Origin of the sequence: Paenibacillus mesotrionivorans (assembly GCF_046098205.1) — a bacterium.
Lineage (GTDB): Bacteria > Bacillota > Bacilli > Paenibacillales > NBRC-103111 > Paenibacillus_AR > Paenibacillus_AR mesotrionivorans.
The window spans coordinates 1-102,017 of the sequence record NZ_JBJURJ010000024.1; the positions used below are offsets into that span (position 1 = coordinate 1).

Consider the following 102,017-nt stretch of genomic DNA (forward strand, 5'->3'; position numbering starts at 1 on the left):
CAGGTGACAACGTTCAAATTAACCCATATTTAGGAATATTGGATAATTCCATGTTAGGTTTGACGCATCGCTAGTGCGCTATTTGCCTTCATTATGCCCCCTTCCGATTCTAACGGCGGCAGGAGCCGCTATTTTCCCTAAATCGGCCCCATCGGGCTGCTTTTGGCTTCAATAAGAGCGCTCACTTCCGTTAGAATTTGAAAAGGCCGTATAACCGCCGAATAGGGGCGCTCACGTCCGTTACAAATCCAGGTGCCTCGCGCTACACACCTCAGCGCCTGAAACTATGGGATAACGAGGTTTAGAGGTTTATATATAAGATAAACCATAGACTGCACCTAATCCAAGGCTAACCACGTCTCCGCAACCCTATGGCCAAAACCAGGGAGCTCGCCCAACCCCCCTTAATTTGGCTGCGCCAATTTCGAAGCTTGAATAACCCATTCGGCCTATGGCCTGGACCGGGTTATTCAAAAGGCGCTACGATTTTTTGGCGATAAGCAGGAAAAAGCAGGAGGAATGTAGAAATTTCCGAAGATACAAGTGCTGCTTGCCGATACAAAAGCCTGCGTCCCGCATGAGATACGGAGCAGATATGCGTTGACCGCAGGTTAAAAAGGGGTTGTTGCCGGGTGCCGTCAGAGGAACAGTTGGGAAGAGAGAATAAACCGAAAAGCATGATTCCGCCGGTGCTGGTGGGTTTGGCGGCCTGCGGAAGCTTGTTTGAGGTGATCCGCAGCCTGCAGCCGCCCCCCATGATCGTGTTCCTTTCATGCTGTGCGCTGCTGGTTCCCTGGCTGCTGTATACCCATTTCAGCCATTCCGCCAACCTCGCCAAGGAGCGGGGGTTCGCCGCCGTGTACCGGGAGCTGATCGATCAGGTCAATGATGCCATTCTGGTCATCAGCGCCAAAAGTCCCCACCGGATTCTGGAATGCAATCAGGCGGCTTCTGTTTGGCTGGGCTACAGCTATGATGAACTGCTCAACGTAGATGCAGAGAAGATAGCCGACGTGTCCCAGGTGGTGGAGCTGATGAAACGGAAGGTCACCCCCGGCAGTGCCCAGGCCGAATACCGGGAGATCCATTACCGTACCAAGGACGGGCGGCTGGTTCCGGCCGAGGTGAATATCCGGATGATCCGCCTGCAGGGGCAGCGGGCGCTGCTGGCCATCGGCCGGGATCTGACGGAGCGCAAGCGCATGGAGAACCGCATCCGCCATATGGCGTATTACGACGATCTGACCGGCTTGCCCAACCGCAGGCTGTTCCGGGAAAAGCTGGAGGAGGTTATGGTGGCCGCCCGCGCCCATAACGGAGGCGCCGCTGTGCTGTATCTGGATATTGACCGGTTCAAGCTGGTCAATGACAGCTTCGGTCATGATTACGGGGACATGCTGCTGATGCAGGTGGCGGAGCGTTTTGTACGCTGCATCGGCGATGAGGATTTTGTGGCCCGGACGGAAGGCGATGAGTTCGCCATGTTCTATGCCGGCATCACCGCCAAGGAGCAGCTGGAGCAGCTGGCGGAGGGGATTTACCACTCATTGGAGCAGCCCTTCCAGATCGGGCAGTTTCAGATTCATATCACGGCCTCCATCGGCATCGCCCACTATCTGGGGGAGCAGGGGGAGACGGCGGATCTGATGATGAAGTATGCCGATATTGCCTTGTCCCGGGCCAAGGAAACCGGGAAGAACACCCATCAGATATTTAACTCCGACATGAACAAAATCTCCCTGACCAAGCTGACGCTGGAAAGCGAGCTGCGGCATGCCATCCGCAACAACGAATTTATGCTGGTTTACCAGCCCCAGATTCATCTGGAGACCGGCTCCGTGGTGGGAATGGAAGCGCTTATCCGCTGGAATCATCCCCTGCGGGGGCTGGTGTCGCCGGGGGATTTTATCCCCATCGCTGAGGAAACGGGCCTGATTGTGCCCATCGGGGAATGGGTGCTTATGGAGGCATGCCGGCAGAACAAACAATGGCAGGATGTAGGACTCCCGGCTGTGCCCGTCTCCGTGAATTTGTCCATGCGCCAATTCCTCCAGCATGACCTCAAGGGCAAGATCCACGCTGTCCTGGAGGATACCCAGCTTCCGGCACGGTTTCTGGAGCTGGAGATTACGGAAAGCATGACCATGGATGTGGAGTTCGCCACCAGCTCCTTGCGGGAGCTGAAGAGTCTGGGCGTGCAGATCAGCATCGACGATTTTGGGACCGGCTACAGCTCGCTCCATTTCCTGAAGAAATTCCCCATCGACAAGCTCAAAATCGACCGTTCCTTTGTCCGGGATGTGATGTGCGATCCCAATGATGCGGCGATTGTAGCGACGATTATCAGCATGACTCATCACCTGAACCTGCTGGTTATCGCCGAAGGGGTGGAAACCCGGGAGCAGATGCACTTTTTGCGGGATAACCAATGCAACCTGATTCAGGGCTATTGGTACAGCCCGCCTCTGCCTGCACAGGACATGCAGAACATCCTGAGGCAGTCCCACCCGCTTCCGGCGTAAGCCATCACTGCTCCCCTTCGTGCTGCTGCCACTCCCCGGATAACCGCCTGTTTTGGCGCCCAGACCTCAAGTTGCCACCAAATGTTCATTGACGGGAGGGGCAGGTAGGTCTACATTAGGGAGGTATGGAAACACATACCTTACTATTTGGAGAGAGTTGGCGCGTACATGAACATCAGATGGTCAGGAAGATATGCCGGTTATAACACCAATGCCTTACGCAAGGACGTGATATCGGGCCTGATTGTGGGAATTATCGCCATCCCTCTGGGGATGGCTTTTGCTATTGCATCGGGAGTTAAGCCGGAATACGGCATTTACACCACAGTGGTGGCGGGGATACTGATTTCCCTGCTGGGCGGCTCGCGCTTTCAGATCGGGGGGCCTACGGGAGCCTTTATTCCGATTCTGTTCGCCATTGTAATGGAATACGGGTACGATAACCTGCTGGTGGCCGGGTTTATGGCGGGTGTACTGCTGTTATTGATGGGGGTACTCCGTTTGGGCGCCCTTATGAAATTTATCCCGCGTTCCGTAACCATCGGCTTTACCGCCGGGATCGCGGTGACGATTTTTGCCGGCCAGATCGCCAGCTTCCTCGGGCTGAAGGACGTGGCCAAGCATGAGCATTTTATCGATAATATGAAAGAAATCGGCCTGCGTCTGCCCAGCTGGAATCCGGCGGCGGTTGTGGTGGCAGGTGTCTGCCTGGCTGCGATTTTGCTGACTCCCCGGTTTTTTCCCAAGGTGCCGGGTTCTCTGGTTGGCCTTATGTTGTCTACAGTAGCCGGTGTCCTGTTCTTCAGCGGGGATGTGGCGACCATCGGCTCCACCTACGGATCGATTCCCAGCTCATTGCCGGCATTGAAGCTGCCGGATTTCAGCCTGGATAACATGCTGAGCCTGTGGAAGCCTGCCTTAATTATCGCCATGCTGGGCGGCATTGAATCCCTGCTCTCCGCCGTGGTGGCGGACGGTATGGGCGGCGACCGGCATAACAGCAACCGGGAGTTGATCGGACAGGGCATTGCCAATATGGTGACACCTCTATTCGGTGGCATTCCCGCAACCGGAGCGATTGCCCGGACTGCTACCAATATCCGAAACGGCGCTGTTTCACCTTTATCGGGGGTGTTCCACGGCTTGACGGTGCTGCTGGTCCTGGTGCTGTTCGCCCCGTATGCCTCGCATATTCCCTTGGCCAGCATGGCTCCTGTGCTGATGGTGGTGGCGTGGAACATGAGTGAGCGCAAGGAATTCGCCCATGTGCTGCGGACCAGAACCGGAGATTCTCTGGTGCTGGTTATTACCTTCCTGCTGACGGTGTTTACGGATCTGACCCTGGCGGTGGAAATTGGTCTGGCCCTGGCTGCCATTCTTTTCGTGAAGCGGATGAGTGAGCTCTTGACGGTGGCCAAGGTGCTGCCCGATATGGATAATAAATTTTCCAAGGTACGGCCTCATGTGGTGACGGATTCCCATGACTGCCCGCAGATCAGCATGTTTACTGTGGAGGGAGCGCTGTTCTTCGGTGCGGCCAAGCATTTTGAGAACACGATTATGCAGACCATGCACCGCAAGCCCAAGGTGATGATTCTGCTGATGAAAAAGGTTCCTTTTATGGATATCACGGGGGAACGGAATCTGTCCGCATTGGTCCGGTACGTCTCCGCTTCCGGAGGAACGGTGCTGATCTCGGGCATCCAGAAGCAGCCTCTGGACATGATGGCCAATACCGGCCTGCTTGCCAAGCTGGGGGAGCAGCAGCTGTTCGAGCATACCGGAGATGCCATTGATTATGCCTTGACCCGGCTGGACATGGGCCGTTGCGCCGGCTGCAAGCATTTTGCCTTCCGGGAATGTGCTGAATTTTCGGGTGTTCCGGCAGTACAGCCAGGCTTCGCAGCCAAAGCCGCCGCGGCGAAGAAGAAGGTTAATCTGGGCGTGTAAAGCACCACCTGCAGCTTTTCCGCATATGGATAAAGGAGATCTTGCGGAAAAAGGGGTGCATGGCATTGATGCAGATGGTTCCAATTCCAGTTGAAGAGGGGAAAATCGCCATAGGTGTGGAGGTCAAGCTGCCCAAAACCACCTTATTGGCCGTAGCTACGGACAAAGGCTACATCATGTGCGGAGCGTTGGATGTGGGGCTGCTGAATGACCAACTGGCGGACCGGAGGATCATTGCAGGCAGAGCGGTAGGGGTGCGGACGCTGGAGCAGCTGCTGGCAGCACCGATGGAGTCCGTCACGCATGAGGCCAAGGCATTGGGTATTGAGCCGGGCATGAGCGGTCTTGAGGCCATCAAGCGAATGTTCTGACTTGGCCCCCAAACGGATATGATGCTTCGAAGCAAAAGACATAACTAAACGGGGCTCTACAACAAGCACCGAAATAAAAAGGTTGGGCAGAAAAACCTGCGTTTTTCTGCCCAACCTTTTTGTGGCTTCCCTTAACAACCCGAAATTCAGATTCAATGGTGAAAGTGGACGGCGATGCCGCCCTTCGTCTTACACCCCCGCCCAACGTTGAAGGTGTGAACCTGCAGGAGAAAATCAGCTAAAGTGGCAGGGATGCATACATGTAAACGAAAGTACCTCACCTGCATTCGTACGCGTATTCGGCATTTTCGTTTCTGGTAATGGGTGCAAGGACGTGAGGGATTCTAACGGAACAGAGCGACTCTTAGACGGCAAAAATGACCTCTGTGGTTTTTTAACGGAGCTCTCCGACCCTTAGCGGGATCATAATGGAGGAAAAGTAGACAAAATTGGCTCTAACGGTCGCTGAGTGCCGTTACATTTTAAATTCGCCGGATTGTGCTGGCTAAGAGTCGTTGAGTTCCGTTACAGCCTCGCCGTGCGCGTCGCCGTCGTATTGCCCCATCGCGTCGCCCCATCGAGTCACCGTCCATAGCCGCCCTCCACAGTCCAGACACCAAACAAGGGCTGTCCAATCCGTCACACGGGATTCATACCGATTCGTCGAGAAACACTCTCTCCCGGAAAAGAGCTGAAGGTTTTCCTGCGGAAAATCCCCAGCCCTTCCCTTCCCGGTTTCTCCTGCCGAATCGGCTTTCCCCTTGAAGGAATTTGACAGCCCCGTTTGCGAACATACAGTGTAGCCACATGCTCATGAAAGAGATTATAAGGTGGTTTTACGCAGAAGGCTAAAGGATAAGCCGATGTAGACTACCGTAACCAGGGCAAACAGAGAGATGATGCGAATGGCGCCCAGATCGACGATAGCCTTCAGAATATCCGCCCACCATCCGTTGTAGGTGGCCAACAGCGTAAATACGGTGAAGACAATGAACAGTAATCCCAGAATGACGGTGGCCTTGGTGCCGCCCATTTTTCGGTAGAGGCAGCTGACAAGAAACCCGCTGAAGAACAAATGCATGATCAGGGAGAAGTAGAACCACAGCTCACTCATAAAGCCATGATCGCTGATAAAATACAGCCGGAAGAAGTAGAAGCTTTGGAACCAGCCTCCGATTTGGCCTTCAATGGCCGACATAATGACGATGATTAAAGCGGACACCAGCCCGGCTGCCCCGGCTACGGCAACTGTTCCCCAGAAATAATCGGTCCGGCGGACGCTCAGCCCAAGTGCAAAGGGGAAGGTCTGATGCAGGATGATCAACCCGATGATCATAAAGTAGATGAAGATGGAGGCCATACCGCCTGTGCTCACCGTGCTGTCTCCGTCATGAATGGCACCGGTGGTTAACAGGTTGATCAGAAAATTGCCGCCCACAATGATCCAGGGCAAGTACAACCAGGAAAACAGGTCTTTGCTTTGCATGCGTATTACACTCAGAGTGCGGTTCATTTGGAAGCAGCTCCTTTCGGGGCGGTTTTGTTCTCTTGGGTCAAATGGATAATCAGCTGCTGCAGGGACACCGGCGTCAGCTCCAGCCCCTGGTCCGCCGCCAGCTTCCGGTCGGAGGTGCTTATGCTGCCCATAACCGTAGCCGTAGCCAGCGCTCCCAGGGAATCGCGGCTCAGCACTTGTCTGCCATGGATAAAATCATCCAGAACGGAAGCGCGTCCGGCAATGCTGAAGGCTCTGCCGCGGAGCTGCTCTGCATCCTCATTCAGAATAATTCTGCCCTGGTCGATCAGGAACACATGCTCCAGCATCTGGCTGACCTCATCAATCAGATGGGTGGACAGCACAACCGTGCGGGGATGCTCCGTGAAATCCTCCAGCAGCCGGTTATAGAACAAATTCCGGGCAACGGCGTCCAGCCCCAGATACGGCTCGTCAAAAATCGTCAGCGGTGCCCGGCTGGCCAGCCCGATAATGATTCCCACCGAGGAGAGCATCCCCCGGGAGAGCTTCTTAATCCGGCGCTTCAGGGGAAGCTGGAAATCCTCAATCAAGGAATATGCATAGTCCCGGTCCCAATTGGGATGGAACATCTCTGCCACATCCAGCGCATCCTTGACCTGATAGCTGTCGGGATACTTCTGGCTTTCCTTGACAAAGGAGATCCGGCTGAGGACGTTGTTGTTCTCATATGGCTCCTCCCCGAATACATGCAGGCTGCCGGAGCTGGGAAACAGCTGGCTGGTGATCATATGCATGATGGTGGTTTTGCCGGCGCCGTTGCGGCCCAGCAATCCGTATATCTTCCCTTCCTCCAGGGAAATGCTGACATTGTCCACAGCCGTAAAGTCACCGTAGTGTTTGGTCAGCCCTTTGGTTTCCAGAATCAGACTCATCGTTTGTTCTCCCCTCTGCGTATCATATCCGCCAGTTCCCCGGCCGTAATGCCCAGCCGCTCCGCTTCCCGCATCATGGTGACCACGAACTGCTCATAGAACTGCTCCTGGCGCTTCTTGCGCACCTGCTCCCGTGCGGTTCCCGCCACAAACATGCCGATCCCCCGTTTCTTGTACAGAATCCCCTGATCCACCAGCAGATTGACTCCCTTGGCGGCCGTTGCCGGATTGATATGGTAAAAGGCTGCAAACTGGTTGGTGGAAGGCACTTGGGATTCCTCAGGCAGAAGACCCTCCAGAATGTCATCTTCGATGCGTTCGGCAATCTGCAGGAAGATGGGCTTGCTGTCATCAATCATGCCTTCACATCCTCGTTACTTAATTGGTTCATTACTCATATAACTAACTATATAACCAACGATCCTGATTGTCAAGAACGGTATTCAAAAATCCTTCATGGCCTTATAGGTACCGGAGTTTGGAACGGGCTGCCCGTGTGTGGGTCAATCCGTTCAGTGTTCAATGCGGATTGGATGTTGAAAAGGTAACGCGGCGTAGCTTGGCCGAACTTGGCTTAACGTGGCTTGTGTAAGCGGCAGGCAATGTCTGCTATTTAGTGCAGAAAGCCGAATTTGCCGAAATAACGACGGAAAATGTCTGCTATAGCTTATAAGAAGCGGTGAAAGGGGGTGTTTTGGAGGAATAACAGACATTTTATGTCGTTATCTTGATAAAAAAGTTCATTCGCCGCTTTAAGCAGACATTTGTTGTCCGCTATCATCCCTGCCTGCTTATGGAGCAAAGAGCGCCGCAGCCGTCTCTCCCCAACGGAACCTGAAGGCCCCGGCGAGCCGTACATAACCTCCCGTGGGATTGCAAAAAAGCCACCGGCGCCTATAGGCACCGGTGGCTTGAATCAAGCAGCCCGTGTAAAAATGGACTATTGCAGGGACGGGAAGCCGAAGTAGTTCTTCGCGTTGTTGTAAGAGATATCGGAGACGATGCCGCCCAGAAGCTCGATGTCCGCGGGGAACTCGCCGTTTTCTACCCATTCGCCGAACAGATTGCACAGAATCCGGCGGAAGTATTCGTGGCGGGTATAGGACAGGAAGCTGCGGGAGTCGGTCAGCATACCCACGAAGCGGCTCAGGAGACCCAGGTCGCCCAGCGTCTTCATTTGGTGGATCATGCCTTCCTTGGTATCCAGGAACCACCATGCGGAGCCCAACTGGATCTTGCCGGCTACGCCGCCGCCTTGGAACGCGCCCATCAGGGTGCCCAATGCAGGCATATCCTTCGGATGCAGGGAGTACAGAATGGTCTTGGGCAGGCCAGCCTCTTGATCGATGGCATCCAGAAGACGGCTCAGCGGGTAAGCCACGCTGCTGTCGTTCATGGAGTCATAACCGGTGTCCGGGCCCAGCTTGTTGAACATAACGGTGTTGTTGTTGCGGCCGGCGTTGATGTGATATTGCATCGCCCAGTTGTGCTCGGCATACAGCTTGCCCAGGAAAATCAGGGTATAAGCCTTGTATTTCTTTTCGTCCTCTTCGCTTACCGGGTTGCCTTGAAGGGCCTTGGCAAATACGTAACCGGCTTCCTCGCGGGAGGTCGGTGCGTACGGCACATAATCCAGAGCGTGGTCGGAAACCAGGCAGCCTGCGTCATGGAAGAACTGCACGCGGGATTCCAATGCGTTCAGCAGGTCTTCATAGGAATTGACCGGAGCGCCGACTACCTCGCCCAGCTTGGTCAGCCACGGCAGGAAGGTAGCGCGGTTAATTTCCAGTGCTTTATCAGGACGGAACGAAGGCAGAACAGCCACTGGGAAGGAGGTATCTTCCTTCAGCTTCAGGTGGTATTCCAGGGAATCTACAGGATCGTCAGTGGTGCAAACCACTTTGACGTTGGAGTTCACGATCAGGTCACGGGCGCCGAAACCTTCGCCGGTCAGCTTGGCATTGGCTTTTTCCCAGATGGCAGGGGCATTCTGCTCATTCAGCACATCATAGATGCCGAAGAAGCGCTGCAGCTCCAGGTGGGACCAGTGGAACAGCGGGTTGCCGATAGCAGTGGAGCAGGTCTTGACGTAGGCCAGGAATTTCTCGTAATCCGGAGCATCGCCGGTTACATAACGCTCTTCTACGCCGTTGGAGCGCATAGCTCTCCACTTGTAGTGGTCGCCGCCCAGCCAAACCTCGGTGATGTTCTTGTAGGTTTTGTTCTCATAGATTTCCTGCGGGCTCAAATGGCAGTGATAATCGATAATCGGCATGTTCTTGGCATAGTCATGATAGAGCTTTACAGCCGTTTCGTTGGACAAGAGGAAATTTTCATCCAGAAAGGGTTTCATATTGATCCTAGGCCACCTTCGTTAAAATATGGTTTTTTTGCGATTGCACATCTACAAGTTTACTACAAATATGTTAACGTGAACAATAGATAATGTGAACAGGTTGTGAGCAGTTTTTTCCGGCGTATTCCACCAGTGGACGATTTCGGTTACAATAGGGTGTGTTTGAAAACTCCGAGTGGCGGGTTTTCAGACACGCCCTGGGCAGGAATGAAGAGTAGAGGGGATACGTTGCAATCATGCAGCTAATTGAGATTTTTATTTATTTGGGCATCGTCGCGGCCGGAATTTCCGGGGCTGTAGTAGGCATTCAGAAGGAGATGGACCTCTTCGGGGTCACCAGCCTTTGTGTGGCTACTTCCTTGGGCGGCGGTATTGTCCGGGACCTGCTCATCGGGGTCATTCCGCCTGTTGCATTTGTGGAGCCCAAGTATTTCGGGGCCAGCCTGGCGGCCGGTTTGCTGACATGGGTATTTTACCCGTATATCAGCCGTTTTAACAATCTTCTGATGGTCTCTGACGCCGTGGGTCTGGGTGTGTTTACTGCCGTAGGGGCCAAAGCGGCCATTGGCCTGGGTTACGACGAGCCCTTCATCATCCTCTCGATGGGGCTGATTACCGGAATCGGCGGCGGCGTGGTGCGGGATGTGTTCAGCCGGGAGATTCCGTATGTCTTCCGCAAGGAGGTTTATGCAGTGGCCTCCATTCTAGGGGCGGGAAGCCTAGCGCTGATCCATGATTATGTCCCCGTTACCTTCGCTATGTACAGCTGCCTTCTGATCACCTTCCTGGTGCGGGTGCTGTGTGTGATGTATTCCGTTAACTTTCCCGTGTACCGGTTCCCGGACCGGAAGCAAGGCAAGCAGCAGGAGGGGTAGGGCACGGGTGTTAAAATAAAAAATAGCGACCGTTGGGCCGATGCCCGGCGGTTTTTTGTATACCATTCAGACGTTTCATAGAATCGCCCCTGACACGACTCGTTCACACCTTATCCACAGAAACAAAAGCAAACGGATGCTATAATAAAAATAAACAAAGGCAAGGAGGAATGAAAGGGTTTTCATATCACATGTTTACATTTGAAAAATATTTACTATCACTTTAAAATTATTATTAAAAACGAAACAAAACCATGTTAGAATGGTCTCGTATAATCATTTTCCTATTGTGGACAAAGATGAAGGAGGCATATGGCATGGTGGCGAATCGTTGGGTAATGGAACAAGCGGCAGGATTGAAGCCGGGGTTGGATGAACTGGTGTACCGCTCGAATCTGTTGGGCTCGGATCGGTCAGTAGCCAACTGGGGCGGCGGCAATACCTCTATGAAGACCGTTGTTGAGGATTTTCGCGGGCGTCCTGTCAATGTCATGTGGGTAAAAGGAAGCGGCTCCGACCTGGCAACCATGAAGGCGGGCCACTTTACCGGACTCCGGCTGGATGATATTGCCCCGCTGTTTGAGCGGGAGGATATGAGCGACGAAGATATGGTGGCGTATCTGGCCAACTGCATGATCGACTCCAAACATCCCAGAGCCTCCATCGAAACACTGCTTCATGCATTTTTGCCTTTTCAGCATGTGGACCACACCCATCCCGATGCCATTATCGGACTGTGCTGCGCCGATAACGGCAGGGAGCTGGCCAAGGAAATCTACGGCGACCGGTTCGTGTGGGTGCCGTATATCCGGCCAGGGTTCCGCCTCTCCCGGATGATTGCCCAGGGTGTGCGGGATAACCCAAATGCTGAGCTTGTACTAATGGAAAAGCACGGGCTGGTCACCTGGGGTGCTACCTCCGAGGAATCTTATCTGAAAACGCTGGCCATTATCGGGGAAGCGGAGGCTTTCATTGAGGCCCGGGTGAAGGAAGAGGCCTTATTCGGTGGTGTGAAGATAGAACCGCTTGCACCGGAACGCCGGCGGGAGATTGCAGCGTCCGTTATGCCGGTGATTCGCGGTTCGGTCAGCGACGGCAAACGGATGATTCTCACCTTCGACGACGGCGAGGATGTACTGCGGTTCGCCGGAAGCCGGGATGCGGCCAAGCTGTCCCAGGTGGGAGCCGCCTGTCCGGACCATCTGGTGCATACCAAGATGAAGCCGCTGCTGGTGGATTGGGACCCTTCCTCCGGGGATGTGGAAGCCCTGAAGGAAACCCTGAAAGCAGGCATCAGCGAATATAAGGAAGAGTATAAGGCCTACTTCGAACGCAACAAGAATGAAGGCGACAAGATGTTCGAGCCTGCTCCCCGGGTGATCCTGATTCCCGGTGTGGGCATGATCAATACCGGCAAGAGCCACGCCATGTCCCAGGTAAGCGGTGCATTGTACCACCGGGCTATCGCAGTTATGCGGGGAGCGACGTCCTTGGGCGAATTCGTTTCCTTAAGCGAAAATGAGTCCTACAACGTGGAATATTGGCCGCTGGAGCTGTATAAGCTGACGTTGGCTCCGCCGGAAGCAGAATTCTCCCGCCAGGTGGTGCTGGTTACCGGAGGCGCCGGAGGCATCGGCAGCGCTACCTGCCGCAGGCTGGTCAAGGAAGGCGCTCATGTGGTCCTGGCTGACCTGAACCTGGAGGGGGCGGAGAAGGTAGCCGAGGAGCTGAACGCCCAGTTCGGACCGGGACGCGCCTTCGCTGTGAAGCTGGACGTGACCAAGGAAGACCTGGTGAAGGAAGCCTTCCGCGCTACGGCGCTCCAGTACGGCGGTGTGGATGTGGCGGTGAACAATGCCGGTCTTGCCACCTCCAGCCCCTTCGACGAAACCACACTGGATGAGTGGAATCTCAATATGAATGTGCTGTCCACCGGCTATTTCCTGGTGGCGAGGGAAGCCTTCAAGGTGATGAAGGAGCAGGGCACAGGAGGCAGCATGGTCTTCGTGGCATCGAAGAACTCTGTCTACGCCGGCAAAAATGCCTCCGCCTACAGCACGGCCAAGGCAGCCGAAGCCCATCTGGCCCGCTGTATCGCGGCAGAAGGCGGGGAATACGGCATCCGGGTGAACACCGTGCTGCCGGACGCCATTCTGCAGGGCTCGGCCATCTGGAATTCCCGGTGGCGGGAGGAGCGGGCAGCCGCTTATGGCATAGCTCCTGATCAATTAGAGGAATATTACAAAAAACGCACCACGCTTCTGGTCAATATTTATCCGGATGACATCGCGGAATCCATCGCCTTCCTGGCCTCCTCCAGGTCGGCCAAAACCACCGGCTGCATGATTACGGTAGACGGCGGGGTGCCTGCGGCTTTCACCCGGTAATAGACCCGGCGGCGTCGGGCAACTATAATCAGGCATGGGCTGTCCGGATTCTCCGCTTCTCGAGGCGGGCGCTCCGGCAGCCCTTTGCCGCAAAAGGCGGTGCACGTTACGATGAAGAAGGAAGTACATGTATTGGCATTTGATTTGGGTGCGAGCAGCGGCAGAGCTATGGTCGGCACCCTGGACAAAAGCGCTCAAGAAGCGCCCGTATTGCGGCTTACCGAGGTTCACCGTTTTCCCAATGAGCCTGTGCAGGCCGGGGCCCATCTGTATTGGGATATCCTCCGGCTGTTGCATGAGCTGAAGCAGGGCTTCCGCAAGGCTTCCGAGGGCCGAACCATTGAAAGCTTCGGCATCGATACCTGGGGAGTGGATTACGGGCTTCTTGGGGAAGACGGCGAGCTGCTGGGCAATCCGTACCATTACCGGGATGCAAGAACGGACCACACAGTAGAGAAAGTCCATGCTATAATAGGAAAAAATGAGTTGTTCCAAGCAACGGGTCTGCAGCCCTTGACCTTCAACACCCTGATGCAGCTGCACGCGGCTGTAGAGCAGAATTCCGTGGCCTTGCGCGAAGCTAAGGAGCTGTTGTTCATCCCCGATCTGCTCCTGTATCTGCTGACCGGTGTTAAACAAAGCGAATACACCATTGCCTCCACCTCCCAGCTGCTGAAGGCGGGCACCCAGGAATGGGACAAGGAGCTGTTGGCGAAGCTGGGCATTCCCTCGGATATCCTGCCGCCGGTTGTGATGTCCGGGCAAACAGTGGGTGAGCTGACCGAAGCCATCTGCGAGGAGCTGAAGCTCCCGCCGATCCGCGCTGTAGCTGTGCCGGAGCATGATACCGGCGCCGCGGTGGTGTCCGTACCGGTGGATACCGACGAAGAGGTGGCGTATCTGATCAGCGGCACCTGGTCCCTGTTCGGCACCGAGCTGGCACAGCCGCTGCTGGACCCGCGGGTGCTGCCGTTGGGCTTCTCCAATGAAGGCGGCATGGGCGGCACTGCAAGGACTCTGAAGAATATCATGGGCCTTTGGCTGATCCAGGAATGCAAACGCTCCTGGGATCAAGCCGGAGAGAACCATTCCTTCGCCGATCTGGTGGTGCTGGCGGACAAGGCGCCTGCCTTCCGGTCCTTCATCAACCCGGACGATCTTTTGTTCCTGCCGCCGGGCGGAATGCCGGAGCGGATTCAGGAATACTGCCGTCGCACGGGCCAAGCCGTGCCGGAGAGCATCGGCGAAATCACCCGCACCATCTACGAGAGCCTGGCGCTGCAATACCGCCTGGTACTGGATCGTCTGGAGCATCTGGGCGGCATCCGTTATCCCCGTCTGCATATGATGGGCGGCGGTATCCAGAACAAGCTTCTGTGCCAGATGACCGCTTCGGCTATCGGCAGAGAGGTGTGGGCCGGTCCGGTAGAAGCCAGTTCTCTGGGCAATGTGGCGGCGCAGCTGATTGCCTTGGGCGAGGTGAAGGATATCCGCGAGGCGCGCAGCCTGATTAAACGTTCCTATCCGGTGGATACCTATGCACCGCAGGATCAGGAAGCATGGGAAGCGGCGTACAAGAGATTTCTTGATGCAACGGGGCAAACTCTGATTCCAGAAGAATAAAGGAGACATACACATATGCTGGTGGCGGAGCGGCTTCAAAAAATCGTACAGCTCGTAAATGAGCGCGGCAGCATACGGGTGACCGAGCTCAGCGATTTGTGCGGGGTTACGGAGGAAACCATCCGCAAGGATTTGGATAAGCTGGAGGCGGAGGGCAAGCTAATGCGCAGCCACGGCGGCGCGGTCAGTGTGCAGGATACCCAGCAGGAATCCCCGTACTTCGTGCGGGAAACCACCAACGTGGAGGAGAAAAAGCAGATTGCCATGGCGGCGGTGAGCCTGATCGAACCGGGGGACCGGATTATTCTTGACGCCAGCACCAGCGCCTGGTGGATCGCCCGTTATCTGCCGGACCAGCCCCTGACGGTGCTGACCAATTCCATGAAGGTGGCCCTGGAGCTGGCGGCCAAGGAGAAGATTCAGGTGGTCTCCACCGGCGGCATTCTGGTTTCCAACTCTCTGTCCTTCGTGGGCCCTCTGACGGAGCGTTCTCTGGATACCTACCATGTGGACAAAATGTTCCTCTCCTGCAAAGGGCTTCATCTCACCAAGGGCATTACGGAGCCCAATGAGATGCAGGGCCTGGTGAAGCGCAAGATGATCCGGCAGTCGGAGAAGGTGTATCTCCTGGCGGACTACAGCAAGTTCGGCGTCCGGTCGTTTACCCATGTGGCCGAATGGAGCGACATCCACCACCTGGTCACCGATGCCAAAAGCGATCCGGCCATCATCCGCCAGATCCGGGAGCAGGGCATCGATGTGACGCAACTGGAGGGGTAGGCTTCTGCGTCTGCTCCAGCAACGACAACAAAAAGACAGAAGACAGCGAAAGCCGCTGTCTTTTTTGTTTGCAGACCAACCATATGCCTTTGTTTGTTAAAACCAGGCTGCGGGAAATCCAGTGGATGGTTGCAGCATGAACCAGCGTTTTATTGCATTGAACGTGGTGGCTGGGTTCCGGCTGTAACGGAACGGAGAAGCGCTTAAAGCCGGATATTTGCACATTCTCCGCTATAACGGAAGTGAACGACCCAATTGATTCCCCACTCTAACGGATTGCCATCCGGCCCACCTGATTGCCATTCGCTGGAACTGGGTAAAAAGGGGCATCCCCCATTGAAGGAGGCTGCCCATATGTCCAATCTTGATTTTAACTCAAACATACCCTTCCAGCCGGAGCCCGAGCCGGAGATCAGACCGGGCGATGTTCCCGAATCGGTACCGCCGGATGAAATTCCCGATTCGGTGCCGGGTGTTGAGCCGCCGGATTCGGTGCCGCCTTTGAAGGAGCCGGATGCCATTCCGCCGATTCCGCCGGAAATCGAGCCGAAGGAGCCGGGTTTCCCGAAGGATGGTTTCCAGCACGAGTAGTTATTGGGTTTGGTAAAATCATCGGTGTGCTGATTCTGTAAGAGCATAATTGGAGCGTATATTGGAATATAGCAGGATGCCTCTGTGCTGGAGGGATCCTGTTTTTGTGTTTGAAGGAGGAGGGGAGGTTGGTTATGGATCCTAACGGCGGTGAGAGCCTCTATTTGCCTGAATTGGCGGCTTGGAAAATTCTAACGGCGGCCACAGCCGCTATTACGACTAAATATGCTTGTCATGAGGGGTTTTCCGCCGAATTACGGCGCTCACTTCCGTTAGATTTTGGCGGGAGTGTTTTTTGGCGGAATAAGGGCTCTGGCTTCCGTTAGCCGCCAGCTGAAGGAGTTGGGAGCGGGGTGTACCGGAAATAAAGGTTGCGGAAAGGGGCTTTTTTCGGCAAAATAAGGGGAAATATCCTGAAGTGAAGGGGAGTTGCACATGTACGGGGCGCCATTGTCTGCCCATGCGCGGAAGATCATGCTGCTGGGAGCGGGTGAGCTGGGCAAGGAGGTTGTGCTGGAGGCACAGCGGCTTGGGATTGAAACAATCGCGGTGGATCGTTACGAGGGAGCGCCGGCCATGCAGGTGGCCCACCGCAGCCATACGGTGGACATGCTGGACGGGGCGGCTCTGCGGGAGCTGATCCTGATGGAGAAGCCGGATCTGATTGTACCGGAGATTGAAGCCATCGCCACGGAGGAGCTGATCCGGCTGGAGGAGGAGGGCTTCCGGGTTATTCCTACGGCCCGGGCCTCCCGGCTCACCATGGACCGGGAGGGGATCCGCAGGCTGGCTGCGGAAACCTTGGGACTGTCGACCGCCGGATATGCCTTTGCCGACAGTCTGGACGAGCTCAAGGCGGCCGTGGAGCAAATCGGCACGCCTTGTGTGATTAAGCCGGTGATGAGCTCCTCCGGCAAGGGACAAAGCGTCTGCCGCAGGCCGGAGGATGCGGAGCATTCCTGGAATTTGGCTCTGGAGGGGGGCCGCGGCCGCAAAACCCGGGTGATTGTGGAGGAGTTTATCCCCTTTGATTCGGAGATTACGCTTCTGACCGTCCGCTCCGTAAGCGGAACGGTGTTTTGCCCGCCTATCGGCCATGTCCAGAAGGACGGTGACTATATCGAGTCCTGGCAGCCTCATGCCATGACGCCGGGACAGATTGAAGCTGCGGAAGAGATCGCCCGCAAGGTGACGGAGGCTCTGGGCGGTTACGGCTTATATGGCGTAGAGCTGTTCCTGGCCGGAGAGCGGGTGATCTTCAGCGAGGTTTCCCCGCGGCCACATGATACAGGGATGGTGACTATGGCGACCCAGGATCTGTCGGAGTTCGCCCTGCATGTCCGCGCTATTCTCGGGTTCCCGGTAGAGGGAGTCCGTCAGCTGTCGCCGGGAGCCTCCCGGACGCTGAAGGCCTGGGAGGAATCCAAGAGCTACCGGATTGGCGGGCTGGAGCAAGCCCTAGCGGTGCCTGGCACTCAGGTCAGAGTGTTCGGCAAGCCGGAAACCAAGGTGGGCCGCCGCATGGCGGTAGCCGTCAGCGCCGCGGACACGGTAGAGGAAGCAAGGTCCCGCGCCGAAGAAGCAGCCAGCCGTCTGTCCATCGAGTATAACTAATATGTAATGAAAAAGCAGGAGCTGCCCGGTTGGGCCGAAGGCTCCTGCTTTTTGTTGCGTCTTTGTTCTTCGGGGGGCACCCCCAAAAGTACCTGAGATTACTCCGAAGCGTTACATCACTTTTGGGGGGAATATTGAACGGGGGCTCCCCCAAAAGTACCTGAGTCTGCTTCGAAGCATTTCATCACTTTTGGGGGGGACTTTTACAGATGCGGATACTTGCGGTGCTCCACCAGATCGATGGCGCCCAGCACCACATGGGCCAGACCAAAGCCCATCACTGCGGTGGAAACCATAGGGTATTTGCCCCGGAAAGCCGCTCCGGTGGCGGTGACAGCCGTGCCTAAAACTGTGGGAATCAGTCCTTCGCGCATGAATGAATCGCTCCTTTTGTTATAAGATAATGAGGTTGACGGGTATAGGTTTTGAAGAAAAGCCGATCTGTATCCGATGCAAGCATTGGCAGTCAGATCATTTGCCGTGGGGAGCTTTTCAGGCTATAATGAGTTATAAATTATAATTAGTCTAAACAAAGGAGGTCTTGACATGAAGGCGCCGGTCAAGCAAATAGCCTTAAAGGAATGGGCGTCCGCCATCAAGGCTCTGCGGGAAGGCAAGCAAATCCTGGTGATGCGCAAGGGTGGCATCGTGGAGGAAACCCGGGATTTTCAAGTGGAAAGCCACCATTTTTATTTATATCCGACTTATGAGCACCAGAAGCGGGAGCTGCTGAAGGAGAATGAACAGCAAACCGTGGATGAGACGCTTGCAGGATGGTCCGCCGAAGCCCGTTCGGTAGAGCTGACTGCCTTTGCCGATGTGGTGGAGGATATTGAGGTGCTGGATCAGGAGCAGCTGGACAGGCTGTCCGAGTTCCATATCTGGACGGATACCTTCGCTGAGGAGCGGCTGAAATGGAAGAAGAAAAATCCGCTTCATGTCCTGCTGCTGCGGGTGTACCAATTGGAGGAGCCCGTGTCCATTCCCATTCGCTCAGACTACCTGGGCTGCAAATCCTGGGTGGAAATTGCAGATTCGATGCCCGAGGTGAACAAGACGCCGGTTCTGACCGACGAGGAATTCGCCCGGCAGTGTGAAGCCATCAAATCCGCTTTGGCCGGATCGGGTGTAGCCGGTCACTGATTGAAGTAGTAGACTATATCTCTTCGCAAGCCGCCAAGCCCTGGTCTTTTGGCTGCAGCATCGGCCTCGAGAAACCGGGCTTTTTTCATGGGTTATTTTTAACAAATATAAGCAAAGAGACTTTCCAAACATTAAAGTTGATAAAATTATTCAGTTGCCCTTTATTGATTCATCAGGGTGCGCTATAATAATCCTATATTTGATTGAGAATCATTGATAATCACAAAGATAAGTTATTAAATAAAAACCATTTCAGTAACCGGAGGGAAAATCCATGTCGAATGTGCCTGTGTTGACAATCAGTGATTTGAAAGCAAGCGTGGAAGGCAAGGAAATCGTAAAGGGTCTTAGCCTGGAAATCAAAGGAGGCGAGGTTCACGCCATCATGGGTCCCAACGGTACGGGCAAAAGTACCTTGTCCTCTGCTTTGATGGGCCATCCCAAGTATGAGGTGACCGACGGTACCGTAACGCTGAACGGCGAAGACGTGCTGGAGATGGCAGTAGATGAGCGCGCACGGGCCGGATTGTTCCTGGCCATGCAATATCCAAGCGAAATTACCGGCGTTACCAATTCGGACTTCCTGCGCAGTGCCATTAATGCACGCCGCGGGGAAGGCAACGAAATTTCTCTGATCCGGTTTATCCGCCAGATGGAAGCGAAGATGAAGGAACTGGATATCAACCCTGAGTTCGCCCACCGCTACTTGAATGAAGGTTTCTCCGGCGGCGAGAAGAAACGTAACGAAATTCTCCAAATGATGCTCATTGAACCGAAGATTGCCATTCTCGATGAGATTGACTCCGGTCTGGATATCGATGCTCTCAAAATTGTGGCGGCAGGCGTCAACGCTCTCCGCAGCCCGGAACGTGCTTTCCTGATTATTACCCACTATCAGCGTCTTCTGAATTATGTAACCCCTGATTTTGTCCACGTGATGATGCAGGGCCGTATCGTGAAATCCGGAGGGCCCGAGCTGGCCGAACGTTTGGAAGCGGAAGGTTATGATTGGGTGAAGGAAGAGCTGGGCATTGTGGACGAGACTGTCGGACAGGAAGTATAGAGAGAGGAAGTGGAGGTAAAGCGATGAGCACACAAACTGTTCTTCCTATAGACCGCGGCACCGTTCAAGCGCTGTCGGAGCGCAACCGGGAACCGCAATGGATGAAGGAGCTCCGGTTGAAGGGCCTGGAGCTGGCGGAAACGCTGGAGCTTCCTTTTGTGGAGAAAACCCGTCTTGACCGCTGGAATCTCAGCACTTATGGTGCCTATCAGCCTGGAGCTGCCGTCCAATCGGTTTCCGAGCTTCCTGAAGAGGCCAAAAACCTGTTCGGCGAAAGCTTCAGCAACAGCCTCCTGATTCAGCGCAACTCCAGTGTGGCTTACTGTCACCTGTCTGAAGCGGCAACCTCCCAGGGTGTGCTGTTCACCGATCTGGAGACCGCCGTCCGCGAGCACAGCGATTTGGTGCAGCCGTATTTCATGAAGGCTGTTGCCCAGGATGAGCATCGTGTAGCTGCCCTTCACAGCGCAGTCTGGAACGGCGGAGTCTTCCTGTATGTTCCCAAGAATGTCAGCGTGGAGCTGCCGGTGCAGGCATTGTTCCTGGCTGAAGGGACCGAAGGAGCCTGCGCGCCCCATGTCCTGATTGTTGCCGAAGAGAACAGCTCGGTGACCTATGTGGAAAATGTGATTTCCGCAGGGGATGCCGGTGAGCGTGTAGTAAATGGTGTGGTGGAGGTTTTCGCTAAGGCCGGCGCTAAGGTAAGAGCCGCTTCCATCCATAACCTGGGCCATGGTCTGACGGATCTGTCCTACCGCCGCGCTATCGTGGAGAAGGATGCTTCCGTGGAATGGATCATCGGGGAATTGAACAACGGCAACGCCGTTTCCGATACAACGACTCTGCTTAAGGGTGACGGCTCCACCTCGGATACCAAGGTGATCTGCGTAGGGACAGGGGAGCAGCGTCTCAGCCTGACTACCCGTGCCGTCCACTTCGGCAAGATGTCCGAAAGCGACATGATTACCCGTGCCGTCATGAGAGATGGGGCGACTGCCATCATCAACGGCATTACCAAGATAGAGAAGGGCGCTACCGGCGCCAACGGCCAGCAAACCGAAAAGGTGCTGATGCTGTCGCCCACCGCACGCGGGGACGCCAACCCGATCCTTCTGATCGACGAGGACGATGTAAAGGCAGGCCATGCGGCCAGCGTCGGGCAGGTCAATCCGGAGCAAATCTACTATTTGATGTCCAGAGGCATTTCGAAGGAAATGGCACAGCGTTTGATCATCTACGGCTTCCTTGCCCCTGTGGTGTCTGAAATTCCGATTGCCAAAATCGAGGACCAACTGCAGCGGCTGGTCGAAAGGAAGCTGGAGCAATGAATGCCAAGGAGATCCGCAAGCTTTTTCCCATTCTGAACCAGGAAGTCAACGGCCATCCGCTGGTGTATCTGGATAGCGCCGCCACCTCCCAGAAGCCTCTGGCGGTCATCGAAGCCGTTAAGCATTATTATGAATGGGATAACGCCAATGTTCACCGGGGGGTCCATACGCTGGGCTCCCGGGCGACAGACGCGTATGAGGGGGCCAGGGAAAAGGTCAAGCGGTTCCTGAACGCCCGCAACACCGAGGAAATTATCTTTACCCGCGGGACCACCACGGCGCTTAACCTGGTTGCGTCCAGCTACGCCAGAAGCGTCTGCCGCGAAGGCGACGAGATTGTGATTACGCTGATGGAGCATCACAGCAATCTCATTCCCTGGCAGCAGGTGGCCAAAGCGACAGGCGCTACACTGAAGTATATTCCCCTCCAGCAGGACGGGATTATCACGCTGGCGGATGCGGAGAACACCATTACCGACCGGACCAAGGTGGTTGCGGTGGCATATGTGTCCAACGTGATGGGTGTGGTGCATCCGGTGAAGGAGCTTGCGGCCATTGCCCACCGCCACGGTGCGGTGATGGTAGTGGACGGTGCCCAATCCACGCCCCATATGAAGGTGGATGTACAGGATCTGGATTGTGACTTCTACGCCCTGTCCGGACACAAGATGTGCGCACCCACCGGCATCGGTGCTTTGTACGGCAAGAAGGAACTGCTGGAGAAGATGGAGCCCATCGAATTCGGCGGTGAAATGATCGATTTTGTGGACTTATACGATTCCTCCTGGAAGGAGCTTCCCTGGAAGTTCGAAGGCGGGACCCCGATTATCGCAGGAGCGGTGGGATTGGGAGCGGCAATTGATTTCCTTGAAGACATCGGGATGGATAACATTCACGAGCATGAGGAAAAGCTGTCGGCTTACGCCATGAACGTGCTTCCGGTTATGGAAGGCCTGACGATCTACGGGCCGGCATCCGGCAAACGCCCCGGGCTGGTCACCTTCAATCTGGAGGATGTCCATCCTCATGATTTGGCTACCTTCCTGGATGCGGAGGGCATCGCTGTCCGGGCCGGACACCACTGCTGCCAGCCGCTGATGCGCTGGTTGAAGGCTTCCTCCACGGCGAGAGCCAGCTTTTACTTGTACAACACGGAAGAGGACATCGACCGCTTGGCGGAATCCCTCAGGCGGACAAAGGAGTACTTTAGCGATGCAATTGGATGATTTGTACCGCCGGGTCATTATGGATCATTATAAAAACCCCCGCAATAGGGGGCATTTCGAGGATAATGGTGTGACGATCGACTTGCATAACCCCACCTGCGGCGACCGGATTTCCCTGCAGCTGAAGGTGGAGGACGGCATTGTGAAGGAATCCCGGTTTTCGGGAGAGGGCTGCTCCATCAGCATGTCCTCCGCCTCCATGATGACCGAAGCAGTCAAAGGCAAAACCCTGGAGGAAGCACAGGCCATGGCCGAGCAATTCTCCTGTCTGATGAAGGGCGAGCCGGTGGAATTCGAGTATGAGGACCTGGAGGCACTCTCCGGCGTCAACAAATTCCCGGCCCGCATCAAATGCGCCACACTGGCGTGGAACGCGCTTCGCAAGGGAGTCGAGCAGTCGCGGTAAAGTCGCAACGTCACTTGTGGAGATATGGTTTCCGGGGGCACCCCCAAAAGTACCCGGAATCCGCTACGAAGCATTAGCGTCACTTTTGGGGGAATGGTTTTCCGGGGGCACCCCCAAAAGTACCCGGAATCTACTACGAAGCATTAGCGTCACTTTTGGGGGAATGGTTTTCCGGGGGCACCCCCAAAAGTACCCGGAATCTACTACGAAGCATTAGCGTCACTTTTGGGGGAATGGTTTTCCGGGGGCACCCCCAAAAGTACCCGGAATCTACTACGAAGCATTAGCGTCACTTTTGGGGGATCTATTAAGAGGAGGGATTCGTAATGGCGAAGCAGATGCCAGAAATGGAAGATTACAAATATGGCTTCCGTGACGAGCACAAGGCTGTGTTCCAAAGCGGCAAGGGGCTCACACCGGAGATTGTCACCGAAATTTCCAAGATGAAGAATGAGCCGGATTGGATGCTGGAATTCCGCCTCAAGTCCCTCGAGCTGTTCAACAAAATGCCCATGCCCCGGTGGGGCGGTGATTTGGATGATCTGGATTTTAACGACATCCAATATTATGTGAAGCCTGCTGAAAAGCAAGGGAAAACCTGGGAGGAGGTTCCTTCCGAAATCAAGGAAACCTTCGACAAGCTGGGGATTCCCGAGGCGGAGCAAAAGTTTCTGGCCGGTGTATCCGCCCAGTACGAGTCTGAGGTTGTGTACCACAGCATGCAGAAGGATCTGGAGGAGCAAGGGGTTATCTTCATGGATACTGACAGCGCCCTCCGGGAGCATCCGGAGCTGTTCCGCAAATATTTCTCCACGGTGATTCCTGCCGCGGACAACAAGTTCGCTGCATTGAACAGCGCCGTTTGGTCCGGGGGCAGCTTCATCTACGTGCCGAAGGGCGTCAAATGCGAAATTCCGCTGCAGGCCTACTTCCGCATCAACTCGGAGAACATGGGCCAGTTCGAGCGTACACTGATTGTGGCCGACGAAGACAGCTTTGTCCACTATGTAGAGGGCTGTACCGCTCCCATCTACAGCACCAACTCTCTGCACAGCGCCGTGGTGGAAATCCTGTGTCTGAAGAACGCCCGTGTCCGGTACACCACCATCCAGAACTGGGCACCGAACATCTATAACCTGGTGACCAAACGTGCCGTTGCCGAAGAAAATGCCACCATGGAATGGGTGGACGGAAACATCGGTTCCAAGCTGACCATGAAGTACCCGGCGGTTGTTCTGAAGGGCCGCGGCGCCAAGGGCAGTGTGCTCTCCATCGCCGTAGCCGGCAAGGGCCAGCACCAGGATGCAGGCGCCAAGATGATCCATCTGGCACCGGAAACCACCTCCACCATCGTGTCCAAGTCCATCTCCAAACACGGCGGCAAGGTGACCTACCGCGGCTTGAGCTCCTTCGGGCGCAACTCCCAGGGCTCCAAGGCCAACATCAAATGTGACACCCTGATCATGGATAAACAGTCCACATCGGACACCATCCCGTACAACGAGATCATGAACGACAACATCACGCTGGAGCATGAAGCGACCGTATCCAAGGTATCCGAGGACCAGCTCTTCTACCTCATGAGCCGCGGCCTCACCGAAGCCGAAGCCACCCAGATGATCGTCATGGGCTTCATCGAACCCTTCACCAAGGAGCTGCCGATGGAGTATGCGGTGGAGATGAATCGGTTGATAAAATTCGAAATGGAAGGCAGCATCGGGTAAGCAGCAACTCAACCGCTCGATAGTAAATACGATGGGAAACAGACCGCAGCCTCTGGTGAGGGCGGTCTGTTTCTTTTTTTGCTCCTTCCAGTTATAATCCCTGGCTATCTGAGCGGACCCACGATCCGTTATTGGACAAAAAAACGGTGTTTTTTCAGCTGAGCGGACACAGGGGCCGTTATATGCTGGGAATGAGACGGTTGGGGCAGGATGGCGAGACAATAAGGTATCCTGTGTCCGCGAAATCATCAGAATCGTGTGTTTTGGGGAAATAACGGATCCTCAGTCCGGATATGTGCCCAGAACTAACGGGACACGGGCTGTTCCGTTTTATTGGGGTTATTCAACTAGCGCAGCATTAATATAAGAAATGGAATTTTCGATCAGATATTCATTTTCATTGTTGGAATCGATGGTTACGATGGGGTAGCCAGACTGTTCAATAACGATAGTCCGTTTTTTGTAGTCTATTGTGACCTTGGCACCGGATTTGTTTTGCCAGGCAGTGAGCCCGATGTATACATTCCCGTTTTTTATTATTTGAGGGGGTTCCTCAATGGTGCCGGGATTTGCAATTGAAGCAGACCCCGAAGCGGAGCCTTGCCCTGTTTTGCTGCCGCTGCCCAGCTTTGCGGTCCGGGTAGCTTCGACCCAATCTACCGACAGGTTAACAACACCAGCCATTTCCCGGACCGGCAAATAGATTGTGCCGTCGTAATTAACGGGGGTATGCTCTAAAATAATTTTTCTGCCATTCACTTCTACCGAAATATCTGGTGTGAGATAGGCTGTTATTTGTTGGATAGCGCCTTCTGCGAAGACAGAGACCGACAGCATTAAACCTGCACCACATAGAAGGCCGGCGACAAATTTCTTCATAACCCACTTTATAATTAACAAATATTACAATTAGAAAATATACCCATTATCCTTTATAGTAATAATATAACCTTCTTTGGAAAGGTGTCCCAATGGCACTTGCAGCGTATTTGATTTTGGGTTTTCTGGATACATTGGCTATTTTGGCAATCATGTTTAAGCTGTTTCGGATGCCCTTCTTTGAGTATAGTCGAGAGGTTTTGGCTTTGTCTCTCATTATTTCCTGCTCCTCCTACCTGCTGCGGGTCGAGGTTGGCTCCGCCACTTTGGACATGGTTGTCCAAATCTCCATGTATATTGGATTTCTGATCTACGTGATTAAGATCCGGATTGTCAAATCGGTCATTATCGCTTGCGCCGGCTACAGCGCATTCGCGGCCATCCAGCTTTTTTTAGCCGCACTCCTTTTCCTAAGCGGCCTTATGGATAGCCAGATCGTGAAGGATACCGCCGGAATCGGGATATTTATGCTACAAATGATTTCACAGCTGGCCGTGTTCCTTGTCAGCTTTTTGCTTCACAAAAAACAATGGGGTTGGTCGTATGTAATCCGTCCTCCTCATGATTTTTTTGTGAAAGAAACGTCCAATCCATTGGAGAAAAAGCTGCTTGTTGTGGCCGTTGTAGTAATGCTGAGCTTCGTAACAGCTTTTATAGCCTACCAGCATTTTTCCTTTTTCCTGGTAACCTCCATAAATATATGCTGCTATCTATGGCTTTACTTGATTTCCAGAATGAGGGATTATTATGATGCCAGACGCAGTAGAATGGACCGCCTACCGCCTGATAAAATGGAAAAAGGGCTCTGATCCGGATGAAAGTGATGAGGAGATTTATGAGGGTCTCTCCTTCCTCATAAGCAATTGCTCGGTTATATTATTAAGTCTGGCTATTGCCTGCTTCACCGGTAATCTGGTTGAATGTGTTTTCGCTATAGCTGCGTTTTGGACAACCCGAATCCTTACAGGCGGCTTTCACATGAAAACCTTAACGGGCTGCGTTGTATTATCTGTGTCCATTTTTACGGTTATTTCCAATATAGAGCTGCCGGCTGCATGGTTCCCTTATTTCCTGGCTCCGGCCCTTATTATCATTATGATTTGGCGTGGCAAAGAACAGCAACATAATTGGAAGCAGATTTTGGTGCTGTGTGGATTGGCTGCTACTGCGTCTGGGTTATTCATTGTCCCATCCACTGTGGCATTATCTGTATGTGCTCAGGCTCTGACCTTATTTGGAAGGGGGTGGAGATATGAGTAAAAAGACAACTGCAAACGGAAAGAAGAATATCCTGGCGGGATTGCGCAAAGGTATGTTGGGAAACAAAGTGAAGCCGATGAAATCCCTCAAAAAGTAAGGAAGCAAAGCGTATGAAGATGACAGGAGTCAAGCTTTACAACAGAGCTGGTGACGACAGTGATTTTGTGGAGTTTGACTTAAAAACGGATTTACTTTTTATTGAGCTGAGCAAAAAAGCGCTGTACAAAAAGCTTCCTCATTCCATACCCGATAAAACTCCGATTTTCTATACGATTTATGGGCCGCTCATTACCATCATGTCCTTGCAGACGTTTGCGGTTATTCTGAAGGATGTCGGGTATGATTTCCTCAATCCATCCCAGCTGGTGAACATGAGGTTCGTTGAGGCCATTGTGATGGGGAATTATGGGGGATGCGAGGCCATACTTACTGATCAGCAAAAAATCAGCGTGTCAGGCCCCATGCAGGAAAAATATAGTCATCTGATAAAAAGACCTGGTAAAAACTAGGTCTTTTTATTTTGGGTGCGTAATTTTACCATCGAACATAATAAATGTAAAGAATTTTCGGGTGATACTCGATTTCATCATGATTACCGACAGATTTCAACAAAAAATTCTGCAATTCTTTTGTATATTAATTACATATCAATGCAATCTTGTGTAATTATAAATGCACATAAATTGCAATTAGTTGCAAAAGTATTGAGGGGTAGGATGCAATGAAAACCATTCTAATCGTGGACGATCACCCGTTAATGGCAAATGCAACCAAAGAATTACTAAAAACTATGGATGAAATCGGGGATATCCAAATTTCTTTTACCGGAAGAGACAGTATCGAAAAAGCTATGGCTTATCAGCCCGATCTGATTATCATGGATTATTACCTGCAAGATATGATCGGAACGGAAGCCGCGAAGGAGATTTTGAGCCAGAAGCCCGATTCCAAAATCCTCTTTATGAGCGGTCTGGATATCATGTCCTTGCTTCCTAAAATTTTCGATATACGGGCATACGGTGCGCTGTCCAAGGAGATGGAGGCGCATGCGATTAAGAATGCGGTAAGCTGCATTTTATCCGGCCTGATGGTTTTTCCTTACTGCCCGGTTGAAAAGCTGCCTTCCTCCAACGATGTGGTTGCAGACTTAAGCACGGAGGAGATTTACATTATGAAGGAATTGATGAGCGGCTCCACGTATGAGCAAATTGCCGGATTGATCCATATGAGCAGAAGGACCGTGGATAACTATACCAAGAAAATATTCGAAAAATTAGGAGCCAAAAATAAAAGCGAAGCCGTGGAACGGTTTATGCGGACCAAATATTACGATAAATAATGTTGTAAATACAACAAAATTCATGTACGATTAAGGGGTACTTAGATTAGCCGCGGGAACAGGGAGTGCATGCGTGAAAGAGATTCTGCGTGAAATCGGAATGATCGCCAGGGCGTTGGATTCCATCAGCAATATTGAATTTAAGGAATTCGAGCTTACGAAAGGGCAATATCTGTATCTGGTCCGCATCTGTGAACATCCGGGAATCATTCAGGAAAATCTGGCTGAACTGATTAAGGTGGACAGGACTACCGCCGCACGGGCCATTCAAAAGCTGGAAATGAACGGTTTTATTGAGAAGCGGGATGATACTCATAACAAAAAAATAAAGAGGCTTTTTCCCACGGAAAAGGGGGAGGGTGTATTCCCTTTTATCCTGCGGGAGCACCGGCATTCGGAGGCTGTTGCGTTAACGGGGTTTTCCCCGAGTGAAGCAGAAACTATCCTTCATCTTCTCCAACGGGTGCGGAAAAACATAGAAGTAGATTGGGAATTTGTAAAAAAGGGGAACAAGCGAAGCTATTAATTTGCCATAAAGGGGTTAGGTTTTGTGACGGTAGAAATAAAAACATGCGGCTTGGAGGATGTGGGGCTGCTGCAGGAGCTCAGCATTGAAACCTTCAACGATACCTTCAAGGAGCAGAACACGCCGGAAAATATGAAGGCGTATTTGGATAAGGCGTTCAACTTAAAAAGGCTGGAAGAGGAGCTCTCCATCCCCGGAACGGAATTCCACCTGATTTATTTCCAGGGAGAGCCTGCGGGATATCTGAAGTTGAACGTGAACGATGCCCAATCGGAAAAAATGGGGGGGAACTCCCTTGAGATAGAAAGAGTTTATGTGCGGCAGCAGTTCCACCGCAAGGGACTGGGGAAACATCTGATGAACAAGGCGGCAGAAACCGCCCGTCTCCACGGCAAGACGGAAATTTGGCTGGGTGTGTGGGAGAAAAATGAGAATGCCAAGGATTTTTACCGGAAGCAGGGGTTCGAGCTAACGGGAGCACACTCGTTCTTTATGGGAGATGAGGAGCAAACGGACTTCATTCTGACGAAGCGGTTGTAATTTGAATCAGCTATAATCTTTACAGGAGGACGTTTCCCTTGAAATTTGTTCTGATATTCGGACCGCAAGCGGTGGGGAAAATGACCGTAGGGCATGAACTGGAGAAAGTTACGGAGCTAAAGCTGTTCCACAATCACATGACGATTGAAATGCTGGTTCCTTATTTTGGGTTCAGCCGTGAGATGTGGAGATTGACGGATAAATTCAGGCAGGATATCTTCGAAGCTGCCGCGGCCAGTGAAATGCCGGGTTTAATATTTACCTATGTGTGGGCATTTGATTTACAGAGCGATTGGGATTATGTAAATAAGGTTTTTGGGATTTTCGAAGAAAAAGGAGCTGAGGTGTACCTGGTTGAGCTTGAAGCAGAGCTTGACCAGAGAGTGGAACGGAACAAATCGCCTCATAGGCTGGAGCATAAACCTACGAAGCGGGATGTTGGCCGATCCGAACAGGAATTGAAAAGAACCGCGGAGCAGCATCGGCTGAATTCCTATGAGGGAGAAATTCAGAGGGAGAATTACCTCCGGATTAATAATACTGATTTATCTGCCGCAGAGGTTGCGGTCATGATCAAGGAGAAGTTTCAATTGTAAATATAGCGAAGCCACTCCGAAAAGCCGCCTTTTAGACGAAGGCGGTTTTTTTTGCTGCCGGGAACAATTGCAATTGTGTATAATTTCCACTTGCATAAGAACATACATTCGTGCATATAATACGAATATACGTTCTTATTTTGTGGAGGCGGTTATGATGCAAAAGTATGTGGGCCACACCGTCACGATCATTTATCAGGACAAATCGGGAGCTTTCAGCAAACGCCGCATCCGGGTGCTGGCGGTGGAGGGCGGGAAAATCAAGGCGCATTGTTATGCTGCAGGTGCACCGCGGCTGTTTCTGGCCGAACGGATTATGGCGGTCCAGCCGGTGGCGTCGGTGTCATGACGGTCGGGGAGCGGGTGATCTTTCTGATTGACTGCCAGTCCTTCTACGCCAGCGTAGAAAAGGCGGCCCGCCCCGAACTGAAAGAAACGCCTGTGGCCATCGGAGATCCGGAGCGCCCGTCGGGCATTATTTTGGCCGCATGCCCTCTTGCCAAAGGCCGGGGAGTGACTACAGCGGAGCGGGTGTTCCAAGCCCGGAGGAAATGTCCGGAGCTGGTGGTGATCCGGCCGCGGATGCGGATGTACATCAAGCTGTCTTTGTTTATCACCAAAATTTACGAAGCGTATACGGATCAGGTGGAGCCGTTCTCCATTGACGAGCAGTTTCTGGATGTGACGGGCACCCTCCACAAGTACGGAACTGCAGAGGAACTGGCGCGCAATATCCAGAACCGGGTTCTGGTATCCACCGGTGTATGGACCCGGGTGGGGATCGGACCGACGAAAATTTTGGCCAAAACCGCTACGGACAACTTTGCCAAAAAACGGGAGGGAGGGGTTTTCCGGCTGGGATACGACAATCTGGAGCAGGAGCTGTGGCCTCTGCCCATTCATCAGATGTACATGGTGGCCGGCCGGATGACCCGGCACTTTATGCGGATGGGCATCCAGACCATTGGAGATTTGGCGCGGTTGGAGCTGGGGGATTTCAAACGGAGAATGCGGTACGAAATGGGCAAACAAAGCGACATTAAAGCGGAATATTATTGGCAGGTGGCCCGGGGGATCGACCCCAGCGCTGTAAAGGCGGGAATCCGGCCCGGCAAGCACAAAAGCATCAGCCACGGAAAAACCCTCCGGGCCAGCCTCTACCGCAAGCTGGAGGACATTGAGGTGGTGCTGTTGGAGCTGGTGGTAGAGGTTTGCCGGCGGGCCCGGAAATATGGCGTGATGGGGCAGGTGATATTTGTAGGGGCTGCAGAAACCGACGGGGAACGGGGAAACTCCTTCGGCAGGCAAATTACCCTGCCACAGCCTACTTCTTTGACCCACGAGGTGGCGGAGGTGGCTCAAGAACTTTTTCGGCGGCACTGGTCGGGTCTGCCAGTTGGACATTTGACCATTGCTCTGGACCAGCTTACGGCGGATGACACGTATCAGCTCACCTTGTTCGATAACCGGCCCAAGCTGTATGCCATGGAACGCACCATAGACCAGATCAAAGACCGTTACGGCAGCGATGCCATTCTGCGGGCCTCCTCCTTGTATGAGGCGGGGGTTGCGCGGGAGCGGGCAGGACAGATCGGAGGACACTTTATATGAGTTCCGGCGAAGACAGATGGACAACCAAATTTCTGCTTAAGGAGCATACCGAGGCTTATGAGGTCCGATATGATAAACCCAAGAGCGACCAACCTTCCGTAGAGGAATGGGTCATGATCCGTGACTATATCCTGCTGCCCTATATGCTTACGGTGATTCAGAGAAACATTGACCGGCTTCAGACCGGCAAGGAGCTGTTCAAAACGCTGTACATCGCCCTGGCGGAGGAAATCGCTGGAACGGTAGAGCGGGAGCTGTTCGGGCTCAGGCGGGAGCTCACACGGAGAAATATCCATATATCGCCTGGAGAGCAGGATGATATTGTTCTCCAGTATACATACCGCTATAAGGGGTACTCCGGCACCTTCGGGATTACCAGAGAGGAAACCCGGGCCCAGATGGAAATCCGTCTTGCCCGGTATATGAAGGAGGTGTGGGCAAAGCTGAACACCTAAAAAACCCCCCGCAGCAGCAGGGGGCACGGTATTACACCTCCACTAGCTCGGGGCGTTTCAGCTGAAGCGGAGGAGGCACGATCCAGCCTTTATCCTTGCACATCTTCAGGATTTTCAGACCCAGTGCCGCTTTGGTCATATGATACTTGCCGAACAGGGCGCCGATATCCTCACGGATAGACATCCCCATGATTTGGCTGCATGCTACCAAACCCAAGGAGGTATCCGCACCGGCCATAGCAGCGATTTCCTGGTCGCTGAACCGGGCACCCACGGGAATGTCCTCGAATTTGGCTTCGGGACGATCGGGCCATGCTGGGAAAGGCACAATGCCGTTGGCAATGAGAATGCTGTCGCATTCGCTGGCCTCCAGCTCGGCTTGATTGATGATGTCCTTGAGGACACCCTTCAGTTCTTTATCCTCCGCATGGTTCAGGAAAGCACGGTTCGTGGAAATACAGCCCTTCGCCTTCATAGAAAAGCTCCAGAGGTCATTAATTTCACCATAATGAAGAGGTTGCTGCTTGGAATTGCCGTCCAAAACGCCCATTGGTTTCGTTCCTTTCTTGTTTGGGATTGATGAGCCATCGTTAAGATGAGCCTCCGGGAGGGGTTTTATGCAACCCCCAGAGCGAGCTCCCAAGTGCGTTTAGGCAGGAAAAAAAAGAGCAGGGAGGATACTGCCCCTGCTCTTGAAGATGGTATGAAATTAGTGTCCCTTGCGGGTTTTTTGCTTCTGGGCAGGGCTGCTGCTGGTTCCATTCTGGCGTTCCAGCTCTGCGATGAGCTTGTCGCCCTCCACATCCAGATTGGGGAGGAGGCGGTCCAGCCATTTGGGCAGCCACCAGGCCTTATCCCCGAAGATGGCCATAGCAGCGGGAACCAGCGCCATGCGGACAATGAAAGCATCGATCAGAATGCCGATGGCCAAAGCGAAGCCCATCTGCTTGATCATAATGTCCGGGGACAGAATGAAGCCTGCGAACACGGATACCATGATAACCGCCGCGGCTACGACTACACGGCTAACCTGGTTGTAGCCATGGTTGACGCTGGCTGTGCCCCGGTGTCCGTGGACGTAAGACTCGCGCATAGAGGAAACCAGGAAGACCTGATAGTCCATAGCCAGGCCGTACAGAATGCCGGTTACCAGGATAGGAAGGAAGCTCAGGAGCGGGCTGCCCGTATCAAAGCCGAACAGCTCCTTCATCCAGCCCCACTGGAACACGGCGGTGGTAATCCCGAAGGTGGCGAGCACGCTGAGCAGGAAGCCCACGGTGGCTTTTACGGGAACAAGAATGGAACGGAAGACCAACAGCAGAATGATCAGGGACAGAATCACAATAATGCCGATGTACACCGGGAAAACCTCTGCCAGCTTGGAGGACATATCAATATTGATAGCCGTAAAGCCGGTTACCCCCAGCTCGACCTGGTAGGTCTTAGCAAATGCCGAATCAGCATCCCGCAGATGGGTAACCAGATCCTTCGTGGCTTCGTCAGTTGGGCCGGAGCCCGGTATCACACTCAGGATAGCCACGCTGCCATCAGGCTTCATGCCAAGAGGAGACACTACCGACACATCCGGAACCTTCTGGATGTCCTGGACAAGTCCGCCCAAAACCTGCGGCGTGATTGCTTGTGAAGGGTCCTTGGGCTCCGCTACGATTACCAGCGGGCCGTTAAAGCCTTCTCCGAAGCCGTTGGAGATGGCGTCATAGCTTTGGCGTTGGGGCGTATCCAGGTTGGCTGTTGCCCCGGAAGGCATACCAAGCTTCATATCCATGGTGGGAATGGCTGCGGCGCCAAGAATGACAATAACGCCCACGATCACGGCCCAACGGGATTTGATGATGCCCTTCACCCACTTGTCGGCGGTGCCATGCTCCATGCCGGCTGCAGTCTGGCTGCGTACCTTTTCCCGGGCTTTTGCGGAGCAGATTTTTTCCCCAACCAGTCCGAGCAGTGCCGGCAGCAGGGTAAGAGCGATGAGAACAGTAAGGAAAACTGTAACGGAGGCGATAAGCGCCATCAGGCTCAAGAAGGAAATGCGGATAACGAGAAGACCGCATAGAGCGATAATAACGGTAAGGCCGGCGAAGAATACGGCGCTTCCTGCCGTTCCAACTGCCCGGCTGGCGGCTTCACGGGCGGACAGCCCTTGATCGAAGATAAGGCGCCGCTGGCGGTTGACAATAAACAAGGAATAATCGATCCCTACGGCCAGGCCGATCATCAGCGCCAGAATGGGAGTGATGGAGGCCATAGCTACAAAGGTGGAGATGGCAAATGCGCCCCCAACGCCGATAGCGACACCAACCAGCGCGATAACAATCGGCAGTCCTGCCGCCACAACAGAACCAAGAGTCATGATCAGGACAATGGCTGCAATAATGAGGCCGTACACCTCATTGGAGCTAATGGCCACCTCGGCGGTTCTCAGGCTGTCGCTGGGCAGCGCCTTGATGCTGGTGCCTGCTTCGGCTTCCGTCACTGCAGCGACGATATCGTCGGCCACACTTTGGGGCAGGGACGTTTGCTGAACGGTAAACTGGAATTGGAACAGGGCCACGCTGCCGTCCGTTGCAATCAGCACACCGGGGACGGGAGTGCCGTTCACCATCAGCGGACCGTAGGGAGGCATCTGCGCGGGGGCTGCAGCCGCTGCTCCCGCACCTTGGGCTCCGCCGGCAGCTGCCGGATTGGCTGCCGCCTGGGGATTGGCAGCGCCGGCTGCTCCCGCGCCGCCTGCCCCCTGGGCTCCGGCGGCTTGCCCTGCTTGAGCAGCCTGCTGCTGTTGCTGCTGCGCGGCTCCGGCAGCTGCGGCCAATTCGGCTGGATTAATCACATAATCCATGCCGTATACCTTGTTGACCGCCTTGGTCATAGCGGCTATATGCTCTGGCGTATCCAGGCGTTGGCCCTCGGGCACGGTAAACACCACGCTGGCTTGACCGCCGGAGGCCTCCGGCAGCTCCTTCTCCAGTTTATCCAGCACCTTTTGCGATTCGGTGCCTTCCATTTTGAACTCGGTGCTCATATGGATTCCATTGATGCCGAGCAGAGAAACAACAACAGCAAGCACGACGATCCAGGCGCTGATAAAGTACCACGGCTTGTCGTAAGCCTTTCTTCCGATTTTGTACAAGAATGTGGACATGCGGTATGGTCCTCTCCTTTTTTTCTATAAATTCGGACGTCCTTAACCTCAACTAGAAACCATTGCGCAGATAACGGAAGGTGGTCTCCAGGTACTCCTCAAACGTGGTGGCATCCTGTTCGTCAGTGACGGTATCTCCGGGGAGAAGCACATTCAGCGTGCCGTCGATGACAGGCAGCATCGCTCCGTAAACGGCACCGACAAGAAGATGGGTGTACCCATTCGGGTAACGGCCATGGGACAGCCCGTTCAGCGTCTCCATTGCACTGTTTTGAAGCCCGCGGAACACGCTGAGGATATAAGGCTCCAATGTCGGATGTGTGTTGGAAAGGGACACAACCTCCCGCATCTTCAGAAGAAGGCCCTCCAGAAACTGCAGCTTCATCAGCTGGTACAGAGCATCAAGCAGGGATGTGTTTTCCGGCAAATTCTCCAAGAGACGTTCTGCCTCATGCTGCTGGTTGCTGGAATAAGGAATGACGGCTGTGGCCACTGCTTCCTCCTTGCAGGAAAAATAGTTGGCAAAGGTTCGTCTGGAATAGCCGGCGCGTTGTACGACATCATCGACGACAAATCCGTCCAGCCCCCGTTCTACAGCAAGCTCGAAGGCCGCGTCAGCCAAGGCATGGGCAGTGGCTTCTTTTTTTAGATCGCGCAGGCTTGGTTTGTTCAAATGTGATTTTCACCGCCTTTCTTAGTCGGGTATGCTCTGTATGTATCCTAACATAGAACTTGCCTAATGTGCAATTATGCCTAAAAAGCAAACATGCCTTAAATGCAAGGCTTGGCTTAGTCCGGGAGGAAGTTTTTTTCAGAATAAAGAAGCCGCGGGGAAGTGAATCTAAGGGAAGCACCCAAATCCGATTTGGAAGAAGGAGTAAACCCTTATGAGAAAGCTTGCGCGTTTAAGCGCCGTTTTTTGTTTTGCATCGGCATTGGCAATCACATCGGCCTGTGGCGGGAATAACGGAAATAACGCCTCGGGCAACCATGCTTCGAACAATCAGTCGGGCAACAATGTTTCGGCCAACAATGCCGGTTCCCAGCAGCCTTCAAGCTCGCCTTATTCCAGCGGGTCATCCGCGGTGGATAACCTGTCCATTCTTAGCGGATCTCCCGGCCCCGTCGCTTTGCCCTCCGCACAAGGAGAGGCTTCCATTCCTCTGAAAAACGCCAACGGCGAGGAGTATGTGGAGGCTGAGCAGCTGGTCCGTATGGTGGGCTACCGGTTCAAATGGGACAATAACAAGCAAACTATGAAATTCGGCGACAACGATGCTGCCTTCGAGCTGAACCTGGATTCCGTGGAAGCCCGCAGGGAGGATGACCGCCTGCAGCTCAAAACACCGCCCCGGATGATTGACGGTGTGCCCTGCATTCCGCTGTCTGCGGTTTCGGATCTGCTGGCAGATGACTTGGTATTCGCCAAGGAAGGCCAGTCACTGGTGCTGAAGCCCTCGCCGGAGCAGATCCCGCTGAAGGTGGATGAGGATGCGCCTTTGCCGGAGGGCAGCGCGCTGGATTTCGGCGACGACGCGGAGGACCCATACAAACAAGCGGCTGCGGATATATCCGCTGCGGCAGTGCCGGACAAGCTGGACCTACTGGAAGAGGCCATTCCGGCAGCGGCCCTGAAGGATATTAACATACCCGCGCTTATCGCCAGAGCCCGGACCTATCTGGGTGTGCGTTATGAGTTCGGCGCCCCCCCTTACCCGGAGAACGGCACCTTCGACTGTTCCTCGTATACCGCCTATCTCTTCGATAAATACGGCATTTCCCTGCCGCGTACAGCCAGAGCCCAGGGCAAACTCGGCACCAGCGTAAGCCGCAGCAGCCTGCGGGTGGGGGATTTACTTTATTTCTATGTGCCCGGTCGGTTCCAAACCAACAAAACTGTCGGCCATGTGGGAATTTATGTCGGCAACCGGAACATGATCCATGCTTCTCCCGAACCCAAGGACGGAGTGCAAATCACCAGCATCGACAAGGCTTATTGGAAAAGAACCTTCCTCTTTGCCAAACGGATTGCTGAATAACGCACAGGCCAACCTGTAAATCAAAAAAGACTGCTGGCACCTCCAAAAGAGGGCAGCAGTCTTTGTTCGATATGAACTGGGGAAACGGTTTCAAACAACCCGCAGCACTAAGCCAAAACCTTCAGAATAGACAGCTCGGGATGTTTGCTCAAATCTACGAATTCATTGTCAATCTTGATCAGCGGCCGGAAAAAATCCGTGTAATTGGTCAGCACGATGACGCCGCGTCTGCCGTCGAACAGCTCGACGGTTTTGCCCAGGAGGTTCGGCACCAGATTGCGGATGAAGACCTGGGTGATAGTAGGGTCCAGACTGGTAAAGCTGAGCCGGTTGATCTCCTTCAGCACAAACAGGAGGTCCCGCTCCTTCTGGTACACGCGGGAGGTGATCATGGCGCTGTAGATATCGGTAACCGCCAGAATGCGGCCGATCACGGAAATGTCCTCTCCCATCAGGCCATGGGGATACCCGCTGCCGTCCATCCGCTCGTGGTGCTGCATGGCGCCCAGCAGAATCGGGGAATTGTCGGGATAGGCCCGCTTCAGAATCTCCTCTCCGTATTCCACATGCTTTTTGACGGCTGCATATTCCTCTTCAGTCAGCTTCGAGGGCTTCCTGAGGATGGCCGGATCCACCCTGCTCATGCCGATGTCATGGACAAAACCGGCTTTTCCCGCATCCAGGGCAAAACTCTCCGGGTATCCCAGCCAGCGGGCCAAATAATAAGCAAGCATCCCCACTTGAACGCTGTGGTTAAAGGTATAATCGTCGCTGTTCTCCAGGGAAAGCATCAGGGAGACCAGATTCTTCTCTTTATGAAAGCTTTCGGCCAAAGGCTCGAAGCTGGCATCTACAATATCCTGCTCAATCCGTCCTTCTCCCAGCGCCTGGGTAAACAGTAGACCCAGACCCGCCAAACTGGCGTCATAGGAAATCTGGACGGAAGGGTAGGTAGGAAGGGTCGATAGAGTGACACTGGCGGCGGCCGATTCCTCGGAGCGCTCAATCTCGATGTATTCAATATTGTGAGCCAACAGCCGGGCAATGGAATCGCTTCCTAAGTAAGCGTCCGCCGATAAAACATGGAGACCGTAAGAATTAAAAACATCTTGGGTCAATCTGTCTCCAGGAAGAAGATCCATAACATGGATTTTCATAATATGTCACCCCATGGCGAAATTCATCGCATTTTCTGTGTAACATTATAGTAGCAAGGGATGAATATTTTGGCAACGAGTAAAATGTACTATTTTTCCACAAATGCCCTTACATGCCAACATATCTGCTATAAAAGGATTTGGCCGCCGTCAGATCGTCCGTCCCTTGAACCATGGCTCTTCCGTCAGGGAAAAGCACCAGGGTCAGGCCGTTGTCCGATTTGTATTTCAGCAAAAAAGCATTGCGCTCTGTTGTGCCGGAGTGTCTGAGCGCTTGCTCCAGCTCCTCCAGATTAAGCTTGCGGGGGTGGACAGGCACAATCTGCACGGCGTTGCGGCCGCAGAGGGATTGAAGGGTTTCGCCCTCCAGCTCCGCCGACAGGTAGTCGTATTGGCCGTTTGCGCAGCAGGGGCATTCCGGTGAACGGGCAGCCGACATGTCCATCCCGCCCTGGAAATTATGCCACAGGTCAAAATGGAGCATTCCCTTATTCATCGCGCTATGGTTGCCGCTCAGAAGCTTCAGCGCTTCGGCAGCCTGGTAGGAGGCCACCACATGGATAATGGAGCCCAGCACTCCCGCCGTGTCGCAGGTTTCCAGGGCGCCCTGATCGGGAGATTGCTGGAACAGGCAGCGGAAGCAGGGGGTAGTGCCTGGCAGTATGGTCATCATGACACCGCGGGCACTGACTGCTCCGCCATAGATCCAGGGGATGCTGTGCTTCACGCAGACATCATTGATCAGGAAACGGACCGCGAAGTTATCGCTGCCGTCCAGCACCAGGTGAACACCGGTCAGCAATTCCTCCGCATTGGACGGGTTCAGATCGGTCACGTGGGGCTCTATCGTCACCAGGCTGTTGATTCTGCCCAAACGCTCTGCGGCTGCCGCAGCCTTGGGCCGGGAATCGGCGGCATCGGCCTCCTCATAGAGCATCTGGCGCTGCAGGTTGCTCTCTTCCACAAAATCCCGGTCGATTAGCCGGATGTAGCCCACACCGGCCCGCACCATATGGTTAGCCAGCACGGTTCCCAAGGCGCCCATGCCCACAATGGCCACACGGGAGTCCATCAGCTTCAGTTGGCCGGGCTCTCCCAACGGCCCGAACAGCACCTGCCGGGAATAACGGCCCGGCACTTCCCCGGAAGAGACCGGATGTCCAGTTGCGCTCATCGTGGCTGCTCCTCTCCGCCGCCTGGCAGGACAAGGGGGTTCCACATGCTGCCGGAAGGGGCTGTGCTGCCGGAGCCGGCCTGGGGATGGCTCCATTGTCCCGCTTCTTTTTTCCAGATGGGGACAATTTGCTTCAAACGTTCGATGGCATACCGGCTGGCTTCATAGCAGACATCCCGGTGGGGAGCGGATACGGAGATTACCACACTGGCATCCCCCGCTTCCACGAGACCCAGCCGGTGGGTAATGGCGCAGCGGGTCTCGGGCCAGCGTTCAGCAACCTCATCTCCGATCTGCCGGAGCGTAGCCAGGGCCATCGGGGCATACGCCTCGTATTCCAGCGCTTCCGTATGCAAATCGCCGGTTAGCTCGCGGACAGTGCCCGTAAAGGTAAGGTTGGCGCCGCAGTTCGGGTGGGTTGTTTTGGCGGCGGTATGCTCCGGCACCAAGGGCTCCCGGGTTAATTCGAACCGCTCTCCGTACTCGGGCACCTGTTCAGACGGTGCGGGGGAACCGCCGGATACGGGAGGAATCAGGGCCAGCTCATCGGTTTCATGAAGCTCGTCCTCAGGCTGGGCGTAGGCGTGGTTGCGGGCCAGGAAGGAAACCGCTATCGAGGAGGCGGCATGGGGGTACTCCTTGGCCAGATGCTGCTTCAGCTCGCCGGCAGTGATGCGGTTCCCGCCGGTTGTGACGGTAACGGCGGTTCCGCCCAGCTTGTCCGCCAGCCCGGCGAAAATCTGGATGGTCAGTTGCATGGTGCACCTCCTGAAAATGAAAGGCAGGGTCCGGCTATTTGATCAACAGGCATGGACTCTGCTATTGTTAGCATAAGCTATAGAATTGGACATTCCTTCAATAGAAGCGATTTTTTGGCGGCATGCTGGAGTCCGGTAGAGAAGCCGCACAGTTATCTTGTACTATATCATAATTTATGGGGCAATCGAAGTATTTCACAAGAAGGCTGGTTGATGAACCGATGAAAAAACCGGAGAAGGTTGTGCTGCTGCATACCAACGATATTCACAGCTCCTTCCAGGTTATGCCGCAAGTTGCGGGGGCGATCGCCCGCCTCCGTGCAAGCCATCCCGCCGTCCCGGTAATCGTGGCGGATTGCGGCGATCATATGGACAGGATGAGCACCATTACAGAGGCTGGTGCGGGCTCCGCGCACTTGGAGGTGCTGGAGGCCACCGGTTATGATGTGGTGACGCTGGGCAACAACGAAGGACTGACGTTTACCAAGGAAAGGCTTCAAGAGCTGTTCGGGGGAGGGACAACCTTCTGCGTGGTGGCGGCCAATCTGCGCGACCGGGAGACAGGCAGGGCACCGGAATGGATGAAGCCCCGGCTCATGTGGGAGAGGAACGGCTTGCGTATCGGCATCACAGGAGCCACCGCCCAATATCCGATCTTCTACCACCTGCTGGGCTGGCATGTGGATGAGCCCATTGAAGCGCTGAGGAGGGAGGTCGACCACCTTCGGCAGGAGGGAGCCCATGCCGTTGTGGTCCTATCCCATCTGGGTCTGCGCAACGACAAGCGGCTGGCAGAGGAGGTGGAGGGGATTGATGTGATTATCGGCGGGCACACCCATCATGTGCTGGAGGAACCGCTGCTGCATGAGCGCACCATCCTCTGCGCCGCCGGCTCCAAGGGCAGATACGTGGGGGAGCTGGAGCTCTCCTTTGATCCGGATACCGGTAGTCTGCTTCAGGTGGAGGGCCGTCTTCACGAGACCCGGCAGGAGGAAGAGGATCCGGCGGTAAAGGCTCTTATTGAATTGTGGGCACAGGAGGCAGGGGCGGTGATGCAGGAGAGCATTGCCACGCTGGCCGAGGGGTTGGCCGTGGATTGGGAGCGGGATTCGCCGCTTGGCAATCTGCTGGCTGCCGGCATCCGCAAACAAACGGGGGCGGAGCTGGCGCTGATTAATTCCGGCCAGCTGCTGACCAGCCTCCTGCCGGGGCCGGTTACCCGGGAGATCCTGCTGGAGCTTTGCCCGTCTCCGGTCAACAGCTGCATCACCACTCTTACCGGAGAGGAGCTGCGGCAAGCACTGGAGGAATCGCTTATGGCGGAGTTCGTGAATCTCCCCTTGTACGGGAACGGCTTCCGCGGGAAGATGCTGGGCGGGCTTTGTGTGGACGGCTTGGAGATCTATTGGGATCCGGGGCGGGAGCCTTATTCACGCATCACCTCCGTCTTCCATAAGGGGGAGCCGCTTCTTCCCGATGGGGAATACCGGGTAGCGACGGGGGATATGTTCACCTTCGGCACCGGGTATCTGAGCTTGAAGGGACGGGATCCCCAATATTTCCTCCCGGATTTCCTGCGGCATGTGCTGGAGATGGAACTGAATGATCCGGAGGCGCTGCGGCGGTGCCGGATGGCGAGATTTCACTTGTCCCCGTAAGGCCCGTCCTTTACAATGAAAACGATATAGCCGAAGGTGCGCACATTATTTTGTTCAGGAGGTTCCAATGAGTCTTTGGATTGCAATCATTATCGGAATAATCGAGGGTTTGACGGAATTTCTACCCGTCTCCTCCACAGGCCATATGATCATTGCCGGCCATGCCATGAATTTCACCGGGGCCAAAGCGGAAAGCTTCGAGGTTATCATCCAGTTGGGTGCAATTCTGGCCATTGCGGTGCTGTATTGGAGGAAGGTGCTCCGACTGTTCGGCGTCAAGGATAAAAGCGCCAAGCAGGCGCAGGGGCCGCAGCTGAACCTGATCCACATTGCCATCGGCATCGTTCCGGCCTTGGGGCTGGCTTATGTGTTCAGGGATTACATCAAGCTGTTGTTTATGCCGGAAACGGTGATTATCAGTTTGGTGGTCGGCGGCATCTTCATGATGGTGGCGGAGAAAATCCAGCCTGACGTTACTGCGGACACCATGGATCAGATTACATACAAGCAGGCCTTCTTTATCGGTATCTCCCAAATCCTGTCCCTGTGGCCGGGCTTCTCCCGCTCCGGGTCCACCATCGCCGGCGGCATGCTGGCGGGTACCAGCCGCGCGGCGGCGGCGGATTTCACCTTTATTATGGCGCTGCCCATTATGACGGCGGCCTGCGGTTATGAACTGCTGAAGAGCTATTCGATGATGACCATGGATGACGCGCTGTTCTTCGCGGTGGGTTTTGTGGTGTCCTTTGTCGTGGCGCTGCTGGCCGTATCGACCTTCATCAAGCTGGTCGGCCGTTTGAAGCTGACGGTTTTCTCCTACTACCGGTTTGTGCTGGCTGCCGTGGTGTTTATTTATTTCATTTTTTAAACCACACTTGAATCCGTTTTTAGATACTCTTGATTTCATATTGCTCTTTCCAGCAGATTGTTTTACATTACTATCAGACGATGAAGTTTAATTGAAGGAACGAGGACATCACGATGCGCTTATTGCCGATCACCGTTTGCAAGCCGGGGATGAAGCTTGGCAGGAATATCTACAACGAGGAAGGCATTACTCTGCTGGCGGAACATGTGGAGCTGACCGATACCATGCTCCGGCGTTTGTCCATGCACGGGATTGACTTCTTGTACATCGACGACCCGCGGACAGACGATATTGCCATCCCTGAGCTGTTAACCGATGAAACCCGGCAGGCCGCCACCAAGGTGATCCGTTCCCACTTCCGAAAGCTGATGGATGATTCCAGCCGCAAGAAGCCGGCGCAGGTCGGTGCCTTGAGCAAGGACTTCCGCCAGATTCTCAGTATGATTATCGATGACCTCAGCCATCAGAAGAATGCGATGATTATGCTGACGGTGATGCAGATTACGGATCACTATCTTTTCCAGCATTCCATGAATGTCTGTATCTACGCCACCCTGCTGGGGATGGCCAATGGCTACAACCGGGACCAGCTCCAGACGATGGGGTTAGGTGCGCTCCTGCATGACATCGGCAAGACCAAGATTGATCTGAGCATTCTCAAAAAGCCGGGCCGGCTGTCGGATCAGGAATTTGAGAGCATGAAGCAGCATGCGGTTCTGGGCTTCCAGATGCTTAAGGATGAGCCTAATATTCCCCTTCTGTCCGCCCACTGCGCTCTGCAGCATCACGAACGTCTGGACGGCAGCGGATATCCCCGCTCTCTTAAAGGCTACGAGATTCTGGAATATGCCAAGTGGATCGGTCTGGTAGATGCTTATGATGCGATGACCACTCACCGGGTCTACCGTAACGCCATGCTCCCCCATCAGGTGATGGAGATTCTCTATACGGAAGCAGGGGTCAAGTTTGACCTGGATAAGGTGGAGCTGTTCCGGGACAAGGTGGCCATCTATCCCTTAGGAGTTTCCGTGAAGCTGAATACCGGAGAGTCCGGTGTTGTGGTGGATCTGAATGCGGCGTACCCCCACCGCCCGGTTATCCGCATCCTGAAGAATGAAGGCGGCGAGGAGCTTCCGGCACCCTACGAAGTGGATTTGTCCAAAAAACTGACCTTGATGATTGAGACTGTCAATGATGTGGAATCCTTTTGAACGGCGGCTGATAGAAGCCGGCAGGCCCAAGGAGCGGCGGGAAAATGAGCTGTGTTCATTCCTCCTGTTCCGAAAAAAAGCCTGCCGGCTTTCTTATGTTTGGGGTTTCCTTTAGAATCATTATTGAGTAAAATGGATGATAGAGTCGGATAGAGTCGGTATAAGGAGAGTGTACAATGATCGAGCTAGACCGGAACACAGCGGTGCCGGAGATTTGTCCTGACTATGATCCATGGGACCCCATTAACAGTCTGATGCGCTATGGCAGGCATACGCTGACCAGTGTGGAGGTAACCGTCTCGCATTTGTGCAATATGCGTTGTGAGCATTGCGCCGTGGGGGACAGCCTTGTGACAAAAGAAGGGGATATGCTGCCGCTTGACCGTCTCTTGCACCGGTTGGAAGAGATCAGCCACTTGGAAACCATAAGCATCACCGGCGGAGAGCCGGCTTTCCGGAGAGATACGGTGCGCAATGTGATTATTCCGCTTCTGCGCTATGCCAGGCAGCGGGGACTCCGTTCCCAGCTGAACTCCAACATTACCATGGACCTGGAGCGTTATGAAGAGATTGCGCCTTATCTGGATGTGCTTCACATTTCCCATAATTATACCGGAGCGGAGGAATTCCGGGAGATCGGGTTTGCCCGTGCAGAGAACCCTACCGGCAACGGCTCCGCCGCCAGGCTGTACGAGCAGATGATGAACAATGCCCGTGCCTTGGCCCGGGGAGGCCTGTTCGTATCCGCCGAAAGTATGATCAATTACCGCACCCATGAGAAGCTGCCGGACATCCACCGGCTGATTGTGGAGATGGGCTGTAAGCGGCATGAGGTCCATCCCATGTATCCCAGTGCGTTTGCCCGGCATCTGCCGGTGCTGGGGTTAGATGAGCTCCGGCAGGCCATCCACCGGCTGCTGGACGCAAGAGACCCGTCCGTATGGATGCTGTTCGGCACCCTTCCCTTCTTCGCCTGCACGAACAGTGAGGAGGACCGTCGACTGCTGGAGCGTCTGAAGGCTGCGCCGCAGGTGACGGTCCGCAATGACCCGGATGGCCGGAACCGTCTGAATGTCAGTCTGTTCGACGGGAATGTGCATGTGACGGATTTTGCGGATTTTCCGCCCCTTGGCAATATCAAGCAGGACCGGCTGGAGGATGTATTCGGGACCTGGCTGGACCATTCCCTCTCCCGCACGGTAAGCTGCCATTGCCCAACCGCTTCCTGCTGCGGGCCTAATCTGCTGGTGAAGGATACGTACTACCGCAATGAGGACTTCACCCGCCGTAAGGCGCCGGGGGAAGTCTCCGGAAGTAAGCTCGTTCTGCCGGTTTAGTGCCAGAGGGTAGAAGACCGTATCTGGAGAAAACGATAAAGAGCATGATGATCATGATAGTGCAGCTGAAGAAGCAGCCAAGATCATGATAGCGCACCGCAAATGTATGCTATTGGCGTAAACCGATGTAAATCACCAAATAGCGTACATAAAATGTATGCTAAACACGCTCAGGCTGCGCAATACATTCAACCTGGCAGCACCACCTGCCATTGGCCGGGCAGTTTCGGCCTCGTACTGTCCCGGACCTTCTGGCTCATGGTCCGGCTCGGGGCAGCCTTTGGGCACAGCACACAAACAAGCCTTCTCATACGCCACAAAAAACGGGCATCCCTCTTGGGAATGTCCGTTTTTTGTTCTTTACACTATGAACATGATAATAATTCCATTTTACACAATTTAATTGGATTTTAATAAATAATTCGATGAAATTCGATAAAATTTGAGTTATAATTATTCTCATCTATAGTCTATATGGCCTGAAGCAGGCGGTGAGGAGAACAAGGATGAATTTTGCGGGGAAATTAACTTCTGCAGTAGTTGCCGTATTGATTTTTGTAGGTGCCGCCATCGCTTTCATCGGCTACGACGTTGCGTATGATCAAGTCAAGGAAGCAGTCGGGATAGAGCTTGTCGGCTGTGCCAATATTACCACAGGGCTGGTAGACCCGGCCGCTGTCGAGAAGCTGGTGAAGGGAGATACCAGCGGACTGGCGGATATTGAAACCCGGCTGAATTGGACAGCGGACCACAAGGCGATTTTTAAGGAAGCCTTCCTGCTGGATCTGAACGGTAAAGTCCTGGCCGTGGACAAGCGTATGAAGGGACACGGGATTGAAGCGGGAACGCAGTATTATATGGATGATGCTGTGAAGGCCGCCTTCAAGGGAACGGACCACAGCAACCATCAAAACATTTATTCGGATGTGTATGAGTTTGGCGGCGAGAAGCTGATGACCGGCTACGGGCCCATCTTCAAGGACCACGACCCCAATAAAGAAATTATCGCACTGATGGCCATCAACTTTGATGCCTCCATTATCCAGGAGCGGACCATGGATACGGTGGTAGCCCCTGTGATCACGGGGATGATTGCTCTTCTGGTGGGCGTTGTCCTGATTTATCTGGTTATCCGCCGTATGGTGCGTCCGGTGGTGAAGCTGTCCGCCCACGTGAACCGGATTGCCAAGGGCGACTTGACAGTCGAGCCGCTGGATTACAGCAGCAAGGATGAGGTCGGCGTTCTGGTGAATGACATGAACGGGATGGCCATTAATCTGCGCAAGCTCATTCAGGAGGTTAATCAAACCTCTGTGCTTGTGGCCGCTTCCTCCCAGGAACTGACGGCAAGCGCCGAGCAGACGGGGAAGGCCAGTGAGCAGATTGCGCTGGTATCCCAGGACCTGGCTGCCGGTGCGGACCGCCAGCTGAAGAGCCTGGAGGAAACGTCGGAGATCATCAACCGGATGTCCCAGGCGGTTCAGCAGATTTCCAGCAATGCCACTGATGTGACCGCTTCGGCGGCGGATACGGCGTTCAAAGCGGAGTCGGGTCTCCATTCCGCCATTACCGCTGAAGAGCAGATGAACGCCATCAGCTTCAGCATGGATGAGCTGTCCCAGACGGTGCAGGTGTTGGGTGAGCATTCCAAGGAAATCGGCTCTATTGTGGAAGTAATAACGGACATAGCGGGGCAAACCAATCTGTTATCCCTGAATGCGGCCATCGAGGCGGCACGGGCAGGGGAGCAGGGCAGAGGTTTTGCTGTGGTGGCGGATTCCATCCGCAAGCTGGCGGAGCAATCAAGCCGTTCGGCTCAACAGATTACGGGGCTGGTTACCGTGATCCTCACGCAGATGGAAAAAGTGGCCCTAACCGTAAACAGTACCTCCCGTGAGGTGGTGGAGGGTGCAGGCATGGTGCATTCCGCAGGCGAAGCCTTCGGCACCATTCGGGCCTCGGCTACCGAAACGGCGGAGCGGATCGAACAGGTATCCCAATCCGTTTCCCATATCTCCGACGGCTCCGTGCGGCTGGTGGAATCCGTGAAGCTGCTGTTGACCGTAGCGGACACCACTGCCGAAGGGACACACAACGCTTCCGCCGCCTCTGAGGAGCAGCTGGCGACGATGGAGGAGATTACCGCCTCCGCCAATTACCTGTCCAAGCTGGCCGAGGAGCTGCAGAACCTCATTGACCAGTTTAAGGTATAGGGATAAACATCAAACAAGCCATCCCGGGCGGGATGGCTTGTTCTGCAGTATGCTGCCCGAGGAGGGGAATATGCGGGGATATCAGAAAATTTTCTGCGCTTCGCGCTCCGCCTTCAGAATCTCGACGGCCTCCCGGAAACGCAAGGAATGCACAATTTCCCGCTCTCTTAAAAACTTCAGACTATCCTGAAGGTCCACATCATCCGTCAGATCAATCAGCCACTGGTATGTAGCCCGGGCTTTTTCCTCAGCGGCAATATCTTCGTACAGGTCTGCTATCGGATCGCCCTTGGCTTGGATGTAGGCAGCCGTCCAGGGCACACCCGCTGCGTTATGATAGAACAGCGCCTTGTCATGGTTCACATAATGGTCCCCAAGCCCTGCCGCTTTGAGCTGTTCGGGCGTACAGTCCTTGGTGAGCTTATAGACCATCGTGGCGATCATTTCCAAATGGGCCAGTTCCTCGGTGGAAATATCGTTTAACAAGCCGATGATTTTACCCGGCACGGTATACCGCTGGTTCATATAGCGCAATGCTGCGGCCAGCTCGCCGTCCGCCCCGCCATATTGCTCGATTAGGTATTTGGCCATATTGGGGTCGCACTTGCTGACCCGTACAGGATATTGAAGCTTCTTTTCATACACCCACATGGAAATTTCTCCTCCTCTTTAACCATTCTCCTGTGCCAGGACCAGGGTCACACCTGCCAGGGCCAGGGAGCGTCGTTCCATTGCCACGGGCTGCGGCTGTAGCTGTGCCCGAAATTCATCAGCGGTCCGAATTTCAGCTCGAATTGCTGGGCAAGCAGTTGCCGCTTTTGCGCCATTTGGTTAAACTGTTGAAGAGCCAGATTATCCATCGGATGGGTATCCAGATAGAGATTCAGCTCGACGATTACGAAATCGATCTCCTGCAGCTCCTTCAGCATGCAGTAATATTCTTCCGGCAGTGGATTTTGCATGGACAAACACCTCCTGTTCCTTCTATTTGACGGGGGGACCGGGATAAGGCCCGTACAGGGCCGGCCACAGCGTGCCTACCTTCAGCGCTTCACAAGGGCTGAATTGGGGCAGGTTCATAGGCTGGAAGGGAATAAACAGCTGAGGAGGCGTGTTGTACGTTTTGACACACATGGGCGGACAAGGATCACAAGGACCTACATACGGCTGGTACATCCTGAATTGGCAAACCGGATTCATCGGCAGTGCTGCTTTCACAAGGCCAATCCCCCTTACGTTGGAATGAATTCGCAGTTCATTACGCTTATCTATATGTGGCCGCAGGGGAAAACCTGTTAACCCGCTTCCCTTGGGCCAAGCCAAAATTTTTTGAGAAGGAAGGCGGTTTATCTTGTCAGATCTGATCGGCGCCAAAACCTGCAATGCTTCCCGTTCCGTCCAATCCAGCTATGTGCTCCCTCCGGATACCAACAATCACCAGACCTTATATGGAGGCAAGCTCATGACGTACATTGATAATGTGGCAGCCCGTGCAGCCATGCGCCATGCCCGCAGGCCGATTGTGACGGCCTCTACGGACTCCATTGACTTCCTCCATCCCATCCGGGTGGGGTATGAGGTATGCCTGGAGGCTTTTGTCACCTGGACCCACAAAACCTCCATGGAGGTGTTTGTAAAGGTGATTGGAGAGGATCTGCTGACGGGAGAGAGGAAGGTATGCGCCACTTCCTTCCTGACCTTCGTGGCATTGGGCGATGACGGGCGGCCTACCGAGGTGGACAAGGTGATTCCCGAAACCCCCGAGGAGCTCCAGCTTCACAATTCCGCACCGGCCCGGGCTTCGGCACGCAAGGAGCGGCGGCAGGAGAGCAAACGGCTGGCCCAGGTCTTCGGTACCCGGCGTCCCTGGGACCTCCCGTCCACTGCCGCGGCAGGTGAGCCAACGCCGGGACCGGCTGAATAAGTGATCATTTAGAAGGACAACACCCCTAAGCCATGTGGAGGGGTGTTTTTTTGTTGCGCAATGGATTTTATGGGGGGAATTGCAAATAATACGGATAAAAAAGGGGTGGGGCAATGGATAATTACGTGAACAGCTCCAATCGGTACCGGCGGTACAAGGCGCATGTGAATATTTTCGGGATTAGCCAGCTTCATCTCAAAAGCCCCTATCTGGTAGCCATGTGGTCCGTCATTTTTCCGGGCTTCGGGCACCTCATTTTATCCAAATATGTGCGCGGTGTACTGCTGGTAGCCTGGGAGCTTTTTATCAACCAGCGCATTCAGCTGAATCTGGCTATGGTGTATTCCTTCACGGGGAGAATGGAGGAGGCGAAGCAGGTGCTGGATATGCGGATTTTGCATTTATACATTCCGGTATATCTGTTTGCCATCTGGGACAGCTACCGCACCACAGTGGACATGAACAAAATCTATATTCTGGCCGAACGGGAAAATGCGCCTTTTAACAGCTTCAGTCTGGGAGCGCTGGAGATCAACTACTTGGACAAAAAAAATCCGCTGGCCGCCATTATGTGCTCTTTGGCCATCCCCAGCGTCGGACAATTGTACATCAACCGGTTTATTCTCGGATTTTTCAATCTGGTGATGGGCGTCGTTCTGATTTACTATTCCCACCTCTATGAAGCGATTCATTTTATGATCCTGGGTCAACTGGAGCAATCCATTCAGGTGCTGGATGCTCAATGGCTTTTGTATTTTCCCTCCTTTTATTTTTTCTCCATCTATGACGCCTATATCAACACGGTAGAGAATAATAAGCTGTTCGAATCCGAACAGAAGAACTTCCTGCGCCAGAATTTCCAGCCTAAGGGCTTCCGAGTCAGGAAAGGAAACAAGGTGGTGTAACCGATGCAGATTGTGGCCACATTCGAGCATACTGTGTTTTTGGAGATGGCACTGTCCCAGCTTAAGGAACGGGGGATTTCCGATTTATTCGCCCTTCCGCTGGACAACCGGACGGAGGAGCGGCGTCTGTTGGACACCCTTCATTATTCGGACGGGGCTACCTTGATGGGCAAGGGGATGGTCCTGGCGGCTTTGCTCTCCGTTGTGGGGGCCAGCCGCGGCTTTGAGTTGGAATGGGGGCCTGTGTATTGGGGGCTGATTGGGGGGGCATCGGGTTTTGTGACGGGGGTGGCCATCGACCTGTTTATTCATAAGGTGGCCAAAAAAAAGCGGCGGCTGCTGAAGGGCAAACGGTCGGAGGTGATCCTGATCATCAACTGCGGGGAAACAGATGCAGCTTGGATTGAACCGCTGCTGTGGGAGCATCTTGCGCTGGGATTAGCCAAAATGGAATAAAGGTCAAAAAAGATGGCCTGAAGGCATCCTAGCGCCATCAAGCCATCGGGCATTCTTATCTATTCGGAGCAAAAACGGGATTATACCGTTTTGATCTCCACAACCTTGCGGGTATACCAATCACCGCTCATCGCCTGTACGGCGTCCGGGTTGTAACCCTTCAGCTGTCCGCGGTAATCCACCTGGCCCCACAGCGTAATCTCCACCTGACTTTTGTAATGAAGGGCATAATCCAAATCTGCATCGTCTTTTAAAATAATTCCGGGGCGCATACACACTCTCCTTTGGGTTTGATTTAATGTAGACACCGCAAGGTGGGCTTTGGTTACTCCGTTCACGAAGTTTTCATATTTTTACCGGGGACGAGGGCCTGAGCGGGCAAGAAGCCGTTTGCCATATGCCATAGGATTGCGGTAGGTCCGGTAAAATTCAGAGCTCATTCCGGCCTTGCGGAATGAATAACGCTGGTCTCTTCCGTTCATCTCGATGAATTTGACTCTCCCGTTCCGGTCTACGCCCATATCCAGCCCCAGATCGGCGAGACGGGGCAGGTGCCTGTCCAGACAGGCTGCGATGTGCAGGGAAACCCGGGCCACTGCCCTTGCCGTTTCCTCTGGAGGAAGCCCGCTGTTCTTGAAAAGAACGGAGCAGCGCTTCACGCTTCCTCCTTTGGCCACATTGGTCACATGACGTCCGGGCGCTGCCACTTTTCCTACCATGCCGGTAATCTGCCAGGCTCCTGAAAGCCCCTTCTGCACGGAAACCCGGATGTCGTAGGGCCTCCCCCTGTATTGGGCCAGCATCACCGCTTCCTGGATCAAATAAGGTTTGCCGGCGGTTACCCGGTGAACCAGCGCTCTGGCTTTGGGGCCGGATAACTTCTGCTGCTTTTTCCATTGGACCAGCCACAGGTCATGACCGGCACGGCTGAGCTTAACGATTCCGTCGCCTACACTGCCGCTGGCCGGTTTGATGAAGAGAGCGCCGTATTTATTCATGGTTTGGGCCAAGCGGGCGGAGGAATAAGCGAACGTATCGGGCAGATAAGGCTGCAGGCTCTTGTCCTTGGCCAGAATAGTGGCGATTTTGGTTTTGCTGTAGCGGTTCTTCCGGTTGAAGACCAGCGAGGAACGGGCCAGGCGGGTAAGCTTGGCGTTCATGCGGGGGCGGAGGGCCAGGTCCCGGTTATGGACAACCCGGGGAAGGGATCTGCGCTGCAGGAGGTAGCGGCGGCCGGAATAGGTATAGCCGGTGACGGAGCTTCCGGTAATGCGCCGGAGATTCATAAAAAAGGGAGGAGCCAGCTTCAGCTCCTTGGCGGCACGGTTGTACAGGTGAAGCTGCTCGTTGCCGGTATGGAGCGAGGGGAGACGCGCGAAGGTGTCGTCGTCCAGCAAGATGCCCACAGTTTTGTTCTTCATCTAGGCTCAACCTCCAGGACCATCAGGGATTCTACAATGCTGTCCGGACAGCATATGCAGCGGAGGCATCAAGCTGAACGGCCCCCACCTACCCTCCCACAACTTGGTCCGATGCCGGAGGCCAGATAAGTTGTGGGAGCTTCGAATTTGGCAAAGCCAAATTGAAGGGGCTCCAGTGGAAGGGCATCAGACAACTTGGTCCGCTGCCGGAGGCTGGATAAGTTGTGGGAGCTTCGAATTTGGCAAAGCCAAATTGAAGGGGCTCCAGTGGAAGGGCATCAGACAACTTGGTCCGCTGCCGGAGGCTGGATAAGTTGTGGGAGCTTCGAATTTGGCAAAGCCAAATTGAAGGGGCTCCAGTGGAAGGGCATCAGACAACTTGGTCCGATGCCGGAGGCCGGATAAGTTGTGGGAGCTTCGAATTTGGCAAAGCCAAATTGAAGGGGCTTCAGTGGAAGGGCATCAGACAACTTGGTCCGATGCCGGAGGCCGGATAAGTTGTGGGAGCTTAGGCTGTCCGTGACAAACGCCGGTACAGCGCCAGAACAATGGCGATCCAGCAGGCACTGGCGGCGTATCCCCCCAGTACATCGCTGGGGTAGTGGACCCCCAGGTAGATCCGGCTGAGCCCGATGGCTGCAATCAGGATACCGGCGGCAGCAAGCACCGCCGTCCTGCCGGCAACTCCCCGCAGATGCGGCCAAAGGAGCAAGGCCAGAAGACCGTACAGGCTGAAAGCAGCCATGGAATGGCCGCTGGGAAAGCTGAACCCGGTGGCTTCCGCAAGCCGGTACACCTCAGGCCTTGGGCGGCGGAACAGATGTTTAAGCCCGGTATTCAGCAAGGCCGAGCCCAAGGCAATAAACGCGATAAGCCCAAGCTCCCGGCGGAGACCCAGCTTGCGGTACAGAAGGCCCATGATAGCAGCTGTCAACAGCACCAGCGGAAGGCCTGTCCCCATCCACGAAAGAAAAATCATACCCGGAGTGAGCCAAGGGGATTCCCACCCTTGAATCCGTGCTGCGACACGCTCGTCAAGGCCTGGAAACGCCTGGAGGCGGATAGCGGCGGCGATGGCGCCGAAGCAGCAGGCGGCAGCCAACGCCGCTGCCGGAAAACCGGTGGGGATGAGACGGCGCATAAGTATAGAGCTCCTTTCATAAGGCAGATCATATGCCCTCTAGGATATCGTATTGCGGCGGAGACCTGCAAGCATACGCCAAAACGCCCTTCCACAGTGTGGAAGGGCGCATTTTGTCATGAGTCTTTGGGTAGTCGGATACAAGAGAATCAGCGGAACAGGTTCCACCATCTTTTTTTATTGCGGACACGAGTGCGGGTCAATCTGGAGGAAAACGGTACAGATGCGGCGGCAGAGGAAGGGGTGGAGGCCGCCTTTTCCGGAGCGCCGGACAACAGCATCCGGAGTTCTTCCTGTGTTACGCCTTCTTTATCCATAATCGTAAACGCCCCTTTGATTAAGGTATTTTCCAAATTGTAGCATGAAGCCTTGTCCTGCACATGGGAAAAAAGTCGTCATTTTTTTACCTATTTCGACCAGATAAAATTTCATTCCAGACAATTGACTTGATGTATACATCTGTATACAATGGAGTATGAACATTTTCCCTCTCCCTGCTGCCCGGAGAATACCATCCTTTATAGAGGTGTATTATGGCCGAAACCTACCGTAAATCGAAAGTTGAATCCTTCTGCCAACGACTGGAGGTCAGGATTCGGATCTTGAGAAGCCACTTGAAGCAAACGGATTTATCGGATAAGCATGACTTTCTGCAGGGGCAGCTGACCGCACTGGAGCTGGTGCTTCAAGAGTTGAATGTAGAGTTCGTGCTGAGCCAGACGAAGGAATCTAAGGAATCGGAGGAATCTTCATGACGGAAGGTCAAGCAGTACTTCAGCAACCCCGGCATGTCAGATTGACGACTGCCAAGTTTCTGACCAGAATTCTATTACTTGTGATGGGAGCGGGGCTGGTTTCGGTAGCATTGGAAATATTTTTGGTGCCCAATGCCATTATTGACGGCGGCATCACCGGTATATCCATTATTACCTCTCACCTGACCGGCCTGCCCCTCGGTATATTTCTCTTCTTCTTCAATCTACCGTTTCTCTTCCTCGGTTATAAGCAAATCGGCAAAACCTTTGCCCTCTCCACGCTGTTCGGCGTAGCCATCATGTCCATCGGTACTTATTTTCTCCATCCAGTAAAGCCATTAACCATTGATCCGCTTCTGGCAGCCGTATTTGGCGGTGTTATTCTCGGCGTGGGCGTCGGTCTGGTTATCCGGGTGGGCGGCTCTCTTGACGGCACCGAAATCGTCGCAATCCTTCTCACCAAACGGCTTCCCTTCTCTGTAGGGGAATTTGTCATGTGCTTGAATATCTTCATTCTGGGCAGTGCCGGATTTGTGTTCGGTTGGGACCATGCCATGTATTCGCTGATCGCTTATTTTATTGCCTATAAGATGATCGATATTACCATCGAAGGTTTTAATGAATCCAAGGCCGTGTGGGTGATCAGCGATGATTACCGCGATATCGGGGAAGCCATTATGCGGCGGCTGGGCCGCGGTGTAACGTATATGAACGGGGAAGGCGGTTTTACCGGAGGCGCCAAAACCGTTATCTTCTGCGTCATTACCCGGATCGAGGAAGCCAAGCTGAAGACTATCGTCGGAGAAATAGACAAGAATGCGTTTGTGGCCGTAGGCAATATCCATGACGTGCGCGGCGGCCGCTTCAAGAAGAAGGATATCCACTGATTTTTGCAGATGCATCCTGGATTTTCGCCAAAAAGGACAGGCCCCAATGGCCTGTCCTTTTGTTTAGCCGAAAAGTGGCCCCGGCGCCCAAATGTATATGTCCGCCAACCAGGCTGAAAGAACTATTTCCCCGGAAATGATTATGCGCTTGCCGGCTGCAGTCTTTTCTCAAAACACATACTGCTGTGACATTCCGTATAAGGCCCAAAACGCGGGATTTCGTAGTAGCCGTTTTTGGCGTAGAAGCGCAAGGATTCGGGCTGCTCCGGACCTGTCTCCAGCTTGATGATCCGGTAGCCGTCCTTTAGGGCATTCTCTTCAAGATGCCGCAGAATCAGCGCCGCCGCTCCGCTTCCCCGGTGAGGGCGCTCCACAAAAAAACGCTTCAGCTCCGCTTCTTCCCCTTCCAGGGGCCGGATGGCGCCGCAGCCGATGGGCATATCGCCCAGATAAGCAACAGCAAAGGAAATTTCCTGCACATGAGGATCGGAAAAATCCAGGGTAAAAATTTCTTCCGGCGGATAACGCTCGAGAAGCTCCTCATCTAAATTCCGGATCAGCTGATGCAGATGCGGATGGTCGTAGGATACGGAATGGACAGAAATAAGGGGCATCGTTATCTTCCTTTCGCTCTAAGCGTGCCGCGCTGCCGCTTCAACGCATTCTCGCGCAGGCGCAGCTTTTTCTCCCTATCATATCAAAAGTATCCGTAATAAGCTACGGAGTTTCTCCTCATTATTGGGTTTGGTATCCGGGGCCTCGTCCGGCGAGTTCGGACTCGGCTTCAGGCATCGCTTCACTTTTGGGGGTCCTTATATCCACTCCTGTCCAAGATTGGCGCTCCGGGCCTGCATAGAATGGTAGCGTAGTGACTCTACACGACCGAAGGAGGAGAGCGCAATGGCAGGAAAGATTCGCATAGAGGATGTCCAGAAGCTCGTGGGCAAACAGGTGTATTGCTTGAAAAAGGATGGCAGCGTGGCTTCCGGCAAGCTTGTCCGCATCTCCAGCGGCGGCCGGCTCCATCTTCTCCAGAAAAAAGGCAAGGCCCGGACCAAAGCGGTTCTTCCGCTGGTGCTGTTCGACCTTCTGGCCATCGGCACTGGACCGTATGCGTATGGTGGATATGGTTATCCCGGTTACGGCTATGGCGGGGGCTTCGGAGGCGGTTTCGGTTATCCCGGCTACGGCTTCGGAGGCGGCTTCCCTTTCATTTAAGGAACGCAGGCTGGCGGCTATCTGGCCGGCAGCCTTTCTTTTTCATAGGGTCCTCCGGATTGACATGGTCGGGCAGGCATGTTTTCATAATAGCATGGTTCGAAGACTACATACGATTGATTGGAGGCAAGTCCCATGTTTGCCAAACCGGAAGCGATGATCTTCGATATGGACGGCACGTTGTTCCAAACGGAGTCTCTGCTGATCCCTGCTTATCATGCCACATTTGATGAAATGCACAGAGAAGGCTCCTACACGGACGAAACGCCGGATGAAAACATTATTATTGGTTGCCTGGGGATGCTGCTGCCGGAAATTTGGCGCCGCGTGCTGCCTGATGCCAATGAACAGGTCCGCCAGCGGGCGGATGAGCTTTTTGTGAGATATGAACTGGAGTATCTGGAAAAAGGGTATGGAGAGCTTTATCCCGGAGTGGCGGAAATTCTGAACCGGCTCAAAGCTTCGGGCATCCGCCTGTTTGTGGCCAGCAATGGCCTGGAGGGATATGTCCGGGGGGTTGCCCGGATGAAGGGCATCACCCCATTGTTTGAGGAGCTGTACAGCGCAGGGGAGCATCAGACCTCCTCCAAGGTGGATCTGGTCCGGCTTTTGCTGGAGCGCCACAACCTCCGTGATGCCTGGATGGTGGGCGACCGTTCCTCCGACGTGGAGGCGGGGCTGAAGAATAATCTCACGGTCATCGGCTGCGACTATGCCGGTTTTGGTGACGGCTCCGAGCTGGACGGCTCCCATGTGCGCATCCGCAGCTTTGCGGAGCTGCCGGATCTGTATGCTTGAGGAAAACCAACTCCATATCGCGTGTATGGCAAAAGCAGGACCTTCGGTGGTAAACCGGTGGTCCTGCTTTTTTGAATAGGATGATGCTTCCTAAGCACTCTCGGGCTAGCCGTTCTGGCGCTTATAGAGATACAGGGCATATTCCAGTGGCCGCTCGATGGCCTTCTGATAGATATCCTTGTTGCCAATGCGGGCGAAAACCTCCCGGGCGGGCTTGGGATTGATCTCCAGGAGCCATACCTTGCCCCGTTCGTCAATGGCAATATCCAGAGCCAGCTCGCACAAGGAGCCGAATTGCTTCTCCAGATGCTCTGCCGTCAGAAAGGCCAGTCGTTCCATATCGCCGGTGATGGTCTTCACCCGGGCTGCGGAGCCAAACCTGGCCCGCAGCAGCTTTTCCGTGGGAACGGCGGAGCCCCCTCCGTGCAGGTTGGAGGTAACGCTGTGCCTGGCCCCGATGCGGCCGGCGCTGCCGGTGACCTTCCATTGCCCGGTGCCGTCCTTTTGGATCAGGAGCCGGAAATCATGAATCCGCCCGTCCTTCAGCGCAATCCGGATTCCCTGCTGGACCAGGTATCGGGGATACAGCTTCCACCTGCCCAGTCGGGTGCCCAGTTGGGTGCGGGAAACGGTGAAGGGGGCGATGATCTTGCGGCTTTTTTCCCTGCCCTGGACCCGGAGATTCCCGTTTTCCAGACGCTCGATCCGCAGGATCCCCCGCCCGCCTGTGCCGTCAATGGGCTTCACATAGACCAGTCCATGATGGTCCAGCATATGGAGAATATCTGAAGGATTCTGATACTGGGCCGTTTCCGGCAAATAAGGCTTCAGCCGGCGGTTCCGGCTGAGATTTTGATGCATGCTCCACTTGTGCACCAACGGGCGGCTCATGTATAGAAGCTGGGGATGCTCCGCCCGGAACTTGCGCAGGAGAGGAAACCGGTAATTCCGCTGGTAGCGGCACCGGTCATACACAATATCCGGGAAGTCGGAGAGCTTCCGTTCCCATTTGTTAAGCTCCTTGTTATATACCCACGCGCGGAGCTGCTTGCCGTCCGGAGTTACATCCTCGGGGGTAAAGACAAACAGCTCCAGCCCGATTTTGTCGGCAGTATGGCTCAGCTTGCGGAAATATGACAACTCTTCGATCCTGCCGCCGTCAAGATACAGGGTCATGACGCCCAGAGTAGGAGTCGGCATACGGATCACCTGCTCTTTTTTCGGGATTTGGCCATAAATTGGCTGTATTCGATCAGACGCTCCAGCGAACGTTTGCGGATATCCGGCTCGTCAAACTTCATCGGACGGGAGTTGGCCTCAAAAAACCAGATTTGTCCGGTGGTATCCACACCCAAATCCATGGACATTTCGCCAAGGGAATGGCCGGAGGCCTTCTCGATTTGTCGCGCAATGGATAAGGCGGAGATTCTGGCCTTGAACAAGGTATGGCGGGCGGCCTCCGGTCCCAGAGCGGCGGTCAGCACCGTTTCGGGCTGATGGATGGAGCCGCCTCTGGGAACATGGGTGGTAATGGAGGATTTCCCGGCTACCCGGGCGCCGATCCCCGACAGGCTCCATTCCCCTTGGCCGTTCTTCTGCACCAGCACCCGCAAATCGAAGGGACGGTCCTCGTACCGGGCCAGCTCAATGCCCTGCTGCACGATGTATTCCTCCGCCCCGGCCTGCCCCTTGACGGAGCTCCATAAGCGGGGGAAAGCCGGATAGGAGGTGGCTTTGCTGTTTTTGGTGGCCTGCACCCGCAGCACAAAGGCATCGGGTTTGGTTTTGCTCCGTTCCACCCGCATAATACCTGCTCCAGCCTTGCCCTTCACCGGCTTCAGGTAGACCACCGGGAAGAGGGCCAGCATGGCTTCCAGATCGGAAGGTCCGAAGAGTCGCCTGGTGGACGGCACATACTTGCGGGTCTGCTTGGATTTGTTCAGCCATTCGAACAAGGTCCATTTGTAGAAAAAGGAGGGATTGAACAGCCGGACACGGGAGTGCTTCAAGCAAGCCTTCAGAAGCTGCTGCACCTCTGGACGCTGTTCCTCCTTGCGGTTGGGGATCCGGTTATAGATAACCTGCGGAAACGGGAAGCTTCCCTGGCTCCATGAGCGGCTTTCGGAATGGTATTGAAACCCGTTGATGCGTTTTTGTCCCAGCTTCACGTCTGTTACCCTCGTTACATACACCATCATCCCGCGCTCCCGGCCGGTTTTGATCAGATCGATAAAATTCTGGTGGTTGCCCCGGAAAGGGCGCTTCTCATCCTCCACCGTCAATATCGCCATGACCTGCTGCGGGGAGCCGTCATGAAGCACAATGCCCATTTATCCCTCCCTCCTCGCACGGAATCGGCTCAGATAGAGGCAATGGTTGAACAGATGAGTCAGGGTGGCTTTGCCGGAGGCCTTCAGAGCCGGGTGCTTGAAGATGGAACGGCCGGGTTTGGCATTGGCCTCGAACATCCAGATCCGGTCGTTCTGGTCGATACCCAGATCGAAGCCCAGCTCACCCAGCGGGTGATTGTACCGGCGCTCAATGGCCTCCGCCAGCTTGATGGCGGTTTCCTTGGCCGTATCCAGCATGCTGTCCGCCTTGGAAGCCCCGTACACCCGGGTTAAGGCTTGCTCCGGGGTCAAGAGCTCGCCGCCGTTGCGGATGTGCGTGGTTACACTGCCCCTTCCCGCCCGTTTGGCGCCGATCCCGGCAGGCACCCATTGGTTCACGCCGTTTTTGGTCATGTGGAAGCGGAAATCCAACGGGCAGCCGTCCAGCTCAATGAGGCGGATGCCCTGCTGCACCACATAATGCTGGAGATTGATATTATGCCTCCGCAGCAGCTTCATCAGGCCGTCAAAGCTGCCGAAGCGGATCAGCATATTCGAGCCGTTCCGCCGGAAGCGGGCGAAGTAACCCCGGCCTTGGGTGTAGGTCAGCCGGTAGATGCCGATGCCGAGGCTTCCCCCGGTGGGCTTCAGATAGAGAAATTTATGCTTCTCCATCAGGCGGCGGATTTCTTCAGGGGAAGGGTTGATGGCCGATTCCGGCACATGCCGCTCGGCATCGCTTTCCCCGTCCAGAAGGCGGTATACATCCCACTTGTCGAAGAAGCTCCAGTTGAAGAGGGGAATGCGTCTGCGCACAAAACGCTCCTTGAAATTTTCCATGCTGGCCAGCTTCTCGGCCCGGCGGCTGGGCAGGCGGTTGTATACGACATCGGGAAGCGGGAAGGTTTTGCGGATCCACTTGCCGTCCGCGCCAATGGTGTAGCCTGAAACCTCGCCTGCATCCCAGTTGACCTGGTTGGGGGAAAAGGCCACATGGAATGCCTTGTCGCGGCCTGTGGCGAAGATTTCCCGGATGAAGCCGGTGCGGGAGCCGAAGGGGGCACCCGAGCCGCCGTCGGTGCTGGTAAGAATGCCGATAACCGGCCCCAGCTGCAGCTCGCCTGAGCCGTTGCTTTTAATCAGGCATTTGCCGGTGCGGGGCAGACGGAGGTCGGCCACCAGATTGACGGGCAGCGTAATGGTATTATCCTGGCGGTTAACGGTTCGCAGGGTGACCCCGGCGGATTTGCCGCCGATTTTCAGAGTCCCGCTCCGCCCGGAGGAGATCTGCAGGAATTTGGCCAACGGCCGGCTCAAGATCACCGTCCGTCCGGGCTGGCGATTGATCGTGATGGAGCATGTCGTAAAGCTCATGGTGGAACCTCCTAAGGGCTTTCCGACAGGAAAGCCTGCGTCGTAAGCATAAGCTTTGGTTTTCGCACAAGCGAAAACTGGCATCGAAAGCATAAGCTAAGGGCTTTCCGACAGAAAGCCGAATGTCTTTCGGAATAGGATATAAAATGTTTGCTATTCCTGATTTGAGCCTGTTTTAGAGATCAAAATGATGAAAAAGCGATCATTTTATGCTCCCGTTGGATGCAATAGGCGAGTAAACATGTTTGAATCTGCGACCTCTTTAAGGAATACAAATCAGCGGTTTGGGTCGTGCTTGCTTCCCGTCCGGACGGAGGCTGGTCCGCGAGAGGATGTAGCAGGCGTAGGCGATGGGATTACGCTCCGCTTGCAGCAGCAGCTTCTCCTGGCCCAGCTTGCGGAAGATGGAGCGCCCCGGCTTGGTGTTGGCCTCGATAATCCACACCTGGCCCTCCCGGTCCACACCCAGATCCAGTCCCAGCTCCGCCATTCTGCCGTTGCAGGCCTCCAACGCGGCTGGAATCCGCCGGACCAGCATCCGCATCGTCTCCAGAAGCTCCGCTGCCCGGGCACTGCCGAATTGCTGACTCAGCCATTCGTCAACCTCTACTGCTGAACCCCCGCCGTGTAAGTTGGAGGTCATACTCCCCGAGGCGCCTACCCGGGCGCCCATTCCTGTGAGCTCCCAGAGCCCTCTGCCGTTCTTCTGAACCAGGGCCCGGATGTCCCAGGCTTCGCCGGAGGGGGCGGCCAGCTCCAGGTAGGGCTGCATCAGGTAGGGGCGTCGGCCCATAAAACCTCCCAGCCATTGGACAAACCCCGCTTCGCGGGCGAATTCCAGGTCAACCGGCTGATTGGCCGGATCCCGGGCCCGCACGCGCCAGCCGTGCCCAGTCCGTTCCGCCAGAACGGTGCCCTTGCCTTGGGAGCCGCTGACCGGCTTCAAGAAGATGCGTTTTTCCTGCCGAAGCTGGCGGACTGCTTCTTCCGGCCCGGAAATTTTCACAGTCCGCGGCAGGTACGGACGGAGAACCGGGTCCCGCCGCAGGAAATGCAGCATCTCCCACTTGCTTTTCAGCCCGTAACCCAGATATGGCGCCTGCTTGAGGGAGCACAATCTGCGGACCGCCTGCCGGTGGGCTTCGTAGGACGTTTTGCTGCTGAAAAAGGCTCTGTCGTAAATCAGGTCCGGCAGCGGATAAAGGCGCTTCTCCCAGCCGCCCTCCGGGCTCCAGCCGTATCCCTCCACAGTCATCTCCGCTTCATTCACATCCTGCGGAGAGAACACAAAGACCTCCGCCCCGCAGGAATGCCCTGCGGCGCATAAGCTTTCATGGAATCTGGTTTCGCCGAAGGGGGGGATTTGGCCACTCCGGAATTCGCCGGCCATTACGCCGATATAGTGCCTGCTGTTTTGACGCTTCATGAATCCTCCTGCTAGGGGGTGTTATTTGCCCCATGCGTGTTGGGAATAGAGCACAACCTGCTTCACCGACGGACGGATTTTGCTGTCGCCGGAAGGGGTGTTATCCTCCTTGGAGGGTTTGGAATTAACCTCCAGAAGCCATACCCGACCTGCCGCATCCACAGCCAAATCGACGCCCAGCTCCGCAAAATGCCCGTCAATGGTGGCATCCACACTTTTGGCGATGGAGAGGGCGGCAGTCCGCAGCTTGGTGTTTACGCCCGTCCGTACCCCGGAAGGGAGATTGCTGCGGGCAACGGCCTCCGAAACGGGGCTTAGGGTTCCGCCGCGGGCCAGGTTGGAAACGAAGGTATTGCTGGCGGCCACCCGGGCCACCACGGAGGTGACAGCCCATTCCCCTTCACCGTTCTTCTGCACCAGCGCCCGGAAATCCACGGGACGCCCGCCGGTTTCCATCAGCCTAAGCCCCTGCTGAATCTGGTAGCGGCGCTGCTTCATTTTGCCGGAGATGGTCTGGAACAGTTGGGTCAGTGTAGGGTAATGCTGGCGCTTCACTCCCGCGAGACTGCTGAAGGAGCATTGGTAGCCCCCGCCCTCCGGCTGGGAGGTGATGCGGATGATGCCTTTGCCCAGGCTGCCGGTGATGGGCTTGAGAAAAACCGTGTTGTATTTTTTGCACATGGTCTTCAGCATTGCGAAATTTTTGAACAGATAGGATTCGGGAAGATAGGCATGCACGCCTTTTTCCTTGCGCAGGGCTTGGAATACCTCGGTTTTGTCCAGGTACTTCTCGTTAAAGGCTACCGATCCGTACCGGGTTTTGAGCTCGCGCATGAACTGCTGCACCTGGGGTTTGTTCTCCAGCTTGCGGGAGGTTACGCGGTTGTACATCACATTGGGGCACGGGAATGAAGATTTGACCCAGCGCCCCTCCGACAGCGCCCAGCCCTGGACGGTAGAGGCTTCTCCACCAATGTCATTGGGCGTGAAAAAATAAGCTGCTCCCCCGTGGAGCCTGCAGGCTTCCGTCAATTCCGCACAGAAGGCGGTCATGGCGCCGAAGGGGCGGTCCGGGGCATGGGTGTACACCCGGCTCATAAGCACTCCGATTAACGGGCCGATATGAAGCGTGCGGGATGCGGCGTGGTAAGAGACGCACAGCTTCGTACCGTGGGAAATCGACAGGCTTGCCGCCAACTGGGGGCTCATGCGCAGCGATGCTTGGCTGGACTGGGTGATGCGGACCTCCCTTCGGGCGGAACCGAATCGAAGCGTCACGGGTTCGCGGAGCGGCAGCTTCAGCTTTTTCAGGAATCCCGCCCCGATGGCAATTTGTTCCTCCGGGTGAGCGCTGCCGGATTGCAAATACACCGGCAGCTTGATTTTGGCCATATGGAAATCTCCTTCCCGGCTCCTTTTAGGATCGCGTATGAGAACATGAGAACTACTCCATCATATGAGGACATTTGCCCCTTTGTGATTGGATGGCGCCCATCTTGCCTCTCTCTGTCCCCGGTGGACAAGACGCATATCCGGAAGCCCGGCCTCATAGGCTGTAATAACAGGAGCTTGAAGCCCGGCGGGAACAATGCCAATTGGGCTCAGCCGGGACGATGGAAAAAAGGGGAGAACCGAACATGCCATTTTGGAAGCATCTTTTGTATGTGGGCGTTGCAGGAGGTATGCTGCTGTATGCCGTACCGCGGCTGGCGGTAGGAGAGGGGCTGGGGGCGGGGCCGGTGTTCGGCACCGTGTGGCTCTGCTTCGCTATGCTGGTAATCGCCGCACAGCTCCATGAGCTGCTGGGTGTGGACGCCAAGAAACGGGAGCGGCTGCGGCAGGTCAAACGGATGAGGAAGTTCAAGTTCCAGCGCAAAGCGGACAGTCTGGCAGAGCGGCTCGGAAAAGGGGCGTAGCCCATCAAGACCCGGCGGGTAGATCGCCGGGTTTTTTGCATATTTCAGGCGGGAGGGGGATGGGGCACTGGACGAAAGGGGGGCATTGGCGGGCATGAGCGGATCAACGTTGATTCTAACGAATCTCAGCCACGTTAATTCACCCATTCGGTCCGTTTCGTCTTTTTAACGAATCTGAGGAGCCTTATTGCACCAAAAAGATCCTGAAATGAGCAGGGAGGGAAGAAATAACGGGGCTCATATTCGTTACATTTCCAAATGCTCTGATTTTCGGGAAGTAAGCTTTGTGAAATTCGTTAGAGCCAGAAACGGCTGGATGCGTTTTTCCTATTGTCGCAGCGGGTGATTCTATACTATAATTGGGACAATAACAGTATGGTACAGAATCCGGATTTGAGGTGTAACAGATGACGAATATCTCCCAGGATGATTCGCTTACGAAGCATGAACAGATACTCCGGTATATCGAAAGCCTGAAGGTCGGAAACAAAATCTCCGTCCGCAAAATTGCCAAGGATATGGAGGTCAGCGAGGGCACTGCTTACCGCGCCATCAAGGAAGCGGAGAACCAGGGACTTGTCAGCACCAAGGAACGGATCGGCACCGTAAGAGTGGAGAAAAAGCAGCGCAACAACATCGATAAATTGACCTTTGCCGAGGTCGTGAATATTGTGGATGGGGTTGTGTTAGGCGGAGCACAGGGTCTGGAGAAGACACTGAACAAGTTTGTCATCGGTGCCATGCAGGAGGAGGCCATGATCCGCTACATTGAGGAGGGCAACCTGCTGATTGTGGGCAACCGGGAAAAGGCTCACATCTTTGCGCTCCAGCTGGGGGCTGCGGTGCTCATCACCGGGGGCTTCGACACCTCCGATGAAGTGAAGCATTTGGCCAACAAAATGGGTCTGCCTATTATCTCCTGCAGCTACGATACCTTCACCGTCGCCTCTATGATCAACCGCGCTATTTACGACCGGCTGATCAAGAAGAAAATTATGCTGGTGGAGGACATTCTGCCTTCCCGCGGACAGGTCTCCACTCTCAAAAGCTCCCATACCGCACAGGATATGCGCGAGCTTATCGAAAGCTCCGGCCACAGCCGCTTCCCCGTGGTGGACGAGTGGAACCGGGTGGTGGGGGTGGTTACCTCCAAGGATATGCTGGGCGCTCCGGCGGAGCAGACCATCGATAAGCTGATGACCCGCAATCCTCTCACTGTTTATATGCAAACCTCCTTGGCTTCGGCGGCGCATCTGATGGTGTGGGAGGGGATCGAGCTTCTACCGGTGGTGGACGCCAACCGGAAGCTGATCGGCGTCATCAGCCGCAAGGACGTGCTGAAGGTGATGCAATATGTGCAGCGCCAGCCGCAGGTAGGTGAAACCTTCGAGGATCTCATTTGGGCGGGATTCGAGGAGTACCGGGACGAGGAAGGGCGGATATACTTCCGCGGGACAGTGACACCGCAAATGACCAACCATCTGGGCTCGGTTTCCGCCGGAGTGCTGACGACACTCATGAAGCAGAGCGCCGTACGCGCTGTCCATGAAAGCAAAAAGGGCGACATGGTCATTGACAACATGTCCACCTATTTCCTGCACCCGGTGCAGATTGAAAGCCAGATTGAGATCCGTCCCCGTATCATCGAGATCAGCCGGAAATTCGGCAAGGTGGATGTGGAGATGTTCTATAACGGCCAGATGGTAGCCAAGGCCATGCTGACGGCCCAGGTGTTTGACCAGTAAACTAGGAGGCCGGGGATGAAAATCAGGGAGGATTATACGTGTCCGCTGGAAATCGCCCATGATATTATGAAGGGCAAATGGAAGCCTATCATTCTATTCCAGCTGCAAAGGGAACCGGTCTCCTTGTCCGCACTGGAGCGCAGCATTGCCGGTATCAGCCAGAAAATGCTGCTGGAGCAGCTGAAGGAGCTCCAGGCTTTCGGCTTGGTGGACAAACATGCCTTTGATGGTTATCCGCTGCGTGTGGAGTATTCCTTAACGCCGGACCGTGGACGCAGAATGCTGGAGGCTGTGCGGATCATGCAGCAGATTGGTGTGGACATCATGGTGGAGCAAGGCCAGACCGACTTTTTGGATGCAAAGGGGATTGCCTATTCCAAAGACGGCTGCCCACAAAAAAGTGGGTAATGTACACTTCTCTCCCCCCTCATTATAATAGGCGTAAATGCGGTGAGGAGGGACTTGTATGGCAGATAGCGCTTTGCTTTTGATCGATATCCAGAACGATTATTTTCCCGGGGGAAAATGGGTCCTTCAAGGGCCGGAGGAAGCGGCGGCCAAGGCTGTGCTGGTCCTGGAGGATTACCGCAGGAGGGGGCTGCCGGTATTCCATATCCGGCATGAAAGCCTTCAGCCGGGAGCGGCATTCTTCCTCCCCGGTACACCCGGTGCAGATATCCATCCCCGGGTGGCCCCTGTGGGGGGTGAGCGGGTGCTGCTGAAGCATGTGCCCAACGCCTTCTCCGGAACAGGCTTGCACGAAGAACTTCAATCCGCAGGGATCAAACATTTGACCGTGTGCGGGATGATGACCCATATGTGCATCGACACCAGCGTGAGAGCGTCCCGGGATTATGGGTACACGGTTACCCTCTTGGAGGATGCCTGTGCCACCCGGGATCTGGAATGGCAGGGGGAGCGTCTTCCCGCGGACACTGTCCAGAAGACCATGCTGGCCGCTTTAAACGGAACCTTTGCCCGGATTATGCGGGTGGAGCCGTTTCTGGAGACGGGCCTGTAATTTTTACGTGAGATGCTGCTATATGGTATACTCCGGGTAATAGTATAAGCCCCGGACGCAAAGCATGCGCCGATTGTTTCCTTCCTGGAAACAATCGGCGTTTTTGCGTGTCCGCACAAAAAAGCGGCTTGCCGCACCCGCACGGGCAGGGTATCATAGAAGGACAAGGAGAGGGTAGCCATGGATGAAACCCGGCAGCTATTGCATGCCATTCTGAAAAACCAGGAGCTTACCAACGCGAAGGTTACGGCTGTGCAGGATGAATTGCTTCACTTCCGCAAGGAAACAATCGAAAAATTCTCTCAAATTGACGGCAGACTGGACAAGATGGACAGCCGTATGGACAAAATGGACGAGCGATTTGACAGAATGGACGACCGGTTTGACGGAATGGACAAGCGAATGGATGAGTTTAACAGCGAGCTACGGGGCTTCAAAGGGGAAACTGCCGACAATTTCAGGCAGATCCACGAGCGGCTGGACGAAAACGCCTTCGAGCAGAGAAAGGAACGGCGCCACCGGGAAAGCCTGGAGCGCGACCTGGACAAGCTGACGGAACGCCTGGAGAAGGTAGAAGAACATATCGGCTTTGAACGCCAATAAATTGGGTAACCCGGCATGTCCGGGTTTTTTTGTATGAAAAAACGTGTATGTGCATTCAACTCCCGGTTGGGGAAAAAGCGGCGCCGCCCAATCCGAGATACATGGTTTCCTGTCTCCGATTCCCTAATAATTAGGAAGTAGTCACCTCCCTTCTATGTAGTGGAGGAGGCGCCACTTTTATTGAAGGAGATGGTTTTATGCTAAGCGCAGAACACATTGGGAGAAGGATCGCGCTTCTCCGCAAGGAAAGACGGCTGTCCCAGGAGCAGCTGGCGGAGCAATTGAATGTGAGCCCACAGGCGGTGTCCAAATGGGAAACGGGGAAATCCGTGCCCGAAACGGCAAGCTTGCCGCTGTTGTCACGGGTTCTCGGCCAGTCCATCGACAGCATCCTGCTGCCGCGTCAACTGGTGGTGCTATCGGTTGTATACACCGATGGTGACGATCAGGAGGATGTGACGCAGCGGGTGAACGCTTTCGTGAGCGGAGACCGCCTGAGGCTTCGTGTGGAGGATGGGGAACTGGCTGCTGCCGCTGCCACCTGTGACCGGATGAAGGTGCTGCTGATGAAGCTGGAAGCCCCCGCAGGCATATTCTTCATCTGTGCACCAGAAGGGGAGCTCTTGGACCTGCGGCTGGCTGCAGGGGTACCGGAAGGGGCGCCTGTTTATACGGCGGGCTTCGGGGAGCTGCAATTTATCCATGGGGTATACGGAAACAGACATCATGCCCGGAACGTGATGAACAAGCTGGCCCATTACCAGTATTTCCGCTGGAACGGGTTTATGGCCAATCATGAGCAGTTTCCCAGTCTGACCGAAAACGAAGGTTCGGATTATTTGCTGTTGGTTTACTTGAACGAGGAAGGCATCTATGCCGTAAGCTGCCGAGAAGGGGAGCGGATCCGCTACAACGCAGACAGAACCCGGCTATATCGGGATGTGCGCAGCAGTGATTCCTACACCGTGGCGGGGGTCGGGCAGCTTGGCTTCGGGAAAGGCCAGGATTGCTCCTGGGCAGGCGCGCTTCTCCTGTCCCTTAAGACGATGGGAGTCGATACATCCTATGAAACCGTCATGGGCGTATCCGGGGCTTGCTGGAGAATCGCCTTTGCATCCGTGTGGGATTTCAGCTCGGCAGATGCGTTGGTCGCCTGTGACTATGCGGCGCCGGCCTTCCACGCTTACGGAATCAAGCCTATATGGGCAGACCGGATCAGCAAGGAGGAGCGGAAGCGGGTCAAGGAGCAGATTGTCTCCGATGTGGAGTCCCACCAGCTGCCTGTTGCCATCAATCTGCGGGTTGCGCCGGAGTGGGGAGTCATCACAGGTTATGCCGATTCGGGGAACACCCTTTTATGCCGGACATATTTTGACGAGGAGGTTTTCATGAAGCAAGAGCATGAGCCTGCCTTTCAAGAGGAAATGGCACGCACCGGAGGATACTTGTATGTGGATAACTGGCCGTTTGCTCTGGTCAGAATGGGTGAAACATACCAGGCTCCACCGGCTGTTGAAAGTCTGTTGGCCTCCCTCCGGCTTAGAATGGATACCATGGGCAAAATCGAAAATCGCGGTTATAAGCTGGGTTATGCGGCGTTTGAGGCCTGGCGGCTTGGGCTGTCCGACGATTCCTGGTACATAGATGCAAAGGAAGAGGATGTGAGGCGGAGATACCTGGTGAACCGCTTTTGCCTGGCCGCATTGACAGATGCCCGCAGAAGCGCTGCCGTGTACCTGACCTCCAGCCGGGAACTGCTCCCCGAAGGCGGCGGAAGAGAGCAGCTGGACCTGCTGGCCGGGCTGTATGCCTGCATAGCGGAGCGTCTGGAAGCGGCATTGGCACGTTTTCAAGAGGAGCCTGCTGCCAGCGTCGGCCATGAAGAGTATTGGCCGCAGGAAGCAAGAAAAACCCAGGCGGAGCTGCTGCTCTGGGCGGCCGGCCAAGAGACTGAAGCGGACCAATGGGTTCAAGGTATTTTGGAGGCTGCCGCTAAAATGATCAGGTAGGTGGCGGAGCAAATTCGCTGCATGTAATATAAAGAGTAAATTCCGTTTGAACCACCATCAGATAACGGACCGAAATCTGGTAGTTCTTCCCGAACACGTTCCGGTACACCTTTTTGTCCACCAGATTGGTGAAGATATCGGGAGCCTCCCGCACCGCGCTGACCGGCTTGCCGCTGGTCAGCTTTATATCCTCATAGACAAGACGCTTCAACTCGTTGAGCACATTGGCATCCGCCTTGTCCGCTTCCTTCGGCCCAAATTCCGCTACCACCTTAATTCGGCCGACGTACGCCTGGTTTTGCTTGAACTTATTCAACCCTTCCATGCTGTCCTGAAGGGTTTTGTTCTGGTTGGAGAGCTCCCCCACCCGTTCATGCAAGATAGACAGATGCACCTGGTAAATACCCAAATAAACAGCGGCCCCCACGATCGTCCCCGCAATAAAAATACCCGTTCCGGAAAGCAGGCTCCTGTACCGCTCAAAGGAGGGGACCCGCATCAGTCCATACCGCCCTTGCAGATCATCCGGATCAGCTCATACGCCAGCTGTGCTCCGGCAAAGGCACCTGCAAAATATACAATTTGCTTAAAAGCGGGGGACAGATAACCTTCGGCAAAATTGGCTTCGATTACCCGAAAAGGATCGATGGTGCCTCCCACCGCCGCTACCATGGCCCATACCTTGATATTGTCCGCAATGGTCATCATCGTGCTGGAGGGCGGACGCAGCAGCGCCGTGGCCCCGATGCCCGCAAGCAAACAGCCTCCCATTACAATCCCGAAGGCTACGAAAAAGTTCAGCCACAGCTTCCATAAAAACAATTCCATGGGAATCCCCCTCTACGCGTTAAACTCATACCGGCACAGATCAACGGGTTGTCCCGTACTAAAAATTTATGCCGCTGCCGCTACGAATAGAAGAGAGAGACGAAAGCGAATGTGGGTTCGCATTTTTCGGGTTCTGTGTTAAAATAGAAGGAATAGTAGAGCCGCCGGAAACCGGAGGCTGCTTAAGGGCGGGGAGGGCTGCAAGTTGAGCGGATTTGTCCATCTGCATGTGCATAGTGAATACAGTCTCCTGGACGGCGCGGCCCGGATCGAGGAGTTGGCTGCGGAGGCCGCCAAACTTGGCATGTCTGCCCTGGCGCTGACGGACCATGGTGCAATGTACGGAGTGGTGCCTTTTTACAAGGCATGTGTGAAACACGGGATCAAGCCCATTCTGGGCTGTGAGCTGTATGTGGCCGAGGGGTCCATGAAGGACAAGCTGTCCCGGCAGGAGCAGAAGACCTGGCATCTCATTCTGCTGGCGAAAAACCGGACAGGCTATGAGAATCTGATGGAGCTGGTGTCCCGGGCCCAACTGGACGGCTTCCATTATAAGCCGCGGATTGATTTTGAGCTGTTGTCCCGCCACGCGGAGGGTCTGGTCTGTTTATCTGCCTGCCTGGGCGGGGAGGTGGCCCAGCATGTGCTCCATGACCGGTACGAGGAAGCCAAACAAACCGCGCTCCGGTATCAGGGGCTGTTCGGGAACGACTATTATTTGGAGCTTCAGGATCATGGCATGCTGGAGCAAAAAAAGGTGAACCAGGGGATTATCCGTCTGTCCGGCGAAACGGGGATTCCGTTGGTGGCCACCAATGATGTCCACTATCTCCATGCGGAGGATTATGAAGCGCAGGATATTCTGATTTGTATCGGCACAGGCAAAACGGTGGATGATGAATCACGGCTGAAGTTCCACTCCAATCAGATGTATCTGCGAACCGGGCAGGAGATGGAGGAGCTGTTCAGCTACGCGCCGCAGGCGCTGACCAATACGGCCGTCATTGCCGAGTCTTGCACGCTGGAGCTTTCCTTCGGCCAGTCCATTCTCCCGGCCTTCGAACCCCTGCCGGAAGGCAGCACCGCTCCCTCTTATTTAATGGAGCTTTGCCGGGATGGCCTAACCTTCCGATACGCTGGCAGGGAGGAATGGGTGGACCCGGATTGGCGGCGGCAGGTAGAGGAGCGGCTGGATTATGAGCTGGGTGTTATTGAGCGGATGGGGTACTCGGACTATTTTCTCATCGTGTGGGACTTTATCCGGTTTGCCCATCAGGAGGGCATTGCCGTGGGTCCGGGACGGGGTTCGTCTGCGGGCAGTCTGGTGGCGTATGTACTGCGGATTACCGATGTGGACCCCATCCGGTACAGCCTTCTGTTCGAGCGGTTCCTGAATCCGGAGCGGGTCAGCATGCCCGATATTGATATCGACTTCAGCGATGAGCGGCGGGATGAGGTTATCGGGTATGTCGTGGCCAAATACGGCCGGGACCGGGTCGCCCAGATCATCACCTTCGGCACCATGGCCGCCAAGGCTGCCGTCCGGGACGTGGGCCGGGTGCTGAATCTTCCATATTCGGAGGTGGACCGGACGGCAAAGATGATTCCCTTTCAATTAGGGATCACGCTGGATGATGCGTTGCGTCTGAATCCGGAGCTGCACAAGCAATATGTCCAGAATCCGCGGATCGGCAAGCTTCTGGATCTGGCGCGCCGTGTGGAGGGTATGCCCCGCCATGCTTCCACCCATGCGGCAGGGGTAGTGATCTCCCGGGAACGGTTAACCAGACATGTCCCCCTGCAGGAGGGAACGGACGGAACACCGCTGACTCAGTTCGCTATGGAGAATCTGGAGGCGGTTGGTCTTCTCAAAATGGACTTCCTGGGTCTTCGGACACTATCCATTATTGAACGCACCCAGCGTTGGCTGGAGGAGTATACCGGCCAGCCGCTCCGGTTTGCAGAGGTGCCTGACAGCGATCCGGCCACTTACGAGCTCATGAGCCGCGGGGACACCACCGGCGTGTTCCAGCTGGAGTCCGCCGGGATGCGGCGGGTGCTGCGGGATTTGAAGCCCTCCGAATTTGAGGACGTGATTTCAGTGCTGGCCTTGTACCGTCCGGGTCCTATGGAGTTCATTCCGAAATATATAGGCGGCAAACATGGCCAAATCCAGGTGGAATATCCCCATCCCAATCTGGAGCCCATTTTGAAGGATACCTACGGCATCATCGTCTACCAGGAGCAAATTATGCAGATTGCCTCCCGGATGGCGGGCTTCAGCCTTGGCGAAGCGGATCTTCTGCGGCGTGCGGTGAGCAAGAAGAAGCGGGAGGTGCTGGACCAGGAGCGCAAGCATTTTGTAGCGGGAAGTGTGGGGCTAGGATATACGGAGGAGGAGGCCAACCGGGTTTACGATATGATCGTCCGGTTTGCCGATTACGGCTTCCCCCGGGCCCATGCCACTGCCTACGGTGTGCTGGCCTTCCGGACGGCGTATCTCAAGGCCCATTATCCTGTGTTTTTTATGGCCTCCATGCTGACGGCAGTTATCGGCAGCCACCGGAAGGTGGCGGAATATGTGGATGATTGCCGGAGGCTCGGCATCGCTGTGCTGCCTCCCGATGTGAATGAAAGCGGTGTGGCCTTTACGCCCATCCCCTGGGAGAAGCTGGAATCTGTTCCTGCTCCGGAAGGAGGCTCCGAAGCCGCTGTAGCTTCACCTGATGCTGCGGATAGGCGGGGCCGCATTCGGTTTGGCCTGGCTGCTATTAAGAATGTGGGTACCCAGGCCATCGAATCCATCCGCAAGGAACGTGCCGATGGGGGCCCCTTCGAAAACCTGCTGGACTTCTGCCGGAGAGTGGATCTGCGGGTATGCAACAAGCGGGTGATCGAATCCCTGATCCAGTCGGGAGCCATGGATTCCTTGCCCGGCCATAGAGCCCAGCATCTTGCCACCCTGGAGGAAACCGTGGACGCGGCTCTCAAGTGGAAGAAGGAGCGGGAGGACCTGCAGCTGTACCTGGAAGGCTTTACAGAGGAAACGAACTGGCATATCGAATATCCGGATATCCGCCCGTATTCCACCCAGCAGATCCTGGAGCTGGAGCGTGAGCTGCTGGGCCTGTATCTCACAGGCCATCCGCTGGATGATTACGAGGAGCCCCTGGCGGCACTCGGCGCAGTTCCCCTTTATCAGCTGGCTGAGCTCCCCGACGAAAGTGTAGCGATGACGGCAGGCCGGGTGGTCAGTCTGAAAACCATCACCACCAAGAAGGGGCAGATGATGGCATTCGCCGAGGTGGAGGACCGGATTGAACGGCTGGAGCTGGTGCTGTTCCCGGAAACCTGGAAGCGGTATGGCACCATAGTGGAAAAGGGAAGCCTGCTTCTCATCGGCGCCAAGCTCCAGCACCAGGATGAGGAGGAAGGCATTAAGCTTCTGGCGGAACGGATTGAACCCTTAACTGCGGAGCTCCGTCCGGAGCGGTATAAGAACTGGCTGGGGGGAAGATCCGGAGAGAAGCGCCTGGAGCGTGCCTCCGGTGAACCCGGAGCCGGTTCCGGCCCACGGAGCGCTGCTGCCCCTCCGGCCGCTGTGCAGGAGCGCAGACCGGTTTACAACCGGGGAGGCGGCAGGTCCGCTCCTTCCAATGAAGCTCCCAGCAGGGGCGGGGGAGGAAACAAGCCTAACCGGCAGGGACAGGGGAGCAATGGAGCATCTCTTGCGGCACCTGGAGCGGAGGCGGATGCGCCTGAAGCGGCCCGGAGCAGGAGTGCTGCACCCTCCCGGACCCAGCGTCTTTTCATCAAAATCAGCGCGGATAAGGAAATGGCCGGAATTCTGCCGCAGCTGGAAGCATTGCTGAAATCTGCCAAAGGACCCTTGGAGACAGTTCTCTTCTACGAACGGGAGCAGCGGCTTCTTGCATTAAGCGACCAGTACCGGATCAAGCCGTCGCCCGAGCTGATCGCAAGCATCGACCAGCTTTTGGGGGAAGGCTCCGCGAAGGTGAAATGATCCTCTTCCACAGCTTGGTCAAAGCCGAAGGCCGGATAAGCTGCGGAAGCCTCGAAACCGGCAGAGCCGGTTTGAGGGCATGTTTCCACAGCTTGGTCAAAGCCGAAGAGACTAAACACAAAACCTCCCGCATATAATGACCCAACGGCCGGCCGTTCTTGGGGGAATATGGGAGGTTTTGTTGCATAGAGGTCCATCCGGGGCTCCTATTTGCACGGTTTTGTCCGGGGGCAATGGACATGCCTTGTTGCGATAAATTCTCCTTCTGTGATATCATCCATTATATGGCCCTGATAAGCGCCTTCACTAAGCCTTTTTTCAATTCGCGGAAAATATGCTTTAGGGAGGAACACCGGCATGTGGACGGTTATCTATATTGCCCCCACCGAGAAAATTGCGGACCGCATCAAGAACAGACTGACGGAAGAAGGATTTCTGGTACAAGTCCGTTCCATCAACATGACCAAGAATCAATATGAGATACTGGTCCCTGAAGGCGAGCTGCTGGATGTGCAGGAGGTGCTCAACACCATTTTGCCCCAGCGCGGATATTGACGGCCTACTAGTTACAAGCTGAAGGGCCTGCGGCTTAAGGCATGCCTAGGCGATATCAGGCTGAGAGGTGTATTGCGTGCCAATAAAGGATATCTTCCAAAAAAAGAAATATGCGACTGTCCCGTCTGAACGTACCAAGCGCGAGATTCCTGAAGGACTCATGCATAAATGCGGCAAGTGCGGCAAAATCCAAACCTCCATTGAGCTGGACAAAAATCTGAAGGTTTGCACCAGCTGCGGCCACCATTTTATCCTGAGCGCGCTGGAGCGGATCCAGATGGTGATGGATGAAGGCCGGTTATTTGAATATGACAGCGAGCTAACGGCCGAAGATCCCCTGGAATTTCCGGGTTATGCAGCCAAGCTGGAGGCGGCCCGGGAGAAAACAGGCTACAATGAGGCCATTATTACCGGCGAAGGAACCATTGGCGGTTACCCCATCGTGGTAGGCGTGATGACCTTCGAATTTTTTGGCGGGTCCATGGGCGGGGCTGTGGGTGAAAAGATTGTCCGTGCCATTGAAGCGGCCATCCAGAAAAAATATCCCCTTGTGCTTTTCTCCACCTCGGGCGGCGCCCGGATGCAGGAGAGCCTTCTGTCCTTAATGCAGATGGCCAAAACCAGCGCGGCCTTGGCCAAACTGTCGGAGAAGGGGGGACTTTATATCTCGGTGTTGACCGATCCCACCTACGGAGGCGTTTCGGCCAGCTTTGCCATGCTTGGGGATCTCATTCTCGCAGAGCCCGGCGCCAATATCGGATTTGCCGGAAAGCGGGTTATCGAGCAGACCATCCGCCAGAAGCTCCCGGATAATTTCCAGACCTCCGAATTTAACCTGGAGCACGGTCAGCTGGATATGGTGGTTCACCGCAAGGAGCTCCGTTCTACTCTGACGAAGCTTCTGGACATGCATTCCCAGACTCCTTCCTCAGCTGCCCGCGGCACAGGAAGGAATTGACAGGATGGATTTGAACCGGAGGCCCTGATAACCTGTCCGGCTTAGGCCTGGACCAGGTTATTTCATGGTTAAGCCCATCTTTTGACGGCCGGCCTTAGGTCTGGACCAGGTTATTTCAGGACAGAAAGGAGGGGTTGCGGTTGGCAAGTGAATTGCCCTATGAGCAGCCTCTTGCGGAACTGAGGGGCAAAATCGAGGAGCTGAAGAAATTCGGCCAGGATAAAGGCATCGATTTCTCTGATGAAATCGGCCGGCTGGAGGAGCGCTACGCCCGGCTTGCCCAAGAGGTGTATGCGGAGCTAAAGGTCCACGAAAAGATCCAGATTGTGAAAACCCCCCAGCGTCCAACGACCATTGAGTATATTCAGACCATCTTCACCGACTTCATGGAGCTGCATGGCGACCGCCTGTTCGGAGACGATCTGGCGATTATCGGAGGTTTGGCCAAGCTTAACGGCGTGCCAGTAACCGTGATGGGCCACCAGAAGGGGAAGGATACCAAAGACAACATCGCCCGGAATTTCGGGATGCCCCATCCCGAGGGTTTCCGCAAGGCGCTGCGTCTGATGCGCCAAGCGGATAAATTCCGCCGGCCCATCATTACCTTCATCGACGTGACGGGAGCTTATCCCGGGGCGGCAGCGGAGGAGCGTGGCCAATCCGAAGCCATCGCCCGTAACTTGATGGAGATGTCGGCTCTGGGTGTGCCTGTCATTTGTGTGGTGATCGGCGAAGGAGGAAGCGGCGGTGCGCTGGCTCTGGGAGTCGGTAACCGGGTGCTGATGCTGGAGCATGCCATCTATTCCGTTATTTCGCCGGAAGGGGCGGCCTCCATCCTGTTTAAGGATTCGGCCAAGGCCCCCCAGGCTGCGGAGGCCATGAAGATCACCGCCCAGGATATTCTGCAGCTGAAGCTGATCGACGAGATTGTGCCGGAGCCGCCTGGCGGCGCCCACAAAAACCTCGAGCAGCAGGCTGCCACGCTCAAGTCGAGCCTATGGTCGCATCTGCAGGAGCTGCAGCAGCTGTCTAGCGACGAGCTGCGGGAGGACCGTTACCGCAAGTTCCGTTCCTTCGGAGCGTACCGTGTCCCTCAGCGTTCCCTGATTTCTGCGCAATCTGACCCTGCAAAAGGGTAATGTTTTGTCAGAATGGGTAAGATTATAGAGGGTGATGCGGAATTCTATGACAAACATCATAGGCTTCCCTCTCCGCTATAAGGTATTTTAAGTGATGGTAGTTGGGATCCCTTACGGGTTTCATACAAATATCCAGGCAATTCGGATACATAAATTTTAGGAGGAACATTAAACCATGCGTAAAACGAAGATTGTCTGTACTATCGGTCCTGCTAGTGAATCCGTTGAAAACCTGACCAAACTGGTCAACGCCGGAATGAATGTTATGCGTCTGAACTTCTCCCACGGCGATTTCGAAGAGCATGGCGGCCGTATCAAGAATATCCGCGAAGTTACGAAGAATACAGGCAAGAATGTGGCGATCCTGCTGGACACCAAAGGTCCGGAAATCCGCACAGGCAAGCTGAAGGTTGAGCCTATCGAGCTGGTTCAAGATGAAACCATCATCCTGACCACTGAAGAAATTCTTGGCGACAAAGACCGCATCTCCATCACATATGACAACCTGCCTAACGACGTATCTGTTGGTTCCACCATCCTGATCGACGACGGTTTGATCGGTTTGACCGTTACTGACATCAAGGGCACTGAAATTCATTGCCACATCGTTAACGGCGGCACCATCAAGAGCAAAAGAGGCGTAAACGTTCCGGGCGTGAAGATCACCCTGCCCGGCATCACCGAGAAGGATGCTAACGATATCGTATTCGGTATCGAACAAGGCGTTGACTTCATCGCCGCTTCCTTCGTGCGTAAAGCAAGTGACGTTCTGGAAATCCGTGAGCTGCTCGAAAAGCACAATGCCAGCCACATCCAAATCATCTCCAAGATCGAAAACCAAGAAGGCGTGGACAACCTGGACGAAATCCTGGAAGTATCCGACGGCCTGATGGTTGCCCGCGGCGACCTGGGTGTAGAAATCCCGGCTGAAGAAGTACCGCTGGTACAAAAAGCCATGATCAAAAAATGTAACCGCGTTGGTAAGCCGGTTATCACCGCTACCCAAATGCTGGATTCCATGCAACGCAACCCGCGTCCGACCCGTGCGGAAGCAAGTGACGTAGCTAACGCTATCTTCGACGGCACTGACGCTATCATGCTGTCCGGCGAAAGCGCCGCTGGTAAATATCCGGAAGAATCCGTAAAGACCATGGCCCGTATCGCTGAGCGCGCTGAGTCCGCTCTGGAGTATCGCGAAATCTTCCTGAAGCAATCCCAAGCTCAACAAACCTCCGTTACCGAAGCCATCAGCCAAGCAGTTGCCAATTCTGCTCTGGACCTGGATGCCAAGGCAATCGTAACCGCCACCGAAAGCGGCTATACCGCTCGTATGGTGTCCAAGTACCGTCCTAAGGCTCCGATCATTGCCGTTACCACCAACCCGCAAGTGATCCGCCGCCTGATGCTGATCTGGGGTGTTATTCCGGTTCTGGGCAAGGAAGCTGCCAACACCGACGAAATGATCGAACAAGCTATCGACAGCAGCGTAAACGCAGGTCTGGTTAACGTAGGCGACCTGGTTGTGATCACTGCAGGTGTACCGGTAGGCCGCACCGGCACTACCAACCTGATCAAGGTTCACCATGTTGGTGAAATGATCGCCAAGGGCCAAGGCATCGGCACCCTGAATGCTACCGGCAAAGTGGTAACTGCCCGCACTGCGGAAGAAGCCAACGCCAAAGCAACTCAAGGCTGCATCCTGGTTACCGTTACTACCGACAAGGAATATATGCCTGCTTTCGAAAAAGCGGCTGCTGTCATCACTGAAGTGGGCGGCATCACCTCCCACGCAGCAGTAGTGGGCCTGAGCCTGGGCATTCCGGTAATCGTAGGTGTGGAAGGCGCATTGTCCAAGCTGTCCGACGGCACTGACGCTTCCGTATACGCTGAGCTGGGTGTAATCTACTCCGGCAAAGCTAAGGTTCTGTAAGTTTAATTTAATGAGATAACTTGTGTTTGAAACCAGAAAGCCAAGCGTACTCTGTTGCGCGTGGCTTTCTGGTTTTTCTGTATGCGCAAAATGGGTTTGGCGAGGCGATTCTAACGGAAGCTGGAGCCCTTATATCGCCAAAAAGAGGGGGTTCCAAAATCTAACGGAAGCAGGTGCGCTTATTTCGCCAAAACCAGGCTTGGAGCGAGCAGTTTGACCCCAATAGCGGCTGTGGCTGCCGTTACAATTTTCAAGCCTGTATTTTGGAGGAAATAACGTCTCTGGCCGCCGTTAGATTTTCCCAGGACTGCTTAAGGACCCCGCAGTTGATCTCCACAGAGATTTAGGGCGCTCACACGTCCACTAAGAGTCCCTTGCAGCCGGTTCGTTTCAACAATGGCGCACAGTTTGGTATACTGGAGATATGACCGATTCATCCTATCTTCACGCAAGTGCATCACAATCCCAGAAAAGAGGCGGTTTTCTATGTTATATTCCAACATCCTGCTTGCTTACGACGGGTCCAAGGCATCCACCAAGGCGTTCCAGCATGCCGTAGCATTGGCCAAGCTATCGCCGGGAACCAAACTTCATGTGGTGCATGTATATGCCTTCCCGCGGCTGTATATCGGTGAGGCACTGGCGCCTATCCCTGCATCCGTCAACAAGGAAGTGTATGATGTGGCCGTGGAAACCTCGGAGAAGGCGGCACAGCTCTTGAAGGAGTCCGGCGTGGAAGGCACTGTGGAGTTGATCCAGGGGGGCGCGGCAGAGACCATTCTGGACTATGCCAAAACTCACAGCTGCGATGTGATTGTCATCGGCAGCCGCGGTTTGGGCGGAATCCGTGAATTTGTTCTGGGCAGCGTCAGCCACAATGTGGTCCAGCATTCCGTTGTCCCTGTACTGGTTATCAAGTAAGGAGACGACTTCAACATGCCGCTTATTTTTACACATAAACTCCGTGTCCGCTATGCGGAAACGGATCAGATGGGGGTTGTCTACCATGCCCGCTATCTGGATTGGCTGGAGATCGGACGGACGGAGATGCTCCGGGAGCAGGGGATGGTGTACCGTTCATTAGAGGAGCAGTATGGGCTGCTCTTGCCGGTGGTGGATGTCAGCATCCAATATTTGAAGCCGGCCCGGTATGATGACGAGGTGCTGGTCACCACCAGAATAGACCTTGCAAGCAATGTCAGACTGGAATGCTCCTACGAAATCCGGCGGGTCCAGGACAATGAGCTGCTGGTCACCGCCGCTACCAAACATGTTTGGGTGAACCGGCAATGGCGTCCGGCCAGAATCGACCGGGCTTGTCCGCAGCTGTATGCCCTCCTGACGCAGGCGGCAGCGGAACACTAAGAGACTGCGACGAAATAAGCATATGCTTACGAAGTGGCGTTTGCTTAGCAAACGCTCAAGTACCGCTAATTTGCTGACAAAACTCCCTGAGGGCTTTCCTAAAGGAAAGCCGGCTTCGTAAGCACCAGCTAACCGTGGAGATTTTGTCAGCAAAAGCGGGTACTAATTTCCTCGCAGCTCTTAACAATGAAGGAGGAACCATCATGCTGCGATGGGTGCTGGCACTGTTCATACTGATTCCGGCGCTGGAGCTGGTCCTGCTGATTCAGACCGGCAAATGGATCGGGGCGTGGGCCACCCTTGCGCTCCTCATTCTCAGCGGCTTGTTTGGAGCGTACATGGCCAAGCGGGAAGGGAAGCGGGTATGGGACTATGCCCAATTCAAACTGGCCAAAGGCGAGCTGCCTACGGACAGCATCCTGGACGGAATCTGCATCTTCATCGGCGGAGCGCTGCTTTTGCTGCCCGGTTTTTTGTCGGACATCGCCGGCCTGCTCCTGCTTCTTCCTCTGACCCGCGGCATCGCCAAGCTGTTGGTGCTCCGGTACATTACCAAGAGGATCGGCCAGGGGAAAATCATCCTGTTCCGCAGATAACAGCTGCCCTTACAAGCAAACAAAGGCCGGATATCCGTGGGGATGTCCGGCTCTATGCTTGTGAAAGCTATGTATACCTTTTTTGCTCCGGCTAAACGGGATCCTTGCCTTTAACAATATACCGCCACACATCCCGGAAGATGCCGGCCCGGTGGAAGGTGGCCAACAGGATCAGGGTGACAGGCCCGATAATCAATCCCAGGAAGCCGAACAGCTTCAACCCTACATACATGGAAATCAGCGTCGGAAGGGGATCAAGGCCGATGCTGGTGGCCAGCACCTTAGGCTCCAGAATTTGTCGGGCGACCACGATGATGCCATATAGGATCGTCAGTCCGATGCCCATATAAAAATCCTTTTGGATAAACTCCACGATGATCCACGGCACCATAACGGCCCCGGTTCCCAAATATGGCATCAGATCCACCAAACCGATGAGAAGACCGATGGTTATGGCATATTTCACCCGAAGCACCAGCAATCCCACAATAACGAACACAGCGGTTATGGAGATCAGAATCAACTGGGCCCGCAGGTACCCGAATAGGGCCTTCTGAAGATTGGTCCAGACGATTACGGTGGGCTTCACGATAAAGTCCGGGGATACTGCCTTCATCTTGGCCCTGAGCTTATCCCAGTCCTTGCTGATGAAGAAGGCAGCCAACAGTGCGATAATGATGATGGTGGCTAGACCGGGCAGGCTGGTCAACAGGGCCACAATGCTGTCCAGAATGAATTTCACCATGTAGGAGACAAAATCCGTAACTGTTTTGCCCGAGGACGTCAAATTGGAATTGATGGTGTCCTTGTAAACCGGATTCTGGTTGTAAATATCCATGATGTTGGTGATGTAATTCTGGATGCGGTCAGAGTTGATATAATCCGTAAAGAAGGTTTTCCAGGAGTTCAGATTGCTCTGGATAATCAGGGACAAATCGTTGATTTCCAGGACTATCTTGGTGACGGCCAGCGTGATGGAGCCGGCGGTGATGCCGAGGAACAGAATCAGGGCCAGGGTAACGGCCAGCCAGCGGGGCATCTTGGTATCCCGCTCCATCACGTTCACGAAGGGATTCATCATGTAAGCAATGACCCATCCCACAAGGAAGGGAATAATCAGAGGCGTGATAAAGAAAACGCCCAAGATGGCCGCTGTCAGCAATAAGGCGACCCACAACCCCCGTAGCAGCTGTGCCAGCAGCCTTCGATCCATAACGGTTTCATCCTTTCAGCAGTTGGCGGCATTTTTTTCATAGGACCTTTGTTATATTGTACCATGCAACCGATTTTACCTGCAAAATTTACAAAACGTTTACAATACGTTAAGGCCAGGCTAACAAATGTAAAAGATAATGAAACTATGAATGAGGAGTAACCTCTTCAATGAACAAAGGTCAAACACAAAATGGAGGCATTATAATGACCACCAAAAGTCCGGCATCCAATTACATAAACCGTGATTTGAGCTGGATTGAATTTAACTGGAGAGTGCTGCAGGAAGCCCAGGACAGCTCCCTGCCTTTATTGGAACGGGCCAAGTTCCTGTCCATCGTTTCGTCCAATCTGGACGAGTTTATGAGCGTACGGGTAGCGGGTCTTCAAGACCAGATGAAGGCCAATTATATCAAAAAGGACTTTTCCGGCTATTTGCCTGAGGGTTTGCTGAAGCGCGTCATGAAGCGCACCTACCGGATGGTGGCGGAGCAGTACAAAACCTACCGCGAAATTCTGCGGCTGTTCAGCAAGGAAGGCATTTTATTAAGCGAGTACGAAGATTTGAATGTCACCCACAAAAAAGCGATGGACCAGTATTTTCACGAAATTATCTATCCCGTACTTACTCCCATGGCAGTGGACCAATCCCGCCCATTCCCTCTGGTACATACTCAATCCTTGTATCTGGCTGTAGTGTTGACCAAGGAGGGGATGGAGCCGGAGGATGAGCCGTTTTTTGCTATAGTCCAGGTGCCGTCCAACCTGAACCGCTGTATCTCTATCTCCCCACGGGGAAACAGCAAAAAGCATGAATTTATTCTGATGGAGGATCTGATCCGGGTCCATATCCATACGTTGTTTTCCGGCTACACGCCTGTGGCGGTACACAGCTTCCGGCTGACCCGCAATGCGGACCTGACCCTGAACGAGGAAGGGGCGGAGGATCTTCTGGAGGAGATCGAGAAGGAGCTCCGGCGCAGGCGTTGGGGTGCCCCTGTGCGTCTGGAAGTGGATAAGGGGATGCATCCGTACGCGCTGGAAATGCTGCGTGAGGAATTCGAAATCGAGGATAATGTATTCGAGATCGACGGTCCCGTGGATCTGACCTTCCTGATGCGGCTGCAGGGGAGCTTGGAGGGATTTCAGCATCTGCGGTATCCGGCACTCGAGCCGTATTATCCCCGGGAGCTAGATGAGGATGACGCCTTCGAGGTGCTCCGACGCAAGGATGTGCTGGTTTACCATCCTTACGAGTCCTTCGAGGCGGTAACGGATTTTATTGTGCAGGCGGCGGAGGACCCCAAGGTGCTGGCGATCAAAATGACCCTGTACAGGGTCAGCGGTCATTCCCTGCTGGTGCAGGCTTTGGCCCAAGCGGCGGAATCCGGCAAGCAGGTCACGGTTGTAGTAGAGCTGAAGGCCAGATTTGACGAGGAACGCAACATTGCATGGGCGCGGAAGCTGGAAAAAGCGGGCTGCCACGTGGTCTACGGGCTCATCGGCCTCAAAACCCACGCCAAGGTGACCCTGGTGGTGCGGCAGGAAAATAACTCTCTACGCCGTTACGTCCATGTGGGCACCGGGAATTATAACGATAATACCGCCCGTTTGTACACGGATGTGGGAATTTTTACATCCAACGCCTTGATCGGGGAGGATGCCTCCATTCTCTTCAATGAAATTACCGGCTACTCCACACCCAAGCATATGCAGGCTTTGTGTGTGGCCCCCACTAACCTGAAGAACAAGCTGATCGAGCTGTTTCGCCGGGAGGCCGAACATGCCAAAGCCGGCAGACCGGCGCGCATCATCGCCAAAATGAACTCCCTGTCCCATCAGGAAACGGTGGACGAGCTGTACGCAGCCTCCCAAACGGGAGTCAAGGTAGACCTTATTGTCCGCGGCGTCTGCTGCCTGCGTCCGGGAGTGGCGGGATTAAGCGAGAATATTACGGTGCGGAGCATTGTGGACCGTTTTCTGGAGCATTCGCGGATCATCTATTTTGAAAATGGCGGGGAGCCGGAGGTGTATATTTCCAGTGCGGACTGGATGAGCCGGAACCTGACCCGCCGGGTGGAGCTGCTTTGCCCGGTATTGGACGAGGCCAACAAACGGGCGTTGATCAACATGCTTCAGCTGTCGCTGAATGACAATGTGAAGGCCAGGGTGCTCCAATCCAACGGTATGTATGAAAACAGGCAGCCCGGAGAGGAGCCCGAGCTGCGCAGTCAGTTCGAAGCTATGAAGGTTGCGGTGTGGAAAAATCGGGGGTTGTCTGAATTTCCGGAACAAGACTCCACACCTTCTTGAATTCCTTGGTAATGGCGCCGGTTTCCCGGATCTCAATACCGGGGTGATGGGTGCATTCCAGCTGCAGCCGGATGGCACCGGTGCGGGCAATGGCTGTCAGCCGCCGTACCGGCTGGGTTTCGCTGCGGTCGAGAGCTACAGCCAGCTGCAGCAAGGACCCCAAGCGCTCCACCAACAGACAATCGGATTCAGTCAGAATGTCCTTATGTTCGAGGAATAGCTGACGGGTCCGGTTTTTGTTTTTGTAGGAGGCGATCATGGCGCAGATCAGCACCTCCCGGTGGGTCAGCCCGTACAGGCGGGAATGGGCGATGAGATAAAAGGTATGTTTGGGATAATCGTAGTAAAATATGGTGATGCCGATCCGGTACAGCAGACTTGCTACATGAAGATAGGCTCTCGACCGGATGCTCAGGTGGTGCAGATCCTGCAGGTCGTCGAAGAGCTTCAGGGCCAGCCGGTTCACCTGCTCCACATGGAGAAGGGACACGGACGGATGCAAGGCCAGCAGGTTGCGGACGCTGTGCTCCAGCACATTGGAGAACTGGGCTTGTCCGGGATTCAGCACATCATAAAAGAGTCCGTCCCGCAGGCCGCTGCCGCTGACCATATAGTGGGAGGCGCCGGAATAATCGAATACGGTCTGAAGGATCAGCATTCCAGGTACGATAATATCGGCACGGCTTCCGGTCATACCGTCCACCTTCTTCCGCTTCTCCGGCGGCATGGTGGACAATGCAGCGAGCAGCTGCTCCACAGTCCCTTTTTCCATTTGATACTGGTGGGCCAGGGGGAGGGAATACTTGCGTGCTCTCTGGTCCAGCTTGCCCAAGGTCCGGATGGTTCCGCCCAGACCGATCAGGGGCAGCCCCTGATGGCCCTTGATCCAGGGCTCCTTTTCCAGAGCGGCCAGAACCATGTGGCGGATTTTCGCTGCGGTATCGGCATCGGCCACACCGTCCTTGGTGAACCGTTTGGTGGTGTTGACGGAGCCGAAGGGGAAGGACACGCTATGGATCAGCGACCGGCCCAGGAACAGGGACACCTCGGTGCTGCCGCCCCCGATATCTATCAGCAGGCCGTCCTGAATATCCATGGAATTGATCATGCCCAAAAATCCGTAGCGGGCTTCCATCTCACCGGACAGAATCTCCACTTCGATGCCGGTTTCCTTTTTCAAAATGGCGACGATCTCTCCGGAATTGGAAGCGTTGCGGATGGCCGCGGTAGCCACAGCCCGGATTTTGTCGGTATGGTGAGCCTGGCATAGGGTTCTGAAATGGTTAAGGATGTGGACAATGCCCATGGCATCCTCCGGCTTGAGGGAACCGTCCTGGCGGATTTTTTCGCTGAGGCGGGCGGATTCCTTGCTCTCATCGATGACCCGGTAGGCGTCCTTGCCGGATACTTCATAAATCACAAGCCGGACCGAGTTGGATCCGATATCGATAATGCCGATGCGGCTGGTTGTTTCCATCATGATGAGCCCTTTCTTTTTTTTCAACTATTGTAACACAGACTGCGGGGGTGTGTTCGGCAAACGCTGTATTTTGCGGAGTAAATCAATCTTCCTCCAGGTTCGCACATTGCAGCCTGCTTTAGCGGAACAGCTTAGAAGCAAGCGCAGGAACCCGGCGCAGCTTCCAGCAGGCCGCGACTCCAACGGACAGAGAGTCCGCTATTACGAGAAAAAGGGGTCTTTTCTCATTGTTGCGGACTCAGCAGCCGTTATATCGGCGAATATTCCGCATACGGACGTATTTTATGGGAAATAGCGTAGCCTGTGTCCGCGAAAAGAATAAAAGCGCCGATTTCGGAAAAATAAAGGCTTCACTGTCCGCATCAAGACAAATTCCTCCGGGAGCTTTCAAAACTCCTGAGATTTCGATAAAAAACTCCAATCACTTTAGGATTACCATAAAAATCTTTTTTGTACCGATAAGTATCTTTCATTTCATAATTTGTTCACATATATCCAAGAAAATGTTATTATAGATATACCAACACATGATAAAACTTTGTTATGATATTCACATACCACTGCTAAAGGAGAGAGATACGATGACGGCAACCAAAGGTTTGGAAGGTATCGTAGCCACCACGTCCTCCATCAGTTCTATTATTGACGGTGTATTAACATACCGGGGCATCGACATTGATGAGCTGGCAGAGCATGCTTCCTTCGAAGAAGTGGTCTACCTGCTGTGGTTCGGCAAGCTTCCCACGGAGACCGAGCTGGCCCAGCTTAAGGATAATCTTAGCAAGAACGCGGCGGTGCCCGATGCCGTTATTGAACAGCTCCGGCTGGCTCCCAAGGATGCCAATGCCATGGCTGTACTCCGTACCGCCATCTCCGCTCTCTCCTTATATGATCCGGAAGCCGCTGATATGAGCGTAGCCTCCAATGTACAGAAGGCTATCAAGCTGCAAGCCCAGGTTGCCACCATTATTGCCGCATTTGCCCGTATCCGCCAAGGGCTGGACCCGGTAGCACCCAAGGAAAGCGCCTCCATTGCGGAGAACTTCCTGTACATGCTCACCGGCGAGCAGCCTGACCCTATAGCAGTGGAGGCTCTCGACAAGGCGCTGGTGCTGCATGCGGACCATGAGCTGAATGCATCTACCTTCGCAGCCCGTGTAACCGTTGCCACCCTGTCCGATATTTATTCCGGAGTCACCTCTGCCATTGGAGCCCTGAAGGGTCCGCTGCACGGCGGAGCCAATGAGGCCGTTATGGAAATGCTGGAGGAAATCGGAAGCTTCGAAGCTGTGGAAACCTATGTGAACAGAAAGCTGGACAACAAGGAGAAGCTGATGGGTTTTGGCCACCGGGTGTACAAAAACGGTGATCCCCGCGCCAAACATCTGCAGAAGATGTCCCATGAGCTGGGCAAGTTGACCGGCGACCTGAAGTGGTATAATATGTCCGTGAAGATTGATGATATGGTCGTTTCCGAAAAGGGCCTCAAGCCCAATGTGGATTTCTATTCCGCATCCGTCTACACCACGCTGGGGATTCCGAGAGATCTGTTCACGCCGATCTTCGCCATTAGCCGTATGTCCGGCTGGACCGCCCATATTCTGGAGCAGTTCGAGAACAACCGCCTGATCCGTCCCCGTGCCGAATACGTAGGGCCGGTGGGGCAATCCTATGTCCCCATGGAAAATCGGTAAGGATAAGAAATCATACCAGCACTTATAAATTTCATATGTTTACCACGAACGGGCGCCGGAGAGCCGCAAGCTTGCCTTTTGGCACCCGTTCTTGAAGTCCATAGACATTTTTTTGGGATCCATCATCTTATAGCCGGGAGGTTTACCATGCCACAATTCGAACAATATTCCTTGCCTGTCGAGGGCCAGCCGATTACAATTGATAACGGCAAACTGAACGTGCCCAACAATCCTATCATTCCGTTTATTGAAGGGGACGGCACCGGTCCCGATATTTGGGCAGCTTCCAAGCGTGTCCTGGATGCGGCTGTGGAGAAGGCATACGGCGGCGAGAAGAAGATTGCCTGGTATGAGGTGTATGCCGGCGAAAAGGCGTTTAACCAATTCAACAGCTGGCTGCCCAACGACACCCTGACCGCAGTCCGTGAATACATAGTGGCCATTAAGGGGCCGCTGACCACTCCCATCGGTGGAGGCATCCGTTCCCTGAACGTAGCCCTCCGCCAGGAGCTGGATCTGTACGTGTGCTCCCGTCCGGTGCGGTATTTCGATGGTGTTCCCTCCCCTGTGAAGCATCCCGAGCTGGTGGATATGGTGATCTTCCGGGAAAATACGGAGGACATCTATGCCGGCATCGAGTGGGCCGAAGGCTCCGCCGAGGTGAAGAAGGTTATCGAATTCCTTCAGAATGAAATGGGCGTGAAGAAAATCCGCTTCCCGGAAACCTCCGGAATCGGCATCAAGCCTGTATCCAAGGAGGGCTCCGAACGCCTGATCCGCGCAGCTATCGAATATGCCATTCAGCATAACCGCAAGTCCGTGACGCTGGTGCATAAGGGCAATATTATGAAGTTTACGGAAGGCGCCTTCAAGAACTGGGGTTACGAGCTGGCAGAGCGGGAATTCGGCGACAAAACCTTTACCTGGGACCAATACGACCGGATCAAAGCAGCAGAAGGCACAGACGCCGCCAATAAGGCACAGAAGGAAGCGGAGGCTGCTGGCAAGATCATCGTGAAGGATGCCATTGCCGACATCGCCTTGCAGCAGGTTCTGACCCGTCCCAAGGAATTCGAAGTCATCGCCACACTGAATTTGAACGGCGACTACCTCTCCGACGCCTTGGCCGCCCAGGTGGGAGGCATCGGCATTGCCCCCGGCGCCAACATCAACTATGTGACCGGCCATGCCATCTTCGAAGCCACCCACGGCACAGCGCCCAAGTATGCGGGGCTTGATGTGGTGAACCCCGGCTCCGTGATCCTCTCCGGTGTAATGATGCTGGAGCATCTGGGCTGGCAGGAAGCCGCAGATCTGATTTACAAGGGATTGGAAACCGCCATCAACAACAAAACGGTTACCTATGACTTCGCCCGTCTGATGGAAGGCGCAACAGAAGTGAAGTGCTCGGCCTTCGCCGATGAGATTATTGGACATATGTAAAACGATCCCCCAAAAGTGATGTTAAGCAGAGAGGCCTAATCAGGTACTTTTGGGGGAGCCCCCGGAAATTCGAAAGCGCCCAATTAAGAGATCTTTAGGAGGACATAAATATGCCCCTGACACGCAAAAAAATTACCGTTGTGGGCGCCGGCTTTACCGGTGCCACCACAGCGCTGCTTTTGGCCCAAAAAGAGCTTGGCGATGTTGTCCTGCTGGATATCCCCCAATTGGAGAATCCCACCAAGGGCAAGGCACTGGATATGCTGGAGGCGGGTCCTGTTCAAGGCTTCGACGCCACCATTACCGGCACCAGCAGCTATGAGGATGCCGAGGGTTCGGATATCGTCATCATTACCGCAGGCGTGGCCCGCAAGCCGGGGATGAGCCGAGATGATCTGGTGAGCATCAATGCGGGTATCGTCCGCTCCGTCTGCGAAAACATCAAGCGGGTTGCTCCGGATTCCATCGTTATTCTGCTGTCCAACCCGGTAGACGCCATGACCTATGTAGCCTACCATACCCTGGGTTTCCCCAAGAACCGGGTCATTGGCCAATCCGGCGTGCTGGATACCGCCCGTTTCTGCACCTTCGTATCCCAGGAGCTGAATGTGTCTGTTGAGGATGTCCGCGGCTTTGTGCTGGGCGGCCATGGCGATGATATGGTTCCCCTGGTCCGTTACTCCAGCGTTGGCGGCATTCCCCTGGAGGTCCTGCTGCCCAAGGAGCGAATTGACGCCATCGTGCAGCGCACCCGTGTGGGCGGTGGTGAAATCGTGAACCTGCTGGGCACCGGCAGCGCTTATTATGCGCCTGCCGCATCTCTGGTGCAGATGACCGAAGCCATCGTTAAGGACAAAAAACGGATTCTGCCATCCATCGCTCTTCTCGAGGGTGAGTACGGCTACGATCACCTGTTTATGGGTGTGCCTACTCTCTTGGGCGGCAACGGTATCGAACGGATTTATGAGCTGGAGCTGACAGTGGAAGAGAAGACTGCTCTGGACAAATCCGCCCAATCCGTGAAGAATGTGATTGCCGTGGTAAACGGCTAACCTCAGAAATACAGTATACGCATGGCGCTTTGCCTTCCTAGGGCGTGTCTGAAAACTCCGAGGGGCGCAGATTTTAGCGAATTTTCGTTCATGGCAAGGCACTTTTCCGCAGGCGTACCGGGGGTACGTCAAGGGAAAGTAACGCAGCAAGGGACGAAAAGGCGATGAAAGATGCCCTCAACGAGTTTTCAGACGCGCCCTAACTATGATGGGGGTAAAGCGCCTTTTACCCCTATTGGCCCTTGGGAGGAATGCTCATGACAGCAGTTGCCCTTATATCCGATGTGCATTCCAATGTTTTTGCGCTGGAGGCAGTGCTTGCAGACATAGACAAGCGGAGAATTACTCGTATTGTTAATTTGGGGGACAGCTTATACGGCCCTATGGACATACACGGCACCTATTCGCTGCTGCGCTCCCGCCCCATGCTTCATCTGCGGGGGAATTGCGACAGACTGCTGCTGCTTCCTCCAACTGTTAGTCCATCCACCATGGACCGGAACAGGCGGGAGCTTACGGCTGAGGAGCGGGCTTGGATTGAAGAGCTGCCGGAAACCGCGGAAGAAGAGGGGCTTTTTTTGTGTCATGGGACACCGGAATCCGATGAGATCTACCTTCTGGACAAGCTGGATCAGCATGGCTGCCATCCGCGTCCGCTTGAAGAACTGGTGTCAATGACGAATGGGGTGGTCCACCCGGTCATTGCCTGCGGCCACTCCCACCGGCCGGCAATTGTGTATTTGCCTAATGGCAAAACAGTGATTAATGCAGGAAGTGTTGGCTTGCCTGCTTATCATGATGATTTGCCCATCGATCACAAAATGGAATCCGGAACCCCTCATGCCAATTACACACTCGCTGTGCATGACCCCTCCGGTTGGCGGTTTGAGCAATTCTCAATTCCTTATGATTGGGAAGCGGCCGCGTCAATGGCGGATTTCAACGGAAGACCGGACTGGGCCCAAAGCATAAGGACAGGATTCGCGTAGAGTAAAAAGATTTACATACATGCAGGAAAAATTGCATGCCCGTCTCTGATCAAGTATACTACTGCTGGATATGTATGACAGGTCAGATAAACGCGGGTGGTCCGCGGAATGGAGGATGCATATGGATAAGGCATTTTTATTTTTGCATCTGGTGGCTTCCATCGGGATGGGATTTTATTTGCTGCTTCCCTTCTTGGTCGGGCGGCTGGCAGGACCGGCGGCGCAAAGCCAGGTGGGGTACGCGGGGCTTCTGGCATCCGCCAACAGAATCGGCATGTACCTGCTGGTGGTCCAGCTGTTAACCGGAGGATACCTTTTGCAGACTGCGGATTATTCCGTCCTGTGGATGGTCCTGATCGTGCTGGCCTTCCTGGCTGTGGCGGCTTTTACGGGCATGATGGCCAAGCCCCTCAAGCGGTATAAGGAAGCCGTGCAGCAAGGTCAAAACGGCAAGGCTGAATACGGCAAAATCCGCTTGTTCAGCAGCCTGGCAGGCGTTTGTTTCCTGATCATTATTTTCCTGATGAAGTTCCCGGAATTGTTTGTGTAGCACACTATAAAAACCCGCCTTCTGCTGACGTTGCGTCAGGGCAAGGCGGGTTTTGTTCGGAAACGGACACGGATTCCGCAGAGCAAGGGGACAATGCCGCTTCGCGCTCATACCGGAATTATCAGGTTTCCGTTCCGGAGTCGCTTTCGGTTGGCGGGTCGGTGGTGTAGGTGCCGGTGTCCGTATCCAGACGGATGGTGATGCCAAGAATCCGCTCCAGATCCTTGAGGAGAATATAGGAACGGCGGCCTTCCACATACAACGGTCTGTCCAGGGTGAATGCGGCATTGTCCGACAGCCGGGTGACCGATGCCTTGTCTGGGCTGAATTTGAACAGGGTTCCGTTATAGTTCATGCCCAGCTGGTTGTCGGCTTTGTCCTTGTACAGCTCACCGCCCAGCTGCTCCAGGGTTTCCCGGAGGGGCGCTTCTTCGCCGCGCGCATCCTTCACGGCAGTAACCCGCCGCATGATCATGTTATGCAGGGTTTCCGGCTGCACATAAGGGCTGCCAGCATTGAGGCGAGGCAGACGCATCGGATCGGAGCCGCGGGTCACGATCTTCGGCATTACCGTAAAGGCATACCGGACTCCGCCGTCCTGAACCGCCGTTATGGCTTCCGGGTTATAGATGCCGAAGGGATAGGCCATGGTATCGCCGCTTCCCGGCGCATACGAATCCAGCTTGGTCCGGCAAGTAACGGCGTCACCGGTGACGCGGGATTTGTACTCGGCATCCGTTTCCGTCCGTCCGTTCAGCTGGAGCCGGTGGGTCAGATAGGCCTTGCCGTTCTGCTTTTCATGCTGGCTGTCGGAATGGCTTTGGAGCTCGATGAAGCCCTTGCGTTTGCCCAGCTTGGTCAGCTCCTCCCGGTTCATGAAGGGAGTCGTCCCCTTCTGGGGATCATCGATGGTTCCGGTAATAACGAAGCTTACACCGGGAATATCCAGCTCCTGGAGTACCGGATACGCATTGGTGTAGAAGCTTTCATACCCGTCGTCGAAGGTAACCAGGACCGCATTGTCCGGGATGGCAGCCCCCTTCATATAAGCCTTGAATTCATCCAGGGAAATGAAGTTATAATGCCGGCTTTCCAAAAAGGATAACTGGTTGCGGAAGAGCTCAGTGCTGATGGTGCCGGGTCCCTTCACCGTATCGCTGACATGGTGGTACATGAGAACAGCAACCTGATCCTTATATAGAATATCCGGCTCGAAGGCGCTTAAGGAAGAGACGGCCATAGTGAGACCGAGACAGCATAACAGGCTGATGCGCAAAAAAAGCTTTTTCATGGTGGGGTGGTTCCCTTCTGCTTGAAATTGACACTTGTGCAGGAAGCTTCAATTGGGGTTAGCGGTTTCTTGGCCGAAATCGTATAATAACGGAAGAGACCCAGGTGAGACCATCATTATTATAGGCGTAAAAAGAGACATTGACAATGAGAGGAGAACTGCGTAGGATGAAGGATTTTCAAGAGAGCATCTACAAATTGATTGTGGAAACCTCCACCCGGCTTCCAGCCGATGTGCAAAGCCGGATTGAAGCCGCCAGACTCAAGGAGGATGAAGGCACCCGTTCGGCCCTCTCGCTGGCTACCATCACCGAAAACATCCGTATGGCCGACTGCAATGTCTCTCCCATTTGCCAGGATACCGGCATGCCCACCTTCATCATCCATGTCCCGGTGGGAGCCAACCAGATCATCATGAAGGCAGCGGTCCGCCAAGCTGTAGCCCAAGCCACACGGGACAGCATTCTGCGCACCAACTCCGTGGATTCCTTGACGGGAGCCAACAGCGGCGATAATCTGGGCCCGGGCACACCGGTGATTCATTTTGAACAGTGGGAAAAAGAAGAAATCGACGTCCGTCTGATCCTGAAGGGCGGCGGCTGTGAAAACAAAAATATTCAATACAGTCTGCCCTGTGAGGTAGAGGGGCTGGGTAAGGCTGGACGGGATCTGGACGGCATCCGCAAGTGCATTCTGCATGCGGTATACCAGGCGCAAGGCCAAGGCTGCAGCGCCGGTTTTATCGGAGTGGGGATTGGCGGGGACCGGACCACAGGCTACGAGCTGGCGAAGCACCAACTGTTCCGTCCGGTGGATGATGTGAACCCGATTGAGGACCTGGCCCGCCTCGAGGACTATATTATGGAGCATGCCAACACCTTGGGCATCGGCACCATGGGCTTCGGCGGCAACGTGACCCTTCTCGGCTGCAAGGTCGGAGTGATGAACCGGCTTCCGGCCAGCTTTTATGTATCTGTGGCGTATAACTGCTGGGCCTACCGGAGGCAAGGGGCTGTGCTGGATGCGGAGACGGGTGCCTTCAAAAAATGGGTGTATGAACCCTCCCCATCGGCAGCTGCTGTAGTGACGGAGTCCGATTCGCAGGAGAAGCAGGAGGGCGGTCGGGAGATTGTGCTGACCACGCCCATCTCGGAGGAGCAGATCCGCAGCCTGAGGGTAGGGGATGTGGTTATCGTTAACGGGCTGATCCATACAGGCCGGGATGCGCTGCATCACTATCTGATGGATCATGATTCACCGGTGGATCTGAATGGCTCCGTAATTTACCACTGTGGCCCTGTGATGAGTAAGGATGAGCAGGGGGAATGGCATGTGAAGGCGGCTGGGCCCACCACCAGCATCCGGGAGGAGCCGTACCAAGGGGATATTATGAAAAAATTCGGCATCCGCGCAGTGATCGGCAAAGGCGGCATGGGCCCGAAAACCCTTAAGGCGCTGCAGGAGCATGGCGGTGTGTATCTCAATGCCATCGGAGGCGCAGCCCAATTTTATGCCAAGTGCCTCAAGAAGGTGGAGGGTGTAGACTTCCTGAAGGAGTTTGGTGTGCCGGAGGCTATGTGGCATCTGCAATGTGAGGGTTTTGCGGCGATTGTGACTATGGATTCCCACGGGGGAAGTCTCCATGCCGAGGTGGACGAAAGCTCTGTTGACAAATTGGCCCGGTTAAAGGATAAGGTATTCTGACGATGCATAAATTCCGCTGGCGGCTTACCCTGATTTTTATTGTAATTATCGGCTGCTCCATGGTTTTGGCCGGAGTCTATATGGCGAAGCTGCTGGAAACCTCCTACAAGGATGCTCTTGTGATTAATATGGAGCGGGAGCTGAAGCTAATCATTGCCACTATCGACTGGAACCATGGCGGCAACGACGAGGAAAAGGAACGGTATTATACCGAGCAGGCGCGTCGGCTGAAGGATTCGGCGGCTGCCCGGATTACGGTGATCCGCACCGACGGCCGGGTTATCGGGGAATCCGATGAGGAGCCGGTCCAGATGAACAACCACCTGGACCGGGAGGAGGTCAAGCAGGCGCAGAAGGACGGGCTGGGCCATAGTGTGCGGTACAGCAAAACTCTGGGCCATAATATGCTCTATGTGGCCATGCCTATCGGCACCAGTGCCGACAACGCCGGGTATCTGCGTCTGGCGACAGATTTAAGGGATGTGGAGAATGCCGTCCATAAGCTGTGGCTGTTCCTGCTATTGGGGCTGGGCCTTCTGTTCCTGATTGCCGGGGGGATCAGCTTCCGGATTGCGTACGGGCTGACCCGTCCTTTTGACAAGATGATCCGGGTTGCCCGCCAGCTGTCCCATATGAATTACAAATCCCGTGTGCCTGTCCGCAGGAAGGATGAAATCGGGGACCTGGGTCATGCCATCAATACCATGGCGGACAGCCTGGAGCAGCAGATGAACCGGATTCTGGAGAATGAGGGCCGGATGAAGGCTGTGCTGGAGGGGCTGATCAACGGGGTGCTGATGATCGACAAGGACGGGCGGATTGCGCTCTTGAACCGCTCTGCGGAGAAGATTCTGGGCTTCCGCCAGGAGGAGCTGCTGGGGCGCCAGTACCAGCATGCCAATCTCGCACCGGAGCTGACGGAGCTGATCGCCATGTGCTTCGGCTCCATGGACCAAATCCGTGATGAGCGGACGCTGTATTTTCCGGAGGAGGTTTTGCTGGAGATCAACCTGCGGCCGATGGTCATCGGTGGCGAGGATTTTGCCGGAATTCTGATTGTCCTCCACGATATTACCGCTGTCCGCAGACTGGAACGGATGCGCAGCGAATTTGTGGCCAATGTTTCCCATGAACTGAAAACACCGGTGGCCTCGGTGAAGGGATTTGCGGAGACGCTGCTGGCCGGGGCCTTGAAGGATGAGGAGACGGCCAAGTCCTTCCTGCAGATCATCTATGACGAGAGCGAACGGTTGAACCGGCTGATCGGAGACATTCTGGATTTGTCCAAAATCGAGTCCAAACGGGTGCCGCTGCAGCTGTCCCCGGTCCATCTGAATAGCTTTATGGATCATACGCTGCAGATGCTGGCGCCGGAGGCGCAGAAGAAGAACATCGAGCTGAAGCTGCAGGTGGAGGAGGATCTGTACATGGAGGCGGACGAGGACCGGCTCCGGCAGATTATGATCAATCTGCTGTCCAACGGCATTTCGTATACGCCGGATGGCGGGAAAGTGAGCGTTACGGTACAGGCTATGAATGTGGTAAACGGTGAGGATCCGGAAAATATCCGTTTTGTGATTGCAGACACGGGCATCGGCATTCCCCGGAAGGATCTGCCGCGGATCTTCGAGCGTTTCTATCGCGTGGACAAGGCCCGCTCCCGGAGCTCGGGGGGGACCGGACTTGGCCTCTCCATCGTGAAGCATCTGGTGGAGCTGCATAAGGGGCATATTTCGGTGGAAAGCGAGGTCGGCGCCGGCAGCCGTTTCATTATCGAACTTCCGGTCCTCCATTGACAACAAAAAGGGACTGGACTTACAATTTGTATGACCCTTATCCGGGTCGGCCGTTTGCGCCTGCCGGATTGTGGACAAGACAGGCTGAAAATGAAGGTGGAGAAACCCTTGGCCCATAGTATATTGGTAATTGAAGATGAACCGACGCTGTCCCGCTTGCTGTCCTACAATTTAGCCCAGGAGAAGTATGTGGTGAAAGTTGTAGATCATGGGGGAGAGGGACTGCAGGAGGCGCTCCGGCATCCCTACGACTTGATTATTCTGGATATTATGCTTCCGGGCATGAACGGCTTCGAGGTATTGTCGAAGCTCCGTCAGAAGGAATGCCGGACGCCGGTGATTATCCTGACGGCACGGAATGCCGAGGAGGAGGTTGTCCAGGGTCTCAAAAGCGGCGCCGATGATTACATCACGAAACCCTTCGGCGTGGCGGAGCTGCTGGCGCGGGTTGCGGCTGTGCTGCGGCGCACCGGACCGGAGGACAGCCGGCAGGAAGCGGCGGAGGAAGGCACGGACCGGGTGATCGTGGCCGGGGATTTGAAGATTTATCCGGAGCGCTACGAGGTGAAGCTGAACGGGGAGCCGATCCCGCTGCGGCCGAAGGAATTCGAGGTGCTGCTCTATCTGGTACAGCGTCCGGGTGTAGTCGTGACGCGGGATGACCTAATGAATATCGTATGGGGCTTCGATTATATCGGCGGCCAGCGGACGGTGGACGTCCATGTGAGCTCGCTGCGCAAGAAGCTGGAGATGAACCAGCAGTCCGTCCAAATCGACGCCATCCGCGGCGTTGGCTACAAGCTCATTACCAAAGGAAGCCGCTCCTGATCCGACAGGACGGCTTCCTTTGGTTTTGGGTGGCGAGCCTACGCGTATGGCGGGAGGGAAGCAACGCGTGGCCGCGAGGGTGAGACCGCGTGGCCACGCGTTGACCGCGGCGGGGCCGTTGTGGCTAACGGCCTCCCCTTTACTTTAACCACCCTTATCCAGCAAAAGTGCATCTATTTTGCTGGAGTTCCGCCTCTTCCTGCACTCCAAATGCAAAAGTGCAGCTATTTTCCGCCGAAGGCTCCATCTTGCACCCATCTGACGAAAATAACTGCACTTTTGCAGGATAGACCATAAAAACGAAGGTTTGCTTACCCAATAAATGCACTTTTGCATTTCGAAGAGGTTGAGCGGCAGGGACCAGGTTGGGAAGGAGTGCCCCTCAAATCTGCTTCGCAGATTTCGAGGCTTCCGCAACCTATCCAGCCTGCGGCATAGACCAGGTTGGGAAGTTAACCCATTTTCTTCCGGTACTCATTGGGAGAGCATTGGTTGTACTTTTTGAACACCTTGTAGAAATGCGCCATATTGGGCATGCCGATGCTGTCCGCCACCTGGGTGACACTTACGTCCTGGGTGAGCAGCATTCGCTCGGCTTTTTTGATCTTCTTGAAGTTGACGTATTCCAGGAAGGACATCCCCATGACCTTTTTGAAGTATTTAACAAAATAATAGTAGCTGACGTTAGCGATCCGGCAGACCTCTTCCACCTGAATCCGATTCTCCAGATTTTCCTCCACATAATCCAGCACCGGCTTCAGCCGGGTCATATCCCCGCGTTCCTTCAAGCGGATCAGCTGCCGGGTGTCATTGCGCAGCAGTGCCAGCATAATGGACTTCACCTGGAGGCTGGCAGCCATTTCGTAGCCCTCCCGCTTTTCCTGCACCTCATGCAGAATCTCCTTCACCGATTCCAGCGCCTGGCGGGCCACGTCCGGATGCTCCTCGAAGATGTAATTGAGCTTATGCAGCGCAAACCCCGGCTGTGAAATAGAGCGGAAGTAGTTCAGCGTGCTATTCTCCACAAATTGCTCGATATCGAATTGGAGCACGATATATTTCAGCCCGTACTGCTGGTAGCAGCGGTCCTTATGCAGCTCCTTGGCACCGATGATAATCACATCGCCGCCCTCCAGGACATACTGCGACTCCTCCACGTTGACGTCAAGGCGTCCTTCCAGGATGCAGAGAATCTCCAGTTCCTTATGGTAATGCCACTTGCTGCCCCCGTCCCGGTTGCTGGATGCCTGAAAAATGCGCAAGGAGATGAAGGGATTCTCGAACGTGATTTGCTCATGGATCGCCTGATCCTGGGATAATTCCATAAGAGCCTCCGAATGACAAAATAGCATAAAAGGACAACTAGAACGGCAATTTATTTTTGCGCCTCCTTTGACTATACTACAAGTGTAGTTCAGTTGCGAATACCCTGGAGCGGCAATCAAAAGGAGGACATACGATTAACATGGCAAAAAAGTTGAAAGTCGCAATTATCGGATGCGGCGGGATCGCCAATGGCAAGCATCTGCCGGCACTGGCCAAGAAAACAGACGTTCTGGAGCTTGCTGCATTCTGTGATATTATCCCCGAGCGGGCAGCCAAAGCGAAGACCGACTACGGAACGGAAGAATCTCTGGTCCTGACCGACTACAAGGAGCTCCTTGACAACGCTTCCATTGATGTGGTTCATGTATGTACCCCCAATGACTCCCATGCGGAAATCGCCATCGCTTTCCTGGAGGCCGGCAAACATGTGATGAGCGAAAAGCCCATGGCCAAAACCGCCGCTTCCGCCCGCGAAATGCTGGCCGCATCCGAACGTACCGGTAAGCTGCTTACCGTTGGTTATAACAACCGCTTCCGTCCCGACAGCCTGTACCTCAAGGAGCTGTGCCAGCAAGGGGAGCTGGGTGAAATCTATTATGCCAAGGCGCATGCGCTGCGCCGCCGCGCCGTTCCCACCTGGGGCGTATTCCTGGACGAGGAAAAGCAAGGTGGAGGCCCGCTGATCGACATCGGCACCCATGCCCTGGACCTGACCCTGTGGATGATGAACAACTACGAGCCCAAGGTGGTGCTGGGCAGCACCTACCGGAAGCTGGCCGACAACGTAAATTCCGCCAACGCTTGGGGACCGTGGGATCCGAAGCAATTCACCGTGGAAGATTCCGCCTTCGGCATGATTACCTTCAAGAATGGTGCAACCGTATTGCTGGAATCCAGCTGGGCCATCAACCTCCGCAAGTTTGACGAAGCCAAGGTTACCCTGGTAGGCACCAAAGCCGGAGCCGATATGGACGGCGGCCTGTTCATCAACGGCGAGAAGAACTCCCGCCTGTACACCCAGGAGATTGAGCTGAAATCCGGCGGTGTCGCCTTCTACGAAGGCAAGTCGGAGAACAACGTGGATGTGGAAATGCGCGTATGGTACGATGCCATCCTGAAGGGCTCCCCGCTGACCGTTACACCGAAGCAGGCGCTGGTGGTATCCGAAATTCTGGAGGCCATTTACGAATCCGCCAAAAATGGCAAAGCCATTTCCTTCGAGTAAGCACTTATTCCTTACTAAAACGAAAGCCACCCGAACAGCATTCCGGGTGGCTTTTATTTGAATACACAGCTGCCAATAAGGTTAAATAGATAGTACAGGGACTTTACGCCTGCAGAAGTTATATTTTTACTCTAGGGGGAACATCAGATGGCCAAAAGCGTTGGCGTAGGCAAAATGAGAAGAATCCTCACGGTGCTGCCCAGGGTGTGGAGACTGCTGTCATCCTCCAGAGTCCCGTTGGGAGAGAAGCTTTTGTTTATCATTCCCGCCGCCGTCTATTGGGTGATGCCGGATGTAATGCCCTTTATGCCCCTGGACGACATTGCTGTAACCCTTCTTCTGGCAGGCTGGTTCGCCACACGGATGGAGAAGAAATACGGAGCGGATGCCCCGATTCTGAAAAAATAATTACTTTACCCCCAGCCGCAGCCTGTAGCTCAAGAGGACTAGACGGGTTTCGCCGCACAGACTCTCCTCTGTCGTCTTTCGGAACTGCTCCAATTCTTCCCGAAGCTCGTCCGCCGCACCCAGCTTGATAACAGACTGCACGCCGCCTTGGCTCATGGCCATGCCGATAATTCTGTCGGCATCACAACGTTCCTCGTTATGAAAAACAATTTCCTTCACAAAGCGGAACACTCCGCTTTTTTTCATTCGGGCAAGATGCTCCGATTTGTCCAGCTGCTTCACAGCTTCCTCAGAAGGCACCAGCCGGTTGAGAATCTCTATGGCTTTGGCGATGAGCCTGCCGTAAGCCTGCTCCGCTTCCCAGCCGATACAAGGCGGCCAGTCGCAATCATAGGCGCCGAAGACACCGCCCGGAGCCAGTACACGTCCGAACTCCTTCAGGGTGCTGATCGGCTCCATCCAGTGAAAGGCCTGGGAGCAGGTAATCATATCCGCTTCTCCGTCGGCTAATCCCAGATCATTGCTGTACCCGGCACAGAAGGAGAAGACAGTCCCACGTGGCTCCATATCCCTCAGCTTTTCCTCCGCCTTCAACCGCATATCCGGGTTTGGTTCAAACCCGATCACCCTGTCCGCGCCGCCGTCCCACAAAAAAGTGGATAAACCCGTTCCGCATCCCACATCCACAACCAGCTCGGGCTTTTTGCCCAGATACAGGGTTAATAGCTCCATCACTTTTTGGGGGGCGGCGGGACGGTGGGCGTCATATAGCTCTTGAAACCCCAGAAACCGGTCTACATTGCTTTGATGATTGACTTTTTCCTGCATAACCCAAAATCCCTCCAATTGAATGATATTCCGGCTTGAATAATCCGAGAATACCAACAATTGGAGGGAGTGGCAAGACTCATGTCCAATGGCGCGGGTGGCGAGCCTTCCTTATCCCTCCGGTCCCAGCAGGCCGCTGGCCCCGATATCCGCCTTCGGATAAGTCAGCTTCATATCCCGGAACGTGTCCGCGATAATCCGCTGTACCAGGTAATCCCTGAACCAGCGGTGGTTGGCGGGCACGATGTACCAGGGGGACTCCGGAGTGGAGGTTTCCTTGAATACATCCTCATAGGCCTCCACGTACTGGTCCCAATACCGGCGCTCCTGCAGGTCACTGGGGTCAAACTTCCACAGCTTCTCCGGATTCTCCATCCGCTCCTGGATTTTCTTTAATTGAAACTCCTTGGAGATGTGAAGGAAAATCTTGATTACCCGGGTGCCGCTGTCCGTCAGCAGCTCCTCGAAATGCCGGATATGGGCCAGCCGCCGCTGTGCCTCCTTGTTGTTGATCATGCCATGAACCCGGGTGATCAGCACATCCTCGTAATAGGAGCGGTTGAAGGCGGCGATGTATCCCTTGGGCGGCGTTTCCTTATGGCAGCGCCACAGAAAGTCATGGGCCAATTCCTCGCCTATTGGTTTTTTGAAGCTGACAGCACGGAAGCCTTGGGGATTCAGGCCGGCCAGGACTTTTTTGACCACACCGTCCTTGCCGCTGCAATCCATCCCCTGAAAAATGATCAGGACACTGCCTGCTTTACTGGCGAACAGCTTCTCCTGCTCCTCCAACAGCTCTTCCTTCAACTTGTTGAATTCCTGCATGGCCGTTTCCTTATTCTTCATGCCGGCGGTGTCGTCGGGATCGAAGGCGGAAAGGATGGTTTTACGTGGCTCTTCCAGCCGGTAATGGTCCAGCATATGCGGGTCACACTCCTTGATGGAAAGTACGGGACAATAGGTGGATATTACCCTATTTTACACCCTTTTAATCTTTTTTGCGCGATGGTCGGGTGGGGCGGGAGTGGGGACAGAACGAAATTCGGCTAACGGAACTGAGAAGCTCTTACACGCGAATTTGGCCCTCATTCTGGCTGTAACGGAACCAGATAACCGTTAGAGAGCAAATTTGCCGCAAAAAGGGAGCCCTTTCCCTCCTAAGGGTGTTTTAGTTCCGTTACAATTTCAGCTGGCGGTTTTTTGGCTTCTAAGAGTCGCTGAGTTCCGTTAGACGCGTGAGCGGGAGGAGGGCGTGCCAGCCCTGCGGATGAAGGAGAGGGAGGACCAGCTTCCCAACAAAAAAAGCTGCCCCAAGGAGCAGCCCTCGCACCCAACCCAACCCAACCCAACCCAACCCAACCCAACCCAACCCAACCCAACCCAACCCAACCCAACCCAACCCAACC

96 protein-coding genes are annotated in these 102,017 nt (G+C 54.6%); 63 read left to right on the plus strand and 33 right to left on the minus strand.

Going from position 1 to position 102,017, the window contains the following annotated elements:
* The first annotated feature begins 632 nt into the window (after nucleotides 1–632).
* The 3 genes from ACI1P1_RS26885 (at nucleotide 633) to ACI1P1_RS26895 (ending at nucleotide 4,843) form a co-directional block, all read left to right on the plus strand.
* Complete coding sequence (locus tag ACI1P1_RS26885; protein ID WP_416219620.1) at nucleotides 633–2,522, plus strand: sensor domain-containing protein; 1,890 nt, start codon at nucleotides 633–635, stop codon at nucleotides 2,520–2,522.
* A 168-nt stretch (nucleotides 2,523–2,690) separates the two neighbouring features.
* Nucleotides 2,691–4,472 carry a SulP family inorganic anion transporter gene (locus tag ACI1P1_RS26890; RefSeq protein WP_416219622.1) on the plus strand — a complete coding sequence of 594 codons (1,782 nt, stop codon included), beginning with the start codon at nucleotides 2,691–2,693 and terminating at the stop codon, nucleotides 4,470–4,472.
* A 68-nt stretch (nucleotides 4,473–4,540) separates the two neighbouring features.
* Nucleotides 4,541–4,843, plus strand: a complete 303-nt coding sequence (locus tag ACI1P1_RS26895; protein WP_416219624.1) for a YunC family protein — start codon at nucleotides 4,541–4,543, stop codon at nucleotides 4,841–4,843.
* Nucleotides 4,844–5,666: 823 nt separating this feature from the next.
* Here ACI1P1_RS26895 and ACI1P1_RS26900 read toward each other — a convergent pair.
* The 4 genes from ACI1P1_RS26900 to uxaC all read right to left on the minus strand — a co-directional run bounded on the left by ACI1P1_RS26900 (nucleotide 5,667) and on the right by uxaC (nucleotide 9,605).
* Complete coding sequence (locus ACI1P1_RS26900) at nucleotides 5,667–6,356, minus strand: hypothetical protein (RefSeq protein ID WP_416219625.1); 690 nt, start codon at nucleotides 6,354–6,356, stop codon at nucleotides 5,667–5,669.
* The gene (locus ACI1P1_RS26905) at nucleotides 6,353–7,252 is read right to left on the minus strand and encodes an ABC transporter ATP-binding protein (RefSeq protein ID WP_416219626.1); all 900 of its coding nucleotides are present in this window, start codon (nucleotides 7,250–7,252) and stop codon (nucleotides 6,353–6,355) included. Before ACI1P1_RS26905 ends, ACI1P1_RS26900 begins: the two co-directional genes overlap by 4 nt.
* Complete coding sequence (locus ACI1P1_RS26910) at nucleotides 7,249–7,611, minus strand: GntR family transcriptional regulator (RefSeq protein WP_416219627.1); 363 nt, start codon at nucleotides 7,609–7,611, stop codon at nucleotides 7,249–7,251. Before ACI1P1_RS26910 ends, ACI1P1_RS26905 begins: the two co-directional genes overlap by 4 nt.
* A 581-nt stretch (nucleotides 7,612–8,192) precedes the next feature.
* Nucleotides 8,193–9,605 carry a glucuronate isomerase gene (uxaC, locus tag ACI1P1_RS26915; RefSeq protein ID WP_416219628.1) on the minus strand — a complete coding sequence of 471 codons (1,413 nt, stop codon included), beginning with the start codon at nucleotides 9,603–9,605 and terminating at the stop codon, nucleotides 8,193–8,195.
* A 239-nt stretch (nucleotides 9,606–9,844) separates the two neighbouring features.
* Between uxaC and ACI1P1_RS26920 the strand changes: the two genes are divergently transcribed.
* The 6 genes from ACI1P1_RS26920 (at nucleotide 9,845) to purT (ending at nucleotide 17,478) form a co-directional block, all read left to right on the plus strand.
* The gene (locus ACI1P1_RS26920; RefSeq protein ID WP_416219629.1) at nucleotides 9,845–10,483 is read left to right on the plus strand and encodes a trimeric intracellular cation channel family protein; all 639 of its coding nucleotides are present in this window, start codon (nucleotides 9,845–9,847) and stop codon (nucleotides 10,481–10,483) included.
* Nucleotides 10,484–10,782: 299 nt separating this feature from the next.
* Nucleotides 10,783–12,870 (plus strand): bifunctional aldolase/short-chain dehydrogenase, encoded by a 2,088-nt coding sequence (locus tag ACI1P1_RS26925; RefSeq protein ID WP_416219630.1) that lies wholly within the window; start codon nucleotides 10,783–10,785, stop codon nucleotides 12,868–12,870.
* A 111-nt stretch (nucleotides 12,871–12,981) separates the two neighbouring features.
* Nucleotides 12,982–14,493: a rhamnulokinase gene (locus ACI1P1_RS26930; RefSeq protein WP_416219632.1), complete on the plus strand. Its 1,512-nt coding sequence runs from the start codon at nucleotides 12,982–12,984 to the stop codon at nucleotides 14,491–14,493.
* 15 nt (nucleotides 14,494–14,508) lie between these two features.
* Complete coding sequence (locus ACI1P1_RS26935) at nucleotides 14,509–15,273, plus strand: DeoR/GlpR family DNA-binding transcription regulator (RefSeq protein WP_416219633.1); 765 nt, start codon at nucleotides 14,509–14,511, stop codon at nucleotides 15,271–15,273.
* Between the two features lie 354 nt (nucleotides 15,274–15,627).
* A complete protein-coding gene (locus tag ACI1P1_RS26940; protein WP_416219634.1) occupies nucleotides 15,628–15,864 on the plus strand; it encodes a hypothetical protein in 237 nt (78 codons plus the stop codon).
* 435 nt (nucleotides 15,865–16,299) lie between these two features.
* Nucleotides 16,300–17,478, plus strand: coding sequence for a formate-dependent phosphoribosylglycinamide formyltransferase (gene purT, locus ACI1P1_RS26945; RefSeq protein WP_416219635.1), 1,179 nt, complete (start codon nucleotides 16,300–16,302; stop codon nucleotides 17,476–17,478).
* Between the two features lie 203 nt (nucleotides 17,479–17,681).
* Here purT and ACI1P1_RS26950 read toward each other — a convergent pair whose 3' ends face one another.
* Nucleotides 17,682–17,852 carry an asparagine synthase gene (locus ACI1P1_RS26950; RefSeq protein ID WP_416219636.1) on the minus strand — a complete coding sequence of 57 codons (171 nt, stop codon included), beginning with the start codon at nucleotides 17,850–17,852 and terminating at the stop codon, nucleotides 17,682–17,684.
* A gap of 172 nt (nucleotides 17,853–18,024) precedes the next feature.
* On the opposite strand from ACI1P1_RS26950, the gene ACI1P1_RS26955 reads away from it, so the two are divergent.
* The 6 genes from ACI1P1_RS26955 to sufB all read left to right on the plus strand — a co-directional run bounded on the left by ACI1P1_RS26955 (nucleotide 18,025) and on the right by sufB (nucleotide 24,368).
* On the plus strand, nucleotides 18,025–18,621 hold the full coding sequence (locus ACI1P1_RS26955; protein ID WP_416219637.1) for a DUF1802 family protein: 597 nt from the start codon (nucleotides 18,025–18,027) through the stop codon (nucleotides 18,619–18,621).
* Nucleotides 18,622–18,895: 274 nt separating this feature from the next.
* Complete coding sequence (gene sufC, locus ACI1P1_RS26960; protein WP_416219639.1) at nucleotides 18,896–19,684, plus strand: Fe-S cluster assembly ATPase SufC; 789 nt, start codon at nucleotides 18,896–18,898, stop codon at nucleotides 19,682–19,684.
* Between the two features lie 23 nt (nucleotides 19,685–19,707).
* Entirely contained in the window at nucleotides 19,708–21,012 is a 1,305-nt protein-coding gene (gene sufD, locus ACI1P1_RS26965; protein ID WP_416219640.1) for a Fe-S cluster assembly protein SufD, read from the plus strand.
* Nucleotides 21,009–22,238 carry a cysteine desulfurase gene (locus ACI1P1_RS26970; protein WP_416219642.1) on the plus strand — a complete coding sequence of 410 codons (1,230 nt, stop codon included), beginning with the start codon at nucleotides 21,009–21,011 and terminating at the stop codon, nucleotides 22,236–22,238. Before sufD ends, ACI1P1_RS26970 begins: the two co-directional genes overlap by 4 nt.
* Nucleotides 22,225–22,644: a Fe-S cluster assembly sulfur transfer protein SufU gene (gene sufU / locus ACI1P1_RS26975; protein WP_416219644.1), complete on the plus strand. Its 420-nt coding sequence runs from the start codon at nucleotides 22,225–22,227 to the stop codon at nucleotides 22,642–22,644. The genes ACI1P1_RS26970 and sufU overlap by 14 nt, the downstream gene beginning before the upstream one ends.
* Nucleotides 22,645–22,970: 326 nt before the next feature.
* Nucleotides 22,971–24,368, plus strand: a complete 1,398-nt coding sequence (gene sufB, locus ACI1P1_RS26980) for a Fe-S cluster assembly protein SufB (RefSeq protein ID WP_416219645.1) — start codon at nucleotides 22,971–22,973, stop codon at nucleotides 24,366–24,368.
* A gap of 339 nt (nucleotides 24,369–24,707) precedes the next feature.
* On the opposite strand, the gene ACI1P1_RS26985 is transcribed toward sufB, so the two are convergent.
* Nucleotides 24,708–25,247, minus strand: coding sequence for a stalk domain-containing protein (locus ACI1P1_RS26985; RefSeq protein WP_416219646.1), 540 nt, complete (start codon nucleotides 25,245–25,247; stop codon nucleotides 24,708–24,710).
* A gap of 92 nt (nucleotides 25,248–25,339) precedes the next feature.
* Here ACI1P1_RS26985 and ACI1P1_RS26990 point away from each other — a divergent pair, with 92 nt between their 5' ends.
* The 10 genes from ACI1P1_RS26990 (at nucleotide 25,340) to ACI1P1_RS27035 (ending at nucleotide 31,574) form a co-directional block, all read left to right on the plus strand.
* Complete coding sequence (locus ACI1P1_RS26990; RefSeq protein WP_416219647.1) at nucleotides 25,340–26,056, plus strand: hypothetical protein; 717 nt, start codon at nucleotides 25,340–25,342, stop codon at nucleotides 26,054–26,056.
* Complete coding sequence (locus ACI1P1_RS26995; RefSeq protein ID WP_416219725.1) at nucleotides 25,998–26,507, plus strand: accessory gene regulator B family protein; 510 nt, start codon at nucleotides 25,998–26,000, stop codon at nucleotides 26,505–26,507. The genes ACI1P1_RS26990 and ACI1P1_RS26995 overlap by 59 nt, the downstream gene beginning before the upstream one ends.
* Before the next feature lie 110 nt (nucleotides 26,508–26,617).
* A complete protein-coding gene (locus tag ACI1P1_RS27000) occupies nucleotides 26,618–27,016 on the plus strand; it encodes a hypothetical protein (protein WP_416219648.1) in 399 nt (132 codons plus the stop codon).
* A 212-nt stretch (nucleotides 27,017–27,228) separates the two neighbouring features.
* Nucleotides 27,229–27,846, plus strand: coding sequence for a response regulator transcription factor (locus ACI1P1_RS27005; protein ID WP_416219649.1), 618 nt, complete (start codon nucleotides 27,229–27,231; stop codon nucleotides 27,844–27,846).
* A 73-nt stretch (nucleotides 27,847–27,919) separates the two neighbouring features.
* On the plus strand, nucleotides 27,920–28,372 hold the full coding sequence (locus ACI1P1_RS27010) for a MarR family winged helix-turn-helix transcriptional regulator (protein ID WP_416219650.1): 453 nt from the start codon (nucleotides 27,920–27,922) through the stop codon (nucleotides 28,370–28,372).
* A 24-nt stretch (nucleotides 28,373–28,396) separates the two neighbouring features.
* Nucleotides 28,397–28,912, plus strand: coding sequence for a spermidine/spermine N(1)-acetyltransferase (gene paiA / locus ACI1P1_RS27015; protein WP_416219651.1), 516 nt, complete (start codon nucleotides 28,397–28,399; stop codon nucleotides 28,910–28,912).
* A gap of 38 nt (nucleotides 28,913–28,950) precedes the next feature.
* Nucleotides 28,951–29,508: a DEAD/DEAH box helicase family protein gene (locus ACI1P1_RS27020; RefSeq protein ID WP_416219652.1), complete on the plus strand. Its 558-nt coding sequence runs from the start codon at nucleotides 28,951–28,953 to the stop codon at nucleotides 29,506–29,508.
* Between the two features lie 154 nt (nucleotides 29,509–29,662).
* Entirely contained in the window at nucleotides 29,663–29,857 is a 195-nt protein-coding gene (locus ACI1P1_RS27025) for a hypothetical protein (protein WP_416219653.1), read from the plus strand.
* A complete protein-coding gene (locus ACI1P1_RS27030; protein ID WP_416219654.1) occupies nucleotides 29,854–31,119 on the plus strand; it encodes a DNA polymerase IV in 1,266 nt (421 codons plus the stop codon). Before ACI1P1_RS27025 ends, ACI1P1_RS27030 begins: the two co-directional genes overlap by 4 nt.
* Nucleotides 31,116–31,574 carry a hypothetical protein gene (locus ACI1P1_RS27035; RefSeq protein WP_416219656.1) on the plus strand — a complete coding sequence of 153 codons (459 nt, stop codon included), beginning with the start codon at nucleotides 31,116–31,118 and terminating at the stop codon, nucleotides 31,572–31,574. Before ACI1P1_RS27030 ends, ACI1P1_RS27035 begins: the two co-directional genes overlap by 4 nt.
* A gap of 31 nt (nucleotides 31,575–31,605) precedes the next feature.
* On the opposite strand, the gene ACI1P1_RS27040 is transcribed toward ACI1P1_RS27035, so the two are convergent.
* The 3 genes from ACI1P1_RS27040 to ACI1P1_RS27050 form a co-directional block, all read right to left on the minus strand.
* Nucleotides 31,606–32,124, minus strand: coding sequence for a DUF3231 family protein (locus tag ACI1P1_RS27040; protein WP_416219657.1), 519 nt, complete (start codon nucleotides 32,122–32,124; stop codon nucleotides 31,606–31,608).
* A gap of 159 nt (nucleotides 32,125–32,283) precedes the next feature.
* Nucleotides 32,284–34,734, minus strand: coding sequence for an MMPL family transporter (locus ACI1P1_RS27045; protein ID WP_416219658.1), 2,451 nt, complete (start codon nucleotides 34,732–34,734; stop codon nucleotides 32,284–32,286).
* A gap of 52 nt (nucleotides 34,735–34,786) precedes the next feature.
* Nucleotides 34,787–35,407 carry a TetR/AcrR family transcriptional regulator gene (locus ACI1P1_RS27050; RefSeq protein ID WP_416219659.1) on the minus strand — a complete coding sequence of 207 codons (621 nt, stop codon included), beginning with the start codon at nucleotides 35,405–35,407 and terminating at the stop codon, nucleotides 34,787–34,789.
* A gap of 214 nt (nucleotides 35,408–35,621) precedes the next feature.
* Between ACI1P1_RS27050 and ACI1P1_RS27055 the strand changes: the two genes are divergently transcribed.
* Nucleotides 35,622–36,773 (plus strand): C40 family peptidase, encoded by a 1,152-nt coding sequence (locus ACI1P1_RS27055; protein ID WP_416219660.1) that lies wholly within the window; start codon nucleotides 35,622–35,624, stop codon nucleotides 36,771–36,773.
* A 107-nt stretch (nucleotides 36,774–36,880) separates the two neighbouring features.
* On the opposite strand, the gene ACI1P1_RS27060 is transcribed toward ACI1P1_RS27055, so the two are convergent.
* The 3 genes from ACI1P1_RS27060 to ACI1P1_RS27070 all read right to left on the minus strand — a co-directional run bounded on the left by ACI1P1_RS27060 (nucleotide 36,881) and on the right by ACI1P1_RS27070 (nucleotide 39,862).
* On the minus strand, nucleotides 36,881–37,930 hold the full coding sequence (locus tag ACI1P1_RS27060) for an HD-GYP domain-containing protein (RefSeq protein ID WP_416219661.1): 1,050 nt from the start codon (nucleotides 37,928–37,930) through the stop codon (nucleotides 36,881–36,883).
* Nucleotides 37,931–38,039: 109 nt separating this feature from the next.
* Entirely contained in the window at nucleotides 38,040–39,104 is a 1,065-nt protein-coding gene (locus ACI1P1_RS27065; RefSeq protein WP_416219662.1) for a ThiF family adenylyltransferase, read from the minus strand.
* Entirely contained in the window at nucleotides 39,101–39,862 is a 762-nt protein-coding gene (locus ACI1P1_RS27070; RefSeq protein ID WP_416219663.1) for a molybdenum cofactor biosynthesis protein, read from the minus strand. The genes ACI1P1_RS27065 and ACI1P1_RS27070 overlap by 4 nt, the downstream gene beginning before the upstream one ends.
* Before the next feature lie 221 nt (nucleotides 39,863–40,083).
* Between ACI1P1_RS27070 and ACI1P1_RS27075 the strand changes: the two genes are divergently transcribed.
* From ACI1P1_RS27075 to ACI1P1_RS27095, 5 genes are all read left to right on the plus strand, one after another.
* The gene (locus ACI1P1_RS27075) at nucleotides 40,084–41,520 is read left to right on the plus strand and encodes a bifunctional metallophosphatase/5'-nucleotidase (protein ID WP_416219664.1); all 1,437 of its coding nucleotides are present in this window, start codon (nucleotides 40,084–40,086) and stop codon (nucleotides 41,518–41,520) included.
* A gap of 67 nt (nucleotides 41,521–41,587) precedes the next feature.
* Complete coding sequence (locus ACI1P1_RS27080; RefSeq protein WP_416219665.1) at nucleotides 41,588–42,388, plus strand: undecaprenyl-diphosphate phosphatase; 801 nt, start codon at nucleotides 41,588–41,590, stop codon at nucleotides 42,386–42,388.
* A 113-nt stretch (nucleotides 42,389–42,501) separates the two neighbouring features.
* The gene (locus ACI1P1_RS27085; protein ID WP_416219666.1) at nucleotides 42,502–43,599 is read left to right on the plus strand and encodes an HD-GYP domain-containing protein; all 1,098 of its coding nucleotides are present in this window, start codon (nucleotides 42,502–42,504) and stop codon (nucleotides 43,597–43,599) included.
* Nucleotides 43,600–43,775: 176 nt separating this feature from the next.
* Nucleotides 43,776–44,936 carry a radical SAM/CxCxxxxC motif protein YfkAB gene (yfkAB, locus tag ACI1P1_RS27090; protein WP_416219667.1) on the plus strand — a complete coding sequence of 387 codons (1,161 nt, stop codon included), beginning with the start codon at nucleotides 43,776–43,778 and terminating at the stop codon, nucleotides 44,934–44,936.
* 506 nt (nucleotides 44,937–45,442) lie between these two features.
* On the plus strand, nucleotides 45,443–47,149 hold the full coding sequence (locus ACI1P1_RS27095) for a methyl-accepting chemotaxis protein (protein ID WP_416219669.1): 1,707 nt from the start codon (nucleotides 45,443–45,445) through the stop codon (nucleotides 47,147–47,149).
* An 81-nt stretch (nucleotides 47,150–47,230) separates the two neighbouring features.
* On the opposite strand, the gene ACI1P1_RS27100 is transcribed toward ACI1P1_RS27095, so the two are convergent.
* The 3 genes from ACI1P1_RS27100 to ACI1P1_RS27110 are packed head-to-tail and all read right to left on the minus strand — an operon-like array spanning nucleotide 47,231 to nucleotide 48,349.
* Nucleotides 47,231–47,800 (minus strand): manganese catalase family protein, encoded by a 570-nt coding sequence (locus ACI1P1_RS27100; RefSeq protein WP_416219670.1) that lies wholly within the window; start codon nucleotides 47,798–47,800, stop codon nucleotides 47,231–47,233.
* Between the two features lie 47 nt (nucleotides 47,801–47,847).
* Nucleotides 47,848–48,111: a spore coat protein CotJB gene (locus ACI1P1_RS27105; RefSeq protein ID WP_416219671.1), complete on the minus strand. Its 264-nt coding sequence runs from the start codon at nucleotides 48,109–48,111 to the stop codon at nucleotides 47,848–47,850.
* Between the two features lie 22 nt (nucleotides 48,112–48,133).
* The gene (locus ACI1P1_RS27110) at nucleotides 48,134–48,349 is read right to left on the minus strand and encodes a spore coat associated protein CotJA (RefSeq protein WP_416219726.1); all 216 of its coding nucleotides are present in this window, start codon (nucleotides 48,347–48,349) and stop codon (nucleotides 48,134–48,136) included.
* 160 nt (nucleotides 48,350–48,509) lie between these two features.
* On the opposite strand from ACI1P1_RS27110, the gene ACI1P1_RS27115 reads away from it, so the two are divergent.
* The 3 genes from ACI1P1_RS27115 to ACI1P1_RS27125 all read left to right on the plus strand — a co-directional run bounded on the left by ACI1P1_RS27115 (nucleotide 48,510) and on the right by ACI1P1_RS27125 (nucleotide 50,434).
* The gene (locus tag ACI1P1_RS27115; protein WP_416219727.1) at nucleotides 48,510–49,073 is read left to right on the plus strand and encodes an acyl-CoA thioesterase; all 564 of its coding nucleotides are present in this window, start codon (nucleotides 48,510–48,512) and stop codon (nucleotides 49,071–49,073) included.
* Between the two features lie 113 nt (nucleotides 49,074–49,186).
* The gene (locus ACI1P1_RS27120; protein WP_416219672.1) at nucleotides 49,187–49,978 is read left to right on the plus strand and encodes a hypothetical protein; all 792 of its coding nucleotides are present in this window, start codon (nucleotides 49,187–49,189) and stop codon (nucleotides 49,976–49,978) included.
* 3 nt (nucleotides 49,979–49,981) lie between these two features.
* Nucleotides 49,982–50,434, plus strand: a complete 453-nt coding sequence (locus tag ACI1P1_RS27125) for a hypothetical protein (RefSeq protein WP_416219673.1) — start codon at nucleotides 49,982–49,984, stop codon at nucleotides 50,432–50,434.
* 80 nt (nucleotides 50,435–50,514) lie between these two features.
* Here the strand turns inward: ACI1P1_RS27125 and ACI1P1_RS27130 are convergent, their stop codons facing one another.
* From ACI1P1_RS27130 to ACI1P1_RS27145, 4 genes are all read right to left on the minus strand, one after another.
* Nucleotides 50,515–50,706: a hypothetical protein gene (locus ACI1P1_RS27130; protein ID WP_416219674.1), complete on the minus strand. Its 192-nt coding sequence runs from the start codon at nucleotides 50,704–50,706 to the stop codon at nucleotides 50,515–50,517.
* 81 nt (nucleotides 50,707–50,787) lie between these two features.
* A complete protein-coding gene (locus ACI1P1_RS27135) occupies nucleotides 50,788–51,855 on the minus strand; it encodes a YheC/YheD family protein (protein ID WP_416219675.1) in 1,068 nt (355 codons plus the stop codon).
* 508 nt (nucleotides 51,856–52,363) lie between these two features.
* Complete coding sequence (locus ACI1P1_RS27140) at nucleotides 52,364–52,996, minus strand: phosphatase PAP2 family protein (protein ID WP_416219676.1); 633 nt, start codon at nucleotides 52,994–52,996, stop codon at nucleotides 52,364–52,366.
* 149 nt (nucleotides 52,997–53,145) lie between these two features.
* Nucleotides 53,146–53,313: a hypothetical protein gene (locus ACI1P1_RS27145; RefSeq protein ID WP_416219677.1), complete on the minus strand. Its 168-nt coding sequence runs from the start codon at nucleotides 53,311–53,313 to the stop codon at nucleotides 53,146–53,148.
* A gap of 285 nt (nucleotides 53,314–53,598) precedes the next feature.
* Between ACI1P1_RS27145 and ACI1P1_RS27150 the strand changes: the two genes are divergently transcribed.
* A complete protein-coding gene (locus ACI1P1_RS27150) occupies nucleotides 53,599–53,751 on the plus strand; it encodes a hypothetical protein (protein ID WP_416219678.1) in 153 nt (50 codons plus the stop codon).
* Nucleotides 53,748–54,638 carry a YitT family protein gene (locus ACI1P1_RS27155; protein WP_416219679.1) on the plus strand — a complete coding sequence of 297 codons (891 nt, stop codon included), beginning with the start codon at nucleotides 53,748–53,750 and terminating at the stop codon, nucleotides 54,636–54,638. The genes ACI1P1_RS27150 and ACI1P1_RS27155 overlap by 4 nt, the downstream gene beginning before the upstream one ends.
* A gap of 140 nt (nucleotides 54,639–54,778) precedes the next feature.
* On the opposite strand, the gene ACI1P1_RS27160 is transcribed toward ACI1P1_RS27155, so the two are convergent.
* Complete coding sequence (locus ACI1P1_RS27160) at nucleotides 54,779–55,252, minus strand: GNAT family N-acetyltransferase (protein WP_416219680.1); 474 nt, start codon at nucleotides 55,250–55,252, stop codon at nucleotides 54,779–54,781.
* Nucleotides 55,253–55,538: 286 nt separating this feature from the next.
* Between ACI1P1_RS27160 and ACI1P1_RS27165 the strand changes: the two genes are divergently transcribed.
* Nucleotides 55,539–55,856, plus strand: coding sequence for a hypothetical protein (locus ACI1P1_RS27165; protein ID WP_416219681.1), 318 nt, complete (start codon nucleotides 55,539–55,541; stop codon nucleotides 55,854–55,856).
* Between the two features lie 135 nt (nucleotides 55,857–55,991).
* Nucleotides 55,992–56,654: an HAD family hydrolase gene (locus ACI1P1_RS27170; RefSeq protein ID WP_416219682.1), complete on the plus strand. Its 663-nt coding sequence runs from the start codon at nucleotides 55,992–55,994 to the stop codon at nucleotides 56,652–56,654.
* 105 nt (nucleotides 56,655–56,759) lie between these two features.
* On the opposite strand, the gene ACI1P1_RS27175 is transcribed toward ACI1P1_RS27170, so the two are convergent.
* The 5 genes from ACI1P1_RS27175 to ACI1P1_RS27195 all read right to left on the minus strand — a co-directional run bounded on the left by ACI1P1_RS27175 (nucleotide 56,760) and on the right by ACI1P1_RS27195 (nucleotide 63,176).
* On the minus strand, nucleotides 56,760–57,854 hold the full coding sequence (locus ACI1P1_RS27175; RefSeq protein WP_416219683.1) for a YheC/YheD family endospore coat-associated protein: 1,095 nt from the start codon (nucleotides 57,852–57,854) through the stop codon (nucleotides 56,760–56,762).
* A gap of 5 nt (nucleotides 57,855–57,859) precedes the next feature.
* Nucleotides 57,860–58,984 carry a YheC/YheD family endospore coat-associated protein gene (locus tag ACI1P1_RS27180; protein ID WP_416219684.1) on the minus strand — a complete coding sequence of 375 codons (1,125 nt, stop codon included), beginning with the start codon at nucleotides 58,982–58,984 and terminating at the stop codon, nucleotides 57,860–57,862.
* Complete coding sequence (locus ACI1P1_RS27185; protein WP_416219685.1) at nucleotides 58,985–60,358, minus strand: YheC/YheD family endospore coat-associated protein; 1,374 nt, start codon at nucleotides 60,356–60,358, stop codon at nucleotides 58,985–58,987. It abuts the gene before it with no gap.
* A gap of 262 nt (nucleotides 60,359–60,620) precedes the next feature.
* Nucleotides 60,621–61,784 (minus strand): YheC/YheD family endospore coat-associated protein, encoded by a 1,164-nt coding sequence (locus ACI1P1_RS27190; protein WP_416219687.1) that lies wholly within the window; start codon nucleotides 61,782–61,784, stop codon nucleotides 60,621–60,623.
* A gap of 21 nt (nucleotides 61,785–61,805) precedes the next feature.
* The gene (locus tag ACI1P1_RS27195; protein WP_416219688.1) at nucleotides 61,806–63,176 is read right to left on the minus strand and encodes a YheC/YheD family endospore coat-associated protein; all 1,371 of its coding nucleotides are present in this window, start codon (nucleotides 63,174–63,176) and stop codon (nucleotides 61,806–61,808) included.
* Nucleotides 63,177–63,421: 245 nt separating this feature from the next.
* Between ACI1P1_RS27195 and ACI1P1_RS27200 the strand changes: the two genes are divergently transcribed.
* From ACI1P1_RS27200 to ACI1P1_RS27225, 6 genes are all read left to right on the plus strand, one after another.
* Nucleotides 63,422–63,700, plus strand: a complete 279-nt coding sequence (locus ACI1P1_RS27200; RefSeq protein WP_416219689.1) for a hypothetical protein — start codon at nucleotides 63,422–63,424, stop codon at nucleotides 63,698–63,700.
* 407 nt (nucleotides 63,701–64,107) lie between these two features.
* Complete coding sequence (locus tag ACI1P1_RS27205) at nucleotides 64,108–65,445, plus strand: DRTGG domain-containing protein (protein WP_416219690.1); 1,338 nt, start codon at nucleotides 64,108–64,110, stop codon at nucleotides 65,443–65,445.
* 15 nt (nucleotides 65,446–65,460) lie between these two features.
* The gene (locus ACI1P1_RS27210) at nucleotides 65,461–65,853 is read left to right on the plus strand and encodes a winged helix-turn-helix transcriptional regulator (protein WP_416219691.1); all 393 of its coding nucleotides are present in this window, start codon (nucleotides 65,461–65,463) and stop codon (nucleotides 65,851–65,853) included.
* A gap of 58 nt (nucleotides 65,854–65,911) precedes the next feature.
* A complete protein-coding gene (locus tag ACI1P1_RS27215) occupies nucleotides 65,912–66,466 on the plus strand; it encodes a cysteine hydrolase family protein (RefSeq protein WP_416219692.1) in 555 nt (184 codons plus the stop codon).
* 180 nt (nucleotides 66,467–66,646) lie between these two features.
* Nucleotides 66,647–67,069 (plus strand): hypothetical protein, encoded by a 423-nt coding sequence (locus tag ACI1P1_RS27220; protein ID WP_416219694.1) that lies wholly within the window; start codon nucleotides 66,647–66,649, stop codon nucleotides 67,067–67,069.
* Nucleotides 67,070–67,266: 197 nt separating this feature from the next.
* Nucleotides 67,267–69,078: a helix-turn-helix domain-containing protein gene (locus ACI1P1_RS27225; RefSeq protein ID WP_416219695.1), complete on the plus strand. Its 1,812-nt coding sequence runs from the start codon at nucleotides 67,267–67,269 to the stop codon at nucleotides 69,076–69,078.
* Here the strand turns inward: ACI1P1_RS27225 and ACI1P1_RS27230 are convergent.
* Entirely contained in the window at nucleotides 69,071–69,577 is a 507-nt protein-coding gene (locus ACI1P1_RS27230) for a hypothetical protein (protein ID WP_416219696.1), read from the minus strand. The genes ACI1P1_RS27225 and ACI1P1_RS27230 overlap by 8 nt on opposite strands.
* On the minus strand, nucleotides 69,577–69,906 hold the full coding sequence (locus ACI1P1_RS27235; RefSeq protein ID WP_416219697.1) for a YtrH family sporulation protein: 330 nt from the start codon (nucleotides 69,904–69,906) through the stop codon (nucleotides 69,577–69,579). Before ACI1P1_RS27235 ends, ACI1P1_RS27230 begins: the two co-directional genes overlap by 1 nt.
* A 205-nt stretch (nucleotides 69,907–70,111) precedes the next feature.
* Between ACI1P1_RS27235 and ACI1P1_RS27240 the strand changes: the two genes are divergently transcribed.
* The 8 genes from ACI1P1_RS27240 (at nucleotide 70,112) to ACI1P1_RS27275 (ending at nucleotide 80,473) form a co-directional block, all read left to right on the plus strand.
* Nucleotides 70,112–73,930: a DNA polymerase III subunit alpha gene (locus ACI1P1_RS27240; RefSeq protein WP_416219698.1), complete on the plus strand. Its 3,819-nt coding sequence runs from the start codon at nucleotides 70,112–70,114 to the stop codon at nucleotides 73,928–73,930.
* A gap of 357 nt (nucleotides 73,931–74,287) precedes the next feature.
* On the plus strand, nucleotides 74,288–74,485 hold the full coding sequence (locus ACI1P1_RS27245; protein ID WP_113017616.1) for a glutamate decarboxylase: 198 nt from the start codon (nucleotides 74,288–74,290) through the stop codon (nucleotides 74,483–74,485).
* A gap of 76 nt (nucleotides 74,486–74,561) precedes the next feature.
* Entirely contained in the window at nucleotides 74,562–75,443 is an 882-nt protein-coding gene (gene accD, locus ACI1P1_RS27250; RefSeq protein ID WP_416219699.1) for an acetyl-CoA carboxylase, carboxyltransferase subunit beta, read from the plus strand.
* Between the two features lie 140 nt (nucleotides 75,444–75,583).
* Nucleotides 75,584–76,582 (plus strand): acetyl-CoA carboxylase carboxyltransferase subunit alpha, encoded by a 999-nt coding sequence (locus ACI1P1_RS27255; protein WP_416219700.1) that lies wholly within the window; start codon nucleotides 75,584–75,586, stop codon nucleotides 76,580–76,582.
* A 175-nt stretch (nucleotides 76,583–76,757) separates the two neighbouring features.
* The gene (gene pyk, locus ACI1P1_RS27260; RefSeq protein ID WP_416219701.1) at nucleotides 76,758–78,512 is read left to right on the plus strand and encodes a pyruvate kinase; all 1,755 of its coding nucleotides are present in this window, start codon (nucleotides 76,758–76,760) and stop codon (nucleotides 78,510–78,512) included.
* A 486-nt stretch (nucleotides 78,513–78,998) separates the two neighbouring features.
* Complete coding sequence (locus ACI1P1_RS27265) at nucleotides 78,999–79,433, plus strand: universal stress protein (protein WP_416219702.1); 435 nt, start codon at nucleotides 78,999–79,001, stop codon at nucleotides 79,431–79,433.
* Nucleotides 79,434–79,448: 15 nt separating this feature from the next.
* Nucleotides 79,449–79,877, plus strand: a complete 429-nt coding sequence (locus tag ACI1P1_RS27270; protein WP_416219703.1) for an acyl-CoA thioesterase — start codon at nucleotides 79,449–79,451, stop codon at nucleotides 79,875–79,877.
* A gap of 203 nt (nucleotides 79,878–80,080) precedes the next feature.
* Nucleotides 80,081–80,473 (plus strand): FxsA family protein, encoded by a 393-nt coding sequence (locus tag ACI1P1_RS27275; protein ID WP_416219704.1) that lies wholly within the window; start codon nucleotides 80,081–80,083, stop codon nucleotides 80,471–80,473.
* 91 nt (nucleotides 80,474–80,564) lie between these two features.
* Here ACI1P1_RS27275 and ytvI read toward each other — a convergent pair whose 3' ends face one another.
* Nucleotides 80,565–81,686 carry a sporulation integral membrane protein YtvI gene (gene ytvI / locus ACI1P1_RS27280; RefSeq protein WP_416219705.1) on the minus strand — a complete coding sequence of 374 codons (1,122 nt, stop codon included), beginning with the start codon at nucleotides 81,684–81,686 and terminating at the stop codon, nucleotides 80,565–80,567.
* Between the two features lie 206 nt (nucleotides 81,687–81,892).
* Between ytvI and ppk1 the strand changes: the two genes are divergently transcribed.
* Nucleotides 81,893–83,998 (plus strand): polyphosphate kinase 1, encoded by a 2,106-nt coding sequence (gene ppk1 / locus ACI1P1_RS27285; protein WP_416219706.1) that lies wholly within the window; start codon nucleotides 81,893–81,895, stop codon nucleotides 83,996–83,998.
* Here the strand turns inward: ppk1 and ACI1P1_RS27290 are convergent.
* On the minus strand, nucleotides 83,928–85,478 hold the full coding sequence (locus ACI1P1_RS27290; protein ID WP_416219708.1) for a Ppx/GppA phosphatase family protein: 1,551 nt from the start codon (nucleotides 85,476–85,478) through the stop codon (nucleotides 83,928–83,930). The genes ppk1 and ACI1P1_RS27290 overlap by 71 nt on opposite strands.
* Before the next feature lie 581 nt (nucleotides 85,479–86,059).
* Between ACI1P1_RS27290 and citZ the strand changes: the two genes are divergently transcribed.
* The 5 genes from citZ (at nucleotide 86,060) to ACI1P1_RS27315 (ending at nucleotide 91,206) form a co-directional block, all read left to right on the plus strand.
* Nucleotides 86,060–87,172 carry a citrate synthase gene (citZ, locus tag ACI1P1_RS27295; protein WP_416219709.1) on the plus strand — a complete coding sequence of 371 codons (1,113 nt, stop codon included), beginning with the start codon at nucleotides 86,060–86,062 and terminating at the stop codon, nucleotides 87,170–87,172.
* A 147-nt stretch (nucleotides 87,173–87,319) separates the two neighbouring features.
* The gene (gene icd / locus ACI1P1_RS27300) at nucleotides 87,320–88,615 is read left to right on the plus strand and encodes an NADP-dependent isocitrate dehydrogenase (protein ID WP_416219710.1); all 1,296 of its coding nucleotides are present in this window, start codon (nucleotides 87,320–87,322) and stop codon (nucleotides 88,613–88,615) included.
* Nucleotides 88,616–88,725: 110 nt separating this feature from the next.
* Complete coding sequence (mdh, locus tag ACI1P1_RS27305) at nucleotides 88,726–89,667, plus strand: malate dehydrogenase (RefSeq protein ID WP_416219711.1); 942 nt, start codon at nucleotides 88,726–88,728, stop codon at nucleotides 89,665–89,667.
* 257 nt (nucleotides 89,668–89,924) lie between these two features.
* Nucleotides 89,925–90,656, plus strand: a complete 732-nt coding sequence (locus ACI1P1_RS27310) for a metallophosphoesterase family protein (protein WP_416219713.1) — start codon at nucleotides 89,925–89,927, stop codon at nucleotides 90,654–90,656.
* Nucleotides 90,657–90,777: 121 nt separating this feature from the next.
* Nucleotides 90,778–91,206 (plus strand): hypothetical protein, encoded by a 429-nt coding sequence (locus ACI1P1_RS27315; RefSeq protein ID WP_416219714.1) that lies wholly within the window; start codon nucleotides 90,778–90,780, stop codon nucleotides 91,204–91,206.
* Between the two features lie 121 nt (nucleotides 91,207–91,327).
* Here the strand turns inward: ACI1P1_RS27315 and ACI1P1_RS27320 are convergent, their stop codons facing one another.
* Nucleotides 91,328–92,497 carry a polysaccharide deacetylase family protein gene (locus ACI1P1_RS27320; protein ID WP_416219716.1) on the minus strand — a complete coding sequence of 390 codons (1,170 nt, stop codon included), beginning with the start codon at nucleotides 92,495–92,497 and terminating at the stop codon, nucleotides 91,328–91,330.
* A 167-nt stretch (nucleotides 92,498–92,664) separates the two neighbouring features.
* Between ACI1P1_RS27320 and ACI1P1_RS27325 the strand changes: the two genes are divergently transcribed.
* From ACI1P1_RS27325 to ACI1P1_RS27335, 3 genes are all read left to right on the plus strand, one after another.
* The gene (locus ACI1P1_RS27325) at nucleotides 92,665–94,200 is read left to right on the plus strand and encodes a fumarate hydratase (RefSeq protein WP_416219717.1); all 1,536 of its coding nucleotides are present in this window, start codon (nucleotides 92,665–92,667) and stop codon (nucleotides 94,198–94,200) included.
* A gap of 2 nt (nucleotides 94,201–94,202) precedes the next feature.
* Nucleotides 94,203–95,996 (plus strand): two-component system histidine kinase PnpS, encoded by a 1,794-nt coding sequence (gene pnpS / locus ACI1P1_RS27330; protein WP_416219719.1) that lies wholly within the window; start codon nucleotides 94,203–94,205, stop codon nucleotides 95,994–95,996.
* 108 nt (nucleotides 95,997–96,104) lie between these two features.
* Nucleotides 96,105–96,824, plus strand: a complete 720-nt coding sequence (locus ACI1P1_RS27335; protein ID WP_416219728.1) for a response regulator transcription factor — start codon at nucleotides 96,105–96,107, stop codon at nucleotides 96,822–96,824.
* Between the two features lie 452 nt (nucleotides 96,825–97,276).
* Here the strand turns inward: ACI1P1_RS27335 and ACI1P1_RS27340 are convergent, their stop codons facing one another.
* On the minus strand, nucleotides 97,277–98,149 hold the full coding sequence (locus tag ACI1P1_RS27340) for a helix-turn-helix domain-containing protein (RefSeq protein WP_416219720.1): 873 nt from the start codon (nucleotides 98,147–98,149) through the stop codon (nucleotides 97,277–97,279).
* Between the two features lie 140 nt (nucleotides 98,150–98,289).
* Between ACI1P1_RS27340 and ACI1P1_RS27345 the strand changes: the two genes are divergently transcribed.
* Nucleotides 98,290–99,375 (plus strand): Gfo/Idh/MocA family protein, encoded by a 1,086-nt coding sequence (locus ACI1P1_RS27345; protein WP_416219721.1) that lies wholly within the window; start codon nucleotides 98,290–98,292, stop codon nucleotides 99,373–99,375.
* Nucleotides 99,376–99,522: 147 nt separating this feature from the next.
* A complete protein-coding gene (locus ACI1P1_RS27350; RefSeq protein WP_416219722.1) occupies nucleotides 99,523–99,783 on the plus strand; it encodes a hypothetical protein in 261 nt (86 codons plus the stop codon).
* Here the strand turns inward: ACI1P1_RS27350 and ACI1P1_RS27355 are convergent, their stop codons facing one another.
* Both ACI1P1_RS27355 and ACI1P1_RS27360 read right to left on the minus strand, forming a co-directional pair.
* Nucleotides 99,784–100,611: a class I SAM-dependent methyltransferase gene (locus ACI1P1_RS27355; protein WP_416219723.1), complete on the minus strand. Its 828-nt coding sequence runs from the start codon at nucleotides 100,609–100,611 to the stop codon at nucleotides 99,784–99,786.
* A 111-nt stretch (nucleotides 100,612–100,722) separates the two neighbouring features.
* A complete protein-coding gene (locus tag ACI1P1_RS27360) occupies nucleotides 100,723–101,532 on the minus strand; it encodes a PPK2 family polyphosphate kinase (RefSeq protein WP_416219724.1) in 810 nt (269 codons plus the stop codon).
* Between the last annotated feature and the right edge of the window lie 485 nt (nucleotides 101,533–102,017).

Coding starts and splice junctions, on each gene's coding strand:
- ACI1P1_RS27080 (WP_416219665.1), top strand. CDS start 41,588: ATGAGTCTTTGGATTGCAATCATTATCGGAATAATCGAGGGTTTGACG.
- ACI1P1_RS27155 (WP_416219679.1), top strand. CDS start 53,748: ATGACGGAAGGTCAAGCAGTACTTCAGCAACCCCGGCATGTCAGATTG.
- purT (WP_416219635.1), top strand. CDS start 16,300: ATGTACGGGGCGCCATTGTCTGCCCATGCGCGGAAGATCATGCTGCTG.
- ACI1P1_RS27225 (WP_416219695.1), top strand. CDS start 67,267: ATGCTAAGCGCAGAACACATTGGGAGAAGGATCGCGCTTCTCCGCAAG.
- ACI1P1_RS27035 (WP_416219656.1), top strand. CDS start 31,116: ATGAGTTCCGGCGAAGACAGATGGACAACCAAATTTCTGCTTAAGGAG.
- sufC (WP_416219639.1), top strand. CDS start 18,896: ATGTCGAATGTGCCTGTGTTGACAATCAGTGATTTGAAAGCAAGCGTG.
- ACI1P1_RS27360 (WP_416219724.1), bottom strand. CDS start 101,532: ATGCTGGACCATTACCGGCTGGAAGAGCCACGTAAAACCATCCTTTCC.
- ACI1P1_RS26935 (WP_416219633.1), top strand. CDS start 14,509: ATGCTGGTGGCGGAGCGGCTTCAAAAAATCGTACAGCTCGTAAATGAG.
- ACI1P1_RS27220 (WP_416219694.1), top strand. CDS start 66,647: ATGGATGAAACCCGGCAGCTATTGCATGCCATTCTGAAAAACCAGGAG.
- ACI1P1_RS27070 (WP_416219663.1), bottom strand. CDS start 39,862: ATGCAACTGACCATCCAGATTTTCGCCGGGCTGGCGGACAAGCTGGGC.
- ACI1P1_RS27045 (WP_416219658.1), bottom strand. CDS start 34,734: ATGTCCACATTCTTGTACAAAATCGGAAGAAAGGCTTACGACAAGCCG.
- ACI1P1_RS26900 (WP_416219625.1), bottom strand. CDS start 6,356: ATGAACCGCACTCTGAGTGTAATACGCATGCAAAGCAAAGACCTGTTT.
- ACI1P1_RS26940 (WP_416219634.1), top strand. CDS start 15,628: ATGTCCAATCTTGATTTTAACTCAAACATACCCTTCCAGCCGGAGCCC.
- ACI1P1_RS27140 (WP_416219676.1), bottom strand. CDS start 52,996: ATGCGCCGTCTCATCCCCACCGGTTTTCCGGCAGCGGCGTTGGCTGCC.
- ACI1P1_RS27120 (WP_416219672.1), top strand. CDS start 49,187: ATGGATAATTACGTGAACAGCTCCAATCGGTACCGGCGGTACAAGGCG.
- ACI1P1_RS27180 (WP_416219684.1), bottom strand. CDS start 58,984: ATGGGCATTGTGCTTCATGACGGCTCCCCGCAGCAGGTCATGGCGATA.
- ACI1P1_RS26925 (WP_416219630.1), top strand. CDS start 10,783: ATGAAGGAGGCATATGGCATGGTGGCGAATCGTTGGGTAATGGAACAA.
- ACI1P1_RS26890 (WP_416219622.1), top strand. CDS start 2,691: ATGAACATCAGATGGTCAGGAAGATATGCCGGTTATAACACCAATGCC.
- ACI1P1_RS27160 (WP_416219680.1), bottom strand. CDS start 55,252: ATGCCCCTTATTTCTGTCCATTCCGTATCCTACGACCATCCGCATCTG.
- ACI1P1_RS26910 (WP_416219627.1), bottom strand. CDS start 7,611: ATGATTGATGACAGCAAGCCCATCTTCCTGCAGATTGCCGAACGCATC.
- ACI1P1_RS27270 (WP_416219703.1), top strand. CDS start 79,449: ATGCCGCTTATTTTTACACATAAACTCCGTGTCCGCTATGCGGAAACG.
- ACI1P1_RS26970 (WP_416219642.1), top strand. CDS start 21,009: ATGAATGCCAAGGAGATCCGCAAGCTTTTTCCCATTCTGAACCAGGAA.
- ACI1P1_RS27190 (WP_416219687.1), bottom strand. CDS start 61,784: ATGAAGCGTCAAAACAGCAGGCACTATATCGGCGTAATGGCCGGCGAA.
- ACI1P1_RS27110 (WP_416219726.1), bottom strand. CDS start 48,349: ATGAATCCGGTTTGCCAATTCAGGATGTACCAGCCGTATGTAGGTCCT.
- ACI1P1_RS27235 (WP_416219697.1), bottom strand. CDS start 69,906: ATGGAATTGTTTTTATGGAAGCTGTGGCTGAACTTTTTCGTAGCCTTC.
- sufB (WP_416219645.1), top strand. CDS start 22,971: ATGGCGAAGCAGATGCCAGAAATGGAAGATTACAAATATGGCTTCCGT.
- ACI1P1_RS27165 (WP_416219681.1), top strand. CDS start 55,539: ATGGCAGGAAAGATTCGCATAGAGGATGTCCAGAAGCTCGTGGGCAAA.
- ACI1P1_RS26955 (WP_416219637.1), top strand. CDS start 18,025: ATGAAGGCGCCGGTCAAGCAAATAGCCTTAAAGGAATGGGCGTCCGCC.
- ACI1P1_RS27025 (WP_416219653.1), top strand. CDS start 29,663: ATGATGCAAAAGTATGTGGGCCACACCGTCACGATCATTTATCAGGAC.
- ACI1P1_RS27210 (WP_416219691.1), top strand. CDS start 65,461: ATGAAAATCAGGGAGGATTATACGTGTCCGCTGGAAATCGCCCATGAT.
- ACI1P1_RS27185 (WP_416219685.1), bottom strand. CDS start 60,358: ATGAGCTTTACGACATGCTCCATCACGATCAATCGCCAGCCCGGACGG.
- ACI1P1_RS26985 (WP_416219646.1), bottom strand. CDS start 25,247: ATGAAGAAATTTGTCGCCGGCCTTCTATGTGGTGCAGGTTTAATGCTG.
- ACI1P1_RS27105 (WP_416219671.1), bottom strand. CDS start 48,111: ATGCAAAATCCACTGCCGGAAGAATATTACTGCATGCTGAAGGAGCTG.
- uxaC (WP_416219628.1), bottom strand. CDS start 9,605: ATGAAACCCTTTCTGGATGAAAATTTCCTCTTGTCCAACGAAACGGCT.
- ACI1P1_RS26995 (WP_416219725.1), top strand. CDS start 25,998: ATGCCAGACGCAGTAGAATGGACCGCCTACCGCCTGATAAAATGGAAA.
- ACI1P1_RS27325 (WP_416219717.1), top strand. CDS start 92,665: ATGAAGGATTTTCAAGAGAGCATCTACAAATTGATTGTGGAAACCTCC.
- ACI1P1_RS26905 (WP_416219626.1), bottom strand. CDS start 7,252: ATGAGTCTGATTCTGGAAACCAAAGGGCTGACCAAACACTACGGTGAC.
- ACI1P1_RS27345 (WP_416219721.1), top strand. CDS start 98,290: ATGGCAAAAAAGTTGAAAGTCGCAATTATCGGATGCGGCGGGATCGCC.
- ACI1P1_RS27135 (WP_416219675.1), bottom strand. CDS start 51,855: ATGAAGAACAAAACTGTGGGCATCTTGCTGGACGACGACACCTTCGCG.
- ACI1P1_RS27075 (WP_416219664.1), top strand. CDS start 40,084: ATGAAAAAACCGGAGAAGGTTGTGCTGCTGCATACCAACGATATTCAC.
- ACI1P1_RS27310 (WP_416219713.1), top strand. CDS start 89,925: ATGACAGCAGTTGCCCTTATATCCGATGTGCATTCCAATGTTTTTGCG.
- ACI1P1_RS27030 (WP_416219654.1), top strand. CDS start 29,854: ATGACGGTCGGGGAGCGGGTGATCTTTCTGATTGACTGCCAGTCCTTC.
- ACI1P1_RS27060 (WP_416219661.1), bottom strand. CDS start 37,930: ATGAAAATCCATGTTATGGATCTTCTTCCTGGAGACAGATTGACCCAA.
- ACI1P1_RS26930 (WP_416219632.1), top strand. CDS start 12,982: ATGAAGAAGGAAGTACATGTATTGGCATTTGATTTGGGTGCGAGCAGC.
- yfkAB (WP_416219667.1), top strand. CDS start 43,776: ATGATCGAGCTAGACCGGAACACAGCGGTGCCGGAGATTTGTCCTGAC.
- ACI1P1_RS27265 (WP_416219702.1), top strand. CDS start 78,999: ATGTTATATTCCAACATCCTGCTTGCTTACGACGGGTCCAAGGCATCC.
- ACI1P1_RS27175 (WP_416219683.1), bottom strand. CDS start 57,854: ATGCCGACTCCTACTCTGGGCGTCATGACCCTGTATCTTGACGGCGGC.
- ACI1P1_RS27290 (WP_416219708.1), bottom strand. CDS start 85,478: ATGATGGAAACAACCAGCCGCATCGGCATTATCGATATCGGATCCAAC.
- ACI1P1_RS27230 (WP_416219696.1), bottom strand. CDS start 69,577: ATGCGGGTCCCCTCCTTTGAGCGGTACAGGAGCCTGCTTTCCGGAACG.
- citZ (WP_416219709.1), top strand. CDS start 86,060: ATGACGGCAACCAAAGGTTTGGAAGGTATCGTAGCCACCACGTCCTCC.
- ACI1P1_RS27205 (WP_416219690.1), top strand. CDS start 64,108: ATGACGAATATCTCCCAGGATGATTCGCTTACGAAGCATGAACAGATA.
- ACI1P1_RS26895 (WP_416219624.1), top strand. CDS start 4,541: ATGCAGATGGTTCCAATTCCAGTTGAAGAGGGGAAAATCGCCATAGGT.
- ACI1P1_RS27245 (WP_113017616.1), top strand. CDS start 74,288: ATGTGGACGGTTATCTATATTGCCCCCACCGAGAAAATTGCGGACCGC.
- ACI1P1_RS27000 (WP_416219648.1), top strand. CDS start 26,618: ATGAAGATGACAGGAGTCAAGCTTTACAACAGAGCTGGTGACGACAGT.
- ACI1P1_RS27125 (WP_416219673.1), top strand. CDS start 49,982: ATGCAGATTGTGGCCACATTCGAGCATACTGTGTTTTTGGAGATGGCA.
- ACI1P1_RS27275 (WP_416219704.1), top strand. CDS start 80,081: ATGCTGCGATGGGTGCTGGCACTGTTCATACTGATTCCGGCGCTGGAG.
- ACI1P1_RS26920 (WP_416219629.1), top strand. CDS start 9,845: ATGCAGCTAATTGAGATTTTTATTTATTTGGGCATCGTCGCGGCCGGA.
- ACI1P1_RS27350 (WP_416219722.1), top strand. CDS start 99,523: ATGGCCAAAAGCGTTGGCGTAGGCAAAATGAGAAGAATCCTCACGGTG.
- ACI1P1_RS27340 (WP_416219720.1), bottom strand. CDS start 98,149: ATGGAATTATCCCAGGATCAGGCGATCCATGAGCAAATCACGTTCGAG.
- sufU (WP_416219644.1), top strand. CDS start 22,225: ATGCAATTGGATGATTTGTACCGCCGGGTCATTATGGATCATTATAAA.
- ACI1P1_RS26950 (WP_416219636.1), bottom strand. CDS start 17,852: ATGCGCGAAGGACTGATTCCCACAGTTTTAGGCACGGCTGTCACCGCC.
- ACI1P1_RS27040 (WP_416219657.1), bottom strand. CDS start 32,124: ATGGGCGTTTTGGACGGCAATTCCAAGCAGCAACCTCTTCATTATGGT.
- ACI1P1_RS27055 (WP_416219660.1), top strand. CDS start 35,622: ATGAGAAAGCTTGCGCGTTTAAGCGCCGTTTTTTGTTTTGCATCGGCA.
- sufD (WP_416219640.1), top strand. CDS start 19,708: ATGAGCACACAAACTGTTCTTCCTATAGACCGCGGCACCGTTCAAGCG.
- ACI1P1_RS27005 (WP_416219649.1), top strand. CDS start 27,229: ATGAAAACCATTCTAATCGTGGACGATCACCCGTTAATGGCAAATGCA.
- pnpS (WP_416219719.1), top strand. CDS start 94,203: ATGCATAAATTCCGCTGGCGGCTTACCCTGATTTTTATTGTAATTATC.
- ACI1P1_RS26990 (WP_416219647.1), top strand. CDS start 25,340: ATGGCACTTGCAGCGTATTTGATTTTGGGTTTTCTGGATACATTGGCT.
- ACI1P1_RS27130 (WP_416219674.1), bottom strand. CDS start 50,706: ATGCGCCCCGGAATTATTTTAAAAGACGATGCAGATTTGGATTATGCC.
- ytvI (WP_416219705.1), bottom strand. CDS start 81,686: ATGGATCGAAGGCTGCTGGCACAGCTGCTACGGGGGTTGTGGGTCGCC.
- ACI1P1_RS27065 (WP_416219662.1), bottom strand. CDS start 39,104: ATGAGCGCAACTGGACATCCGGTCTCTTCCGGGGAAGTGCCGGGCCGT.
- ACI1P1_RS27195 (WP_416219688.1), bottom strand. CDS start 63,176: ATGGCCAAAATCAAGCTGCCGGTGTATTTGCAATCCGGCAGCGCTCAC.
- ACI1P1_RS27100 (WP_416219670.1), bottom strand. CDS start 47,800: ATGTGGGTGTATGAAAAGAAGCTTCAATATCCTGTACGGGTCAGCAAG.
- icd (WP_416219710.1), top strand. CDS start 87,320: ATGCCACAATTCGAACAATATTCCTTGCCTGTCGAGGGCCAGCCGATT.
- ppk1 (WP_416219706.1), top strand. CDS start 81,893: ATGACCACCAAAAGTCCGGCATCCAATTACATAAACCGTGATTTGAGC.
- ACI1P1_RS27315 (WP_416219714.1), top strand. CDS start 90,778: ATGGATAAGGCATTTTTATTTTTGCATCTGGTGGCTTCCATCGGGATG.
- ACI1P1_RS27145 (WP_416219677.1), bottom strand. CDS start 53,313: ATGGATAAAGAAGGCGTAACACAGGAAGAACTCCGGATGCTGTTGTCC.
- pyk (WP_416219701.1), top strand. CDS start 76,758: ATGCGTAAAACGAAGATTGTCTGTACTATCGGTCCTGCTAGTGAATCC.
- ACI1P1_RS27085 (WP_416219666.1), top strand. CDS start 42,502: ATGCGCTTATTGCCGATCACCGTTTGCAAGCCGGGGATGAAGCTTGGC.
- ACI1P1_RS27355 (WP_416219723.1), bottom strand. CDS start 100,611: ATGCAGGAAAAAGTCAATCATCAAAGCAATGTAGACCGGTTTCTGGGG.
- ACI1P1_RS27320 (WP_416219716.1), bottom strand. CDS start 92,497: ATGAAAAAGCTTTTTTTGCGCATCAGCCTGTTATGCTGTCTCGGTCTC.
- ACI1P1_RS27215 (WP_416219692.1), top strand. CDS start 65,912: ATGGCAGATAGCGCTTTGCTTTTGATCGATATCCAGAACGATTATTTT.
- ACI1P1_RS27170 (WP_416219682.1), top strand. CDS start 55,992: ATGTTTGCCAAACCGGAAGCGATGATCTTCGATATGGACGGCACGTTG.
- ACI1P1_RS27200 (WP_416219689.1), top strand. CDS start 63,422: ATGCCATTTTGGAAGCATCTTTTGTATGTGGGCGTTGCAGGAGGTATG.
- mdh (WP_416219711.1), top strand. CDS start 88,726: ATGCCCCTGACACGCAAAAAAATTACCGTTGTGGGCGCCGGCTTTACC.
- ACI1P1_RS27095 (WP_416219669.1), top strand. CDS start 45,443: ATGAATTTTGCGGGGAAATTAACTTCTGCAGTAGTTGCCGTATTGATT.